89 protein-coding genes and 3 tRNA genes (1 of these 92 cut by a window edge) are annotated in these 82640 nt (G+C 59.1%); 37 read left to right on the forward strand and 55 right to left on the reverse strand.

Translation table 11 applies throughout. The features are described from left to right. The 3 genes from glpX to AC53L6_RS12000 all read left to right on the forward strand — a co-directional run. Positions 1 to 400 carry the 3' portion of a class II fructose-bisphosphatase gene (gene glpX, locus AC53L6_RS11990; protein WP_299742407.1) on the forward strand. Its footprint begins 569 nt before the window's first position, so the window shows 400 of its 969 coding nt (coding positions 570-969); its start codon lies beyond the left edge, outside the window; its stop codon occupies positions 398 to 400. Between the two features lie 96 nt (positions 401 to 496). Continuing rightward, positions 497 to 2236 carry a single-stranded-DNA-specific exonuclease RecJ gene (gene recJ / locus AC53L6_RS11995; RefSeq protein WP_496907999.1) on the forward strand — a complete coding sequence of 580 codons (1740 nt, stop codon included), beginning with the start codon at positions 497 to 499 and terminating at the stop codon, positions 2234 to 2236. Positions 2237 to 2338: 102 nt separating this feature from the next. Further along, positions 2339 to 2413 (forward strand) — tRNA-Glu (locus AC53L6_RS12000). Positions 2414 to 2631: 218 nt separating this feature from the next. Here AC53L6_RS12000 and AC53L6_RS12005 read toward each other — a convergent pair. The 5 genes from AC53L6_RS12005 to AC53L6_RS12025 all read right to left on the reverse strand — a co-directional run bounded on the left by AC53L6_RS12005 (position 2632) and on the right by AC53L6_RS12025 (position 7030). Beyond that, on the reverse strand, positions 2632 to 3669 hold the full coding sequence (locus AC53L6_RS12005) for a diguanylate cyclase domain-containing protein (RefSeq protein WP_496908000.1): 1038 nt from the start codon (positions 3667 to 3669) through the stop codon (positions 2632 to 2634). Then, positions 3666 to 4253, reverse strand: a complete 588-nt coding sequence (locus AC53L6_RS12010; RefSeq protein WP_299210568.1) for a heme NO-binding domain-containing protein — start codon at positions 4251 to 4253, stop codon at positions 3666 to 3668. Before AC53L6_RS12010 ends, AC53L6_RS12005 begins: the two co-directional genes overlap by 4 nt. A gap of 98 nt (positions 4254 to 4351) precedes the next feature. Further along, a complete protein-coding gene (locus AC53L6_RS12015) occupies positions 4352 to 5914 on the reverse strand; it encodes a trimethylamine methyltransferase family protein (RefSeq protein ID WP_496908001.1) in 1563 nt (520 codons plus the stop codon). Positions 5915 to 6032: 118 nt separating this feature from the next. Next, the gene (locus tag AC53L6_RS12020; RefSeq protein WP_496908002.1) at positions 6033 to 6755 is read right to left on the reverse strand and encodes an HAD family hydrolase; all 723 of its coding nucleotides are present in this window, start codon (positions 6753 to 6755) and stop codon (positions 6033 to 6035) included. Further along, a complete protein-coding gene (locus AC53L6_RS12025; RefSeq protein ID WP_299210456.1) occupies positions 6746 to 7030 on the reverse strand; it encodes a DUF3572 domain-containing protein in 285 nt (94 codons plus the stop codon). The genes AC53L6_RS12020 and AC53L6_RS12025 overlap by 10 nt, the downstream gene beginning before the upstream one ends. A 94-nt stretch (positions 7031 to 7124) precedes the next feature. Here AC53L6_RS12025 and AC53L6_RS12030 point away from each other — a divergent pair, with 94 nt between their 5' ends. Beyond that, on the forward strand, positions 7125 to 8522 hold the full coding sequence (locus AC53L6_RS12030) for a diguanylate cyclase (protein WP_496908003.1): 1398 nt from the start codon (positions 7125 to 7127) through the stop codon (positions 8520 to 8522). 69 nt (positions 8523 to 8591) lie between these two features. On the opposite strand, the gene AC53L6_RS12035 is transcribed toward AC53L6_RS12030, so the two are convergent. The 4 genes from AC53L6_RS12035 to AC53L6_RS12050 form a co-directional block, all read right to left on the reverse strand. Continuing rightward, positions 8592 to 9962: a glutamate--cysteine ligase gene (locus AC53L6_RS12035; protein ID WP_299699137.1), complete on the reverse strand. Its 1371-nt coding sequence runs from the start codon at positions 9960 to 9962 to the stop codon at positions 8592 to 8594. Between the two features lie 136 nt (positions 9963 to 10098). Further along, positions 10099 to 10632, reverse strand: coding sequence for a hypothetical protein (locus tag AC53L6_RS12040; RefSeq protein WP_299768970.1), 534 nt, complete (start codon positions 10630 to 10632; stop codon positions 10099 to 10101). A gap of 3 nt (positions 10633 to 10635) precedes the next feature. After that, positions 10636 to 11400, reverse strand: coding sequence for a GNAT family N-acetyltransferase (locus AC53L6_RS12045; RefSeq protein WP_496908004.1), 765 nt, complete (start codon positions 11398 to 11400; stop codon positions 10636 to 10638). Positions 11401 to 11489: 89 nt separating this feature from the next. After that, on the reverse strand, positions 11490 to 12215 hold the full coding sequence (locus AC53L6_RS12050) for a 16S rRNA (uracil(1498)-N(3))-methyltransferase (protein ID WP_496908005.1): 726 nt from the start codon (positions 12213 to 12215) through the stop codon (positions 11490 to 11492). Positions 12216 to 12227: 12 nt separating this feature from the next. On the opposite strand from AC53L6_RS12050, the gene ubiA reads away from it, so the two are divergent. From ubiA to AC53L6_RS12065, 3 genes are all read left to right on the forward strand, one after another. Beyond that, the gene (gene ubiA / locus AC53L6_RS12055) at positions 12228 to 13190 is read left to right on the forward strand and encodes a 4-hydroxybenzoate octaprenyltransferase (RefSeq protein ID WP_496908006.1); all 963 of its coding nucleotides are present in this window, start codon (positions 12228 to 12230) and stop codon (positions 13188 to 13190) included. 65 nt (positions 13191 to 13255) lie between these two features. Further along, positions 13256 to 15169 (forward strand): OmpA family protein, encoded by a 1914-nt coding sequence (locus AC53L6_RS12060; RefSeq protein ID WP_496908007.1) that lies wholly within the window; start codon positions 13256 to 13258, stop codon positions 15167 to 15169. Next, positions 15156 to 15482: a hypothetical protein gene (locus tag AC53L6_RS12065; protein WP_299210472.1), complete on the forward strand. Its 327-nt coding sequence runs from the start codon at positions 15156 to 15158 to the stop codon at positions 15480 to 15482. Before AC53L6_RS12060 ends, AC53L6_RS12065 begins: the two co-directional genes overlap by 14 nt. 131 nt (positions 15483 to 15613) lie before the next feature. On the opposite strand, the gene AC53L6_RS12070 is transcribed toward AC53L6_RS12065, so the two are convergent. The 10 genes from AC53L6_RS12070 to AC53L6_RS12115 all read right to left on the reverse strand — a co-directional run bounded on the left by AC53L6_RS12070 (position 15614) and on the right by AC53L6_RS12115 (position 24333). After that, on the reverse strand, positions 15614 to 16054 hold the full coding sequence (locus AC53L6_RS12070; protein ID WP_496908008.1) for a molybdenum cofactor biosynthesis protein MoaE: 441 nt from the start codon (positions 16052 to 16054) through the stop codon (positions 15614 to 15616). 4 nt (positions 16055 to 16058) lie between these two features. Beyond that, a complete protein-coding gene (gene moaD / locus AC53L6_RS12075) occupies positions 16059 to 16304 on the reverse strand; it encodes a molybdopterin converting factor subunit 1 (RefSeq protein WP_299210476.1) in 246 nt (81 codons plus the stop codon). Between the two features lie 5 nt (positions 16305 to 16309). Further along, a complete protein-coding gene (pgsA, locus tag AC53L6_RS12080) occupies positions 16310 to 16969 on the reverse strand; it encodes a CDP-diacylglycerol--glycerol-3-phosphate 3-phosphatidyltransferase (RefSeq protein WP_299210478.1) in 660 nt (219 codons plus the stop codon). A gap of 73 nt (positions 16970 to 17042) precedes the next feature. Continuing rightward, positions 17043 to 18929, reverse strand: coding sequence for an excinuclease ABC subunit UvrC (gene uvrC / locus AC53L6_RS12085; RefSeq protein WP_496908009.1), 1887 nt, complete (start codon positions 18927 to 18929; stop codon positions 17043 to 17045). Between the two features lie 288 nt (positions 18930 to 19217). Continuing rightward, positions 19218 to 20018: an SDR family oxidoreductase gene (locus AC53L6_RS12090; RefSeq protein ID WP_496908081.1), complete on the reverse strand. Its 801-nt coding sequence runs from the start codon at positions 20016 to 20018 to the stop codon at positions 19218 to 19220. Continuing rightward, positions 20018 to 20968: a calcium/sodium antiporter gene (locus AC53L6_RS12095; RefSeq protein ID WP_299210572.1), complete on the reverse strand. Its 951-nt coding sequence runs from the start codon at positions 20966 to 20968 to the stop codon at positions 20018 to 20020. The genes AC53L6_RS12090 and AC53L6_RS12095 overlap by 1 nt, the downstream gene beginning before the upstream one ends. Positions 20969 to 21147: 179 nt before the next feature. Beyond that, on the reverse strand, positions 21148 to 21945 hold the full coding sequence (locus tag AC53L6_RS12100) for a S49 family peptidase (protein WP_496908010.1): 798 nt from the start codon (positions 21943 to 21945) through the stop codon (positions 21148 to 21150). Between the two features lie 69 nt (positions 21946 to 22014). Continuing rightward, a complete protein-coding gene (locus AC53L6_RS12105; protein WP_299598097.1) occupies positions 22015 to 22776 on the reverse strand; it encodes an ABC transporter permease in 762 nt (253 codons plus the stop codon). Beyond that, the gene (locus AC53L6_RS12110) at positions 22773 to 23708 is read right to left on the reverse strand and encodes an ABC transporter ATP-binding protein (RefSeq protein WP_496908011.1); all 936 of its coding nucleotides are present in this window, start codon (positions 23706 to 23708) and stop codon (positions 22773 to 22775) included. The genes AC53L6_RS12105 and AC53L6_RS12110 overlap by 4 nt, the downstream gene beginning before the upstream one ends. 106 nt (positions 23709 to 23814) lie before the next feature. Then, entirely contained in the window at positions 23815 to 24333 is a 519-nt protein-coding gene (locus tag AC53L6_RS12115) for an SRPBCC family protein (RefSeq protein ID WP_299699127.1), read from the reverse strand. A gap of 104 nt (positions 24334 to 24437) precedes the next feature. Here AC53L6_RS12115 and AC53L6_RS12120 point away from each other — a divergent pair, with 104 nt between their 5' ends. Continuing rightward, a complete protein-coding gene (locus AC53L6_RS12120) occupies positions 24438 to 25421 on the forward strand; it encodes a DMT family transporter (protein ID WP_496908012.1) in 984 nt (327 codons plus the stop codon). Positions 25422 to 25639: 218 nt separating this feature from the next. Here the strand turns inward: AC53L6_RS12120 and AC53L6_RS12125 are convergent, their stop codons facing one another. The 3 genes from AC53L6_RS12125 to AC53L6_RS12135 all read right to left on the reverse strand — a co-directional run bounded on the left by AC53L6_RS12125 (position 25640) and on the right by AC53L6_RS12135 (position 27486). Next, positions 25640 to 26605 carry an NADPH:quinone oxidoreductase family protein gene (locus AC53L6_RS12125; RefSeq protein WP_496908013.1) on the reverse strand — a complete coding sequence of 322 codons (966 nt, stop codon included), beginning with the start codon at positions 26603 to 26605 and terminating at the stop codon, positions 25640 to 25642. Positions 26606 to 26620: 15 nt separating this feature from the next. Next, a complete protein-coding gene (locus AC53L6_RS12130) occupies positions 26621 to 26911 on the reverse strand; it encodes a hypothetical protein (protein WP_299210494.1) in 291 nt (96 codons plus the stop codon). 86 nt (positions 26912 to 26997) lie between these two features. Then, positions 26998 to 27486: a hypothetical protein gene (locus AC53L6_RS12135; protein ID WP_496908014.1), complete on the reverse strand. Its 489-nt coding sequence runs from the start codon at positions 27484 to 27486 to the stop codon at positions 26998 to 27000. 187 nt (positions 27487 to 27673) lie between these two features. Between AC53L6_RS12135 and AC53L6_RS12140 the strand changes: the two genes are divergently transcribed. Both AC53L6_RS12140 and AC53L6_RS12145 read left to right on the forward strand, forming a co-directional pair. Beyond that, positions 27674 to 28408 carry a rhomboid family intramembrane serine protease gene (locus AC53L6_RS12140; protein ID WP_299210498.1) on the forward strand — a complete coding sequence of 245 codons (735 nt, stop codon included), beginning with the start codon at positions 27674 to 27676 and terminating at the stop codon, positions 28406 to 28408. Beyond that, a complete protein-coding gene (locus tag AC53L6_RS12145; RefSeq protein WP_299210500.1) occupies positions 28405 to 28788 on the forward strand; it encodes a GFA family protein in 384 nt (127 codons plus the stop codon). Before AC53L6_RS12140 ends, AC53L6_RS12145 begins: the two co-directional genes overlap by 4 nt. 33 nt (positions 28789 to 28821) lie before the next feature. Here the strand turns inward: AC53L6_RS12145 and AC53L6_RS12150 are convergent, their stop codons facing one another. Continuing rightward, entirely contained in the window at positions 28822 to 29607 is a 786-nt protein-coding gene (locus tag AC53L6_RS12150) for an inositol monophosphatase family protein (protein ID WP_496908015.1), read from the reverse strand. Positions 29608 to 29717: 110 nt separating this feature from the next. Between AC53L6_RS12150 and curA the strand changes: the two genes are divergently transcribed. Continuing rightward, positions 29718 to 30755 carry an NADPH-dependent curcumin/dihydrocurcumin reductase gene (curA, locus tag AC53L6_RS12155; protein WP_496908016.1) on the forward strand — a complete coding sequence of 346 codons (1038 nt, stop codon included), beginning with the start codon at positions 29718 to 29720 and terminating at the stop codon, positions 30753 to 30755. A gap of 60 nt (positions 30756 to 30815) precedes the next feature. Here curA and AC53L6_RS12160 read toward each other — a convergent pair whose 3' ends face one another. Then, complete coding sequence (locus AC53L6_RS12160) at positions 30816 to 31721, reverse strand: LysR family transcriptional regulator (protein WP_496908017.1); 906 nt, start codon at positions 31719 to 31721, stop codon at positions 30816 to 30818. Between the two features lie 88 nt (positions 31722 to 31809). On the opposite strand from AC53L6_RS12160, the gene AC53L6_RS12165 reads away from it, so the two are divergent. Beyond that, a complete protein-coding gene (locus AC53L6_RS12165; protein ID WP_496908018.1) occupies positions 31810 to 32679 on the forward strand; it encodes a methylenetetrahydrofolate reductase in 870 nt (289 codons plus the stop codon). 128 nt (positions 32680 to 32807) lie between these two features. After that, positions 32808 to 33290, forward strand: coding sequence for a PaaI family thioesterase (locus tag AC53L6_RS12170; RefSeq protein WP_496908019.1), 483 nt, complete (start codon positions 32808 to 32810; stop codon positions 33288 to 33290). 43 nt (positions 33291 to 33333) lie between these two features. Here AC53L6_RS12170 and AC53L6_RS12175 read toward each other — a convergent pair whose 3' ends face one another. After that, positions 33334 to 34425 (reverse strand): T6SS phospholipase effector Tle1-like catalytic domain-containing protein, encoded by a 1092-nt coding sequence (locus tag AC53L6_RS12175; RefSeq protein ID WP_496908020.1) that lies wholly within the window; start codon positions 34423 to 34425, stop codon positions 33334 to 33336. Further along, the gene (locus AC53L6_RS12180; protein ID WP_496908021.1) at positions 34403 to 36700 is read right to left on the reverse strand and encodes a xanthine dehydrogenase family protein molybdopterin-binding subunit; all 2298 of its coding nucleotides are present in this window, start codon (positions 36698 to 36700) and stop codon (positions 34403 to 34405) included. The genes AC53L6_RS12175 and AC53L6_RS12180 overlap by 23 nt, the downstream gene beginning before the upstream one ends. A 60-nt stretch (positions 36701 to 36760) precedes the next feature. Here AC53L6_RS12180 and AC53L6_RS12185 point away from each other — a divergent pair, with 60 nt between their 5' ends. After that, positions 36761 to 37186 (forward strand): class I tRNA ligase family protein, encoded by a 426-nt coding sequence (locus tag AC53L6_RS12185; RefSeq protein ID WP_496908022.1) that lies wholly within the window; start codon positions 36761 to 36763, stop codon positions 37184 to 37186. A gap of 449 nt (positions 37187 to 37635) precedes the next feature. Here the strand turns inward: AC53L6_RS12185 and AC53L6_RS12190 are convergent, their stop codons facing one another. Next, positions 37636 to 38769, reverse strand: a complete 1134-nt coding sequence (locus AC53L6_RS12190; RefSeq protein ID WP_496908023.1) for a slipin family protein — start codon at positions 38767 to 38769, stop codon at positions 37636 to 37638. Positions 38770 to 39178: 409 nt separating this feature from the next. Next, a tRNA-Arg gene (locus AC53L6_RS12195) sits at positions 39179 to 39254 on the reverse strand. Between the two features lie 582 nt (positions 39255 to 39836). Here AC53L6_RS12195 and AC53L6_RS12200 point away from each other — a divergent pair. Further along, positions 39837 to 40271: a RidA family protein gene (locus AC53L6_RS12200; protein ID WP_496908024.1), complete on the forward strand. Its 435-nt coding sequence runs from the start codon at positions 39837 to 39839 to the stop codon at positions 40269 to 40271. A gap of 208 nt (positions 40272 to 40479) precedes the next feature. Here the strand turns inward: AC53L6_RS12200 and AC53L6_RS12205 are convergent, their stop codons facing one another. Beyond that, a complete protein-coding gene (locus AC53L6_RS12205; protein WP_496908025.1) occupies positions 40480 to 41274 on the reverse strand; it encodes a crotonase/enoyl-CoA hydratase family protein in 795 nt (264 codons plus the stop codon). A gap of 102 nt (positions 41275 to 41376) precedes the next feature. Here AC53L6_RS12205 and AC53L6_RS12210 point away from each other — a divergent pair, with 102 nt between their 5' ends. Together AC53L6_RS12210 and AC53L6_RS12215 are read left to right on the forward strand one after the other, a co-directional pair. Further along, entirely contained in the window at positions 41377 to 42480 is a 1104-nt protein-coding gene (locus AC53L6_RS12210; protein ID WP_496908026.1) for a pyridoxal phosphate-dependent aminotransferase, read from the forward strand. Positions 42481 to 42529: 49 nt separating this feature from the next. Then, entirely contained in the window at positions 42530 to 42748 is a 219-nt protein-coding gene (locus AC53L6_RS12215) for a hypothetical protein (protein ID WP_299210528.1), read from the forward strand. Positions 42749 to 42785: 37 nt separating this feature from the next. Here AC53L6_RS12215 and AC53L6_RS12220 read toward each other — a convergent pair whose 3' ends face one another. Both AC53L6_RS12220 and AC53L6_RS12225 read right to left on the reverse strand, forming a co-directional pair. Further along, on the reverse strand, positions 42786 to 43526 hold the full coding sequence (locus tag AC53L6_RS12220; RefSeq protein ID WP_496908027.1) for a class I SAM-dependent methyltransferase: 741 nt from the start codon (positions 43524 to 43526) through the stop codon (positions 42786 to 42788). 58 nt (positions 43527 to 43584) lie between these two features. Then, positions 43585 to 44793 carry a pyridoxal-phosphate-dependent aminotransferase family protein gene (locus AC53L6_RS12225; protein WP_496908028.1) on the reverse strand — a complete coding sequence of 403 codons (1209 nt, stop codon included), beginning with the start codon at positions 44791 to 44793 and terminating at the stop codon, positions 43585 to 43587. A 155-nt stretch (positions 44794 to 44948) separates the two neighbouring features. Between AC53L6_RS12225 and AC53L6_RS12230 the strand changes: the two genes are divergently transcribed. Further along, positions 44949 to 46817 carry an ABC transporter ATP-binding protein gene (locus AC53L6_RS12230; RefSeq protein WP_496908029.1) on the forward strand — a complete coding sequence of 623 codons (1869 nt, stop codon included), beginning with the start codon at positions 44949 to 44951 and terminating at the stop codon, positions 46815 to 46817. Here the strand turns inward: AC53L6_RS12230 and AC53L6_RS12235 are convergent. Further along, positions 46814 to 47482 carry a TIGR04283 family arsenosugar biosynthesis glycosyltransferase gene (locus AC53L6_RS12235; protein ID WP_496908030.1) on the reverse strand — a complete coding sequence of 223 codons (669 nt, stop codon included), beginning with the start codon at positions 47480 to 47482 and terminating at the stop codon, positions 46814 to 46816. The genes AC53L6_RS12230 and AC53L6_RS12235 overlap by 4 nt on opposite strands. 65 nt (positions 47483 to 47547) lie before the next feature. Between AC53L6_RS12235 and ygfZ the strand changes: the two genes are divergently transcribed. Beyond that, the gene (gene ygfZ / locus AC53L6_RS12240; protein ID WP_496908031.1) at positions 47548 to 48288 is read left to right on the forward strand and encodes a CAF17-like 4Fe-4S cluster assembly/insertion protein YgfZ; all 741 of its coding nucleotides are present in this window, start codon (positions 47548 to 47550) and stop codon (positions 48286 to 48288) included. A 35-nt stretch (positions 48289 to 48323) separates the two neighbouring features. Here ygfZ and AC53L6_RS12245 read toward each other — a convergent pair whose 3' ends face one another. Together AC53L6_RS12245 and efp are read right to left on the reverse strand one after the other, a co-directional pair. Continuing rightward, the gene (locus AC53L6_RS12245; protein ID WP_496908032.1) at positions 48324 to 48995 is read right to left on the reverse strand and encodes an alpha/beta fold hydrolase; all 672 of its coding nucleotides are present in this window, start codon (positions 48993 to 48995) and stop codon (positions 48324 to 48326) included. Positions 48996 to 49261: 266 nt separating this feature from the next. After that, complete coding sequence (gene efp / locus AC53L6_RS12250; RefSeq protein WP_189369669.1) at positions 49262 to 49825, reverse strand: elongation factor P; 564 nt, start codon at positions 49823 to 49825, stop codon at positions 49262 to 49264. 219 nt (positions 49826 to 50044) lie between these two features. Here efp and AC53L6_RS12255 point away from each other — a divergent pair, with 219 nt between their 5' ends. Next, positions 50045 to 50365 carry a DUF6280 family protein gene (locus AC53L6_RS12255; protein WP_039684470.1) on the forward strand — a complete coding sequence of 107 codons (321 nt, stop codon included), beginning with the start codon at positions 50045 to 50047 and terminating at the stop codon, positions 50363 to 50365. A 56-nt stretch (positions 50366 to 50421) separates the two neighbouring features. Here AC53L6_RS12255 and AC53L6_RS12260 read toward each other — a convergent pair whose 3' ends face one another. The 4 genes from AC53L6_RS12260 to AC53L6_RS12275 form a co-directional block, all read right to left on the reverse strand. Next, positions 50422 to 51000, reverse strand: coding sequence for a cobalamin biosynthesis protein CobQ (locus tag AC53L6_RS12260; protein WP_496908033.1), 579 nt, complete (start codon positions 50998 to 51000; stop codon positions 50422 to 50424). 40 nt (positions 51001 to 51040) lie between these two features. Further along, on the reverse strand, positions 51041 to 51916 hold the full coding sequence (locus AC53L6_RS12265; protein ID WP_496908034.1) for a hypothetical protein: 876 nt from the start codon (positions 51914 to 51916) through the stop codon (positions 51041 to 51043). Between the two features lie 86 nt (positions 51917 to 52002). After that, on the reverse strand, positions 52003 to 53382 hold the full coding sequence (locus AC53L6_RS12270) for a TolC family outer membrane protein (RefSeq protein ID WP_496908035.1): 1380 nt from the start codon (positions 53380 to 53382) through the stop codon (positions 52003 to 52005). A gap of 86 nt (positions 53383 to 53468) precedes the next feature. Beyond that, complete coding sequence (locus tag AC53L6_RS12275; RefSeq protein ID WP_299210574.1) at positions 53469 to 54122, reverse strand: protein-L-isoaspartate O-methyltransferase family protein; 654 nt, start codon at positions 54120 to 54122, stop codon at positions 53469 to 53471. Between the two features lie 164 nt (positions 54123 to 54286). Here AC53L6_RS12275 and AC53L6_RS12280 point away from each other — a divergent pair. Further along, positions 54287 to 54360, forward strand: a tRNA-Cys gene (locus AC53L6_RS12280). Between the two features lie 334 nt (positions 54361 to 54694). Here the strand turns inward: AC53L6_RS12280 and AC53L6_RS12285 are convergent. From AC53L6_RS12285 to AC53L6_RS12305, 5 genes are all read right to left on the reverse strand, one after another. Further along, positions 54695 to 55582 (reverse strand): NAD(P)-dependent oxidoreductase, encoded by an 888-nt coding sequence (locus AC53L6_RS12285; protein WP_496908036.1) that lies wholly within the window; start codon positions 55580 to 55582, stop codon positions 54695 to 54697. 19 nt (positions 55583 to 55601) lie between these two features. Next, positions 55602 to 56027, reverse strand: coding sequence for a GlcG/HbpS family heme-binding protein (locus AC53L6_RS12290; protein ID WP_496908037.1), 426 nt, complete (start codon positions 56025 to 56027; stop codon positions 55602 to 55604). 18 nt (positions 56028 to 56045) lie between these two features. After that, the gene (locus AC53L6_RS12295; protein WP_299698850.1) at positions 56046 to 57332 is read right to left on the reverse strand and encodes a TRAP transporter large permease; all 1287 of its coding nucleotides are present in this window, start codon (positions 57330 to 57332) and stop codon (positions 56046 to 56048) included. A 2-nt stretch (positions 57333 to 57334) separates the two neighbouring features. Further along, entirely contained in the window at positions 57335 to 57829 is a 495-nt protein-coding gene (locus tag AC53L6_RS12300; RefSeq protein ID WP_496908038.1) for a TRAP transporter small permease, read from the reverse strand. A 117-nt stretch (positions 57830 to 57946) separates the two neighbouring features. Next, entirely contained in the window at positions 57947 to 58921 is a 975-nt protein-coding gene (locus tag AC53L6_RS12305) for a TRAP transporter substrate-binding protein (protein WP_496908039.1), read from the reverse strand. Positions 58922 to 59221: 300 nt separating this feature from the next. Here AC53L6_RS12305 and AC53L6_RS12310 point away from each other — a divergent pair, with 300 nt between their 5' ends. After that, positions 59222 to 59890: a GntR family transcriptional regulator gene (locus tag AC53L6_RS12310; RefSeq protein WP_496908040.1), complete on the forward strand. Its 669-nt coding sequence runs from the start codon at positions 59222 to 59224 to the stop codon at positions 59888 to 59890. Between the two features lie 24 nt (positions 59891 to 59914). Here AC53L6_RS12310 and AC53L6_RS12315 read toward each other — a convergent pair whose 3' ends face one another. The 3 genes from AC53L6_RS12315 to AC53L6_RS12325 form a co-directional block, all read right to left on the reverse strand. Further along, positions 59915 to 60433, reverse strand: coding sequence for a redoxin domain-containing protein (locus AC53L6_RS12315; protein WP_496908041.1), 519 nt, complete (start codon positions 60431 to 60433; stop codon positions 59915 to 59917). Positions 60434 to 60954: 521 nt separating this feature from the next. Next, entirely contained in the window at positions 60955 to 61908 is a 954-nt protein-coding gene (locus AC53L6_RS12320) for a DMT family transporter (RefSeq protein ID WP_496908042.1), read from the reverse strand. A 775-nt stretch (positions 61909 to 62683) separates the two neighbouring features. Further along, the gene (locus AC53L6_RS12325) at positions 62684 to 63238 is read right to left on the reverse strand and encodes a fasciclin domain-containing protein (RefSeq protein ID WP_496908043.1); all 555 of its coding nucleotides are present in this window, start codon (positions 63236 to 63238) and stop codon (positions 62684 to 62686) included. Positions 63239 to 63404: 166 nt separating this feature from the next. Between AC53L6_RS12325 and AC53L6_RS12330 the strand changes: the two genes are divergently transcribed. From AC53L6_RS12330 to AC53L6_RS12350, 5 genes are all read left to right on the forward strand, one after another. Beyond that, entirely contained in the window at positions 63405 to 64118 is a 714-nt protein-coding gene (locus AC53L6_RS12330) for a cytochrome b/b6 domain-containing protein (protein ID WP_496908044.1), read from the forward strand. Then, on the forward strand, positions 64111 to 64890 hold the full coding sequence (locus AC53L6_RS12335; RefSeq protein ID WP_496908045.1) for a molybdopterin-binding protein: 780 nt from the start codon (positions 64111 to 64113) through the stop codon (positions 64888 to 64890). Before AC53L6_RS12330 ends, AC53L6_RS12335 begins: the two co-directional genes overlap by 8 nt. 96 nt (positions 64891 to 64986) lie before the next feature. Beyond that, the gene (locus AC53L6_RS12340) at positions 64987 to 65469 is read left to right on the forward strand and encodes a hypothetical protein (RefSeq protein ID WP_496908046.1); all 483 of its coding nucleotides are present in this window, start codon (positions 64987 to 64989) and stop codon (positions 65467 to 65469) included. A 145-nt stretch (positions 65470 to 65614) separates the two neighbouring features. Next, the gene (locus AC53L6_RS12345; protein WP_496908047.1) at positions 65615 to 66118 is read left to right on the forward strand and encodes an RNA polymerase sigma factor; all 504 of its coding nucleotides are present in this window, start codon (positions 65615 to 65617) and stop codon (positions 66116 to 66118) included. After that, positions 66115 to 66630 (forward strand): cupin domain-containing protein, encoded by a 516-nt coding sequence (locus AC53L6_RS12350; RefSeq protein ID WP_496908048.1) that lies wholly within the window; start codon positions 66115 to 66117, stop codon positions 66628 to 66630. The genes AC53L6_RS12345 and AC53L6_RS12350 overlap by 4 nt, the downstream gene beginning before the upstream one ends. On the opposite strand, the gene AC53L6_RS12355 is transcribed toward AC53L6_RS12350, so the two are convergent. Further along, complete coding sequence (locus tag AC53L6_RS12355) at positions 66627 to 67088, reverse strand: prepilin peptidase (protein WP_496908049.1); 462 nt, start codon at positions 67086 to 67088, stop codon at positions 66627 to 66629. The genes AC53L6_RS12350 and AC53L6_RS12355 overlap by 4 nt on opposite strands. Positions 67089 to 67320: 232 nt before the next feature. Here AC53L6_RS12355 and AC53L6_RS12360 point away from each other — a divergent pair, with 232 nt between their 5' ends. Further along, complete coding sequence (locus tag AC53L6_RS12360) at positions 67321 to 68949, forward strand: DUF4331 domain-containing protein (RefSeq protein WP_496908050.1); 1629 nt, start codon at positions 67321 to 67323, stop codon at positions 68947 to 68949. A 25-nt stretch (positions 68950 to 68974) separates the two neighbouring features. After that, a complete protein-coding gene (locus AC53L6_RS12365) occupies positions 68975 to 69184 on the forward strand; it encodes a hypothetical protein (RefSeq protein WP_496908051.1) in 210 nt (69 codons plus the stop codon). A gap of 53 nt (positions 69185 to 69237) precedes the next feature. Here AC53L6_RS12365 and AC53L6_RS12370 read toward each other — a convergent pair whose 3' ends face one another. From AC53L6_RS12370 to gspL, 7 genes are read right to left on the reverse strand one after another with little or no spacing between them, the layout of a single operon-like run. Next, on the reverse strand, positions 69238 to 70053 hold the full coding sequence (locus tag AC53L6_RS12370) for a type II secretion system minor pseudopilin (RefSeq protein ID WP_496908052.1): 816 nt from the start codon (positions 70051 to 70053) through the stop codon (positions 69238 to 69240). Further along, positions 70050 to 70493, reverse strand: a complete 444-nt coding sequence (locus tag AC53L6_RS12375; protein ID WP_496908053.1) for a PulJ/GspJ family protein — start codon at positions 70491 to 70493, stop codon at positions 70050 to 70052. Before AC53L6_RS12375 ends, AC53L6_RS12370 begins: the two co-directional genes overlap by 4 nt. Then, positions 70490 to 71590, reverse strand: a complete 1101-nt coding sequence (locus tag AC53L6_RS12380) for a penicillin-binding protein activator (RefSeq protein WP_496908054.1) — start codon at positions 71588 to 71590, stop codon at positions 70490 to 70492. Before AC53L6_RS12380 ends, AC53L6_RS12375 begins: the two co-directional genes overlap by 4 nt. After that, positions 71587 to 72792 (reverse strand): type II secretion system F family protein, encoded by a 1206-nt coding sequence (locus tag AC53L6_RS12385; protein ID WP_496908055.1) that lies wholly within the window; start codon positions 72790 to 72792, stop codon positions 71587 to 71589. Before AC53L6_RS12385 ends, AC53L6_RS12380 begins: the two co-directional genes overlap by 4 nt. Next, positions 72789 to 74264, reverse strand: coding sequence for a GspE/PulE family protein (locus tag AC53L6_RS12390; protein ID WP_496908056.1), 1476 nt, complete (start codon positions 74262 to 74264; stop codon positions 72789 to 72791). Before AC53L6_RS12390 ends, AC53L6_RS12385 begins: the two co-directional genes overlap by 4 nt. Then, on the reverse strand, positions 74261 to 74704 hold the full coding sequence (locus tag AC53L6_RS12395; RefSeq protein WP_496908057.1) for a type II secretion system protein M: 444 nt from the start codon (positions 74702 to 74704) through the stop codon (positions 74261 to 74263). Before AC53L6_RS12395 ends, AC53L6_RS12390 begins: the two co-directional genes overlap by 4 nt. Beyond that, positions 74704 to 75858: a type II secretion system protein GspL gene (gene gspL / locus AC53L6_RS12400; protein ID WP_496908058.1), complete on the reverse strand. Its 1155-nt coding sequence runs from the start codon at positions 75856 to 75858 to the stop codon at positions 74704 to 74706. Before gspL ends, AC53L6_RS12395 begins: the two co-directional genes overlap by 1 nt. A gap of 74 nt (positions 75859 to 75932) precedes the next feature. Here gspL and gspG point away from each other — a divergent pair, with 74 nt between their 5' ends. Genes gspG through AC53L6_RS12440 form a run of 8 tightly spaced genes read left to right on the forward strand, consistent with a single transcriptional unit; the run spans position 75933 to position 82010 of the window. Further along, positions 75933 to 76409: a type II secretion system major pseudopilin GspG gene (gene gspG / locus AC53L6_RS12405; RefSeq protein WP_496908059.1), complete on the forward strand. Its 477-nt coding sequence runs from the start codon at positions 75933 to 75935 to the stop codon at positions 76407 to 76409. Next, positions 76406 to 76876 (forward strand): PulJ/GspJ family protein, encoded by a 471-nt coding sequence (locus AC53L6_RS12410; RefSeq protein WP_496908060.1) that lies wholly within the window; start codon positions 76406 to 76408, stop codon positions 76874 to 76876. Before gspG ends, AC53L6_RS12410 begins: the two co-directional genes overlap by 4 nt. Before the next feature lie 2 nt (positions 76877 to 76878). Further along, positions 76879 to 77247 carry a type II secretion system minor pseudopilin GspI gene (gene gspI / locus AC53L6_RS12415; RefSeq protein ID WP_496908061.1) on the forward strand — a complete coding sequence of 123 codons (369 nt, stop codon included), beginning with the start codon at positions 76879 to 76881 and terminating at the stop codon, positions 77245 to 77247. Beyond that, the gene (locus AC53L6_RS12420; protein WP_496908062.1) at positions 77244 to 78101 is read left to right on the forward strand and encodes a hypothetical protein; all 858 of its coding nucleotides are present in this window, start codon (positions 77244 to 77246) and stop codon (positions 78099 to 78101) included. The genes gspI and AC53L6_RS12420 overlap by 4 nt, the downstream gene beginning before the upstream one ends. A gap of 3 nt (positions 78102 to 78104) precedes the next feature. Further along, a complete protein-coding gene (gspD, locus tag AC53L6_RS12425; protein ID WP_496908063.1) occupies positions 78105 to 80024 on the forward strand; it encodes a type II secretion system secretin GspD in 1920 nt (639 codons plus the stop codon). Between the two features lie 15 nt (positions 80025 to 80039). Beyond that, complete coding sequence (locus tag AC53L6_RS12430; RefSeq protein WP_496908064.1) at positions 80040 to 80606, forward strand: sigma-70 family RNA polymerase sigma factor; 567 nt, start codon at positions 80040 to 80042, stop codon at positions 80604 to 80606. Beyond that, the gene (locus tag AC53L6_RS12435; protein WP_496908065.1) at positions 80603 to 81262 is read left to right on the forward strand and encodes an anti-sigma factor; all 660 of its coding nucleotides are present in this window, start codon (positions 80603 to 80605) and stop codon (positions 81260 to 81262) included. Before AC53L6_RS12430 ends, AC53L6_RS12435 begins: the two co-directional genes overlap by 4 nt. Next, positions 81255 to 82010 carry a DUF4198 domain-containing protein gene (locus AC53L6_RS12440; protein WP_496908066.1) on the forward strand — a complete coding sequence of 252 codons (756 nt, stop codon included), beginning with the start codon at positions 81255 to 81257 and terminating at the stop codon, positions 82008 to 82010. Before AC53L6_RS12435 ends, AC53L6_RS12440 begins: the two co-directional genes overlap by 8 nt. A gap of 428 nt (positions 82011 to 82438) precedes the next feature. Here the strand turns inward: AC53L6_RS12440 and AC53L6_RS12445 are convergent. Beyond that, the coding region (locus tag AC53L6_RS12445; protein ID WP_496906973.1) for a transposase at positions 82439 to 82640 on the reverse strand (202 nt) is incomplete at its 5' end.

An 82640-nucleotide genomic window follows, 5' to 3' on the forward strand; every position in this document is an offset into this window, starting at 1 on the left:
CCTGATCACGGATGGGGACGTTGCAGGTGTGATGCATTGCGCTGACCCGACCACAGGCATCGATATGTACATGGGCGAAGGTGGCGCGCCCGAAGGCGTCCTGGCTGCTGCGGCTCTGAAATGCATGGGTGGACAGATTTATGGCCGCCTGCTTTTCCGAAATGACGACGAAAAAGGCCGTGCGGCCAAGGCCGGGATTACTGATCTGAACCGGATCTACACCCGGGACGAAATGGTGACACAGGACGTTATCTTTGCCGCAACCGGCGTCACCAGCGGATCGCTCTTGCACGCAGTGCAGCGCGAGCCCGGTTGGCTGACATGCGAGACACTGCTGATGCGATCCAAGACCGGATCGGTCCGCCGCATCAACTACCGGACGCCAACGCATACGGTTTGACGTGCGGGGCGGACGACACGTCCGCCTTACGACATTGTTGCCACAGGTGCGCCCGCGCCTAAACTGGCGCAATCTTGCGCGAAGGGGAGGCGCTCTGTGGCATTCTTGGGGATTGAACAGTCACTGACCGGACGGGCTTGGATCGGCCCGGACGTCTCGACCGACCGTGCTGCCGAAGCCCTAGCGCAGCATACGCAATTGCCCCGCCCTGTCTGTCAGATCCTCGCCCGCATGGGCGTATCCGCCGAAAGGGCAGAGCCCTACCTGTCCCCCACCCTGCGGGATCTGATGCCTGATCCGCGTTCCTTGCGCGACATGGAACCTGCCGCCACCCGGCTTCTGGACGCCGTGCAGAAACGTCAAAAAATAGCAGTCTTTGCAGATTACGATGTGGACGGCGGCAGTTCTGCCGCATTGTTGATCACGTGGCTCAGAGCGATGGGGACAGCCGCAACGCTCTATGTGCCCGACCGCATTGACGAAGGATACGGCCCAAATGACGAGGCGATGGCGCGGCTCGCCGCTGCGCATGACCTGATCATCTGCGTCGATTGCGGGACCTTGTCGCATGGCCCGATCGCCGCAGCGGAAGGGGTAGATGTGATCGTTTTGGATCACCACCTTGGCGCTGAAACACTGCCCGATGCCTATGCAGTCGTGAACCCGAACCGGCAGGATGAGGATGGGGCATTGGCCCATCTATGCGCGGCAGCGGTCGTATTTTTGGCACTGGTCGAAGCGGGTCGCCAGTTGCGAGAAGAGGGAAAGCAAGGGCCGGACCTCATGGCCATGCTCGATCTCGTGGGTTTGGCGACCGTGGCTGATGTTGCGCCCTTGGTCGGTGTCAATCGCGCCTTTGTAAGACAGGGGCTCAAAGTGATGGCTCGGCGTAAACGCGTTGGACTGGTTGCCTTGGCCGATATCGCTGGCCTTGATACCGCGCCTACACCGTATCACCTCGGTTATTTGCTCGCGCCACGCATCAACGCAGGTGGGCGCATCGGACAGGCGGATTTAGGTGCGCGCCTCTTGGCAACAACCGATCCACACGAGGCGGCAGCGCTGGCCGAACGCCTCAATACGCTCAACGCTGAGCGGCGCGAGATCGAAGCGCATGTCCGCGCCGAAGCCATCGCGCAATGCGAAACACGCGGCGCGGATGGCGCGTTGGCTTGGGCTGCGGGTCCCGGGTGGCACCCCGGCGTGGTCGGTATCGTGGCATCGCGTGTGAAGGAGGCAACCAACCGCCCGTCGATCGTCATCGGGGTCGAGAATGGGATCGGTAAGGGATCGGGCCGATCTGTGTCGGGCATTGACCTAGGTGCGCCCATTCAGAGGCTGGCAGCCGAAGGTTTGTTGATCAAAGGCGGCGGGCACAAGATGGCCGCGGGCCTTACGGTCGAAGCGGACAAGATCGAGCCAGCCATGGAGCGTCTGTCGAATCTATTGGCCAAGCAAGGAGCTGATGCTCTCGGCCCCGCGGACCTGCGCCTTGACGGCGTGTTGATGCCCGGTGCGGCCACCGTCGAGTTGCTGAACCAGATTGATGCAGCGGGTCCGTTCGGAGCGGGCGCCCCTGCGCCGCGCTATGCATTTGCGGCGATGCGAATTCTGCAAGCCCGGCGCGTGGGAGAAGCACATCTGAAGCTCACTTTTGGAGAACCCGGCGGGGCACGTCTGGATGGCATCGCGTTTGGTGCTTTCGACGGTCCATTGGGCCAAACGCTGATGGACCATGGCGGTGCACCATTCCACCTGGCGGGTCGGATTGAGGTCAATTCTTTCCGCGGTCGACAGTCCGTTCAACTGCGGCTCGAAGATGCCGCTCGGGCGTGACATCAAAGGCGACAAGCATTCGTCAGAAATATCGCTAGTCGGACGTTTTTTCCGCTTGCGCAACATCGTTGAATTGCCTATCTGAGCGCTCACACCAGCGCTGGCCCGTTCGTCTATCGGTTAGGACGCCAGGTTTTCAACCTGGAAAGAGGGGTTCGATTCCCCTACGGGCTGCCAGTCTTCAATACTTTGTCTTGGTTTTGCGGGGTGTTTATCCCTTAGGCTTACCGCGCCGCGTTGGATGTTGGTCATCTTGGACACTTGGGGATGACATCGGCACACTGTACTGGGTTCGGCAAGCGAAGCGTCACGCATCGTTCTACCTCACCTCCTTATGTAGTAAACATCGCCCACATAAATCTCTCGGAACTGGCCGAAGCAACAGACAAGCTGGATCAAGCATTGCTTGCGGCGTCCCGCCCCACCGGGGGCACCAGGTTCTGAGCATTCTGTCGCAAGACTGGTATGTAGTGAGTCTGTTGTCCGCGGCCACCATGTTTGGACGCATAGAGCGCGACATCGGCATCATCCATGACTTCTGCCACAGACTGTTCGGATTCCGGATCAAATATGGCTGACCCAATACTTGCCGAGATGCGACATAACTCGCCCTGAAACGGAATTGGCTGTGACAGTCGCTGAATGATTCGACGGCCAATCCCCTCCATCGCATCGCCATCTTTTGCGTGGGGGAGAATGACCACAAACTCGTCACCGCCAACACGCGCGACGGTGTCACTCTCCCGCGTTTCTTCGACCATGACGCGCGCGACCGTTTGCAACACGTGATCACCGGCTGCGTGCCCAAGCGTGTCGTTCACGGCTTTAAACCAATCCAGATCTATCTGCATCAAGCCAAAGCGCGTACCCCAATCCATATGACGAGTAAGCACGTGATCCATTGCGCGACGGTTCTTGAGCCCGGTCAATGTATCAGTGAACGCCTGTTCTTCTGCAGCAATCATTGCGCCTTGCAGACGCAAATTGAGTTTGCGTGACGCCTCCATTGCAGCTGACTTGGCCTCAACCAGATACAGCATCTCAATCGTGAGATCGGTAGCTGCAAAGTCAGAACTGTTAAGAGCATAATCCGACACGGCATCAACCACAGAGATGCCAAATGACAGGTTTACAATGCTTTGTCCTTCTTCCGGGCCAGCAACCAACAACCCTTTGACCTCGGTCTTGGGGGCGTCGCGAAACTGCAAGTGAAGCTTTGTTCCTGCCGTGGCACGCAGACCATCGATCGAAGTTATTGCGCGCGGCCGCCTCAGGTCGAAAATTTCGAGGAACCGCCGACCGATCATTGGACTGTTGGGACGCAACTTCTGGAGAGTGGGACCGGCATGCACCACATGCCCAGTTGGCCCTAGCACAAGATGCATTGGGCAAAGCACATCCATCGCCTGCATCAGTGCAGCCTGATCCATCATGATGCCCGCGCCCCCAAATCAAAAACACGCCCCTCTGCAAACTCGGTTTCAACCAAGCTTACCGAAATCGTCTCGATGCCATTGCCACGCCCAGTGTGTTCGAGAAGTGCAAGCGCACCATAATCGTCCGCCATCGTCCGCAGAATGCCCATCATCACATGTCCGTACCCATGAATGGGGCTTTCGCAGATCAGGCTGAAATGCGTCGGAGAGTGATCGCGCAACTCGATCCGCGGCAGATCTAGATCAGAGACAGCAAGACGGGCACGATCCGGCAAATCATCGAGCGAATGCAGAAACTCAACAAATGTTACGCCGCCAAAACGGAGCAGTCGTCGCAGCGCTTCGACATTGGGATGGGACACTAGATATGTACCCATATCTTCCATTACGTCGCTGCGCGGCCGATTCAGAATTTGACTGATGGCATCCAGAATACGCGGTGTAATGTCGTCATCGTAGATCAACATCGACTCGAACTCGACAAAGTCGAGATCCGCAAACCGGGTCGCTTCGACCCATTTGTCCGCTCCATAACTGTCTGTTACGAAACACTGAATTGCCCGATTGATCAGTCCATGCATTGCACGACGTTCCCATTTCCACGGGAGCACCATGCGCAATCAGCTCTAAACAATCCTCTAACAGATGCAATTTGACCTAGTTTTTGGACCCAAAACGCTCAAAAATCTGTTGGGGCTCCGCCTTCGGATTTGCGACGCGCCACGAAATCGGCAAGTTCTTCACGAATGCACTCCTCCATCGCCGGCGCCTCGAAACTTGCGACAATCTCCTTGAACAGCCGGTGCGCCCGCTCAGGCGTCCAAACGGCACCGGCGGCTTCCCACCCTTCATAGTTCTTCCAGTCGCTCAGGAAAGGTTGATAAAAGGCGGTGCTATAGCGATCCTGCGTATGCTGGATGCCAAAGAAATGCCCCTCGTTTCCTACCGACTTGATAGCGTCCAACGCGATGTCTTCCGTGCCTGTTCCTACAATCGACGGCTCCATATAGCGTTGAATTTGCTGAAGAACTTCGCAGTCCATGACGAATTTCTCCGGGCTCGCGATCAGCCCACCCTCAAGCCATCCAGCCGCGTGATAAACCATGTTGGTTCCGGACTGCACCGCAGCCCACAAGCTGTTCGAGGTTTCCCACATGGCCTGCCCGTCCGGCACGTTGGCTGCGCACACGCCCGACGATCGCAGCGGCAAGCCGTAGAACCGCGCCAATTGGCCTGTCATCTGGGTTGCGCGCATATACTCTGGCGTTCCGAAGGCAGGCGCGCCGGACTTCATATCGACATTCGATGTGAACGTGCCAATTGCACAGGGTGCACCCGGAGCAACATATTGGAAGAGCGCAATCGCACACAGTGCCTCTGCAATGGACTGCGCCACGGCGCCTGCCATAGTGACCGGAGCCATCGCCCCCGCCAGCGTAAACGGTGTCACCACAACCGCTTGACCACGGCGCACCATGCGCAGACAGCCGTCGATCATGGGGTGGTCATGCTTCAGCGGAGAGGTCGAATTGATGTTGGTATACATTCGCGGAGCTGCGTCAAATTCTTCGTGGCTCAACCCGCTGGCAATGCGGACCATCTCCATCACGTCCTCAACACGCTCTTTGCCAAGCGAGTATGCGTGCATGACTTTGTCAGTCAGTGTAAGCTTGTCATAAAGCACGTCCAGGTGCCGTACGCTGGCGTGTATATCGACCGGTTCAACTGGATACCCGCCGGCGAAATGGATGCAGTTGAAATACTGGGTAAGCTTTAGAAGGTTGGCGCACTTCTCACGCGTGCCCGGCACCTTCGTACCAATTTCCATGTCCCAGTAGTTGGGCGGTGACGACACGTTGCCAAAAAGCAGATGCTTGCCACCTACGGTGATCGCCCGGTCAGGGTTGCGCGGCTTAATGGTGAATTCGGATGGTGCCTTGCGCACCATTTCCATCACGAAATCGCGGTCCATGCGGACAATATCGCCGTCAACACGGCACCCAGCGTCGCGCAGAATGCCAAGTGCCTCCTCGTTGAGAAACTGAATGCCGATCTCTTCAAGGATCCGCATGGCCCCGTCGTGGATTGCCTCGACGCCTTCGGGACGCAAAGGCTCCACCGGCGGATCGGTAATGACGGGCGGATTCCATGGCATCTGTTCAATGACAGCCGCACCCCTGCGGGCCGCCGCCCCGGCCCTGCCACCGCCACGCGTCCTGCGTCGTGTCGCCGTGTCTGCCATCGTATCGTCCCTTCGAACTGCATGTGCAGACCACGACACCGCAGCGAGCCTTTCGGTACATCTCCGTTTACGACGGGCTGTGTCGTTTTTCTTAGTCGAAGTGGCGAATTTGCACTCGTCAGACCGTTGCCAATTGATCAAGCCAGTCCGGCAGCGCACCGATGTCGGGTAAAACGATGTCTGCATGCGGGACCAGAACATTAAGTGGCGCCATGCCTGTCAGAACGCCAACCGTACGCATCCCGGCCGCTCTGCCGGCATGCAGATCATGGGTGCTGTCCCCCACCATAACGACTGTTTTGGCTGCAAGCCCGGTATCGGCGCAGAACGCCAGCAACTGTCCTGGCGCAGGCTTGCCACCAAAACCGCTGTCGCTGCCTGCGATGAAGTCGAAAAAGCCGTCTACACCTGCGGACTGCAAATGCGCGCGGGCGGGCGCTTCGGCATCATTTGTTGCAACGCCCAGCGCAACGCCACGCGCGCGCAACGTGGTCAAAAGTGGCTTGAGAGGAACAGCCTCGGCCTGGGGTGCGTGAGCCGCCTCGTCATTCAATAGCGCCACCAACTCATCAAACGACAGATCCGGAAAATAGGCATTCAACTCAGACGCAATTTCGATGGGCGTACCGGCGATCACAATGCTTTTGGGCAGGAACCGTGCGCGCGCAAGATCAAAGCCAATCGCGGCACCAGCCCTTTGCGCACGTTCTTCGTCTCTACATGCCGCGCGACGCAAGAACGCTGCGGCCCAAGCTTCCCACGTGGTGGAAAAATCAAAAAGCGTTCCATCCTTATCGAAGATGATCCCACGAACAGGAGACCCAGATACAGTCACGTCCAATGAACTTCTCCGCCACCAGGCAGATCCATACGTGCTCGCGTGGGTGTGTCGTAAGGCAAACCGTGAGCATCGCAGAATGCAGCTACCCAAGCGTCATCCATCATTATGAAATCCAGCAAGGCCCCTAAAAAGGCTGGATCACCCACTCCAGCCCGCATGTCCGTCTCGCTGGCACCGGTGGCGCCAAGAAAGACGGGCAGCAACTCTTCGTTTCCAGCCATCCAGGCAACGGCCTGCAAACCGACAACTTCGGCGGATTCTTGCGAATGAGACATGAAGTTTGGCCTTTGCAGTCTGATGGAAACGCTTTGTTAACCTAAACGATCAAAAACCTAATGCACGGCTTTTGCAATGAATTGGAAGCGTCTCATGCACGGTAAGGTCCTCGTTATCGACCCAATTGCGACAAACCGCATTGTGTTGCGTGTCAAGCTGGCGGCCAGTCACTACAACATGCTCCAAGCCGGTTCGATTGCAGATGCCATGCAAGTTCTGGCGCAGGATACACCCGACCTGATCCTGTGCGCGGGAACTCTTCCTGATGGAGATCCGCTGCGGCTGCTTTCTCGGATTCGCAAGATGGGATTGGCCGGAAAGATGCCGATCATCGCATTGAGTTGCGCGGACAGCGAATCCGAACGCTTGCGTTTGCTTGCGGGAGGCATCGACGATGTACTTCAGAAACCAATCAATGACGCACTGCTTCTGGCCAGAACCCGGTCGATCATTCGCGCCTATGCAACTGCAAGCGAATGGACCCTGCGCGAGGGCACGTCGCGCGCGCTGGGATTTGGGGAAGAGATAGCGACGTTTTCGCCGGCGCAGACTTTACGCATCGTTGCCGAGGACAGAGCCGCTGCTGCCCCCTGGATCACGGCACTATCTGACCGTATCAATGCACGAACCGTATTTGCCAAACCCGCCGCAGCGGTGTCGGAAGCGGAGCCAGGATGCACACCCGACGCATTTGTGCTGGTGATCGGACCGGATGAAGGCCCGCAGATGTTGCAGTTGCTGGCAACGATCCGCAGTCAAGCCAACACACGTCACTGCGCAATTCTTGCGGTGTTGGACAGTGAGTATGCGACGCTTGGTGCCCAAATGCTGGACATGGGCGCCAATGACTTGATGCGCTGCACCCGGTCGTCCGAGGAATTGGCGCTGCGCCTCGAAGCGTTGCTGAGCAGGAAGATGGTGACCGATTCACTACGCGACACCGTGCGTTCGGGCATCGAAGCGGCAGTGATCGACCCGCTCACCGGTTTACACAATCGCCGCTATGCAATGCCGCACCTGTCACGCATTGCAGAGCGTGCAACGCGCACGGGCAAACCCTATGCGGTGATGATTGCGGACATGGATCATTTCAAGCGGATCAATGACACGCTCGGCCACGCTGCGGGGGATGCCGTTCTGGTCGAAACGGCGCGCAGGTTGAAAGAGAACCTGCGCGCCGTTGATCTCGTGGCGCGGATCGGAGGTGAGGAATTTCTGATCGTGCTTCCCGGCGTTGGTCTTGGAAACGCCCGAAGGGCCGCCAAACGGCTCTGCCGGATCATCCAAAATACCCCCTTCGAGGTGCCCGACAGGACGGCCCCAGTCGATGCCACGATCTCGATTGGGATGACTGTGATTGATCCGGTGAACGGGACTCACTCGACCGTCGCGCAAAAGCCCGAGGCACTGCTCGACCGCGCAGACAAAGCGCTCTACGGGGCGAAAGCGAAGGGGCGCAATCGCGTTATCCTGAGCCGTCCCGCCGCGTAGGTTGCCGTCGCACAAAATCGGAATGCATGTTTCCGTATCGAGATGCGCTTGCTGCGACAGTTACTGTTGTCAGTAAGAGTATTCCGAAAACACCCGGCTAATGTCACCGTTCCAATCACCATGGTAGAGATCCAGCAACTCGTCTGCCGGAACCTTGCCGGTCTCAACACTCTCCTGCAGAGCGTTAAGAAAGTGAGTCTCGTCCGGAACCAATCCTCCGGCCCCAGGACGCGCCCGTGCCTTCAGACCCGCATGTGAGATTGCAACCGCTTCGCGCGCAAGGTCGTGCATTTTCACGCCGTTCACCTCAGCCTGCAGCCCATCGACCGAAGCTGCCACATGCAAACCGCTCCGAGTTTCAGCGTCGAGTCCCTTGACCAGATCCCAGGCCGCATCCAAAGCAGTCTGGTCATATGTCAGCCCGACCCAGAACGCCGGCAAGGCACACAAGCGACGCCACGGTCCCCCATCAGCCCCGCGCATTTCAATGAACTTTTTGACCCGCGCCTCGGGAAAGGCGGTCGTCAGGTGGTCTGCCCAATCGCTGAGTAAGGGCGTCTCGCCCGGCAGTGCTGGCAGCTTGCCGTTCAGAAAGTCTCGGAAGGATTGACCTAGCGCATCGATGTATTTGCCGTCTCGATATACGAAGTACATGGGCACATCGAGTGCATATTCGACCCAGCGTTCAAACCCGAAGCCTTCTTCGAACACGAAGGGCACCATGCCGGTGCGTGCCGGGTCAAGATCGCGCCAGACACGGCTGCGCCAGGACTTGTGGCCGTTCAGCTTGTTTTCAAAGAAGGGCGAATTGGCAAAAAGCGCTACGGCCACCGGCTGCAAAGCCACGGCCACACGCATCTTTTGTACCATGTCCGCCTCGGACCCGAAATCAAGGTTCACCTGCACTGTACACGTCCGACGCATCATCGTCCGACCCATCGTGCCGACCTTGCCCATGTAGGCGTCCATTAGCTTGTAACGCCCTTTGGGCATCAGCGGCATTTCCTCGTGGCTCCAGATTGGTGCTGCACCAAGACCGATGAACCCCACGCCAATCTCGTTGGCGATGTCCATCACCTCACGCAGGTGCTGATTCACCTCGTCACAGGTCTCGTGGATCGTCTCAAGCGGCGCGCCGGACAACTCAAGCGCCCCACCGGGTTCGAGAGAAATGTTAGCGCCATCCTTTTCCAAGCCAATCAACTTGCCGCTCTCGCGCAACTCACCCCAATGGTGGCGGTCGCGCAGTGCGCTCAGAACCGCCTCGATCGACCGTGCCCCTTCGTAAGGGAGCGGTTTCAGTGTGTCGCGGCAGTAGCCGAATTTTTCGTGCTCGGTCCCAATACGCCAGTCCGCCTTCGGCTTGCATCCATCAACCATGTATTGGACCAGCTGATCGTGATGTTCGATTGGCCCGCCGCCGGACTGAGGGATGGACATGGGGCGCTCCGCTTTGCGTTTGTCTGAAGCTGCAAGGGATGGGGCGAATTGCCCGAGGTGTCAATGCGCTGGGGACGTGCGTAAAATCACGGGGCCGTGCGCATCCACGCGCAACTGGTCATCGCGCGTCACGGTCTCACGCCCGCCCGCGTGGCTCCATCTGCGCAAGTGTCGGCGCGCTGCGTTCCCAGATCAGAACCGACGCGTCTGGTCTGGAACGCAATTGGGCCAGCATCCGTTCGGTTTTGAGCCCAGGCAGCGCGGCGAATGCATCAAACAACTCATCTGCCCCATCAGCATCCACAGGAATCATAAGTGGCGGCTGATGAGGTTGATCAAGGCGCCAATGCGCTGGCGACTGCGCGCCGTCCAAAGTCAAGCGTTGCACTTCACGCATGGATACCGATCCACCACTAAGCGGCCCAAAATAGGTGACCTCGCCCTCATCCACTTGAACGGTGCCGAGCCCTCCACCCGCCCCGCGAAAACGCCCGCGTTGCAGACCGACCATGATCAGCGCCCCGGCCCCGACCAGCATCACCGGCGCGATGTATCCCAGAACACCGCGCGCTTGCGCCAGCCACCACAACGCCAGGATCGCCAGCGCGATACCCGCCAGAACTTCACGCCAACGCCAAAGTGTGGCCTTTGCCTCAGGTCGAAAGAACATCCATTACCCCACGATCGTCCTTGGTGTGTTGAACATGACCACGCGGTATGTGCCAATGCGGCGAAACCCAATGGCAGCATAGGCTGCCTCGGCCGCCTTGTTTGCCGCAAACAGGATGGCACAACGCACACCATTGTCCCGCGCCTGCGCCAATTGTGCCGCCACAACCCGGCGACCATAGCCCCTGTTCCGAACTGACCGAGGCACGAACACGCCACCGATCTGGATCGTGTTTTCAACAGCGGCGTTCACTGATGTCATCGCAACGGGTTGCCCTTCGCTTTCGAGTATCTGCACCAATCCATCAACCAGAGCACTCTGCACGCGCCGTTCAATATCGACCTTGGAAAACGGCAGACCCGTTTCCTTGCCATAGCTGCAGAACCAGTTCGACAGAATGTCGCCATCCCCCGAACACACAGCACGCAGCGTGTCGTCTCCAGTTGCCAGATCGTGCAAATCAAGGATAAGCAAGTGCTCATCCTCCACAAGATCATCTTGGTCAGGCAAAAGTCCCAGCGCTGGCAACACATTGCCAACCTGATCCGAGACACCGCTCATGCCCAAAACGTGGCGACCAGCCCAGAAAGGGATCAAGGTTGCAAGATCAGGCACGCGATCTGGCATCTGCACAAGAAGGTAACCGGATCTGGTCAGACCAAACACCGCGCGAATATCGTCGTCTTCGCGCCACAGAATGTAATCCGTTGCATGCGCCCCTTCCCTATTGCCGATACCGCACTCTGCAAGATTGGAACGCAGAAACATGGATGTCTCTGAATACCGGGACAAGAAACGTTCAATGGCATCGGCATCTTCGGGCCCGGCGCGGCAGTAACGGGTGGTCACCGACCCAGTCACCGCCAATCCCCCAACCGTTGTTGCCACACTGTCAGCGCGGCGACGGCTGCCGTATCAGCACGCAGGATGCGCGGCCCGAGCTGCACTGCATGTGCGTTATCCAGCGCATGCAGGCGCGTGCGTTCCTTGTATGAAAACCCACCCTCCGGACCGATCAAGATCGCCCATGGCCCCGAGATGTCCGGCAACGCGGAACTGTCCCCTGCCCCTGCCAAGGCCTCATCGCAGAACATCACCTGCCTGTCGCCAAGATCGGCCAGCACCCGGTCGAGCCGGGCCATGTCAGTCACCTCGGGCACATAGGTTCCGCCGCATTGCTCTGCTGCCTCAACCGCATGGGCCTGCAAGCGATCACGCTGCACGCGCCCCGCATTCGTGAAATCGGTCTGGACCGGTACGATGCGCCGTGCACCCATCTCGGCCGCCTTTTCGACGATGAAGTCTGTCCGTGCTTTTTTGATCGGGGCGAACATCAGCCACAAGTCCGGGGGCATTTGCAGTGGTCGGGTCTGAGCCTCGCACAGAAGTGTACCGCCGCGCTTGCCAACCTCGACCACTTCGGCCCGCCACTCACCATCCTGCCCGTTGAACAGCGAGACCGCTGCCCCACCGGTAAGGCGCATGACGCCAAAAAGGTAATGGGCCTGTTCCCGCGACAGGACGACGGATTGCCCCTGCCCCAACGGGTGTTCTACATAAAGGCGGATCTTCGCATCACTCATGAGCCCCTACATATGACCAACACGCAGCCATCACCAGACGGACAAGTCGCCGACGCAGTGTCGGGCAACTGGGTGGACACGCTGGCCCCCGTCTGGAGCCGCCCCTACCTTCGCCTGAGCCGCGCGGATCGGCCCATTGGCACATGGCTGCTGTTGCTGCCTTGCCTGTGGGGGCTGACGCTTGCAATGATCCACGATCAAAGCCCACGCTGGGAAGACGCATGGATCGCGATTGGCTGTGCGTTGGGGGCCTGGTTGATGCGTGGAGCAGGCTGCACGTGGAACGATATCACCGACCGTGGCTTTGACGGACAGGTCGAGCGCACACGGTCGCGCCCCATCCCTTCGGGTCAGGTCACCGTGCGTGGTGCCGTCACCTGGATGTGCCTGCAATCGCTCATCGCCTTTGCCATTCTGCTGACCTTCAACACGGCTGCCATCCTGTTGGGCGTTCTCGCGCTGCTACCGGTCGCGGTCTATCCCTTTGCCAAACGGTTCACATGGTGGCCGCAGGTTTTTCTGGGTCTTGCTTTCAACTGGGGTGCACTGCTGGCCTGGACAGCGCACACCGGGCAATTGGAGGCACCAGCCGTGGTGCTTTACCTCTCAGGAATCGCATGGACGCTGTTCTATGACACGATCTATGCCCATCAGGATACCGAGGATGACGCTCTGATCGGTGTCAAATCAACCGCGCGCCTGTTTGGTAAAAACACGGCCCAATGGCTACGCAGATTCCTGATGGCAACAGTGGGCCTGATGGGGATCACGGTGATCTTTGCAGCACTCGACGCGGCCAATGTGCTGGCGATGGTGCTGGCGCTCGGGGGGCCATGGGCCATGGGCTGGCACATGGCATGGCAACTGCGCGGGCTGGACATCGACGACCCGGCAAAATGCCTGCAGTTGTTCCGGGCCAATCGAGACACGGGCGCAATTCCGCTCCTCTTTTTCTGCGCAGCATTGCTGGTATGATTGAACCCCAGCTCCAAGCCGCGTAAACCGGGTCGCGCTACTGACCTTAGAAAGGGTTGCATGTAATGCGTTTGTCGTCCCTTCTGATCGTCGTCACCACGTTTGCCGTGGCGGCTGTGCTGGCGTTGGTGACGGCCAATCTGTCGGTAAAACTGATCGAGGAAACCTCGGAAATCGGCGTCCGGGATGCGCTGGATGAAGCGAGCCTGACCTGGGCGGAGGTTGAAGCAGACGGTTTACAGGTCACGCTGGCAGGCATCGCACCCACGGAAGCTGTGCGATTTGCCGCTCTGTCCACGGCAGGCAGCGTTGTTGACGCCGCCCGTGTCATCGACGAGATGGAGGTCGAGGCTGCGGCGGCTATTGCGCCGCCCCGCTTTTCTGCTGAAATCCTGCGCAACGACGCGGGGCTGTCCATCATCGGCCTGATCCCCGCGACAACAGATCGAACCGCCGTGATCGACCGCATCACGGCCATTGCAGGCGACCTACAGGTGACCGACCTGATCGAGGTAGCAGACTATCCGGCGCCCGCAAATTGGGAGGATTCTCTTGGGTTTTCGCTCGCAGCCATGGAACGTTTGCCACGCGCCAAGGTATCGGTCACGGCGGGCCGTGTTTCCATTCGCGCCATCACCGACAGCGCCGAGGAAAAGGCGCAGCTTGAAACACAATTGAACCGCGCCGCACCACCCGGATTGCGTGTGGCGTTGGACATCGCGGCCCCGCGCCCCGTCATCACGCCGTTCACGCTACGACTGGTCAAGGACGAGAACGGAACACGCTTTGATGCCTGTTCCGCCGACACAGAAGCCGCACGGACACGGATTGTGACCGCAGCCCTCGAAGCCGGACTGACCGGTTCTGCGACCTGCACCGTTGGCATGGGTGTGCCCAGCCCGAAATGGAGCACCGCCGTCACGCAATCCATCGGGGCCTTGTCCAAACTGGGCGCAGGCTCAGTGACGTTTTCCGATGCGGACATCACCTTGATTGCCGCCGAGGGCACGCCGCAAGCCGATTTCGACCGCGTGGTCGGCGAATTGGAGAATGAGCTCCCCGAGGTGTTTGCACTGTACGCCAAGCTGCCCGAGACAGTGGACCCCAACCAGGGCCCACCCGAGTTCGTCGCCACGCTCAGCCCTGAAGGCCTCGTTCAGCTGCGTGGTCGGATTTCGGATGAAAACCTTCGCTCGCTCGTGAACAGCTATGCGCAAGCTGCTTTCGGCACTGACAGCGTCTATACCGCGACGCGTATCGTCGACGACCTGCCGTCGAACTGGCCCGTTCGCGTGCTCACTGGGCTTGAGGCTTTGTCACAGCTTTCGAACGGTGCTGTGACCGTAACACCCGACACGCTGACCGTTTCCGGCAACACGGGTAACCCAAAGGCCAGTACCAACATCGCCTCGCTGCTCGCCTCGAAACTCGGCGAAGCAGAAGAGTTCGACATCCGTGTCATCTATCAGGAAAAACTCGACCCCATTGCCGCACTTCCGACGCCAGACGAATGCGAGGCAGAAATTGCGACGATCCTATCCTCTTCGAAAATCAGGTTCGAGCCAGGCAGCGCAACCATCGATGCCAGTGCCCTTGGCACCATGGATGACATTGCCGAAGTGCTGCGCCAATGCGGTGATCTGCGGTTGGAAATTCAAGGGCATACAGACAGTCAGGGCCGTGAAGAGATGAACCTGAACCTCAGCCAGGCGCGGGCGCAATCGGTGTTGAACGAATTGCGCGCGCGACGTGTGCTCACGTCCACCTATTCGGCCAAAGGATATGGCGAGGCCGATCCTATCGCCGAAAATGACACCGAGGAAGGGCGCGAGGCCAACCGGCGCATCGAATTCAAGTTGATCCGCCCAGCCCCTTCCGCGCCGGAAGGTGAAACAACGCTGGAAACCCTGGCCGGAACAGGCGATACAGAGGCGGGCACAGAGGACAGCGCCGAAGGACAGGACGATGAGCAGAACTGAGTTTGTCATCGCGACAGCTATCATTCTTTTCATTGCGTTTTGCCTTGGCTGGTTCGCCAACTGGCTGATCCATCGCTTTACCCGTGTCGCAGCCGGGGATGTTGCAGAACTGGACCGCATGAGCCAGGAACTGCACGAAGCCGAAGAGACGCGCGATCAGGCCATCACATACCTGCAGCAACGCGAGGCTGAGTTGACCAATCAACTAAGCCAGACCGAGGCCGAATTGCGTGCCGCCATGGACGGCTTGCGCGATGCGCGCCACGAGACGGAAGAGCTGCGCGCCTGGATTGATCGACAGCAAGCGAGCTGACGCGCGAGGCGGATCAAGATCCGTGTCACAGGATGGTCGGTATCAGTAAGGCGGATTTCAATCCGCCGCTCCTAAGCAATCTTGAGGGCTTCTCGTTCGCCTACTGTCGTAAGGCGGATCTTGATCCGCCATTACCAGCGCGTCAGTGCGTCTTCGTCTTCATCCCGCGCCGCGACCCATTCTGCACCATCTTTGGTGATCTCCCGCTTCCAGAACGGTGCACGGGACTTGAGGTAATCCATCAGAAATTCGGCGGCCTCGAACGCATCCTTGCGGTGCCGCGCGGCGGTGGCGACCATCATAATCATCTCGCCCACATCCAACCGCCCGTGGCGGTGAATCACCAACGCATCCTCAAGTGACCATCGGGTCATGGCCTGGTCCGCAATCTCGGTCAGGGCGGCCTCGGTCATTCCGGGATAGTGTTCGATCTCCATCGTCTGCAACCCGCCATCCACATCCCGAACAATGCCCGTGAACGTGACTACAGCGCCAGATACAGCGCGACCTTCGGCAAAACCCGCCGCCTCGGCCCCGAAATCGAAAGGAGTATCCTGTACCACGACGCGCATAACGCTAGCCGCCCGTCATCGGAGGAAAAAAGGCAACTTCGCGCACACCGTCCAGAGGCGCATCAAACTCCGTCAACTGCTGGTCCACTGCCACGCGCAGGGCCGTGATGTCGGCAAAAGCAGCGGCATAGCGCTCTTCGCGCCCACGCAGTTCGTCCACAAGGTCCATGACTGTTGTAGCCTTAGTTTCGACCGCCTCACGGGGAATGCCAATCCGTTCGCGGACCCAGGCGAAATAGAGCACGTCCATCCTTGTCACCCTTTCAAATGCGGCATGGCCTTACGGAAGTAGTCCCACCCGGTGATAAAGGTAAGTGCGGCGGCGATCCACAGCAACCAAAGGCCTATACGACCAGACCAATCGGCCCCGGCCAGTTTCCAAGACAGCCCCATGTGATCCGGTTCGTCGCCATTCAGGATGGCGCTGACCATCGCCTGATCCATGCCCCAGATCGACATGCCAAAATAGTGCTCGAACACCCCCTGCGAGAACAGAACCGCAATGGCGATCATCTGAAGCGTCGTCTTCCATTTCGCCAGTTTCGTGACACTCAGCGTTCCAGCCGTATCGCCCAGATACTCACGCAGGCCCGACACGAAAACCTCGCGGAAAAGAATCATTGTCGCGGGCAAGACAAGCCAGGGTGACCAACTGGAAAAACCGATGATGACCATCAAGGCAATCACCACCATCGCCTTGTCCGCAATCGGGTCAAGCATGGTACCCAGTTTCGTCTGCTGCCCCCATGCGCGGGCAAGGTAGCCGTCGAACCAATCAGTGATAGCGGCGCCCACGAACAGGATCACAGCAAGGATGTCGGCGTAAGGTCGTGTGAAATAGAGGAACATGACCGCCACAAGCGGGGCGGCGATCAATCGAAGAGTTGTGAGAGTGTTCGGGATGTTCCAAGTCATGCGGCAGGTCTAGCGTGAACTTGCAGGAGCGGGAAGAGCCGATGGATCATGTATCAAGCCGCACTAACAAGCCCTACTGATCATGGAAGAAGTCATAGACTTTTTGCGCCAGCCCCTCGGATACACCATCCACTGCTTTGAGGTCCGCAAGATTGGCACGGCTGACCGCCTTGGCCGACCCGAAATGCGCCAGCAGTGCACGCTTGCGCGACGCACCCACGCCGGGAATATCATCCAGCGGGTTCTTCATATTTGATTTGGCTCGCTTGGCACGGTGCGTACCGATGGCAAAGCGGTGCGCCTCGTCTCGCATACGCTGCACAAAATACAGCACCGGATCATTGTGGCGCAGCGCAAACGGGCGTTGGCCGACACGGTAGAACTCTTCTTTGCCGGCATCGCGGTCCACACCTTTGGCCACGCCGACCATCGGGATATCCTCAACACCATGTTCGGCCATGATCTGGGCAACGGCACTCACCTGCCCTGCCCCGCCGTCGATCAACAGCAGGTCCGGCCACATTCCCTTGGCCCGATCGGGGTCTTCGGACAGCAGCCGTTTGAAACGGCGGTGCAACACCTCTTTCATCATCCCGAAATCGTCGCCTGGCGTCAGGTCATCGCCCCGAATGTTGAACTTGCGGTAGCTGTTTTTCATGAACCCGTCCGGGCCAGCGACAATCATTGCACCGACGGCATTGGTGCCCTGAATGTGAGAGTTGTCGTAGACTTCGATCCGCTCGGGCGGTTCAGACAGTTCAAACGCCTCTGCAAGCCCACGCAGCAGCTTGGCCTGTGTGGCACTTTCGGCCATCTTGCGGGCCAAACTTTCACGGGCATTGCGCAGCGCGCTATCGACGAGTTCTGCCTTTTCCCCGCGCTGCGGCACCAGCAACTCAACCTTACGGCCCAGCTTCTGCGTCAACGCCTCGGCCATCAGATCGGGGTTTTCGATCTCGTTTGACAGGATCAATTGCCGGGGCGGTTCCTTCGTGTCGTAGAACTGGCCTAGGAACGCTTCGAGCACTTCCGCCGCGTCCACGTCGGCCCCCACGCGCGGATAGAAATCGCGGTTGCCCCAGTTCTGGTTCGCCCGGATGAAAAACACCTGCACACAAGCCTGTCCGCTGTCCATATGAAGCGCGATGATATCAGCCTCCGTCACACCGCGCGGGTTGATACCCTGTGCCGATTGCACCTGTGTCATCGCACGGATACGGTCGCGCAGGGCAGCAGCGCGTTCAAACTCCATCTCTTCCGATGCCTGCTGCATCTGATCTGCGAGTTTTGCCTGAATGTCAGTGCTTTTGCCGGACAGGAAGCGTTCGGCATCCTTGACCGATTGAGCGTAGTCGGCTTCCGAAATCAGGCCCACGCATGGTCCAGAACACCGCTTGATCTGGTATAGCAAGCAGGGGCGCGTGCGGCTCTCGAACATAGAGTCGGTGCAATTGCGCAGCAGGAACACCTTTTGCAGCTGGTTCAGCGTGCGGTTCACCGCACCTGCGCTGGCGAAAGGTCCGTAATACGCCCCCTTCTGCTTTTTTGCCCCGCGATGCTTTTTGATCTGCGCATAGGCGTGATCGCCCGTCACAAGGATGTTCGGAAAACTCTTGTCGTCCCGCAGCAGCACGTTGAATTTCGGCTTGAGCTGCTTGATCAGATTCTGTTCCAGCAACAGCGCTTCGGTTTCCGTTCGCGTGGTCAGGAACATCATCGACGCGGTCATCGAGATCATGCGGGCAATCCGACCGCTATGACCTGAGGGCCTTGCGTAGTTCGACACCCGCGCTCGCAGGTTGCGCGCCTTGCCCACGTAGAGCACCCGGCTCTCACGGTCGAGCATCCTGTAGACGCCGGGGGATGAATCCAACGTCTTGAGATAGCCCTGGATCACCTCGTGCCCGACGGGCGCGGGGTGTTCAATTTGGGCGTGTGAGGATGGCTCGTTTTTCTCCATGCGATTCGTGCTGTCTTTCCTGTTGTGGCTGCACTTATTTGACTGGCCGATCAAGCATACTTGCATCCACGGATCATGTGGATAAGTGTGCGGGTAACTTCTGGGCGTTGAGGTTTTTTCTTTGTTTTTTGGGCGTTTCGCTGAAATGCCTAATTTTTAGGCACATATCTAACGCATTGTTTTCACGTATATTTTTATTACACAAGCAACAAGTCACTGAAATCACAGGGCTTTTGGTAACAGTTTTGTAACCAAAATGAATCCAGTGCAAAACTCACCTAGCGTCACCTACTCGACCCCGATCACATCAGGTGTTTCCCACGCCAGGTGCTGCCCCCCATCGACACACAAAAGCTGCCCCGTGATGCCCGGTGAATCGAGGAAGTACCCCAAAGCGCCAACAATGTCCGCAGGGTTTGATCCACGCGACAGCACAGTTGCTGCCCGTTGCTTGGCAAAATGCTCGGCGCTTTGACGCCCGCCTTGTAGTGTCGGCCCCGGTCCAATCGCGTTCACACGAATATGCGGTGCCAACGCCCGTGCGCTGGTCTGGGTCAGCGCCCAGAGCCCCATCTTGGCGATGGTGTAGGTCGTGAATTCGGGCGTCAGCTTGCGCACACGTTGATCCACCATGTTGAGGATCAGCCCGGCCGCGACCGGCTCATTCATATCGTCTTGCGTGGGTATCAGCCCCTGGGCCGCCATGGCCTGTGTCAGTACGAACGGCGCGCGCAGATTGCTTTCCATGTGCCGGTCCCAGCTGTCCCGGGTGGCGCTCTCTACGGTGTCGTATTCGAAGATGGAGGCATTGTTCACCAGGCAGGTGATCGGACCACCCAACGCATCCACGGCGCGTCCGAACAGCGTTTGTGTGTCAGCCTCGTCCAGCAGGTTGGCTTGCAAGGCAACACCACGCTGCCCCTTGGCTTCGATCTGTGCGACTGTCTCGCGCGCGCCCTTGTCTGAGCTGGCGTAGTGTACAGCCACGTCATATCCACGCCCCGCCAGATAGACGGCCATAGCCTGGCCCAGGCGGTGCCCTGCCCCTGTTACTAGTGCGCGCGTCATCGCACCCTCCCTCTTTGAAATCAGCTTAATACGATAGCCAGATAGGTCAGATAGAGGACGGTCAAGATCACGCCCCACACCCGGGTGATATCACGGCGCATGTAGACAAACGGCACCAGCAGGATCGATGCCCCCAGCATGACCCAGAGGTCGAACCTTAGGAACGCGGAGTCCACGGGGATCGTACCGACAAAGCTGGCCACGCCAATAATGGCGAGCAGGTTGAACATGTTCGATCCGATTACATTGCCCAAAGCGACATCCGCCTGCCTGCGCAGTGCGGCCATAACGGTTGTGGCCAGCTCAGGCAGGGACGTGCCCACAGCCACAAGCGTGAGACCGATCACCGTGTCACTGACCCCGTACATTTTGGCAATGATCGTTGCATTGTCGACCAGCAAATCCGCGCCCAACGGCAGGCCAATCAGGCCAAGGATCAGAAAAATCGCAATACGCCAGCCAGGTAGATCTGGATCCACCCCTTCAATTTCTTCTTCATCTACCGTGGCATCGGCACAGGCAGCACGGTGACCGCTGGCTTCGCGCGCGGCATCCCACAGCACGAATGCAAGCGCGGACAGCAAAACGATCGCTGCGATCCAGTCAAATTTGCCGCGGAACGCCAATGCGATGAACAAAATCGACGCCGCAATCATGAAGTTGTAGGTCTTTTTTGTTTCGCATTCGGAGGTGTGCATTGTCGCCAGCAAAGCCGGAATGCCCAAAACCAGAAGGATATTGGCCGTGTTGGAGCCCACGACATTACCAATGGCGATGCCCGGGGCACCTTCCAAAACAGCTTGAATGGCGATCAGAAGCTCAGGAGCAGACGTCCCAAATGCAACAATTGTCAGGCTTACGATCAGTGCTGGCACGCCAAGGCGCAATGACAAGTTCACGGCCCCCTTGACGAGCGAGTCCCCCGCCAGCAGCAGGATGACGAGGCCAAGCCCGCTGAGAAGCCACGGCATTGCAACCGCCATCAGGTTCCACCCCGTCCACAACTGCACTTGCCCTTTCCAATCCGATACCGTCCGCAAGCACATTTGGCAGCTGCCAATCGCTTACCCCCGATCCAGTGCAGTTTGCCAAAGACGGCCAACACCGCAATGAAGGCAAGGAATAGAAGGACGATCTTGGACATCATGACTTACAGTCCAAACCGGGCGTAGGCCGCGCGTTCTTCGATGGATGACACGGCGTCCTCCATCAGATGCGCCCCCAATCGGGCAAAGAAAGGACGTCGTACGCCATACTGGCGGAACTTCACCTTGTCGCCAAACCGGTCCTGCATCATGGGCTTGAGGTGCCCGATCCCGTCAATCAGCCCCAACGCCTTGGCCTTTTCCGCCAACCAGACTTCACCCGCAAACAAGTCGGCTTCGGCATCAAGCTTGCCCACGCGGCGGGCTTTCACATGCTCGATGAAATTCGTGTGAATGTCGTTCAACAGCCCCTTCAGACGCTCAACATCTTCGGGCTTTTCCGGGCGGAACGGGTCCAGCATGCTTTTGGACTTGCCTGCCGTATAAACCCGGCGTTCAACACCCTGTCGTGTCAGTAACTCATGCGCACCGAAACTGGCAGAGATCACGCCAATGGACCCGACCACTGAAGACGGATCCGCATAGATTTCATCCGCAGCTGCTGCCAGCCAATATCCACCGGACGCGGCCACATCCTCGACGAACGCGATGACGGGCACATCTTTTTCAATAGCGAGCCTGCGAATGCGTGCACCGATCAGCGAGGATTGTACCGCACTGCCGCCTGGCGAATTTATTTCGAGTGCGACAGCAGCGGGCTTTCCCCGGCTGAACGCCTTTTCAAGGGAACTGGCCAGCGCCTGATCGTTCAGCGTGCCGCGCGACCCACCGGCAATGACCCCTTGCAGTCGCACAACGGCGACTGTCGGGTCGGATTTCATGAAAGGGATCCAGCGTTTCATCCAAGCCCATGTAGAATGCAGCCCCACACAGAACAAGGCCGCAATTAAAAGGAGTTGCGCGTCGTAACGTTATTGCCGAATGCGCCAACCCGTCTTGAAGATCCACCAGACCGCCCCCAGGCACAGCGAAGTGAACACTGCGATGGCCACCAGGGATGTCAGTATCGGCACATCCTCGACACCGAAGAACGCCCAGCGGAAACCCGAGATCAGATAGACAACTGGATTGAACATTGAGATCGTCTGCCAGACCGGCGGCAACATCGAGATGGAATAAAACGACCCGCCAAGGAATACGAGTGGGGTCACAATTAGCAGCGGCACCAGTTGTAACTGCTCGAAGTTGCCCGCCCAGATGCCGATGATAAAGCCAAACAGCGCAAAGCTGACGCAAGTCAGGATCAGAAATGCGATCATGGCCGCGGGGTTTTGTATCTGGATATCTACGAAGAAAAACGACGTGATCAGGATAATAATCCCGATAAACATCGCCTTGGTGGCAGCCGCCCCGACATAGCCCATCACGATCTCAAGAAAGCTGATGGGTGCCGAGAGCAGCTCGTAAATTGTCCCGATGAACTTGGGGAAGTAGATGCCGAAGGACGCGTTGGAAATGCCTTGGGTCATCACCGTCAGCATGATGAGGCCGGGCACGATGAACGCGCCATAGCTGACGCCCTCCACCTGATCTATACGGCTGCCGATGGCGGCGCCGAACACCACAAAGTAGAGGGATGTGGACAGCACAGGCGAAATTAGGGATTGCGCGATGGTTCGGAAAAAGCGCGCCATTTCAAAGACGTAAATAGCACGGATCGCAGTCCAGTTCATGCCATCTCCTTCGGCTGGTTGACCAGTGAGACAAAGATATCTTCAAGGCTGGATTGACGGGTGACAACATCACGAAGCTGTAGGCCCGATGCCTGAACGTCATTCAGCAGTTTGGTGATACCGGTGCGTTCTGCATTCACGTCGTAGCTGTAGATCAACGTCCAACCACCATCACCCAATCTCAGGTCATAGGCCGCCAACACATCGGGCACGGCGTCCAGTTGCGTTGTCAGTTGAACATCCAGTTGCTTCCTACCCATACGGGCCATCAGGGTGTCCTTGTCTTCGACCAACAGGATTTCGCCTTTGCTGATGACACCGACCCGATCCGCGATGGCTTCAGCCTCTTCGATGTAGTGTGTGGTCAGGATCGTGGTGACGCCATCCGCCCGCAATTGCTCGACAATTTCCCACATGTCCTTGCGCAGCTCCACATCGACACCCGCCGTGGGTTCGTCGAGAAACAGCACCCGGGGTTCGTGGGCCAATGCCTTGGCGATCAGTACGCGACGTTTCATGCCACCGGACAATTCGCGGATCTGGTTGTCCCGCTTGTCCCACAAAGACAGGCGTTTCAGGATGTCTTCGACCGCGCTGTCCTTGCGTCCCTTCCCAAACAGGCCACGGGAAAAGCGCACCGTGTTGACAACCTTTTCGAACGGCTCCAACGCGATTTCCTGGGGCACCAAGCCGATCAGGCCACGCGCCTGCCGGTAATTGTTGAGGATGTCATAGCCCGCAACTGTCACCGTCCCCGAGGTCGGCATTGTGATGCCGCAAACCGTTGAAATCAAAGTCGTCTTGCCTGCGCCATTGGGACCAAGCAGAGCAATGATCTCGCCTTCTTCAATGTCCAGATTGACGCCCTTGAGCGCCTCGAAACCGCCTGCATAGGATTTACGCAGGTTCTGGATACTCAGGATCGTCGCCATGAATACTCCGGCTCATTTCGGATGGATCAAAATTATTGGATGGCGCAGAATTATGCTGCGCGGGAACGCGGCGCCAGCGCGCCCACGCACAGCCGCATGTGCACCGCTATTCTTTGCCCGTCAGGCGGCCAAGCCAACCCTTCTTTGGCGTATCTTCTGCTTCGGCTTCCGCTTCGGGTGCGGCCGGCCCTTCCAATGCGTCCTGCAGGTTGGTGAAGAACTGATCGGCCATCTTCTTGGCAAAACCGTCGATGATGCGACTGCCAAGCTGGGCCAGTTTGCCGCCCACTTTCGCCTCAACATCATAGGACAGCTCTGTTCCGCCATCGACTTCGGCCATGCGCACCTCGGCGCCGCCCTTGGCAAAGCCAGCGGCCCCTCCCTTGCCTTCGCCAGTGATTGTAAGGCTTTGATTCTCAATCATTTCGGACAAGGTCACCTGACCTTTGAAAGTCGCCTTAACCGGGCCGACCTTTTGGGTCACGGACGCTTCGAACCCGTCTTCGGGGGTCCCTGTCACCTCGGTCGCGCCGGGCACACATGCCTTGAGCACTTCGGGGTTCAGAAGGGCTGCATAGACCTCGGACGGGGTGGCTGCGATCTGGCGGGTATCGGACATTTGCATGAGGAGGCTCCCTTGCTCTTTGGCCCGTGATACCGCAGCGCATGCAATTGCGCTATGCGCTATTCGCAAGCCATTCGGTTCTATGCTGTGATAGGGCTGAAAATATGGACAACGCACGTCAGAACATCGCTGGGCTGGGCATTTTATGCGTGCTGATCGCTGTATTCTGCATCTCGATAAATGACATGCTTATCAAGCAGTTATCAGGAGACTATCCACTGCATCAGATTGTCTTTGCGCGCTCTGGCATCGGCATTCTGTTCAGCCTGATCATCGTACAGTACGAAGGTGGCTTTGGCATTCTGCGCACCAACACCCCATGGCAGCACGCGCTGCGGGGCATTCTGATTGTCATTGCCAACATGACTTTTTTCGTGGGGCTCGCGGTGCTGCCACTGGCAGATGTGACGGCCCTGTTCTTTGTCGCACCCCTGTTTATCACATTGTTATCTATACCAATTCTGGGTGAACGGGTTGGTGTCTTGCGACTGTCGGCGGTGGCCGTTGGATTTGCTGGGGTTGTCATCATGCAACGCCCCTGGGCGGACGCGGATACGCTTGAGGTGAGCCGGGTTGTGTTGCTGCTGCCGGTGCTGGCGGCCCTGACTTATGCGTTAAATCAAATACTTACGCGGAAACTGGGTGTGGCCAGCAAGGCCAGCGCCATGGCGGTTTATATCCAGGCGACCTTTGTCATCGTATCCTTGGGCTTTTTCGCTGTCGCCGGTGATGGGCGGTATGCCGAAGGCGCGACAAACGGATCGGTGATCTTTCTGCTGCGGGCTTGGGTCTGGCCGCAAGGTGCTGATATATGGGTCTTTTTCGGGCTGGGCGTAAACTCAGCCATCATCGGGTATTGCCTGAGCCAAGCCTACCGCCTGACCGATGCGGCAACAGTTGCACCCTTCGAATACGTTGGTCTGCCCCTGGCCGTGTTCTGGGGCTGGGCGGTATTTGGGGATTTGCCGGTACTTGAGGTCTGGATCGGCATTCTTCTGATCCTGGGCGCAGGTCTGTTTGTGTTTCTGCGGGAACAACAAAAAGCGCGGGGTGGCGACCGGCGGCCTGTCCGGGGACGCAATGGTTAAGGCACCGCGCGGTGCGCTGATGCCGCAAAACTGCGCATTTTGAGGCGGAAACCGCGTATTTTACACCCCGCGAAAACAGGGGGTTCGAGCTTGTTTCCAGAAAACCGCGCATTTTGCGGCCAAAACTGCGCATTCTCCTCGCGCAGAGTGCAGTCACACCCTGTTAACTTTGCTGCCGCGTTAAGGTTTGCGCGGGTCCGATAACTTTTGGGTAAGATCTAGCCGTCGACCTGGATCACGACCTTGCCCGTCGCCTTGCGTGTCCGCAGCAGGTCGAGCGCTTCGTTCGAGCGGTCCAGCGGCAGCACATGGCTGACATGGGGTTTCAGCTTGCCTTCGGCATACCAGCCAAAGAGCACCTTGAAACTGTCGGTCAGCACCGATGGGTTCACCCGCATGTAGCCGCCCCAATAGAAGCCGAGCACATGCAGGTTCTTGACCAGCAGGTAGTTGGCGGGGATTTGAGGGACGGTGCCAGAGGCGAAGCCAAGGGGCAGAAGGCGCGCCTCGGGGTTGCAGGCGCGCAGCGCCGCATCAAAGAGGTCGCCGCCGACAGGGTCATAGACCACATCCGCACCTCCCAAAGCTTTCACATCCGCCTTCAGATCACAGATGTTGCTGTCGAGCAGGTGGTCGGCCCCTGCATGAGACGCAATTTTCAGTTTGTCGGCGCCCCGGGCGCAGGCGATCACCTCTGCCCCCATCAGCTTGCCCAGCTCGACGGCGGTGAGGCCGACCCCACCCGACGCACCGAGCACGAGCAGCCGTTCACCCGGTTTCAGGTGCGCCTTGTAGTCGAGCGCGACGTGGCTGGTGCCATAGGCCACGAGGAAGGCTGCCGCATCCACCTCGGTCATGTCATCGGGGATGGGCACGCAGATGTTGGCGGACAGCGCCGCGTATTCGCCCAGCCCGCCAAAGCCCGCATAGGCGGCGATGCGTTGGCCCTTGGTCAAGTGCGTGACGCCCTCGCCCAATGCCTCGACAGTGCCGCACATTTCCATCCCGATGGTGGCGGGGAGTTGCGGTTTTTCCTGATAGGTCCCCTTGACGATCAGCGTGTCGCCGAAGTTGAGACCGCAGGTGTGGATGCGCACCAGCACCTCGCCTGCCTTGGGGGTTGGCGTATCGATCTCGCGCAGTTCGAGCGGCTGCCCGAGGGCGGTGACTTGCATGGCGCGCATTGTGGTTCCCCTAGTCTATTGGTCGTCCCGACCGATTTGCCAGACCACATAGCTGATCTGCACGGCCCCGAACAGGAGGCCATGGAAGAACCAGAGGATGAAGAGGATCAGGAACGCATCGTCACTGCGTGCGGCACGTGTGTGAATGCCCGCAATGTCAAGCAACCAGATGCCCGTGACGAACACGGCCGAAAGCGCAAATCCCACAGCGGTGCTGTTCAGGAACAGGCGGATCAGGGGGTTGGGTTGCTCAGGCTGCATATCCCAATGGTAGCGCGCTTCGTCAAAGACGCCAATCCGGAACACTGCCGCATGGGCGCCACCTTGCCAATACGCAAGGCGGCCAGGATGTTTCGCCCCCTGCGGGATCAAACCATCACTGGCACCTGTCCCTAGTTCGCTTCACCGTGGGCAGAGCTGAACAGTTTCGGGTTGAAGCCCAGTGTTACTTTGCGACCCAGCGACCACAACGCCATCTGGAACACCCTGTAGGGCTTGTTTACCTTGATCTCGATCGTTCTGACGCCCGCGAAGTTTTTGCCGTAGCGGATGTCATCGATATGTTCGGATGCGATGTGCAGGCCATAGGGCATCACCTTGATGCCCGCGCGATCAATCCTGATCTCTTTGAAGTTCCGGGCGAGGCTGTAGGTCGTCAACGCCAGGATCGGGCTGAGCAAAAGCGCAATCAGTGCCTTTATGTTTTGCATGTCAGAACTGGACGGATCCGCAAAAACATGGACCGTCGCCAGCGGCGTCAGCATTGCTACGCCGAAAAAACACCAGGATATGAAGGTGAAGACACGGTTGTAGTGATAGCGCCCCGCTTCTTGTTCAAGGAACATATCGGGCGTTGTCTTCGACGTTGGGTCTGTGGCCATCTTGCATTTTTCCAGTCAGCAATGAGCGTGTTGCAAACGTGTTACCGCGGAAAAAAGACAATTGTTTGGCGAAATTTTCCCGTTTGCTTAGAAAACTGCGCTTTGACGCATGGAGCGGTCGGTGGGAAATGACGGGCCGGGCCCCTGAGTCCTTGACGCTTGCTACGCCAACCCCAACTGTGGCTGCATGTTTCCAATCCGTGACCACAACCCTTCCGGACGCACGCCCTATGTCACCTACGCCCTGATGGCGATCAACGTGGTGGTGTTCCTGAGCTATGTCAGCCTGTTTGCCGATGAGCGCGCGCTGAACCGTTTCTTTTTCGACTATGCCGCGATCCCCGCGCGCATCTTGTCCGGGGACGGGTTTTCGACGCTGCTCACCTCCATGTTCCTGCATGGCGGTTGGTTGCATCTGGCAGGCAACATGCTGTTTTTGTACATCTTTGGCGACAATGTGGAGGACGAAATGGGGCATATGCCTTTCCTTGGTTTCTACCTGACCACCGGGATCGCGGCGAGTGCGATCCACATTCTGTCTGCCCCGGGGTCGGTGGTGCCGGTGGTGGGTGCGTCGGGGGCCATTGCCGGTGTGATGGGCGGGTATTTGTTGCTGTTTCCCAAGGCGCGTGTCGACATTCTGCTGATCCTGATCATCATCTTTCGCATCTTCCCCATTCCCGCCTGGATCATGTTGGTCATCTGGTTCGGCATGCAGTTTGTGGGTGGCGTCGGCAGCGATCCGAACGGCGGGGGCGTGGCGTATTGGGCGCATGCAGGCGGCTTTGTCGCGGGCATACTTCTGACCATTCCGGTCTGGCTCAGGCGCGGGGGGCCCGCATTCTGGCAGCGCACCGCAGGGCACCCGCCCCATCCCGAGGCCCGTTATGCGATGTCTCGCATCCCAAAGGTGCGGCGATGAGAGCGTCATGCCATTGCGGTGCCGTCGTGCTTGAGGTCACGTTGAGCGACGGTTTGGCGAGTGCCGGGCGGTGCGATTGTTCCTTCTGCCGCCGCCGGGCCGCGCCCGCCGTCACCGCGCCGAAGGATGGCGTCAGGATCATAAGGGGCGCGGAGAACCTGACGACGTATCAATGGGGTACGAAAACGGCCAAGCATCACTTTTGCAATGTCTGCGGCATATACATGTACCACAACCGCCGCTCGAACCCCGACGAGATCGGGGTGAACATGGGTGCGCTTGACGGGGTGAACCCGGCGGACCACGAACCGATCCCGTGGCATGATGGGGTGAATCACCCGTCGGATGCGGCTCCGGATAAGAAGCCGGAGAGCCGCTAGACTGAGGTCCGATCGACGCGCGACTTTAAAGTCTTAAACGCGAATGATCTTGGCCAGGGGTGCGAACATGTGTTCGTTGGCACAGATGATCTCGCCATCTTTTAGGATGCTGCCGCCTTCGGTCAGGGGCTCGACCAGCCCACCCGCTTCACGCACGATCAGCAAGCCAGCGGCCAAATCCCACGCGTTCAGGCGCCGTTCCCAATAGCCGTCATAGCGACCCGCCGCGACATAGGCCAAATCCAGCGCTGCCGAGCCAAAGCGACGGACCCCGGCGCAAGTGGGCATCAGGCGTGCCAGTTCCTTCAGTGTCTCGGGCAGATCGGACCGCCCGCCAAAGGGCAGCCCGGTGGCAAACACGCTCTCGATCAGCTGTCGCCGCCCCGACACGCGCAAGCGGCTGTCGTTCATGAAGGCACCGTTGCCCTTTTCGGCGAAGAACATCTCGTCCTTGGCCGCGTCATAGACGACGCCGGCCACGACCTGACCCTTGTGTTCAAGCGCGATGGATACGGCCCAATGCGGCAGACCGTGCAGGAAGTTCGTGGTGCCATCCAGCGGGTCCACGATCCAGCGGCGCGTGGGGTCTTCGCCGTCTTCCTCGCCGCCCTCTTCGGCCAACCAGCCATAGTTCGGACGTGCGGTGCGCAGCTCTTCCTTCAGGATCTCTTCGGCAGCGAGGTCGGCCTTGGACACAAAATCGCCCGCGCCCTTCATCGACACCTGCAGGTTCTCCACCTCGCGGAAGTCCTTGACCAGCGAACGGCCTGCCTTGCGCGCGGCCTTCATCATGATGTTGAGATTTGCGCTGCCTTGCATCGGGATGCTCCGGAGATGGGAAAGATCAAGGGCGCGCTATACGCCGCGGATACACGGTTGCCAAGGGGGCACGGGACTGATCGACTGATGCCAACAGGAAAGGATACACAATGCCCGACCAAATGCAGCACATCACACTCACCAGCCGCCCCACGGGTGCCCCGACACCAGACAACTTCGCCCTTGAAACTGCCCCCATCCCAGAGCCTGCGCAAGGTGAGGTTCTTGTCCGCGTCCACTACATGTCACTGGATCCGTACATGCGCGGGCGCATGGACGACGCCCAGTCCTACGCGGCGCCTGTACCGATCGGCGGCACGATGGAAGGCGGCGGCGTGGGCGAAGTACTGACGTCCAACGCTGACGGCTTTACGCCCGGCGAAATGGTCTTGGGCATGTTCGGCTGGGCCACCCATGCGGTGGCTGACGCCAAGATGCTTCGCAAGTTGGACCCGAACATGGGCCCGCTCACCGCAGCCCTCGGTGTCCTTGGCATGCCAGGCTTCACCGGCTGGCACGGACTGATGGAATACGGACGGCCCAAACAGGGCGAAACGCTCGTGGTCGCGGCCGCCACAGGCCCCGTCGGCTCCATGGTCGGCCAGCTTGCCAAATCCCTTGGCCTGCGGACCGTCGGCATTGCAGGCGGCGCAGATAAATGCGCACTCGCAACTGACACGTTCGGCTTCGACGCCTGCATCGATCACCGCGCTCACGCAGATGCCCGCTCGCTCCGCGCCGCGATCAAGGACGCAGCCCCCAAGGGCATCGACATCTACTTCGAAAACGTGGGCGGCAAGGTTCTGGAAGCAGTCATGCCACTGATGAACCCACATGGGCGTATCCCGGTCTGCGGTATGATCTCGTGGTACAACGCCGGGGGCTTGGGCGCCGGGGCCGACACACCGCTGTCCGCCCCCGCACTCTGGCGGCCTATCCTTGTCAAATTCCTGTCCGTCAACGGCTTCATCATCTCAAACCATTGGGACCGGCTGCCAAGCTTTTTGAAAGAAGTCGCCCCCAAAGTCCTGAATGGCGAGATCAAGGTTGTTGAAGACATCGCCGAGGGGCTGGAAAACGCGCCTGCGGCTTTCATCGGTCTGCTCGAAGGAAAAAATGTCGGCAAACAGATCGTCAAACTTGTGTGACACGGATTGTTGGGTCGGTGGGTGGGCGCATTTGCGCAGCAAACAGTGCCAGCCCCGAGCTCACGCCGCCTGAAGCTTCCGCGCTTCAACGCGCGCCAGATCAAGCAACTTACCCATATACGGTTTGCCCAGATCATCATCCCGCACCGCCGCATACAGCCGCCGGGTCAACCCCTCCTTGGTCAGCGGACGAGTAACGTAGTCGCTCGAATACTTCACCTCGCGCACCACCCAATCGGGCAATACAGAAACACCGCGATTTGACGCCACCAACAGCAAAATCACCGCCGTCAACTCGGCCTGCCGCACCGCCGCAGGCTCCACCTTGGCCGGGATCAGCAATTGGCTGAACACGTCCAGCCGGGTGCGTTCCACCGGATAGGTGATCAAGGTCTGATCCCGAAAATCCGCCGCATCAACATATGGTTTCTGTGCCAGCGGGTGGGATGATGCAGCTACAAAAACCGGCGCGTAATCAAAGAGTTCGACAAAGGTCACCCCAGGCAGATTTTCAGGGTCCGAAGACACCACCAGATCCACCTCCTCCTTCATCAGCGCGGGCAGTGCATCAAAGGCAAGGCCCGGGCGAATATCGACATCCACATCCGGCCAGCTTTTGCGAAACATTTCGAGCACCGGGAACAGCCACTCGAAACAGGCGTGACATTCGATGGCGATATGCAAGCGACCCGAGGACCCGTCGCGCAAGGAGGAAAACTCCGCTGCCGCTGCCTCGACCTGCGGCAAGACCTGTTCGGCCAACCGCAGCAAGCGCAGGCCCGCCGCTGACAGTTTCAATGGCTTCGAGCGGCGCACGAACAGCTCCACACCGGCCTGAGCCTCCAGCCCCTTGATCTGATGGCTCAGCGCTGACTGGGTGATGTGCAACTGATCCGCGGCACGTGCCAAGCCACCGGCTTCGTGAATGGCCTTGATCGTGCGCAGATGGCGAAACTCGATATGCATACGGAACTCATGTTTATCTTGAGAGTTATGAATTTGCCTCAAGATACGCGTCAGGGCATTGTACAACAAGCCCAAAGGAGCCTGCCGCATGCCCACGCCCAATGTCGCCCTGTCGTTCGAGACGTTTCCACCCAAATCCCTCGACGCTTCATTCCACCTGTGGGACACGGTGCAGGCGCTCACCCCCCTGAACCCGCGCTTTGTCTCCGTGACCTATGGCGCGGGTGGAACGACACAGTCGCTGACACAGGAAGCCGCCCGGACCCTGCGCAAGACATCCGGCCTGCCGGTTGCAGCGCACCTGACCTGCACGGGTCAAAGCCGCGACGACGTTCTGCGTACCGCAGAGAAATATGCGGCCAGCGGGGTTAAGGACATCGTGGCCCTGCGCGGCGATGCACAGGGCGGCGGCGCCTTCGCACCGCACCCAGACGGCTTTACGGACAGTGTCGATCTGATCCGCGCCTTGTCGGATATGAGCCAGTTCACCATCCGCGTGGGCGCCTACCCCGATAGCCACCCGGACGCGGCCTCGGCCCAGCAAAACATTGACTGGCTGAAGGCCAAGATTGAGGCAGGCGCGTCCGAAGCGATCACCCAGTTCTTCTTTGAGGCCGACAGCTTCCTGCGCTTCCGTGATGCCTGCGCGGCTGCCGGCATCACCGCGCCCATCACGCCAGGTATCTTCCCCGTGGCCAACTGGACGCGCGCGCGCAGCTTTGCAGAAAGATGCGGCACGCCCATTCCGGTGGCGACTGCAACCGCGTTTGACCGGGCCGACCGCGAAGACCGGGCACAACTCTTTGCCCTGACCCACTGCGCCGACCTGTGCGACACGCTCATCACCGAAGGGGTGGACAAGCTGCATTTCTACACGCTCAATCGTCCCGACCTCACGCTCAAAGTCTGTCGCGCCCTTGGCCTCGTTCGGCCCAGGCAAATGCGCAACGTCGCCTGATCGACTTCGTCTCGCCAAGTCAACTCCCGTGGCGTCCGCAAAGCGGGGGCTGACCCTTTCCTTCACTTGCCACTAGACCAATCGGTCTGATCGCACTACCGTCTCGGCAAAACAAGCCGGAGACAGACATGCCCCGCCTCGCCCAAAGCATCACGGACCTGCCCAGCCAAGACGAGCTCCTGTCTATGTCTGGCCTCGACTTCATGCGGGGTATTCTGGACGGCACCGTTCCCGGACCACCCATCGGCCACACGTTGGGATATGCCCTACATGAAGTACAGGACGGCCTGGTCACCTTCCGCGGCACGCCGGAATTCGACGTGACCAACCCGATGGGAACTGTCCATGGCGGTTGGTACGGCACGCTTTTGGACAGTGCGATGGCTTGCGCCGTGATGACCAAGGTGCCCGCCGGATCGGTCTACACAACGCTTGAATACAAGATCAATCTGACGCGCGGCATCCCATTGGGCATGGAAATCGCGTGTATTGGGCGTGTCGATCACGCGGGGCGCAGCACAGGTGTCGCGACGGGCGAAATTCGCGGTGTCGACGATGGCAAGCTTTATGCCACGGGCTCCACAACCTGCATCATCATGAAAATGCGCTGACCCACCTGGGACGGTGGGCGGGGCGAATTTGATCCGCTCAGGATCAAAGAGCGTCGGCCCCCGTTCCACGCAGATCGGCCACCCATTCCGACCAGGATCGTGGTGGCGGGGCCTGCGTCAAAGAGGGGTGAACACGCTCTGACGGGTCCAGCCCAGCGCGGCGCGGTTTTCGGGTGACAAACCATTTGCCGAAGCCCGCAAAGGTTCCCATGGATGGCGCTTCGGCATCTTGCGGGAACCGCGTGGCCCACCCTTCGGGCAAGGGCAAGCCACAGGCGTCCGCCTGTTCCAGCATCCAGACCAGCGGGATATTGGCCAGCGGGCGCGATGCGCGCCGCCCCGAGAGATGCCCGCCAATGTCGCCATGCACACCGCGAAACCACATCTGGACCAGATGCCCGTCCCAGTCCCGGGTGGTGTCCCACATCACGGGGGCATAGGCGACGCGGGTTTCGTTCCGGGCCACCGCGTGAAACCCGTGTTTCACGGACCTGCCCAGTTGATGGTTGTGAAACGCATGGCGCGGCGCACTCAGCCGCCACAGGAACGGCATGTTCAGCCCAAGGGATTTCACGGTATCCCACACCCCGATCATCTCGATCTCGACCTGCGCATGGCAATTGTTTCGCGCGAAAATACGCGCGGCATCGCCGTCAGGGCTGCACTCGTAATGGCGGTAGACGTCGCGAATGTTGCGCTCCGTTGCCGCCTCTGGCGTCAGCAACCCCACACGATCAATGATGCCCGCCAACGACCGCACGGCATAAGCCCCGCGAGAATATCCAAGCAGGAATACCTTGTCCCCGGGCCGGTAGCGCGACGAAAGATAGCCATAGGCGCGCCGGATTTGCCGATTGATCCCGCGACCGAAGATCACGTCACCCGCCTTGCGCCAATGCGACCATTGCAGACCCGGTTCGTAATAGAGCGACACCTCGCTGCCCATCTCTCCGAGCAGCTTGGCCGTCAGTCCGGCGTTGGTTTCATCGCCGGGTTCCAGCGTCGACATGGTGCCATCGATGATGATGACGTGGATCGTTTGGCCCCGCGTCGGCGGGGCCACTTTTGGCAAGCCTGCCCCGAACCGGTTCTTCAACCAGTTCGAGATGGCATTATTCAGCCGCGATCCGAGCATCTTTCATCAAGTCCCAAACCTTCATCGGTGTGAATGGCATATCCGCCTGCCGCACGCCGTGCTCCCACAGCGCGTCCTGCACCGCGTTGGACACCGCAGCCAACGCACCAACCGTGCCAGCCTCGCCACATCCTTTCATGCCCATGACATTCGCGGTTGACGGAACCGGCTCTGACGTAAACCCGATGTAAGGAACGTCATCGGCGCGGGGCAAGGCATAATCCATGAACGTTGCCGTGAGCAATTGGCCGTCCTCGTCGAACTGAACATGCTCTGTCAGCGCCTGTCCGATGCCTTGAACAACCCCGCCATGCACCTGCCCTTCGGCCAGCATCGGGTTGATAAGATTGCCAAAATCGTCAACGACAGCATAACGGTCCACGGCCACGACACCCGTGTCGGGATCCACAACAACCTCTGTAACATGACAGCCGTTGGGGAAGCTGCGCGCCTCGAGCTTGGTGCGCTGTTCATGCACCAGCAGGTCCTCGCGCCCCTTCTCGCGGGCCATCTCGGCCACCTCGAGCATGGTCGGCGTCATGTTCGACCCCTCCATCCGGAACTGCTCATCATCAAAGGAGATATCGGAGGCAGGCACCCCCTCTTCCTCGCTCAGGAACGCTACAAACGCCTCGCGCATCACATCCACCGTCGCCAGCGTCGCGGTGTTCTGCACGGTCACGGACCGGGATCCCCCCGTGCCGCCACCCTGCTTGATCCGGTCACTGTCCCCCTGCACCACGTCGATCATGTCCACAGGGATTCCGGTTTGATCGGCAAGGAACTGGGCATAGACCGTCTCGTGCCCCTGCCCGTTCGATTGGGTGCCGACATAGATGTTCACACGGCCCTCTTCTGTGAATTCAACCTTCGCACTTTCGGTAGGATCACCCAGAATGCTTTCGATATAGTAACACAGGCCCAGACCGCGCAGGCGCCCCTCTGCCGCATCGGCAGCTTTGCGCGCGGCAAAGCCGGGGATATCCGCCTCTGCCTCGGCACGGGTCAGCACCTTTTCGAAATCACCCACATCATAGGTTTCACCGACCAGCGTGTCATAGGGGAACTGCGCGGGCTTGATGAAGTTGATGCGGCGCAGTTCAAGCGGATCCACACCCAATTCACGCGCAGCACGGTCCATGGCGCGCTCAAGAATGTAGATCGCTTCGGGCCGCCCCGCGCCCCGGTAGGCGTCCACCTGCGTGGTGTTGGTGTAGTAGCCCACGGAGCGCAGATACGCCGCGGGCATGTCATAAACCCCGGTCAGCACGCGGCTGAACAGCTGCGTCTGAATGGCTTGCGCATATTGCGAGTTGTAGGCGCCCATATTCGCCTCGGTGAACACGCGGTAGCCGATGATGCGATGGTTTTCGTCAAAAGCCAGTTCGGTCAGCGAGGTCAGATCGCGGCCTGCATTGTCCGACAGCATCGCCTCGGTCCGCTCGGACATCCAGCGCACGGGACGCTTCAGGGCACGGGCGGCATGGGCGACAACGAAGTATTCCGGGTACATCATCCCCTTCATCCCGAAACCACCGCCCGTATCCGGGTTGGTCACGCGGATATCGTCTGCTGGAACGTTCAGCGCCTTGGCCAACTGGTCTTTCGGGCCCCACACGCCCTGCCCGTTGATGGCCACATGCACGCGGTCCCCTTCGGGCTCTGCATAGCAGCCGCGCGGCTCCATCGAGTTCACGATGACACGGTTGTCCCCCACATCCAGCGACACGATGCGCGCCGCTGCGTCAAAGGCCGATTGGGTCGCCGCCTCGTCACCCATATGCCAATCGTAGGCCACATTGTCCGGCGCTTCGGTGTGTACCACCTCGCCACCCGATGCCATGTCCATCTTGGCGGGCAGATCATCATAATCGAGCATGATCATCTCGGCCGCGTCACGGGCCTGCGCCAGTGTTTCGGCCACGACAACGGCAACGGGCTCGCCCACAAAGCGCAAATGGCCGCGCGCCAGAATGGGCCGCTCAGGTGCCGCGCCATCCGTGCCATTGCGATTCTTGACCGTCGCGCCCTGCATGCCAACGTTCATGCCTGCCGCTTCGAGGTCTGCCAGAACATAGACGGCATGCACTCCGTCGGCCTCGCGCGCGTCGCTCACATCCAGTTCGGTAATCACAGCATGCGCGACCGGCGACCGGAACACGAAGGTCTGCAAAGCGTTCGCCGGGGCAATGTCATCCACATAGCGCCCCTCTCCGGTCAAGAACCGCACATCCTCGCGGCGTTTCACGGGCTGGGATTTGCCAAATTTTTCCATGGGGACACTCCTGTCTGCCGAGGGGCATTGTCACGGGCGAACCTATCGCGTGCACGCGCAGTGTCCAGCACCAGTTGCGACGCCGATTTGCCCGCATCCGGCACCGTAGAGGCCCGCGCGCGAGCCGACATCGCTGGCCCAGCACCCGTGGCCCTTGCTGTCGCGAACAGCTCGATCTTTGATCCCGACGAATACCCCAACGCGACATTCGGCTCCGGCACGGTCAAGATCGCGGGCACCCACGACTTCGGCGACTATCGGGTCACCAAACGCAACAACATCCCGATGGGCGCGACGGCGCACATGCCGTTCAACGGCAAGCCCCTTATCAACGAAGCCACCTACGCCCAAACATTCGACCAATGCCTGATCTTGTTGCATCCGATCACACCCTTCATCATCGAAAGCCTTTGGCAGCAAAGGCACGGCCCAAGCAACTGGTCCACCTTCACCACCGATCTGGTCAACAGTGAAGCCGACAGATAACTCAACTGGGTGATCAAACTGATTGAAGCCATCCGCTTCGCCCCCGCGCAAATTCATGTGCCCGCCAGTGCTAACATTCCTTGCCTACTCAAAGGGTTCGAGCCGCAGATCCAAACCTCCTAAACACGCAAAAAGGCGCGCCGTCAGCGCTTCGCCAGGCTCAAAACGGCGACGCAAGGCTCCCCAAAGGCACCATCGCGCTCGCCGTCTCCGGCGACACCTTCGGCCTGCCCATCGCTGACGTCATCGACGTGGCGAAAAAATCACACCTCAAAAACTCCAAGGAGCCCCCACCCGCCTCAAAGAACTCTGATCCTTCTTCATCTTGCCAGACAAACTTCGGGGGTTTGGGGGCAGAGCCCCCATTCAAAAAACCAATCGCGTCGCGGCTTGCCCGCGTCCGAAAGAAAACGGGCCGATCCGGGATCACCCCGGATCGGCCCTTTGCTTCAGTCCTGCAGCCGGACGATGTCCCGCATCAGCCCCTCGGCCCCGTTGTGTACGGTCAGCCGCTCGACCTTGCCGGCAATCGTTTCCAGCGCTTCCAGCTCTTTCAGCCGCAGCATGACGGGATGTTCTGCCATGACCTTGGCCGTGTTGAGCAGCGACCGTGTGGCGTTCGTTTCCTCGCGCCGCCGGATCACGTTGGCCTCGGCCTCTTTCTGGGCCGCAACCACCTGGTTCAGGATTTCCCGCATCTCGCCGGGCAGAATCACGTCCTTGAGCGCGATCTCACCCACCTCGATGCCCAGGGCCGCCATGTCGGTCCGCACCTGAGCCGCGGCATCCGCGCTGACCGACACCTTGTCGGCCAGCACCTCGTCCAGCGTCAGCGCCCCAAGAGTTTTCCGGAACGCCAGCTGCAGCGACAGATGCAGCGCACCGACAAAGTCCCGCGCCTCTGCCACCGCCCGCATAGGGTCGGTCACCCGGTAGTCGGCCGACAGGTTCACCCGCAGCGACACCCGGTCCCGGGTCAGGATCTCCTGCCCGCCGACCTCATGGGCCTGCCACCGTGTGTCAACCAGCTTGACCCCGTGCTTCCGGCCCAGCATCCAGAACCAGTGCGTGCCCGAGGGCAGCTGCCGTGTGACAACCCCGTCGATCGACAGGATGCCCACGTGACCCGCCGACACCTCGGTCGAGGTCAGCGCCCGGGTCAAACCCGACCGCATGAGCCGCTGCGCCAGCGCAACAAGCACCTCGTGACCCTCAGTCAGGTCAATCCGATCCACCGTCCACGGCCCCGCATCGGTCCAGACAAAAGTCCGGTGATCGGGTGTCACCACCTCGAACGCCCGGCCATCCCGGCTCAGGATCGCCACCTCATCGGTTCCGGTCCGCACCTCAGTCAGATGCGCATGGGCCAGATCGGGCCGCGTTTTCACAAGCGCGTCGATGTAGTCCGATTTGAAGTGAGGCTCCGACATGTCGAACCGCAGAACGTCGGTGTTGCGCCGTGCAATACCGTGCCGTCCGGGCCCGAGGATGGTGTCAAACCGGCCTTTGCGCATCACCAGCGCCCGCTCGGTTTCCGTCAGGGTCAGCATCCGCCGTCCCATCACAAAATCTATCAATGTCATGTCGTGTCTCCTTCATATCTTTCGGATCATCGTCGTCGCAAAGCGCGAACTCCTTCTTGGTCTCAGAGGGTTGCAGCCATCATGGCTGACAGGTGTGAAGCCCGGTCACGGGCGGGAAAGACCCGGAGCCGCCCCGCGCCAAAACCAAAGGTGGGGCCCCAACGAGAGGACGTCTGAGCACCGGTCGGGGCATGGGGTGGATCGAAATCCACCCGGCCTGGACCTGCGCCCGCGCGCCGTCAGTCACGTGCCCGACCCGAGGTCAGAGCAGGTGCGGATCCCTTGGCGCAATGCCCGAAGCCATCATGCCGCGAGGTCCGCCCCTGCTGGGGCAACCCCGGATCCAAAAATGTGAGAGCCTTTGACAGCCCTTGTGGGAGTCGAACCCAAAGTGTTTCCACTTTACCCATGGTCGTTGCGACGGGAGTCGAACCCGCGACACTCAGATTCGCAGTCTGATGCTCTACCGATTGAGCTACACATCGTGCGTGGACCTAAACCACGTCCCTTTGGTCAACCCGGCCCTGGTATACGAGGTCGGCAGCGCCGCCCGCACCGGAAGAGTGATCACCTCTTGCCGCTAGGGTCCGACCTGAACTGTCGGGAGGCGCTGTATCCATGGGACGCGGGATTCGCTCAACAGTGGAAATGACGCGCCGGAAACCCTGTGGCCGTAGCGCAACAAATGAAAAGGAAGGGGTGAGATTGTGGCCTCGTAGCACTGCAAACGCCCCTGACCACGGCACAAGATTTCGTCTTGATCAACATGGCCCGAGGATCGCGCCGCTCGTCGGTCACAAGAAGCGCCTTTGCCCCACCATTCAAAGACAAGGCCGACCGGCAAATCGCCGCACCGTTTGGTCCTTCCGGGCGGTGCCTTACACACCACGTCCAGAGCGTTTTTGGATGATCCGCCGCAAGGTCAGCCCCTCGCCCATCGTGCTGGAAATGTGGGTACAGTGAACGCCCTGAGACTTTCCATCGCTTGCGTGGTTTCAAAGCGGTAAGGTCGCCTTGCAGCATTCGACATTCGACCACCCCCTGTTTCAGGGCTGAAAGGGCGCAGCATGGCAAAGAGCTTCGATCCACCCAATATCTGGAGCCCGTTCGGGGCCTTCTCACAATCCGTCATCTCGGGTGGCGGAAAGACGATTTACCTCAAAGGACAGGTCGCACTCGACCGTGACGGCGAGATTGTCGGTGACGGTGATATGTCGGCTCAGGTGACACAAGTCTTGCACAACGTGGCCGACATCCTTGGTGCGATGGGTGGACAGATGAGCGACATCGTGTCCCTTCAGCAATTCACGACGGATATTCAGGCGTTCATGCAGTGCAGCGAGATCAGGGCGAACTTCTTTGAAGCGCCCTTTCCTGTGACAACCACTTTGGAAGTTTCGTCCCTTTATGACCCCAGACTGCTGATCGAGATCACCGGTATCGCAGAGATCCCGCTGGACCGCTTCATCCTGCCTGAAACCACGCAGGAGATGCATCAATAGCTCAATTTAGTGCGCGATCCGGCTTTCAGTTTTGCGAAAGTCGAGCGTCACAGCATGTGTCGCACGCGCCAAGCGCGTGCTTCATTCAAATGTTGCGCGCCTGTGGATCAGCCGGTTGGCAAGTGCCCAATGATCAGAATGTCTGACAGGCGGCACTTGCCTCGTGCCATTCATCTGCGTGCAACCAAGGAATATGCGCGCCTGCGCTTCAGGTTTTGAACACAGGTGGCCGTTTCTGCATCTGCGCCGCCACGACCTCCATCTGCTCGGGCGTGCCCATCAGTCCCGCCTGCGCGCGGCTCTCTTCCAACAGGATGTCGTCAGGCGCGTGCGTCTCTGCATATCCGATCAACGCCTTGGCCGCCCGCAAGGCAGCTGGTGATTTCAACGTCAGCGCCTCAGCCAGTGCCATCGCCGCTGCTAACGGATCATCCGCCAGTTCAGTGACCAGGCCCCAAGCCTCTGCCCGCTCGGCTGAAATCGGCTCTGCCGTGTAGGTGAGCTTGCGCATCACGTCCGACCGCAACAACCGTGGCATCAACACCATGCCGCCCATATCCGGCACGATGCCCCATTTCATCTCCATCACCGCGAACCGCGCATCAGGTGCCGCGATCCGAATATCCGCGCCCAGCGCCAGCTGCATCCCGGCACCGAAACACACGCCGTGCACAGCGGCAATGACGGGCACGGGCACGCGGGTCCAGACCATGGACACCTCTTGCCACTGGTTGGTGGTTCCGTCCCCGTGGGTGCGCGGCATCATCAAGTCAACCGGGTCCTTGCCGATCATGGCCCCCAAGCCGCCGATGTCGATGCCTGCGCAGAACCCTTTGCCCTCGCCCGAGATCACGCAGACGCGGGCGTTGCTGGCCGCCACCTCATTCCCGGCGGCGATGATCCCGTCAATCATGGCCTGATCCACCGCGTTCATCTTGTCCGCGCGGGTCAGGCGCACATGGGCGATGTGGTTTTCGTAGGTAACGGATACACGATCTGACATGGGCAATCTCCTTTGACAGCGAGAGAAGCGCAAACCGGCATCCCATACCAGCAGAACGTAAGGGCATTGCCCGCCATGGCGTGCCGCGCTACCCCTCTCGATATGACCGATCTTCGCCTGACCCCGCTCGCCGCCAGCCTGCCCTCTACCGTGCCCTTTGTCGGCCCCGAAGCGCAGGAGCGCGCACGCGGTGCCGCGTTCGAGGCGCGGCTGGGCGCCAATGAAAGCGTCTTCGGCCCCTCACCCAAGGTGGCCGAAGCCATGGCGGCAGTGGACCTCTGGAAATATGGCGATCCGGAAAATCACGATCTGCGTCAAGCACTTGCCGCACATCACGGGATCGATGCGCAGCATATCATGGTGGGCGAAGGGATCGATGGCCTGCTGGGCTACCTCGTGCGCCTTTTTGTTGGGCCGGGTGACCATGTCGTGACATCGCTGGGTGCCTACCCGACCTTCAACTACCACGTTGCGGGCTATGGCGGCACGCTGCACACCGTCCCCTATAGCGACGACCATGAAGACCCGGAGGCGCTGTTTGCCAAGGCAGCAGAGACCGGCGCGAAGCTGGTTTACCTCGCCAACCCGGACAATCCCATGGGCACGTGGCATGATGGCAAGACGCTGGAACGGGCGCTGGATCGATTGCCCGATGGCTGCGTTCTTGTTCTGGACGAAGCCTATATCGAATGCGCCCCACCGGGCACGGCGCCGGAGATCGATCCGGGCGACCCGCGTGTAATCCGCATGCGCACCTTTTCCAAGGTCTATGGCATTGCGGGTGCGCGCGTCGGCTATGCCATCGGGGCAGCCCCCCTGATTGATGCGTTCAACAAGGTGCGCAACCATTTTGGCATGAACCGCGCCGCCCAGGCCGGAGCGCTGGCCGCGCTGCAAGATCAATCCTATTTGGGCCATGTCCAGGAGCAGATTGGCGGGGCGCGCGACCGCATTGCCCGGATCGCAAGCGACAACGGGCTGGCCGCCCTGCCCTCGGCCACCAACTTTGTCGCCATTGATTGCGGTGCGGATGGCGCTTTTGCCAAGGCCGTTCTGGACGGGCTGATCGCGCGCGGCATCTTTGTTCGCATGCCCTTTGCCGCGCCCCAGAACCGCTGCATCCGGGTCAGTTGTGGCACGGCTGAAAACCTCGATGCCTTTGCCACGGCGCTCCCGACCGCTCTCAATGACGCGAGAAAGGGCTGACAGGGCGGTTTGCCGTATTATAGTCGACGGGGAGAACCCGGAGGCCGCAATGGACGATCACAACATCGGAACCGCGCCCAACTACAAAAACGCCTGCATCGTGATGTTCGGGGTGAACATTACGTGGATCCTGGTTGCGATCTGGGCGATCTGGGGCCTGATTGCGGCAATGCTGCTTGGTCTGGGTGTGAACCATCTGATTGAGCGTGGCAAAGTCTGGGCCGCGCAGCGACAGGCGGCGTCCATCCGCAGAGGCAAACAGATCTGAAGACCGCGCAGCGCACGCGCGGTGCTGTCCGGGTCGGCTAGTCCAGCCTTTTTAGTTCTAGAATGATCTCGGGGCTGCGGTCGTCAAATGCTTCCCCGTTCCAGTCCCCGCTTACCGAATGAACGGACAGGCCCGTGCGCGCTGCCAACCCCTTGATGGCAGAGAGAGACGGGAAACGCAGGCAGCTTTGCGTGGAAAGCGCCTCGTGCCCGTTTTGGAGCGCGTAGCTCTCGGAAAAGGTGACGAACTCACCTTCGACCGATTGGACATCATGGGTAACTTGCAGAATGCGCCCGTCCGCAAGTGTCTTGGGTGGCCCGGCATGTTCCGGGGTCCAGCGCAGCCAGGGCTTTGCAGCCGGGTTCCGGGTTTCGAACCAAAACGAAGTACCCGGTGTCAGACGTTGCGCCATATTTTGAAAAAGGTCCACAATCTGATCGTCGCGCAGCAGACACTGGAACGCATGCCCGGTCATGACGACAGCATCGAAGCGCATGTCTGGATCCAGATCGGACACCTCACCGACCACCCAGCGCACATCGTCACCGCCCGGTTTGGCCCGTGCGGCCGCAATCATCGCGCCAGCCGGATCGACGCCAATGACAGCGTAGCCTGCAACCGACAGTTCGATCGCGAACGTCCCTGTGCCGCATCCGACATCAAGGATGCGGCTTGGCGGGTCGGGCAACCGCGCGCGGTAGAAATCAAAATCATTCCGCGACGCGTTCACGGTGTCATAAAGCTCTACGAGCGTCTGTTCCTTGTAGTGTTCATCCATATGCTTTGCCTGACCATCGGCCTGTTGCTGTTGTACGCTTTGCCCGGGGCGTCCGCATTCAGACGTCAGCGATCACTCCAGCCGCAGCGTCCAATGCGCCGCGCCCATGTGGAACGCCCAGAGCCGACAACCCGGCCTCGATCCCGCCGAGCAGGCCCATGATCATGTGTCCGTTCACATGCCCCATGTGGCCCAAGCGGAAAAAGCCGTGCCACGCCGGGTCACCGGGAGGTGCCATGCCCAGCCCGATCCCAAGTGTCAGCCCAAGGTTTTGTTCGGTCCAATCACGCAGCGCGGTGGCATGTGGGCTTTCCAGCCGCAGGGCCGTGACGGCACAGCTGCGGTGCGCGCGATCCACGACGTTCAGCTCAAGCAGGCCGTCCTCGCCCCACGCCTCGCATGCGGCCCAGATTGCGCGGGCCAGTTTGGTATGGCGCGCCCATATCGCCTCCATCCCCTCGGCATGGATCATGTCCAAAGCGGTGCGCAGACCATAGAGGTGATGCGTGGGCGCGGTGCCATTCCAATACATGTAAAATTCTTCGGGATTGGCCCGGGGTGACCAATCCCAGTATTTGCTGACACGTGGCATCGCGCGGCGCATCGCGTCAGCCTTATCATTGAAGAAGACGAAGGCCATGCCCGGCGGGACCATGAGCCCCTTTTGACACCCCGCGACCATCACGTCAGCGCCCCAGGCGTCCATCTTGAATGCGTCGCACCCCAGTGACGCAATGCAGTCGGCCATCAACAGGGCGGGATGCCCGACCTCATCCATCACCCCCCGCAAGGCGGCAACATCGTTGCGCACCGAGGTCGAGGTATCGACATGAACGGCCAGGACCGCCTTGATCTTGTGCGCTGTGTCCGCGCGCAACGCCTCGGCAATCTGATCCATGTTCCACGGCGCGCGCTTGCCGAAATCGAGGATTTGCGCCGTTGCGCCCAACCCCTCGGCCATTTCAGCCCATCCATGCGCAAAACGGCCCGTCGCAGGCACCAGCATGGTGTCGCCGGGCGCAATCACGTTGGCCAGGGCCGCCTCCCATGCCGCGTGGCCATTGCCGATATACATGGCCAGGTGCCCCTGGGTTCGGGCCACAGCTTTGAGATCTGGGACCAGACTGGCCGCGATATCCACGATCTCGCCCGCGTAAATGTTCGGCGCGGCGCGGTGCATGGCCTGCAAGACCGCGTCAGGCATCACCGAAGGGCCGGGAATGGCCAGATATTCACGCCCCGAACGACCTTTGGATGGTGATGTCATGAATGCTCTCCGCCATGTAATTGACCGGCGCACCGTAGCGTGCAGCGTCCCGGCGTCAATCGGTCTGCTGTGCTTGCCCCCCAGCGCGCGCCGCGCTAGAGCTTCCATCCAACGTCCCTTACCGGAGCGCGGCGCAACGCCGACAGACACCACGCGTGACAGAGCCCAAAGCCCCCTTCACCCCGACCGAAGATTCCCGCGAGCTTTTGAGCTGGATCTGGCGCGGCTATCTGAAGAAACACAGCGGCCTGATGAGTGTGGCGGTTATGTTCATGCTGATCGAAGGATCCATGTTGGGTGCCCTGAGCTACCTGATGCAACCCATGTTCGATCAGGTATTTGTTGACGGTGATTCAGCCATGCTGGTCTGGGTCGGCACTCTTGTCGTCGGCATCTTTATCGTGCGGGCCACGTCATCGGTTATCCAAAAGCTGATCCTGACCCAGGTGGCGTTAAAAACATCGGCCGCTCTGCGTATGGACCTTCTGGACAGGATCATGCTGCAAGACGGCGCATTTCACCAATCCCATCCACCGGGCTATCTGATCCAGAGGGTACAAGGTGATGTTGGGGCTGTGGGCAATGTGTGGCGTGCGATCATCACCGGCGCGGGGCGTGATTTCCTGGGACTGATCGTCCTTCTTGGCGTAGCAATCAGCGTCGACCCGATCTGGGCGATGCTGGCGCTGATTGGTATCCCGGTTCTGGTGCTTCCGGCAGGCATGGCCCAGCGCTACGTCCGCAAACAGGCCCGCAAATCGCGCGACCTGGGCGCCGGTCTTTCGACCCGTCTGGACGAAGTTTTCCATGGGATCGTTCAAGTCAAGCTGAACGCGCTTGAAGCCTATCAGGCGCGGCAATATCGCGGGCTGACACGTCGATTCATCAAGACTCAGACAAAGACTGCATTTGGCGGGGCCGCCATCCCGGCTATGATCGACATCATTTCGGGCGTCGGGTTCATGGCCGTGATCCTGTATGGCGGGTCCGAGATCATCTCGGGCGAAAAGACCATCGGCCAGTTCATGACATTCTTTACGGCAATGGGGTTTGCCTTTGACCCAATGCGGCGACTTGGGGCAATTTCAGGTCTGTGGCAAGCGGCGGCTGCGTCCATCGAACGGGTCAAGGAATTGATGGATACACCGTTGGCGTTGACATCCCCGCCGAACGCCAAACCTGCACCGGCTGGTGTTCCGGAAATCCGCCTTGAGAATGTCGAACTGTCTTATGGTGAGGCGCCGGTTCTGCGTGGTGTTTCATTGACCGCCAAGCCCGGAGAGACAACAGCTCTTGTGGGTGCATCCGGTGCCGGAAAATCCACCGTCTTTAATGTGCTGACGCGGCTGATCGATCCGCAGTCTGGTACCGTCTATGTCGGCGACACTCCGACAACCGAAATGGACCTTGAAGCCCTGCGTAGCTTGTATTCGGTGGTCACGCAGGAAGCACTGCTGTTCGATGAATCCCTGCGGGAAAACATCCTGCTTGGGCGCACCGACGTGAGCGACGAACGCCTCAAGGAAGTATTGGATGCCGCACATGTCACCGACTTCGTGGAAAAGCTACCTGACGGATTGGAAACACATGTCGGCCCACGCGGATCGGCTTTGTCTGGCGGGCAGCGGCAACGGGTGGTGATTGCGCGCGCCCTGCTGCGCGACACGCCCGTCCTGTTGCTGGACGAAGCAACCTCGGCGCTTGATGCGCAATCTGAAAAAGTGGTTCAGGACGCGCTCGATCGGTTGTCCGCGGGGCGCACGACATTGGTGATCGCTCACCGGCTTTCGACGATCCGCAGCGCGGATCAGATCATCGTCATGGATCGCGGTGAGGTTATGGACACGGGAACCCATCAAGAGCTGCTGGACCGCGGCGGCATCTACGCCGATCTCTACCGCCTACAATTCAAGGATGGCAAAACAATCATCGACGCACCGCTGTCTGACGTGCTGGGCGATCGGGACGAGAACAACGCATCAAAGGGCCTGTTCATGCGGCTGAGGTCGCGCTTGTTCGGCTAACGTCGATAAGCAGCGGCCAGCGCCTCGGGATCAGCACCAGCCAGGTATCGGGTCAGCGTCCAGAGATTGCGTGCCCCGCGGCGCACCCATCCCTGACGGCGGTACTTCTCGGCACTGGTCACGGCTGTCGCGTCAAGCGGGACAAGCTGGCCGCGCAAGGCACGGGCGAGTGCCACATCCTCCATCAGCGGAATGTCGGGATAGCCGCCCACACGGGCGTAGAGATCGCGGCGGATCAACAGGCCCTGATCCCCGTAAGGCAACCCAAACAGGCGTGCGCGCAGGTTGGCCCACGCGGCCACCGCGCAGCCGCCCCGATCAAAGCGCAGCTTGAAGTACGCCGCGTCCCGTTGGCCCAGATGGGCCGACACAACCTCGGACCAGCCGGGCGACAGAACGGTGTCTGCGTGCACCACCAGGAACCATTCTGCCCGGGCAGCCTCGCATCCGCGACGTAGCTGTCCGCCCCGCGACGGTGGACCCGTCACGATGTTGGCCCCCCAGGCCTCCGCGCGTTTCAGCGTGTCATCGGTTGAACCGCCATCGCTCACAACCAGCTCGGCAACAATGCCTCCATCCAAACCCTCCATCAAGGCGGCAAGGGTTGGACCCAGTGCAGCCTCGGCATTCAGTGTCGGAACGATGACGGAGATCGGCGCAGGCACTTCGGCCCCTTTCGGATGGAGTTCGCGCTGCTATATGACAAGAGGAAGATCGAAAAGGAACACCCATGTCGCGCCGCCATATCTTTCGCCTGTCAGGGCCTGACACGCACAGCTTCCTACAGGGGCTGGTGACCAACGATGTGGACGGGCTGGCCGACGGATTGGTCTATGCCGCCTTGCTGACGCCGCAGGGCAAATACATCTCTGATTTCTTTCTGGCCGCCGACGGGGACAAGGTGCTGCTGGATGCGCATGAAGATCATGCCGATATGCTGCGTCAGCGGCTGAGCATGTACAAACTGCGCGCGAACGTCACGCTGGAGGATACAGCGCTGCACCTGCACCGCGGGCTTGGGGATTTTCCAGAAGACGGGCTCGCAGACCCGCGCCACCCCGATTTGGGTTGGCGCGCCTATCGTGATGCGCCACAGGCCGAGGACGACACGGATTGGACAGCGCTGCGTGTTGCGCACCTGATCCCTGAAACAGACGTGGAGCTCACGTCCAACACATTCATCCTTGAGGTCGGGTTTGAGGCCTTGCACGGCGTGGATTTCCGCAAAGGTTGCTATGTCGGACAAGAGGTGACCGCCCGCATGAAACACAAGACGACCCTGCGCAAAGGTTTGGCACAAGTGGATGTGACCGGGGATGCCGCGCCGGGGACCGAGATTTTGGCGGATGGCAAGGCTGCCGGGACGCTGTTGTCACGGGCCGGAGATCGGGCCATCGCTTATCTGCGTTTTGACCGGGCCAAAGGCACCATGCAGGCCGGGGAAGCCACCGTTACGCGCAGCGACGGCTGAAGCAGCTTCTTTCAAGTCTGGCGTACCTGCTGCAATCAACCAAGCCTGCGGGTCAGAAACGCGTCGATCTGCACTCGCACGGTCTCTGGCATTTCCAGTGGCAGGTTATGCCCTCCATCAAGCTCAAGCAGTTCTGAATCGACGATCCCTGTTGCAAGCGCGTTCATACCCCTACGGGTGGCGCGGTTGCGCGTGCCGCGGACCAGAAGTGTTGGAGCCGCGATTTTACTGAGCCAACCCCGCCCGTCATAGGCCGCAGCGGCGCGCATCTGATCGGCAATCGCATCAGCGCCCCAATGCGGGATTTGCGCACGCAGTTCCAGAGCGACGTTTTTTGGCTCCCCCACACCGGTCAGACCGGCGAGACGGCGCGGCGGGATGCGTTTTAGGACCGCCGGAAGGACACGCCCTGCAAGGCGACCCGCAAACGTATCGACAACCGTTGGGACAGCTTCGATCAGGATCAATGCCGCAGGCCGGGTGCGCGCGGCCAGTTCCAAGGCAATCATCCCCCCGAGAGAGTGCCCAACGAGTACAGCGCCGTCGGGTGCGAAGGGCTGCAACATGTCGGCATATGCTTCGACACGCGCATCCGTTTCGACTGCGGGCAAGTTCGGTGTCTGCGCCAGAGGCAAACCATCAACGACCTTCCGCCATGTTGCACAGGTCAGGCTGGCACCATGTAGCCAAAGGCTTGGCCGTATCATGAGAGGGGAGTGCGCTGCGTGTGTCATGGACTGTTTTCGGGACACCGTTTTGAAATGGCCGGACTCATGTTGATGATGCGTGCCCCGCACATGCATTGCATGCAGCTATTGCAGGCTTTTCGGGATGATCAACGACCTTGAGCAGCTGTGGCAGATACCCGCGCAGTGAGTTGTCAAAGCGACCGCGTCTGGAAACGAACGGCATAAACGGAAAACGGGGCGCAATGCGCCCCGCAGAACCGTCTATAAAGACTGATGCAAACGCCTCAGGCGCGTTCCGCGTATTCCATAGTCTCGGTATTCACAATGATGTCTTCGTCCTGTCCGACAAAGGGCGGCACCATCACCTTGACCCCGTTGTCGAGGATTGCGGGCTTGAACGAGTTCGCCGCAGTCTGGCCTTTCACAACCGGCTCCGTCTCGACGATCTTGCAGGTGACTTTCTGCGGTACGGTCGCGTTCAGCGCTTCTTCTTCGTAGAATTCGACCACGATGGTCATGCCGTCCTGCAAGAACGGGCGCCGGTCGCCGAGAAGTTCGGCAGGCAGTTCGATCTGTTCGTAGGTGTCGGCATCCATGAACACCAGCATCCCGTCATTCTCGTACAGGAATTGCTGGTCCTTCTGCTCCAGCCGGACCCGTTCAACCTTGTCGGCGCTGCGGAAGCGTTCGTTCAATTTCGATCCGTTGCGCAGGTTACGCAGTTCGACCTGGGCAAAGGCCCCACCCTTGCCGGGCTTGACATGATCCACCTTTACCGCGGCCCATAGACCATCGTTGTGCTCAAGCACGTTTCCGGGGCGGATCTCGTTTCCGTTGATTTTTGGCATGTGGCAAAACCTTGACGAAAGGTTGATGAAAAGTTGTTGGTCCCTATATCTCGCGTAGTGGGTCCCGGCAAGACAACGAAATACTGTGCTGCGTCAGCAGCTAGGCATGCATTTCATGCAGGGCAGCCATGCAAAAACAGGGTATCCGAATCGGAGCAGTTCGTCCATAACGGGCGCCACGCCGGAAAGACAAGAGCAAGAATAAAGGAAGGACGACGAATGAAAGATTTCGTTGACGGCACTGCCTTTAACAATGAGCAAGGCAACCGTGCACGCAAACTATTCGCAGCCGTTGTGTTGGCTGCACTCGACGATGCAATCGCCGACGATAAGAAATATGGCAACGGGCCAGAGCAGATCGCCCGCTGGGCACGCTCGCGCGACGGGCGCGAAGTGCTGAGCTGTGCGGGTATCGACCCGAACGAACGGGTTGTGGAAGGCCTGATGGAATTCGTGGGCAAAGGCGTCCGCACATCTGTCGCCCTGAGCCGCGAAGAATCAGAGCGCCGCAATGCGGCACAACAGGCCGAAGCGGCCTGATCGCAGCCATCGCTGCTATAAAGAGAGCGCGCCCTGCGGGGCGCGTTTTCTTTTGCTCATCCGTTTGAAAAGAAGAACAGCCACTGGCGTACAACCCAAAGCTCGGCGAGCAACAGGAGTACGACACAAGCAATGCCCCACGCTGGCAGCCCCCGACGCCAAAGGATCACGGCAGAAAATGTGGCAAGCGCGGCTTCGATCGGCGCAATCCATGCGGCACCGTGGCCACGGTCCCAGTAGCTGATGGGGCTTTCGAACACCCACCAACTGAATGGCCAGAAATGCGGTCGACCATCGTCGTGGTGCAGTGGGAAGTCCAGGAGCACATGCAGCAAGGCCGCACCGGTCAAAGCGACAGCCCACGGCGTCCGATGCCAGCAGGCCAAACCGAACAATACCCCCCAAACGACAAACGAATTGTCGATGGCAAACACGGTTTGCCACGTGTTCGAGAAGTAGAGATCGTTAAAGACAATCGTTGGCGGAATCCCCAGCACGAACAAGGATACACCTGCCATAACATAGAGCGACAGGTCCGGCAGGATTGCCCCAACAAAGGCAGCGACAAGGATTTTTTGGTGCGTGCGTCCACCAAATACAGCAGCGCCAACAAGTAAATGAGCTGGCGTATTCACGACCGCTCAGGACAGCGAAATAGGCTGAACGCTGGCAACTCTATTCCAGGTCTTGCGCGGCAAGTGCCCTGTGAATCTCACGCCGAACCAGTTTGCGCACATTGCGTGTGATGCGTTCGCCCAATGCGCCCTGCAGCTCTTCGCGCACAATGTCACTCACCAAGTCACGAAGTGCCTCTTCATCCAGCACATCTTCGTCACTGGAGAATATCTGCGCGCCCTCATCACGCGCATTATCCACCTGTGGTTCGACATGCGGCGACGGTTCCGGAGGGCTCACCTCATCGTCTGCATCTTCCCAAGCAAGAGCGGGTGGCTCCGTTCCCGCATTCTCTCCATCCCCAGCCATGTCCGGCTCGAATTCGTCAGTCTGTCCGGCAATCAGCGTCTCGAGCGCTGCAATCTTTGCGCTGAGTGTCGTCGCCTCATCGTTCAATGTCGGCTCGGCCTCTGCTGTCGCAAGTGCATCCTCGTCATCGACATCGTCAAATGCATCCTGAATGGACATGAGCGTGTCCTGATCCAGATTGACCGCATCAAGTGCTATGGGATGTTCTTCGGGCGCAGAGGTGTCTTCGTGCTTGTCCTCAACGTCATCAAGAGTGGTTTCATCGCCATCATCACTGCCCTCGTCAGGGGCCTCATGCGTCAGTTCGAACGCAGGCGTTTCGTCCTCAGGCAGATCATCCTGTTGGGCTTCCGGAACCTCTTGGTCAGCGATATCGGTGACATCATCGGCCGCGGCCTCGTCCACACTGTCGCGTTCCTCTTCGACATCGTCGGTCACGCGCAGCGCAGGCGTCAGGACCAGCCTGTCGGATGACGCTGCCGCTTCGCTCTCCGGCGCTTGCCGGTTGTCATCGGACACCAGACGACGAATAGACGCCAAGACGTCCTCCACCTCGGTGTTGGTCATTGGATCAGACATGTCAAAGTACCACTCTCAACCTCGGCCTCAGCTTACCCCGCGGGTGAGAGTCGCACAATACTATGCTGAAAACCTTAATCGTCTACTTGAAGTGCCCGAAGTACCCGGTCCAGTTGTCTGCCCTGCCTCGATCGCTTTGCAGGACCGTCTTTGACCAGGTTGTAGTAGGCCGCCGGATCATACAGCTGCACCGGTAGCTGCAGACGTTGCGCTGTCAACAGCCCCATCGATTCCAGAACCGAATATGCAGCGATGTATTGATCAGCCTGCGCCGCGATGCGGTTGGTTTCCGCATCAAGCAGATCCTGTTCGGCGTCCAGAACGTCCAGCGTCGTCCGGGCCCCCAATGTTGCCTCTTCGCGCACACCTTGGAATGCGATGCGGGCCGCGCGAATTTGGCGTTCGGATGCGGCCAGGCTGGCCCGCGCCGCTTCAAGATCCGAAATGGCATTTACAACGTCCTGCTGCACGCCATGACGCACATTGTGAAGGTTCCCGCGGGACGCATCCCGTGATGCCATTGCCTGTCTCTCGAGCGCCGAAAGACTACCGCCCTGATAGATTGGACCGGTCACCTCGACCCCAATCGATCCGGTTCTGCCACTGTCCGGATTGCCGAAATCTTCTTGAACCCCCAAAGCTCCCTCTAACGACACGACCGGCAATGTATCTTTGACGGCCGCTGTGACGAGCAACTCACTCGCAGACACTTGCCGACGCGCTGTCTCCATGTCCGGGTGGTTGCGCACGGCCACAGCTTGGGCTGAAGCAACGTTTGTCTCGGTACGCGGCAGTCCAGGCAGTGGCGATAGCTGTGACGGGCGCCGCCCAACAACATTGGTGTATTCTGCCTGCGCCTGGATCAGATTGCGCTGTGCATCCGCTAGGTTGCTGCGTGCCTGTGCCACGGCAGCCTCGGCCAAGGACACATCGGTACGCGTCACTTCGCCCACTTCGAAACGGTCATTCGCAGCACGCAGTTCTTCCTGCAAAAGGCGCAGGTTGTTCTGGCTCAGGGCGACGAAATTCTGCTGTCGTCCAACGTTGATGAAGGCGGTCGCCGCGCGCAAAAGCAGCGCCTGTTCGACATTCAACAAGGATGCGCGGGTGGCAAGTACTGTCTCTTTTGTCGCCTCGACCCGCGCCCGGTCGGCACCGCCGTCGTACAATTGCAATGATGCACTCAATGCCAGAATGACATCTGTGGATTCCGCACTGCCCGAGATGCCGGCCTGGCTGGTCACATCCCCAAATTCCTGCGTGATGCTGCCGGTCCAATTTATGATGGGACGCAGTGCCGACAGTGCGATCGGCACATCCTCGTCCGCCGCACGCAGCAAGGCACGGTTCTGATCAAGCAACCCGCTGTGCGTGTATGCACCAACCATGGCGTCCGCAAGCGTATCGGCGGTCACCTGTGCAGAACCAAGACCCAGAACAAGTGTTCCTGTCACCGCTGTTGTACTCAGAAATCTCCGCGCCAACTTGCCTATCATCTCAACCTGCCTCTTGGTGATCCAACTGCCCGATGTTTTTCGGACTAGAGCGTAAATGCGTCTTGTTTTTCAAACCCCGGTAGAACCGGAGCCCCTGCGTTAAATGCCCGGCGCCACGACATCGCACCGTCTATCTTGTATCCGATCCGAACCTCTCCCAACGGACCGTCCATGAACAGGGCCGCAATGCGTCCACCGTCTTTCAGTTGAGAGAGTAGTTCACCCGGCACTTGGGTCACGCCCCCTTCAACAACAATTACGTCGTAGGGACCGTGTTCTGCTGCGCCAACTTCCAACGCCTCGACATGCGTGATGACGTTGTCGATACCCGCAGACATCAGCGCATCTTGCGCCTCCGTCGCCATGGCTTCGTTGTCTTCCAGCGCGACAACGGCCTGCGCCATATGGGCAATAACGGCAGCCGAGTAGCCAAGCGCGGATCCAACATCCAGCACCAGCTCGTCAGGAGCAATATCCAGCGCATCCAATATCTTAGCCAAAGTGCGCGGCTCAAGCAGAACACGCCCTTCCCCAAGGTCAAGGTTTTCACCCATATACGCGGTCTCGCGCTGCGCGACCGGAACAAAGTCCTCGCGCTGGACAGTCAGCATTGCGTCAATGATCGGAAACTTCGTCACATCAGAGGGACGGACTTGCGTGTCTACCATCATGGTGCGCCGGGTCGAGAAGTCGGGCATTACAGCTAAACTCATTCGTTCAGGTTCTTTTGCTTACATGTGCCACAGTCAGCGCGCGTGGGCAACGCAGCAGGTGGCCAATGGCGTAGAATTCCGGCGCATCGTGGCCAGACAGCCTTGCACGGCCCGTTTTAATGGTCTATCGCCGCTCACACACCATGGACGGCGAGTTGGCGGAGTGGTGACGCAGCGGATTGCAAATCCGTGTACACCGGTTCGATTCCGGTACTCGCCTCCAATATTTTCAATGACTTATACTTAAGCGCAGCTGGTCATGTTGCATTTTGGTGGCGTTTTTGGTGGCCAAAGAACCTGTCTCCTCAAATCATGCATCTGAGGCGTTTGGCTTAATTCCACAGTTGCGGTGTTTGGACACGAGCCTCACACACTGCAAACTCTGACAGAGTTTACTGAAGAACAACAACGGCCCATTCCTGCCATTCAACTAACCTTTGCCATGCTGCGCTGCGGCCCGTCGAAGGAGACATTTGCTGCGGCTGCGCCAATGACCGCTTTCTGACTACATGCATGTCCTAAGCAAAGATTCTAAGTCATCCGCAAACATGATGAGATCAATGCGGTCCTTTTCCCAGCTTGAGGAAATAGTCAAATATCTCCGGAACGTTGCAATCGCCCAGACCCTCATCTAAGGCGGCTTGGAGATGGGAGGATGTGCCCTCAGCAATCGGCGCGCGTGTGCCCAGATCCTTTATTAATTCTAAAAAGTAGGCCACGTCCTTGTTTGCATTGGCGATTGAGAAACTCAGGTCACTGACGCCGTCTACTACGTAATTCTTGCAAAATTGCATGAAGGGCGAGCTGGATGGCCCGGCCGACATAATGTCGAACAGTTGCTGGCGATCAACTCCGGCGCGGTCAGCGACTGCGAATGCCTGGCTCATGGTGCAAACGGTCGTCATACCCATGAAGTTGTTGATCAGTTTGGTAGTATGGCCAGCTCCTAAGGCTCCTAGGTAGAAGACATTCTCTCCCTGTACATCGAGCACCGGCTTGACCTTGTCATAGGTCTCCTTGTCGCCCGCGGCCATGATGTTGAGCAGCCCATCCTTGGCATGCGCAGGCGTGCGACCAAGTGGGGCGTCAATCATGCTGGCACCCTTCGCGGTCAAATCCGCACCGATCTTTTGAGTGGAGGACGGGATGGATGTGCCATAGTCGATCAGGACCGCACCCTTCTTGATGCCTGCCAAAATGCCGTTGTTGCCGTAGACAAGACTCTCGACGACCTCTGATGTGGTCACGCAGAGCATCACAATGTCGCTGAGTTCGGCAAGCTCTTTGGGAGAGCTGACCTCTTTGGCACCGCGCGAGATGGCTGCATCGAGCGCCTCCCTGTTTCGGCCCATTACGATCAGTTCGAAGCCATTGTTTTGCAGGCATTCGGCCATGTTGCCCCCCATGAGACCAAGACCAATGAATCCAATGATGGGTTTTGTCATTTCTGTTTCCTATCCGTTCTCATGAGTAAAATTCCGATACGGTGTCTATCCCAGCCTGCGCCACTTCGTGATCTTGCGCAGGTGAACCGGAACTGACGCCAATTCCTCCGACAACTTCGCCGTTGAAATGCACTGGCAGCCCGCCTGCGATTACCACCATGCGCCCAGCAAGCGTCGAAGATAGTCCATGTGCTGGCATGCCGGGTTGGTTCACTTTGCCAAGCGCATGGGTGCTTTTTCTGACACCGGCAGCCGCAAAGGCCTTGTCGATAGCCAGCTTGATACTTGTGATCTTGGCGCCATTCATCCGCTCAAACGCAATCAGGTTGCCGCTTTCGTCGGTGACGGCGATACACATCGGCACTTCGATCTCTGTCGCCTTGGCGCGCGCGCCTGCGATCAGCGCATGAGCCTCATCAATGTCCAGCCGTGTTATGGTCAGCATAGCGTCATCCTCGGTGTATCAGGGGCCTATGATCAAATTTGGCAGCGTCAGCGAAATCGCGGGCACAAACGTGATCAGCATGAGCGCTGCAAATATGGCTAGGTAGAATGGCCAGATTGTTCTGACTGCTTTTTCCATCGGCAATTTGCCCACGGCGCATCCGACAAACAGGCATGTCCCCACGGGCGGCGTGCACAGGCCCAGCCCAAGGTTGACCAAAAGGATCATGCCGAACTGAAGCGGATCGATACCAAGCATATTCATCACGGGCAAAAAGATCGGCGTGCAGATCAGGATCAGTGCAGCCATGTCCATAATCATCCCTAATAGCAACAGCACTGCATTGATCATCAACAAGATAAGGATCGGATTTTCGGTAATGCCGAGCAGGAGTTCGACCGTCTTGGTTGGCACCCGGTTAAAGGTCAACATGTAAGCAAACGCCCCCGCGCAGGCGATCAGGATCATCACCATCGACGTGGTGCGCACGGATGAAATCACGGCGGTCTTGAAGCCTTCCCAAGACAGACTGCGATACACAACCAACGTCACAACAAAGGCATACATCGCGCCAAACGCGCCGGACTCCGTCACCGTAAACACGCCCGAAAGAACACCACCGACAATGATCACCGCCGTCAGCAATCCGGGAATTGACCCAACAAAGGCAATGGCAAGTGCGGTCCAGCCCGGAAACTGTTCGGCTCGGTAGCCGCGTTTGACCGCAACCACATAGGCAGCAATGGCAAGACAGCAGCACATCAGCACACCGGGTACCACACCAGCTAGGAACAGTTTGGAGATCGACACCGCTCCACCTGTTGCGAGCGCGAAAATAATCATGTTGTGGCTGGGCGGGATGATGATCCCCGCAATGGAGGAGGTTACCGTAACATTGACCGCATAATCGGCGTCATAGCCCTTGTCTTTCATCACCGGGATCAGGATCGAGCCCAAGGCTGAGATGTCCGCAATGGCCGAACCCGAAATACCGCCAAAGAGCATTGAAGAAAACACGTTCACAATGCCCAGACCGCCACGTACCGCGCCAACGGCGGCTTGGGCAAATCGGACCAGCCGGATGGCAATCCCGCCGTGAAACATCAACTCCCCCGCAAAGATGAAGAATGGGATCGCCATGAGCGAGAAAACGTTGATGCCCGAGACAATGCGCTGAAAGCCCACAAATAGCGGCAGCCCTTCGTACCAGAAGGCGGATAGGGCCGCGATGCCAAGCGCGTAGGCCACTGGCGTGCCGATAATGACGCAAATGGCGAATACGCCCAGAAGAACCATAAGTCCCATGACTAGCCCTGATCTATGTTATCTTGGCGTTCGTCCCGTCCCAAACACAGGCGGATCAGATGGCCGGTGGAAAAGAGAAACAGCAACGCCCCGCTGATGGTCAGGGGCAACGACCGGAGCCCCTCTGACCACTGAATGAGCGGGATCAAAGTGTTCCATTTGAACTGGGTCAACTCGATCCCGTACCAAAACATCATACCGCCAAACCCTGCCATCAGGATGTCTGAGATCACGACAAAAACAGTCCGAACCGAAGACGGGACCAGGTTTCGGAACACCACCACCGACAGGTGTGTGTGATTGTGCACGCCCGCAGCCGCACCCAAAAATGCTATGACCATCACCAGCAGCAATGACACCTGTTCAACCCAAGTGGGCGTGTCATTCAGAACGTAGCGACCAAACACCAGCCACGCGAAAATCACCGTCATGGCGACAATGGCAACTCCCGCGATTAGGACGCAAATGCGAGCCAGTCGGTCGAGGACCCAATCCATGGATCTCAAGAATGCAGGTGGTTTGTTGTGCTGTGCCATAGATTCCTCTTCGAGACAAAGCGCCCGGCGTCCAAAGGTGGAGCCGGGCGCTCTTTGGGTGAGTTGTTACTCAGAGGCTTACTCGGTTGCTTTTGCCATCTCTACCAACGCCTTCATGTCTGGATTGGCTGCCAGATAGTTCGCATAGACCGCGTCCATTGCGGACTGGAACGGAGCTTTGTCAGCAATTTCATTGACCTTGATGCCAGCGGCTTCGACGTCCTTGCGGGCCTGTTCGGAACCGACGGCCCACAAGTCACGCTGGATCAATGCGGCTTCCACAGCAGCACCGCGCACGGCTTCCTGCATCTCCGCTGACAGGGCGTTGAACTTGCTTGTGTTGACGCAAATGCATTCTGGGATGATCAGGTGCTCTGACAAAGAGTAATGCGTGGTCACTTCGAAATGGCCAACGTTCTTGAACGAGGGGAAGTTATTTTCTGCACCGTCTACCACGCCGGTCTTGAGCGCCTGCTGAACTTCGGAAAACGCCATCGGGGACGGGTTGCCGCCCATCTCGGAGATCATTGCGGTATAAAGATCGTTGTTCATCACCCGAATCTTTAGGCCTTCGACATCAGCCGGGGTGTTGATTGGCTTTTGCGCATAAAAGGACCGGGCGCCCGCATCGAACCAAGCAAGAGGTAAAACACCGGCTTCGCCCATGGCCGTTGCCATGACTTCGCCAGCCTCACCTTCGAGGACGCGGAACATGTGCGGGACGCTCTTGAAGATGAAAGGCAGCGACACGAGGTTGGCTTCTTTCACCATCGGACCGATGGGGCCAAGGTTGAAATTGCCGATCTCAATGGCGCCGATGCGGACCTGCTCAAGCGCATCAGGCTGCGAACCAAGCACACCGCCATGGAACACATCGACTGTAATCTCACCCCCGGTTGCTTCACTGACCAGCTCGGAAAACTTGTCCATCGCCGCCGTGTTGGGGTGGCCGTCATTGTGGATGTTCCAAGCGCGCCACTTTTCAGCAACTGCAGGTGTCGCGACCAGCGCAACCGCCGTCGCGGCCGCGCAAAGCGTTCTAGAAATAGTCATTAGATTTCCTCCCTAATTTTTCTGACGAGATTTAGCTAAGAAGGACGCTCAGAAAACGGGGCTTGATACGCCCGACACCCCCCAGAACCGGAATCACTGTCGAGAAGATGATAAAACTGGTATCCAAGTTTTGTCAATTCTGGTATCCAAGTTAATACTGGTTCGGGTTGGCGACGATCTACTTGACTTAGAAGGAGCGCCGACTTCTATCTTTTTCCGGACCAATTTGGGCCGAACGACTGCGGTAGACGAACACTCAGATCTACGGTCGTGAAGGGATGAAATTCAGGGTAAGTTTTCGTGGAAGACACTATTAGAAGAACAACAACCGATGCTGTGTATGAAACGCTGCATGACGAGATCGTGTCTCTAAAGATCCTTCCTGGCACAAAGGTGTCCGAGACAGAAGTCGCCCGCAGGTTTGGTGTATCACGTCAACCTGTACGCAATGCTTTCACCAAGTTGGACAATGAAGAACTGTTGTTGATCCGTCCGCAAAGGGCAACCGAAGTTCGGGGCTTTTCAATGGATCGGCTTGCGCTTGCACGATTGGTCCGGTTATCCGTCGAACTTGAGATCACCCGGCACGCAGTTAGCCGGTGGGATTCCGATGCTAACGCAAAGCTAGAGGAAAACATCGCGCTACAGGAACAAGCCATCAAAGCGGGTGACCTGACGACATTCCATGCGCTTGACTACGATTTCCACCATTTGATTTGTACACTTAGCAACAACCCATTGGCGTTCGAAGTGATCCTTGATTGCAAACAAAAAGTGGACCGGCTCTGTGTGCTGAGCTTGACGAAAGACAGCGAGGCAAGATCGGTTCTCGAAGATCACCGAGATATCGCTGAGGGTCTGGCATCAGGTGATCTCGAGAAAGCGCAAAGCACCATAAGGAAGCACCTGTCGCGCCTGGACGAAACCATCAACTTTATTCACGACACCCACCCTGCGTACTTCGAGTAGGTTACATGAATAGGGCGGGGAACTTCAGGCTGTTCCACGTTCGGGGCGGTCGTTTTCGATGTTGAACTTCATACCGTCCAAAAGTTCGTCCAAGTCGGGGCGCGCCGCAGGACCATTCGATATGTCGACCAGCATCAACGTCCCGTTTGGCCGAATGCCAAATGCACCGGGTTCTGCAAACATGCCCGTGGTCTCTGCGTTCGAAAGCGGCGAGGAAACGTAAAGACCAAGTGATCGCATCTGTGCTTCCGTCATCCCGTAACAAAGATTAAAATCCCACCCGAGTTCTTCCAGATCCGCTGCTGCCTTCTCTTTCGTGTCGGCTGAGACAACAACAACATCCAAAACCTCAGTCCAGGCGGCCAATGACGCATTCAGCTTATCAAGGAAGCGCTTGCATCGCGGGCAATGCTTGCCACGATACACGAACAACATAGTCCAGCGATCCTTTGGCTGGCCGATCATGACCGACCCGGCTGAACCGAGGCTCGGAAAACTCATTTCTTCAATTTGGGCACCAGAGATGGGTTTGGCGAAGGCCATGAAGTATTCCTTTGCTAAGTTCTTTTCTTGCACCGGTAGGGTACGTCGCTTCCCAAACCTCGCATGGAAACACCAGAGTTTAAATCACCGATCTGGCAATGCGAGCCTCGGGACAGCCATCTACGCGCAGTCGAAAACTGCCCGATTTCGACTTTTGATCCTTTCCTAGTACTGCACCATGGCCGCTGCTGATCGCGCTTCTGGATCAGACCATTTACGTCGCTGGATGGTGCGAGACGAACGAAGAATACCGACACTTCAACGCCGGACGCTGTCGGGAGTTCAAAGTTCTCGATAAAAGGTATCCAGGTCGCCGGGCCGCCTTACTGAAAGGATAGGAAGCGGTCATAGCCAATCGCATACAAAGCTGACATTGGTTTATGTCGCAGCATTTGTGGGTTTGGGCTCAATGCGGCCTTGCGGCAGTGCAGCAGTACCAAACAGGCCTCATATGTCTCAAGTGTGGACGAAGTGAGCTTTCGCTGCGATTGCACTAATGTCCGCTTCCGTCAAAATGAAGGTCACGCAACTGATCGATTTGCCGTGTGCGATGAGCGACGCAGAACCAAAAATCCCGCCGCAACGACCAGGATCGTACCCGTGATCGACGCTACGGTCGGTGCGATATCAAAAAACAAGATATCCCACACCGCAACAAAGACGAGATAGCTATATTCGAATGTGGCAACGGTGGATGGCGGCGCTGCTTGATAGGCCCCCGCCAGCATCATGCCAATGACCACGGCAAATCCTGCCAGTAACAGAAGGACGAGCCAGTCATTGGGAGTAACCGTTGACCATTCACCAAAAATATACGGATAGGTCGCGACCATTTCGCCCTGCGGCTTTATACAAACCAGAAGAAGACTTACCGAAATACCCGCTAACAACATCACGGTATTCTGCGATAGCGAAAGGGCGGCAAGAGGAACACCCTGGCATCTTGTCCGTGTCGTGATGTGCGCAAGCGCGTAAAAGGCCGCGCCCATGACCGGCAACAGGGCCCAAGGTGAGAATGCGTCTGTGCCCGGCTGCAACAAAACCACGACACCCACAAAGCCAAGCGAGACACCCAGCCAACCAAGACGTCCGACGGCTTCCTTGATGACGTAGGCGGACAGTAGTGCCACGAAAATCGGCGCGATGTAGTTTGCGGCGCCGACCGTTGACAGGCTCAGGAACGGGATGGCGGCATAAAATGCCACGAAGGTCGTCGTGATAAAGAGCGCGCGCAGCAGGGTCCATCGCCCGAAGGCGGCGCGTAGAATGCCTTTGTTTGCGCCACGCGTCCAACTCGCCGCCAGCAGCAGAGGGACGGCCAGGACGCCACGGAGCGCAAAGATCTGCCAGAGCGTCAGATTGCTGGTGAACAGTTTGAAGATGACATCCTGAACTGAAATTGCGAGCGCTGCCATGACGACCAGCACGACCCCCCGGGTGATGTTTTGGGGGCGGGTTTCAACCTCAACGCTCAAGACCGGTATCTCCGTCGACACCAGCGCCAATATTATCTGTGTTCGCGGCGCCCATGGCGGCTCTACGCTTCTCATTTTTGTATGCTTGGTAAGGCCATCATTCGTAGCCGCTGTGGCATTTGTCAAAGTGTACTCACTGCAGACGTCCGAGGCCGCGCAACATCTTCAAACACCTCTGACTAGAAGCGGAAGCTCGCGGACCATAGCCGCCGTCCACCGGCAAGTCCGGATGCTGCGGGAGCAGCCCGCTTACCGGCCATTCGCTGCGATGGCAAAATCTCGCGGTCAACGAATGGGAAAGTTGCGGACATTGCTGCCATTGATTTATCAGACTTCTATGACTGCGACGCCTTTCCGAAGCAGACTGACCAAGCTGGCATCTTGGATAGGCCACAGTCCTGCGCTGCCGCCGAAAAAACCAGGGATTTCCACTAAAGATCGACCCGCTGTTCAACACCTGTCAGCATCTTGCGAAATTCAGCACGTCAGAATTTTTGCACTTAATAAACGACACTTCATGTTTTAAGTGTCGTGTTGCGTAGGATTTCGAGAATTCTGAAAGACTCCAGACTTTGGCTGATGTTCTTGGTGTCTGCGCATTGGAATGTGGCAGATACGCTTCCCCGTCTTAGGATCAGCCCGCGCCTAAGGCGCGATCCTCCTCTGTGTCTGGAACCATTCAGCACACAGAAACAAGGGCGATTCCGACCAACTGGCTGCGAGCCGGTTTGACGGGCGGACGCCGCGCAGTATCCGCCCGTCACTTTCATTCGGCTTACCTAGGCAAAAGCACTTTGTTGACCACGTGGATGACACCGTTGGACTGATCAACATCGGAGATGGTGATTTTGGCGGCGTTACCGTTTTCGTCAAAGACGAAAACGTTGTCGCCGCGTACTTGCGCCGACAGCGCATCCCCGGACAGGGTTTCGAGATGCGCAAAGCCATCGCTGCTGCTGGCAGCTTGTGCCTTCAGATCATTGGCAGATAGATCGCCCGCGATGACATGTGCCGTCAGGATCTTGGTCAGTTGACCTTTGTTCTCGGGCTCGAGAAGCGTCTCGACCGTGCCAGCAGGTAGAGCCGCAAAGGCGTCATTCACGGGCGCAAAGACGGTAAACGGGCCTTCGCTCATCAGCGCATCGACGAGACCGGCGGCTTTCACTGCGGCGACGAGTGTTGTGTGGTCAGCCGAATTCACGGCGTTTTCGATGATGTTCTTGTCGGTGAACATTGGGGCGCCGCCCACATCGGGGTTGGCAGCAAAGGACGCTGTAGCGCCCAGGACGACTGCAAAAACGGTGGCGGCGGTCTTGCGGGGAGTAAACATGGGAATTCCTTTCGTTTGGTTCGGATGTCCCGACGGGGACAGCGGATAAAACGCGGTCTGCGCCGAAAAAGTTTCGCGAAGTGTGTACGATGCCAATCTGAAGGACTGCTGAAACTATATTCACGCTTGGGTCGTAGTGCATGAGACCCAAGAGGAGATCGCCATCATGAAAACATCCGCATTGCCCCGCCCACTGGTACGTCGCCAAACGGCGATCACCCGGATCACGCATTGGGCTTGGGCTGTCTGCATGTTCTTTCTACTGTTGACCGGGTTGCAGATTTTCAACGCGCACCCCGTCCTTTATTGGGGCGATCAATCCGGGTTTGGTTTTGACAACACAGTATTCCGAGCTGGCCCCTTTCCAGGCTGGGCAACGATCCCAAGTGGCACGGATCTGGCGACGGGCCGCGTGATCCACTTCTTTTTCGCCTGGGTGTTCGTGGCGACTTTGCTGGTATGGACGCTCGGTGCGCTGGTGTCCGGGCACTTGTTGCGCGACCTGGTCATGCGCAAACGGCACTGGGCACGGCTGCCACGCGACCTGCGCGACCACATAAGGTTGCGGTTCAGACACACGGCGCGCTACGGACCATTGCAACGGTTGAGCTATGGGTTGGTGCTTTTTGTCCTGTTCCCGTTGATGGTTCTGACCGGGCTTGCGATGTCGCCCGGTGCCAACGCCGCGCTACCGTGGTTACCCGAAGTGCTGGGCGGACGGCAATCGGCGCGCACGCTGCATTTTTTCTTTGCCGCCGCACTTTCGACCTTCTTTGTCGTGCACATCGCGATGGTCTTGCTCGCCGGGCCGCTGAACGAAATGCGTGCCATCCTCACAGGGTGGTACCGCGCGGATGCGGAGGAGGTCGGTGATGCCTGATGGATTGATGACACGACGCGCATTGATGACCACGTTGGCCGCGGCCACGTTGAGTGGATGCAAAGTGCTTGATGGGCTGAGTACGCCTGACAACAGGCTGCGGCAGTTCATGGAACGCGCCAGTGACCTGACGATGGCCATGCAGCGCGGCATGCTGGATCGCGATGCCTTGGCACAGGAGTTTTCCCGTGCAGACATCCGCCAGCCACAACGCCCAAACGGCGTCACCGACCCGCAAGATGCAGATTATATGGCGATGAAAGCAACGGATTTCGCATCCTATCGTCTTGAAGTTGGCGGGCACGTCGAGCGGCCACTATCCCTGTCTTTGGATGACTTGCGACAGATGCCGACGCGACAGCAGATCACGCGGCACGACTGTGTCGAGGGGTGGAGCTGCATTGCCGAATGGGCTGGTGTGCCGCTGTCGCTTGTGCTGGGTCGGGCGGGCTTGCGTCCAACTGCCCGCTACGTGGTGTTTCACTGCTTTGACACCATCGAACGCAGCCTGTCCGGGGCTGTACGTTACTACGAGTCCATCGATCTTGTAGATGCGCGCCACCCGCAGACGATCCTTGCGTGGGGGATGAACGGGGCAGCCTTGCCCGTGCCCAATGGTGCGCCCTTGCGCGTTCGGGTCGAGCGGCAGTTGGGCTACAAAATGGCCAAATACATCCGCGCAATCGAACTGGTCGATGACTTTTCGACGCTGGGGCGCGGGCGCGGCGGGTATTGGGAAGATCGCGGCTACGAATGGTATGCCGGAATCTAAATTCGCTGACGTTAGGGAAGTTGCAACTCGTTCGGCGCGGCAACCGTATTTAACGGTACAGCCACACCTTTCAGCGATGCGCATAGCGATCAGGCCATGAAAACAGTCATCCACCGTGCATACGCCGCTTTGCGTCGCCGCAACCAAAGCGACCCGGACGTAGATGCCGCGGTTCCGCTCTTGCACCTGCTGGACCAAGCAGAGCCAGCGCCAGACATGTTTGCCCGGATCGAGACGCAGATCGATGCCGAACCAAAACACAATGTTCCAATGCGATACCGGTTTATGGTTGTCGCATTCCTCCTCGGTCTTTCAGCAGGCGCATTTGCGATGCATGTCAGTAAGGATCGCCAAAGCATCGTCGCGCGCCCGACCGCCGACGCGGCATGGGTGCCGTTAGGCTCTGTCGCGCTGCACGGATCAGGCCTGCGTGGATTTCTTCGCGCAAAGTGCCACGGGCACACGCATTTCCTTATCACTATGCACGGGCAGTCGCTAGCAGGTTCCTCCGACGAAGCGGCTAAGGAAGTCCCCCTGATGGCGAGCGAAGAAAAAATCCTGATGGAGTGCATCTTTTGATTGGCGGGCCCCGTAGTGCTAAGAAACGGGATTACGGAAAGGATCGGATGTGGGTGTGACCAAATTGGTGCCCAGGTCTCAGCAACATGGGGGCATTCGGACGAAAATGGGGACGGCGGAACAGTCCCGCTTGATTGCAGACTTGTTGATCAAGTGTGCAGCGGGTGATCGTGCTGCGTTCCGGCGTTTTTATGATGTCAGCTCGAGATACGTCTTCGGCGTCGTTCTTGGCATCCTGCGGGATCGCGAGATTGCAAGTGAGGTCGCGCAGGAGACTTACGTGCGGATCTGGAAACGTGCCGGGCATTTCCAAGCGGATTGCGGCAACCCTTTGTCGTGGATCGGATCAATTGCCCGAAACTGCGCCATCGACCGGCTACGGTCGGAACGTGCCCGCGGCTTTGTTCAGTTCTCTGACGAAGTTCCAGACATCAGCGGTGATCCTGACCCAGCGAGTACAACGCTAGATACGATGGTGATCCGCAAACTGCTTGATGAGTTACGGCCCGAATACCGACAGGCTCTGCTGCTGTGCTATTTCCAAGGGTATACCTATATCGAGCTGGCAAGCGTGATGGACGTTCCTGTGGGAACAGCCAAGAGTTGGGTGCGCCGCGGGATCGCGGCTTTGAAGGAAGCGATGATATGAAAAAGACCGACGCAACACATCCTGCCGAGGTTTTGAACGCGCTATTGGGTGGCATGGACGCAACCTTGCCCGGGACACGCCCGGATCTGGCGGATGAGGCAACCGTATTTGCGGAACATCTGTCGCCGCTTTTGGCCAAGTTGCCCGAGGCCACGCCACCAGAGGATCTATTTGACGCAATCGAGGGTGAGTTGGACGCGCTCGACAATGCCCCTTTTCAATGCGTGCGCGCCGAGGAGGGTGTATGGGAGCAGCGGACTGACAAAGTCTGGAAAAAAGTGCTCGCCAATGAAACTCAAAGCGGTCGGACAATGTACCTGTTGCGATGCCTGCCCGGCGCGTCGATCAAACCGCATGTTCACGCGCGGGCAGAACACCTGTTCATCCTGGAGGGTGAATTGTGGATCGATGGCAAGCTCTATTCGGCGGGGGATGCGCAAGTGGCTCTGCCCGGCAGCGTGCATCCAGAGATTACGATGCCCGCGGGATGTCTTGTTCTGGTCAGCGCCTAGGCGCTGATCCGCACGACCCAGATCACCCAGAATGCACCAGAGAGCCACGGCCCAAAGGCGATCCTGCGCTGCCGCGTGATGAGCGCAAAGACCAGCGCACTGATGGCAGCCACGCCAACCAACACCGGCAGGTCTTGCAGCCCCAGCCATGCACCGGCTGCGGCCAGTAACTTGGCATCGCCCAGGCCCAAACCATCCTGCCCCGTATAGTGGTAGAAGGCCGCTCCCAAACCGGCGAACGTGGCATAGCCCAAGGCAGCACCAAGCATGGCTGACGCAACTGTCACCAACGGTGAGGTAAAACTAAGCAAGAGGCCCGCCACAACCAAACCAAGGCTCGCCGCATCGGGGATCCGGTACCGGCGGATGTCGACCACGCAGATCCAGCCAAGCACGAGACACAGCAGCACCGATGCCAGCCATTCAAAGCTGATCACCTGCTCCAAACCCGTGACCATTCGGTTTCTCCCGTCGCTGATACAGAACAGTACGGACGGCTCGCCAGACTTGTTTCAGTGCCTGAAACTTTTTCGCGCCCGCCTTCGTCTTGTTGGGTGCAGCACCTGAAGTCCCACCATCGCGCACATGCGCGCCAGGGCTGAGTTCCGCTGTCGGACGGCTTCGCGCGCAAAGACACGTGTTTTTGCGACCGGGAAAGTCGTGCGCAAATTCGATCTGAGAGGACATGACATGAAGACCAAAAAGGCAGTGGCTCTGAGCACCGCGCTGGTGACCGTTCTGGCGGCCACGACCGGCCCCATCGCGGCGTCATCGCATCGCGAAGCGCCAGCCATCACCGAGCATCCCAAAGTGGACGGAACCGATTTTTATATGTTCCGCAGCTACGAGCCCGGGCGCGAGAATTATGTGACCCTGTTGGCGAACTACCAGCCGTTGCAGGTAAACTATGGTGGCCCGAGCTACTACACGATGGACGCAGATGGCATATACGAAATCCACATCGATAATGATGGTGACGCCATCGAAGATCTGACCTTTCAGTTCGACTTCGAAAACCAGCTTGCCAACAACGGCGCGGGTATCGGTCTGGACATCGGCGGTGTGAACGTCGCCATTCCGCTGAAATACGCAGGCCCCATTCTGCCAGGCGATCAGTCGCTCTTGAACGAAAGCGAAAGCTATCAGTTGACCTTGATCGAAGGCGACCGCCGCAGTGGCAACCGCAGCGCCATCACGCAGTCGGGCTCGGGCCAGACCACTTTCACCAAGCCGCTGGACCATGTCGGGCTAAAAACGCTGCCCGACTATGACGGGTACGCGAACCAGTTCATCTATGACTTTGACATGGCGGGCTGTGACATGCCCGGACGCGTATTCGTCGGGCAGCGTGCCGAAGCGTTTGCACTGAACCTTGGCGAAGTGTTCGACCTGATCAATTTTGTGCCTATCGAGGGCGACAGCGCGCCAGGTGCTGGTGATGGAGCCGGCTTCGATGGTGGCATCACGCAAAGCCGGGTGAATGACGATGTGTTCGGCAAGGTCAATGTGTCCACTCTGGCACTTGAGTTACCGATTTCGTGCATCACGGCAGGCGATGATCCGGTCATCGGGGCATGGACATCGGCAAGCCTTGCACAAGGTGAACTGGAAAACCCGTCGCCCAGCTACGAAGACACATCGCGTGTCGGCGGAGCACTGGTGCAACAATCGCGCCTGTCCACACCGCTGGTCAACGAAGTGGTGATCGGCATCACGGATAAAGACCGGTTCAACGGATCCGAGCCCATTGATGACGCCGGATTTGCCACTTACGTGACCAACCCAACCTTCCCGCGTCTGGTCGAATTGCTCTTTGGCCCCGATCTCGGCCTTGAGAACAACATTGCCCCGACGAATCTGCCGCGGACCGACCTTGTGGCGACTTTCCTGACCGGTTTGCCTGGCCTGAACCAGCCACAAAACGTCACGGCCTCCGAGATGATGCGTCTGAACACGAGCGTCCCAACGACGCCACGGGACCAGCAGCATTCCTTTGGCGTTGTTGCCGAGGACCTTGCAGGCTTTCCCAACGGGCGCCGTCCCGGTGATGACGTTATCGACGTCGTGCTGCGCGTCGCACTTGGTGCGCTGTGTCACCCTGTGCCTCTCGGCACAGAACTGGGTGTTGACGCCGCTGAGGAAGATACGGCAAGCGATCTGATCAACCTGGGCTTCTGCACACCGGATCAGGCTCCCATCGGCAACGTGGCCTTGACCGATGGCGCGCCGATTTCTGCGTCCGAGCTGCAGAACGTGTTCCCGTATCTGAACTCGCCCATTCCCGGATCACCCAACGGCACCGTATCGGTCGTAAACTGATCATCGGGCAAGGAAGGAGTACGTTATGAAACCCACACATATGCGTCTCGCCGTTGTTGTTGCCGGATTAGCGCTGGTTGCAGCCTGCGGTGGCGGAGGCTCTGTCTCAGAAGGCATGACGCGGCTCGGGAGCACATTCCAGCAGGCGTTTGCACAAGACGCAAATGATGAGCCAGTCGATGTGTTAAATGCCGATCTGGTTCTGACGCTCACGCAGGACCCGTTCGAGCTCTGATTGCTCAGCACCAAAAAAACGACAGCGCCGCCAGGGAAACTTGGCGGCGCTTTCTATTGGGTCGCGGTGCCGTGAACGGTGCCACTAGCACGGTCGCGAATGAAACGGCGCGCCAGAACGGCGCGAGCCTTGCCAACGGTGGCGACAGTCTTTGTGTCAAAGACATCCGAAGTGAACCCAGCCAGCGGCGGGAGTGGCACACCAAGGGCCGCCAGATCGCTGGTATCCAGAAACCCCCTGACATCGCGGCGTGCGACAAGGCCGCGAGCCGCAGACGGGTTGCGCAACAGGGCCGCCATTAGCGGTTCGGTCACTGCGTTCAGATTTAGGGGCCCGCGTATGGCAGTGGCCGTGACGTGCGGCTCCAGACGATCATAATCACTTCGCGCGATCCCAAAGCGCAACAGCGCGTCCGACCCTCGCAAGGGCCCGTTCCGCTCAATGATCTGAGTGATTTGGCTGGCGAGGACTTCGGGCAAATCCAGTGCGGACAGCATGGCGACGAACACGCGCTGCTCGGCAAGGGCTGCTGGTTGCAGGGCGTTGAGGTCAAACTTGCCCCGGACGTCCGCAACGGACACTTCGAACTGCCCAAACTCCAATTCAATCTGTTCCTGTGCCACCTGCGCCCACACTTCGGCCAGATGATCGGAATCCGGAGCTTCAACAAGGTCTCGGCGCAGCGCTACAGCGACGGATGTGGCACCACTACGGGCCAAGGCATGGGCCTGCGCAGAACTTCTGGTGCGTTCAAGTTTTTGCACTGCAACGTCCTGATCCCGCAGCATGACCTGCACCAGCCCGATGCCGACCGCGAGGACGGCAAGAACGTTGAGAAGGCTGACGCCGGCCTGCTTGTCCCGCGTCATTGCACTGGTTCCCGGGGCAAGAGAACCAATCGCCAAACATCCGAACCCGGCAGGGTCAGGGTTACAGTTTCGGGCGACCGGGATGTCAGTGTCGCCGGTTCATCCAGAATGCTTTGTTCAATCGCAGGCCGATCTGCAAAATCGATACGCCGCACCAAACCCGTCTCGGTGGCGCGCCAGATGATGATCTGTGCTGCCACGCGCAGTTCCAGCTCCGTCTCGAAAACGGCCGCGCGCGCCTTGTCCATATCCCGCGTCAGGAGCCGAAAGGCGCGATCCTGCGCATTGATCCGATCAAGGCGCCCAGCAACACCGGACTCGGTTCGGGTCACGCTTTCAAGAAATATGAAACCGGCCAGTCCGATCAGCGCTGAGATGGACAACGCCACCAACATCTCAATCAAGGTGACGCCCGCCTGTGCTGACCGCGCCCGCCTCATGTGACCGGCAGAACGTTTCCGCCGTCAATCCGCAGGATCGCGAGATCGCGTTCGCAGGTCTTGTTCCGGTTGAAACGGGTATCTCCGAGGAGCCCCTCGAACACCGTGCGACGGCTGAGGCTTTGGGCACCATCCATACTGTGCGCCATCCCTACGGCATCAACGGCGAGCGCGGCGATCACACCCAACTCTTCATCCAGCTGCGCGCGAAAAAAGGATGATAGCCGATCAAATCGCACCGGGTCGGGACCAGTGAAACAGGCTTTGTCGAGGCGATCCAGATCTGATTGCCCAAGGCCGGACCATTGCAGCGACCCTATAGTGGTCACGCCGGTCTGCACCGCAGCTTCAGCTTGCCGCAATGCGCCCGCGCCGGTGCTTGGGACATAGATGATGTCCGGCATCGTGCCACCGCCTGATTGCCTGAGTGCCTCGGCCATTTGTGCGGGCTTTGTAGCCCCAGCAATCGCGGGCAATGGCGTGACCTTAGCGTTGCGCGCCTGGGAATGCACCGCGTTGGATGCCTGCTGCCCCAGCATGCCACCAGTCTCGAGCACGGCGATCCGGCGCGCGCCGGTGTCCGTTGCAAACCCGAGGACCGTGTTAACCGATTGCGCTGGTGAGACACCAAACACCCACGCGCCGGATGCGGCAAGGGTTGCGTCGTTGGACAGGGATAGAACCGGCACGGATCCCGCCGCCTGTAGAACGGCCGGCGTTTGTTCGCGAAACAATGGGCCGACAATGATATTGGCTCCATCGACCACCGCACTGCGCGCGGCATCTGCCGCTGACTGGGGCGTATCGCCCCCATCCAGCACACGGGTCTTGCCCGGTGTACCACCAAAATCCTCGACCAGCCAAACCGCCTTCGCCATCTGTTGGCCAAGGTCAGCGCGCTTGCCGGACAAAGGCAACAGCAACGCCACCTGCGCGCCCGAACCAGACGGGCGTTGGCCGCGCCTTGACCCTGGTTCGGTTGCACAAGCACCGATCAAGGGCGTTGCGGCCAACATGGCGACGCATTTACGACGGTTCAGGTGTGATGCATGTAGCATGGTCACATCCTCCTGTTCTTTGGCGGCGAAAGCAGTCATCCGACAAGCGCGTTCAGATTCACGATGGGAAGCAGGATGGCGAGCACCAGCAGCATAACGACGCCCCCCATGCCCAGCAGAACCATCGGCTCAACAAGGCCCACGAATGTTTTGATGCGCGCTTGCAAGTTCTGTGACTGATCTTCGGAAAAGCGGCCCAGCATGGCAGGCAATGCGCCACCGGCTTCGCCGCTTGCAATCATCGTGATCATCATTGGCGGAAACCCATCCTTCCGCGACAGCGCAACCGACAGGGCCAACCCATCCCGCACATCGCGTGAGACCTCGACCAGTATGTCGCGCGCAACCAGATTGCCGACCGTCTGGGTCGCTGATGACAAAGCGTCGGCCAATGGCACACCGCTTTGCGTAAGCGTCGCGAGTGTTCCCGAAAACTGCACTATCGTCATCTGTCGTGCCAAGCCGCTACGCCAGAGCAGGCTGTGCGCCGCTCTTTGCACAGAGGGCTGACGCGCCAATGCTCCGGCACCAAGGGCCATTGCACCAATCCCGATGATCAGAACGAACGCATTTGCGGTCAGAAAGTCACTCAGGCCGATCATGAGTTTCGTGAGTGGTGGCAGATCGGCCCCGCGCGCCGCGAAAACTCTAACGATGTCGGGCAGTAAAAAAACTAGAAGGCCAACGACAACGGCTATCGACACCAGGATCAGGATGACCGGATAGATCAGTGCCAGTGCAACCGTCTGTCGATTGCGCAATCGCCCTTCCGCATGATCCGACAGATGGGACAGCACAGCCCCTTGTCTGCCAGCGCGTTCGCCCGCCTGGATCGACGTCAGATAGAACCTGTCGAAGCCGGCGTCGACATCGCGCAAGGCTGTGCTCAGACTGGAGCCATCGAGAATGGCCTGCCTTAGCGCGCGGCATGTGGCGCTCAGCCTAGGAGTGGATTGCTGTGCAACAGTGTGAAGCGCCGCTTCGACCTGTACGCCGCTGCCCAGCAAGGTGGCCATTTGGCGAGTGAATACCGCGAGGTCTGTGGGCGGCAAAGGTCTCGAACCATTCGAAAATGTCGATAAGAGCTGATCCAGAGACCAAGCAGCAACCGGCACCACTGAAAGCGGCAACAGTCCCTGATCGCGAAGGGCTGAACGGGCAGCCTTGGGACCTGATGCGTCGATCTGGCCCACGCTTGCCTTCCCGCCCCCGTCGACTGCGCGATAGCGAAACCGGGTCATGAGGTTTCTTCCTGCGCGTTGTCAAAGACCACGCGTGCCACTTCCTGCGGTGTGGTCAGACCGTCCCGTATCTTTTGCGCTCCATCGGCCAGCAAACCGGGCAGTTTGCGGTTCAGAAACTGTCCAATCTCGGTTTCGGATGCACCTTCGGCGATGGCCCTCTCCAGCTCTGGTGTGACTTCAATCAGGTCGTAGAGAGCAACGCGGCCATGGAAGCCGATGTGATTACACTCCGCGCAGCCCAGTCCGACCAATGACGTTTCGCCCGCTGACATCGCGTGGGACAAGAGCAACTCCTCGGCCTTGGTAACCTGATGCACAGCTGCGCAGTTCGGACAGGTGCGGCGCACCAAACGTTGTGCAATCAACCCTCGCAACATCGGCGCCAACAAAAATCTTTCCACGCCGAGATCAATCAGCCGCGCTACGGACCCGATGGCAGAATTGGTGTGCAGCGTGGACATCACCAGGTGCCCGGTCATGGCGCTTTCGACGGCAACGCGGGCTGTTTCGCCATCCCGTATCTCGCCCACCATGATCACGTTCGGATCCTGACGCAGCAAAGCCCGAAGGCCGCGGGCAAAAGTGAGGTCGGTCGCTGTATTCACCTGCATCTGCGCAATTCCGGGCAGCGCGTATTCAATTGGATCTTCGATGGTCATGATGTTACGCTCCTGGTCGTTCAGCGCATCAAGCCCGGCGTATAGCGTCGTGGTCTTGCCCGACCCCGTGGGACCAGTGACAAGGATCAAACCGTCCGGGCGATCAAGCAGGCGCTCGAATATGCTCTGCATGTGCTCGTTCATGCCAAGGCCGGTGACGCCGGTGCGCGTTTGCCCTCGGTCCAGCAGTCGCATGACCACGCGCTCGCCGTGCTGTGTCGGGATCGTGGATATCCGGGCGTCCAGATGAAACTCCGCCACGCGCAGGGACACACGGCCATCTTGCGGCAATCGCTTTTCCGCAATGTCCAGACGCCCCATCACCTTGATCCGACTGACCAGTTGCGGGGCAAGGGCGCGACCCGACGTGAGGGCCTCGCGCAGAACACCGTCGACCCGAAAACGCACCACCAAACGGGTCTCTTCCACCTCAATATGCACGTCAGAGGCGCGGGCGCGGATTGCCTCCAAGAGGATCGCATTGATCAGCCGGACAACAGGTGCATCCTCGCGCTGATCCAGAAGGTCGTCGACAGCGGCAGCGCTGTCGGCGAGCGTGGCCAAGTCGATCCCCTCCTGATCCGAAGCTTCTTCTGCCGCGCCAGCGGCGGCACTTGCGCTGTCGCGATACGTGTCCTCCATGACGTCGGCAAGAAAGGCAGGCGAAACGGCCTGATAGGTCAGGCTGCGCCCCGCGACCCGCTGCGCCTCGGCCAAAGCCGCAAGCGGCGTGCTCGGGGCAAAGTGGCAATGCTCGTCAGTAAGCACGACATCATGCGCGCGCGCGAAGGCATAAGGCAGACGAGTCATGGCGCGTCCTGCATAACGATGCGCGCCGACACGACCCCAGGCTCCGTCCGGCGTCCAATTTCTGCGGAAAATATCTGAACACCCGATGTGGTTGTTAGTGTTTCAAGCCAACCAATCAGTGCGGTAAAGGGAACCGAGTCCAGCGTTATCGACAAACCTGTGCCTTGCGGATCGAGACGGCGAATGTCGATAGACGCCGCACGCGCAGACGCCGTGACGCGTTGGCGTAAGGGTTGGGACATGTCTGTTTGCTGTGGATTAAATGTGCTGGGCAACTGGTCCAACACAGACCACAGAATGTCGACCTTGCGCAGTTGCGCAAAACTGTCGCTGCGGGACGACAAAGCAGGTGCAACGACCGCGCTCCACAGGGACGCGCTTGCGATGACACATGCAGCGAACACAGCAAGCATGATCTCACGTGATGACAATTTGCGCATTACCGCGCCTCCGAAACGATCAGTTGCATTTCAGCGCCGGACGCACCCGTTGACGCGGCACCGCTAGTGAGAGTCATCCCGTTTCTGCGCAGCGTGTCCTCTGCCTGTTGGAGGGCCGCCAGATCAGGCGCACGAACAAGTATGGTCAATGCATCAACGCTGGCGTCAAAGCGCAGATCGCGAAAGTCGATGCTGTCCAGGCCGGTAAGCGCAGAACCCGTACGCGCCAGTAGCCGAAGAAACAGGTCGGTCGGGTCGGCGGGGTTCGCCCTGCGCTCAAGTTCGGCCACTAGCTGTGATGTGGGCTGGCTCAAATCGAGGGGCGCACCACGGTCCCGTGCGACCGCGACAAAGGCTGCGTTTCGCTCGGCCACCGTGCGCTCCAATGCACGTGCATCGCCGAAAAGCACGGCTGCATGAGCCAGACCTGCGAAGACACTCAAACCGACGGAAAAAGCGAAACGGCTGCGCCACAGATCGCGGGACGCCCTTTCGAAGCGGCGCAGATCCAGTTCGAACACAGATGAGGCGACAGGCTGTGGTGCGGTGACGCGTTCATACACATCTACGCCCGGAGGCACGGCTCCGAAACAGACCTTTAGAGGTGGACGATCAAATCCGCGCCACAGTTCGGCAAAGACATCAGTGTCAACGACGCTCCCCCCGCCATCAGACGTCCGCAGATAGACGGCGTGCCCTCCAAACCAGACGGACCAGTCGCCACTGGTGTCGGGCAGTGGCACACCGCAAAGATCGGGTACAACGGCGCCGGTACCGACCGTTGGCCCCACATGTCGACCCAGGTCCTCAATGCTGATCGCCGCACACAGGCGAAGTGTTTCGCTCAATGTCGGACCCACCGCAAAATGCGTCTCGTCAATCGTCGACGCCAAAAGCGGCTCCATCGCAAAGGGGGCTGCGGCGCGGCGTTTTCGGTCCGAACTCAGGGGCAGATCGATGGGGCATAAAAGGACGGCGGCACCCGGGATCACATGTGGGGAAGGAAGATCCGAGGCCGCCGCTGCGCGTATCAAACGCGCCTGGAGGTCGGGATCAGCCGCCCGGACCGCATCACGCGACGGGAGGGGGGACAACGCCGTCGAGCCTACATCCGGGCGATCAATATCGCCAATGCTAACATATTGATTTAGCATAATTTTTTGCCTTTACGACGCAAATTATCGCGCCTATGTAACCGACAATACGAGCCGCATAAGGAAATAGTTTCATGTCTGATTTGACTTCTGATCACCCGCCTCTGCCGTCCGGGCGGCATCCAACTGCCGGCGTGACCCTCATCGAAATGATGGTTGTATTGGTGATGATTTCTGTGGTGGCCGCGCTGATTGTACCCAATGTCATCGGTCGCCCGGATGAGGCGCGCGTGTCTGTTGCCGCAACAGATATGCGGTCGATCGCAGGCGCGCTACAGCTCTACCGTCTCGACAATGGCAGCTACCCGACGACCGCTCAGGGTTTGAATGCCTTGGCGATAAGGCCCGTCACACCACCCCTGCCCCGGACCTGGCCGTCGAACGGGTATCTCAGCGTTCTACCGCTTGATCCGTGGGGCACGCCCTATGTCTACCGCGCCGACGGTGGGCGATTTGAACTTGTCTCGCTGGGTGCGGATGCGGCGGTCGGAGGTGAAGGCGTGAACGCCGACATCCCCCTCCGTGAGGCCCGCACACAGGCGGGGTTGTGACACAGCATAGAAGCAGCGAGGCGGGTGTCAGCCTGATCGAGATGCTCGTGGTTCTTGCGCTGTTTGCAGTGGTCGGGGGCGCGGTCGCGCTCTCCCTGCCAAACGCGCAGCGTGAAACGTCGGCTGAGGCAGAGGCACGCGCGTTGGTGGCACATCTGGATCGGGCATTGGACATTACGCTGACCACCAACGCGGGCTTTGGCATCACGCATGATGGTGCGGAAATCTCGTTTGTGCAGCGGGACAGCAGCAACCAATGGGCGCCGCATTCGAACAATCGGTTGGCAGTGGCGAAACTTTCTGCGCCCGTCACTCGTATCTCCATTAATTCACAAGAGGTATTTTCCGTGTCCGCCGATCTGATCCCCGACAACAGCGCGCCATTTCGCGCGGCGTACGGCAGCGGCGAAGGCATGTGGACTGTGGTCTTCGATGGCGCGCGCGTGCGCCTGCAAAAGGGTCCCTAACCATGCATCGCGGCAATCAAAGCGGGTTCAGCCTGATCGAGACATTGGTAGCGATGACCGTACTTTCCGTCTCGGCCACCGCGATCCTGTCTGCAACTGAAACCCACACGCATACGGTGACCGCGGTGACCGACCGAACCGTGGCACTTTGGGTTGCGCAGAACAGCATGGTTGAACTGGGACAGGGACGACGAGTGCCCGAAACAATCCGTATGGGGCACATGGCGTGGCATGTACGTGCCGACCGTGAAGCCACCAGCGACCCAGACCTGAGGCGGATCGATCTCTCCGTTGCTCCCGCCGCGACACCGGACATTGCTCTGGCTCGTTTAACCGGGTTCGTCGATGTTACGCGCGAGGCGGCAGAATGAACCGCCGCGAAACTTACATTCGGTTCAGTCTGGCGGCGGCTGCCGTGGCTTCGGTTGTCTGGAGCGCAGTGCCGATGGCACGGCATATGGCCGGCGTCGTCGTTCTGGATGCGCCTCCGCCAGTGCAGCTTTCGATCCCGCAGGCCGAGGTCGCGCCTGACCTCTCTGCCATTTTCGCCCTGGCCCCTTTTGGTCGCGTGCCTGTACCCGATGCAGCACCTCAGAGCGGGGCAGATGACCGCCCGGACATCGTCCTTCGCGGAATCTTTGCCGCACGCGATGCAGCATCAAGCGCACTTTTGGATGTAAGCGGTGTGCCCGGTCTCTATCGTGAGGCGATGCAGGTCGCAGACCGGTTGAAGGTTGCGCGCATCACGCAAGAGCTCGTGGAGCTGACCGATGGTGACGCCACACTCATCTTGCGGTTTGACAGCGACGCAGAAGCAGATGCACCGAACGTGATCGCCGAAACAACGGCACCGCCATCTCTGATGGATCGGCTCCAAGGTGGCTTTGTCATCCCAGCAAAATATGAAAAACCGGGCAAGCCCGAGACCACGGCCGAATACATCGACTATTGGCGCACCCGCGTCCGCAAGAACCCCCAGGCCGTATTGGATGAAATTGGGCTGAGGCCGACGGGCCAAGGCTATGTCATTGCTGACAAACACGACGTGGGTGTCCGTCTCGCCGGGCTACGCTCAGGCGATTTGGTCCGGACCGTCAACGGGCAACCCGTGGGCGACCCGGAAGCTGACAGACGGTTCTACGATGAAATCGCCGCGGCTGGACAAGCCCGGATCGAGGTCGAACGCGGCGGTCGTATCCTTTCATTTTCCTTTCCGCTGAGGTGACAGATGTTCAGACCCCTTGCCATCCTGTCGCTGCTGACCGCCCTTGCGCAGCCTTTGCCCGCACAAGTCTCGGATGCGACCTACACCATCAATCTGCGCCAAACGGACATCACGATCCTGACTGAGCAGATCGCCGACATCACCGGACGCACGCTGATCGTCCACCCTGAGCTGCGCGGTGACATTACCGTTGTCTCGGCTGAACCGTTGGACAGCGCGGGCGCATGGGAACTGTTCCAGTCGATCCTGCGCGCGCGCGGCTTTCACGCGGTGCAAAGCGGGGTTATCTGGCAGATTGTGCCGCTCGAGGCCGCACGGGCAGCCGCGCGGGTGGAGCTTAGGGACAGCACGGCGGGCAGCCAGGATTTTGTGTCGCGGCTGATCCCGCTCGACAACCTGCCGGCAGGCGAAGCTGTGCGCGTGTTACGCCCACTGGTCGCCGCATCAGCCTCCATCGAAGCGTTGGAGGACCCCAACGCGGTCCTCATCACCGACACGGCGGAAGGGGCCGCACGCATCCAGCAACTGGCGCGCAACCTGGATCGGGACGAGGCACGTATGTCGCGCGTTCTTCAGTTCCGCAACACCCAAGCGGCTGTCGTGGGCGCGGCCATCGCTGAAGTACTGGGCCCCAACCCGACCGGCGCGCGGCTGTCCGTTGATCCAGGCTCGAACACCCTGATCATCCGCGGCACCGCGGACGAATTGGACGAGGTGGAAATGCTGGCGAACGCCATGGACGTGCCGCCTGTGTCCAACCCGCAAGTCGCGCTGAATACGCGGGTCTTTCCCCTGCGCTACGGCGAAGCCGAACAACTGGCAGGTATTCTGACAACCGCGCTGTCAGGCGCGAGTGCGGCGGCGACCAATGCTGTAGCAGACGATTTGCAGCAGAACGGTCTGGCCGCGGCAGCGCCCGTGTCAGACGTGCCGGACGTCACCGTCGCCGCAGATGAGGCGCAAAACGCCATCGTCGCCCGCGGGACCGAGGCGCAGTTGAACGAGGTCGCAACCCTGTTGCAGCAACTGGATCAGAAACGTGCGCAAGTACTGATTGAAGCGGCCATTGTCGAAGTGTCCGGCGAAACAGCCCAACGGCTCAGCGCACAGCTGGGGCTCGGCGATCTGGCCCCGCCCGGTGGTCTGGCTGCAACCTCATTCAGCAATGGCGGGGCGGCGCTCGGAACCTTGCTCGCCGCGCTAGGAACGCCCAACGCGGCGCTGGCAACGGCCGGGGGCAGCGCCACGATTGGCAGTGGGAATTTTGGCGTTTTGCTGCAGGCACTGAACCAATCGACAAATGCCAACCTGCTTTCGACGCCATCGCTCATGGCGTTGGATAATCAACCTGCCTCGATCGTCGTAGGCCAGAACGTGCCCTTTCGCACGGGCACATTCGCGACCGACGGCAACACCGTTCAGCCCTTTACCACCATCGAACGCCGCGATGTTGGGCTGACGATGAACGTGCTGCCGCGCATCAATGACGGCGACACGGTGCGACTGGACATTAGTCAGGAAGTGTCGTCGCTGGTGAATGCCAATATCGAAGGGGCAGCGGATCTGATCACCAATCGCCGCTCCATCGAAACAAGCGTTCTGGCGCAAAGCGGCGCGACGATAGTGCTGGGTGGTCTGATTACCCGCGATGACCTCAAAAGCCTGCAAAAGGTGCCGGGCGCCGGGGACATTCCGCTCCTTGGCAATCTCTTCAAGTCGCGCAACCGCAACCGTACGCGCCGCACGCTCTTTGTCTTTCTCAAGCCGACGGTGCTGCGATCCGAGCAGAGCCTGAAACTGACCTACGAAAATCGACTGAACGCGCTGGCGACGGCCCGGTCCGAGACGGAAACCGGCATCAATCGGAGCAACATAACGCGCGCGCAAAAGCCTGTGCGCCTTGAGCTCGGCGGGCTTTACTAGAGAAGGGGCAGTACAGTGACAGGCACCGTACCGGAGACACAGGACGAATTAGACGGCTTGATTGCACAGATCGCACTGGCGGACCGTCGCGCGTTTGATCAGTTGTACACCATGACATCCGGTAGGCTCTTTGCCGTCGCCCTGCGCATGATGAAGAACCGGGCCGATGCCGAGGACGTGCTGCAAGATGCCTATGTGCGGATTTGGCAAAGGGCAGGCAGTTTTCGGCCCGGCGAAGGGCGGTCCATGTCGTGGCTGACCACGATCACCCGCAATCTCGCCATCGACCGCATGCGTGTCCGCGTTACCCCCGTGGCACCGATTGAGATGGCGCAGGATGTGCCAGACGATGGGCCGACACCGGAAACAGCGTTCGCTCAAAGCGAAAGTCGCGCCAAGATCGACGCCTGCCTCGAAGAGCTCGAAGCACAGCGTGCCGAGGCTGTGCGCGCCGCCTATCTCGAAGGGTGGTCCTATCAAGAACTGGCGGACCGTTTTGACACCCCACTCAACACGATCCGGACGTGGTTGCGACGCAGCCTGTTGCGGCTCAGGGATTGTTTGGAGCAGGCACCGAAATGACACAGACACCCACACAAGATGATGACGGGATGCTGGCGGCCGAATACGTCGTGGGCCTCTTGTCCTCAGACGAGCGCCAAACCGTCGAAGCGCGCCTGCGCACAGATCGCGCGTTTTCAGCGCAGGTAGATGCCTGGGAAGCATATTTTGCAGGGCTGAATGAGGATTACGGAACCGTGCAACCCTCTGCAAAGGTGAAGACGAACATTGATGAGAGGCTGTTTGCAGCGTCGCGATCCCAACCGCGCTGGTGGGGTTGGGCCGGTCTGGCCGCAGCGGTTCTGGCGGTCGCAGTGATCATCGGTGCGCTGTCGGTGAACGATGACAATGGGTTACGCATGATCGCGGAGTTGGACAGCAGCGAAAGTGCATACCGTTTCTCTGTCGAGATTGATGACGCAGGCACGGACCTCGACATTACGCTTCTGGCAGGTGCCCCGGTTGCCGACCGCACCTTCGAGCTATGGTTGCTACCCGAAAATGGCACACCGGAATCGTTGGGCACATTTGCACAGACGGGTCGATTGCCGTCGACGGCAGTCGCCCAGATGCAGGCCGGAACGGTTCTGGCGGTTAGTCTGGAACCCATCGGCGGATCACCTACAGGCGCCCCGACAGGCCCTGTCCTGGCTGTCGGGATGTTGAGCGATGCGTAGCTTGGCCTGCCTTATTACGGGATGCCTGACCCTGTCCACCGAGGCATATGCCCACGAGTTTTGGATCGAGCCGTCAGCGATGACCCTCGCGCTGGAAGACGAGCTGAGTATGCAGGTCCGCGTCGGTGAAGGGTTAGAGGGCGATGTCTTCCCATTCCAGCCGCGCGCCTATCGGGCCGCTTATTGGGTCGGTCCGGACAGGGTTCAGGCGTTGCACACTCAGCTGCTGGCGCAGGATGATCTCGCATTGTCAGCTCAAGGAGACGGGCTTCATATTCTGGCCGTCGCGTCCTTTGGGCGCCGTCTAAGCTATGCAAACCTTCAGGATTTTGAGTCCTTTGCAGCTGAGATTGGCGCAAGCATGGTGTTGGTCAACACCCCGCCGCGCGACCAACAGGACGGAAGCCTGCAAGAAACGTATCGTAGGTTTTCGAAGACGCTGGTGCATTTCGGAACAAGGAAAGGTTCCGACCGACGGCTGGGCTTTGAATATGAATGGGTGCAATCCAAGACGGGGTTCACGCTCTTTTCGCCGCAAGGCCCGGTTCCGAACCATTCCGTCGATGTGTTTTGCCGTCAGCCGAATTTGCAGGTCCGGCGGCAAAGAAGTCAGACGGATGCAGACGGGCATCTAACGCCTGATACGGAAAATGCAGACCGGTGTTTGATCAATGCCGTATTTCTGACGCCACCCAATGCGTCGCAACGCTGGACCAGTGATTGGGTTTCAGTGTTCTGGGGTATTTGATCGGACGCTCTTTTCGAAGCGATGACCGCGGATCTGAGCCTTCGGAACTTCTATCAATGCCAGAACGACGCCTGACCAGATGCTCAATATGTGAGTTTTCGCCACGCGCCCCTTGAGCTGTGGCGCACCTGACCTTGTCAGGTTGCCCAAAACGCAATTCTGGCCGACACGGCGATGGCTCACAGGTCGCCTCGCAACATTTGGCCGGAATGATGACCAAACTGCGAGACACGTAAACGTCCGATCCGGGGGAGCAACCTGGTAACTTCAATGCTTGAATAGAATGCAGCAAGGGGACATCAGCAAGGTCTTTCAAAATCCTGATTTCTGCAAGTTACTGAAATTGGCATGAACGACCGGCTTACGTTGCGTGCAGCCGGATTCTGAACGTCCACTTCGAAAGTTCTAAGAACAACTAGGGTCAGGACTCATAGCCAGTAAATCACGAGTGCTGCGAGGGCGATAGCTGACAGGAAGACCTTTGGGCACCTGTCGTATCGCGTTGCGACACGCCGCCAATCCTTCAATCTGCCGAACATGATCTCGATCCGGTTGCGCCGTTTGTATCGGCGCTTGTCGTATTTGACGGTTTTCTTCCGCTGCTTCCGCCCAGGGATGCAAGCGCGTATC

The sequence above is a fragment of the Tateyamaria sp. LSS28 genome (genome assembly GCF_059611725.1).

Bases quoted from the DNA above. Each gene is read 5' to 3' on its own strand.
- AC53L6_RS12290 (WP_496908037.1), bottom strand. From the start codon at position 56,027: ATGCTGACCATAACACGGCTGGACATTGATGAGGCTCATGCGCTGATC.
- gspD (WP_496908063.1), top strand. From the start codon at position 78,105: ATGTTCAGACCCCTTGCCATCCTGTCGCTGCTGACCGCCCTTGCGCAG.
- AC53L6_RS12005 (WP_496908000.1), bottom strand. From the start codon at position 3,669: ATGATGGATCAGGCTGCACTGATGCAGGCGATGGATGTGCTTTGCCCA.
- uvrC (WP_496908009.1), bottom strand. From the start codon at position 18,929: ATGGAGAAAAACGAGCCATCCTCACACGCCCAAATTGAACACCCCGCG.
- curA (WP_496908016.1), top strand. From the start codon at position 29,718: ATGCCCGACCAAATGCAGCACATCACACTCACCAGCCGCCCCACGGGT.
- AC53L6_RS12165 (WP_496908018.1), top strand. From the start codon at position 31,810: ATGCCCACGCCCAATGTCGCCCTGTCGTTCGAGACGTTTCCACCCAAA.
- AC53L6_RS12035 (WP_299699137.1), bottom strand. From the start codon at position 9,962: ATGTCCATCCCTCAGTCCGGCGGCGGGCCAATCGAACATCACGATCAG.
- AC53L6_RS12295 (WP_299698850.1), bottom strand. From the start codon at position 57,332: ATGGGACTTATGGTTCTTCTGGGCGTATTCGCCATTTGCGTCATTATC.
- AC53L6_RS12330 (WP_496908044.1), top strand. From the start codon at position 63,405: ATGAAAACATCCGCATTGCCCCGCCCACTGGTACGTCGCCAAACGGCG.
- AC53L6_RS12225 (WP_496908028.1), bottom strand. From the start codon at position 44,793: ATGACATCACCATCCAAAGGTCGTTCGGGGCGTGAATATCTGGCCATT.
- AC53L6_RS12105 (WP_299598097.1), bottom strand. From the start codon at position 22,776: ATGAACTGGACTGCGATCCGTGCTATTTACGTCTTTGAAATGGCGCGC.
- AC53L6_RS12150 (WP_496908015.1), bottom strand. From the start codon at position 29,607: ATGCAAGGCAGCGCAAATCTCAACATCATGATGAAGGCCGCGCGCAAG.
- AC53L6_RS12135 (WP_496908014.1), bottom strand. From the start codon at position 27,486: ATGGCCACAGACCCAACGTCGAAGACAACGCCCGATATGTTCCTTGAA.
- AC53L6_RS12305 (WP_496908039.1), bottom strand. From the start codon at position 58,921: ATGACTATTTCTAGAACGCTTTGCGCGGCCGCGACGGCGGTTGCGCTG.
- AC53L6_RS12140 (WP_299210498.1), top strand. From the start codon at position 27,674: ATGTTTCCAATCCGTGACCACAACCCTTCCGGACGCACGCCCTATGTC.
- AC53L6_RS12360 (WP_496908050.1), top strand. From the start codon at position 67,321: ATGAAGACCAAAAAGGCAGTGGCTCTGAGCACCGCGCTGGTGACCGTT.
- efp (WP_189369669.1), bottom strand. From the start codon at position 49,825: ATGCCAAAAATCAACGGAAACGAGATCCGCCCCGGAAACGTGCTTGAG.
- AC53L6_RS12115 (WP_299699127.1), bottom strand. From the start codon at position 24,333: ATGCAAATGTCCGATACCCGCCAGATCGCAGCCACCCCGTCCGAGGTC.
- AC53L6_RS12145 (WP_299210500.1), top strand. From the start codon at position 28,405: ATGAGAGCGTCATGCCATTGCGGTGCCGTCGTGCTTGAGGTCACGTTG.
- AC53L6_RS12375 (WP_496908053.1), bottom strand. From the start codon at position 70,493: ATGAGGCGGGCGCGGTCAGCACAGGCGGGCGTCACCTTGATTGAGATG.
- AC53L6_RS12440 (WP_496908066.1), top strand. From the start codon at position 81,255: ATGCGTAGCTTGGCCTGCCTTATTACGGGATGCCTGACCCTGTCCACC.
- AC53L6_RS12175 (WP_496908020.1), bottom strand. From the start codon at position 34,425: ATGCTCGGATCGCGGCTGAATAATGCCATCTCGAACTGGTTGAAGAAC.
- AC53L6_RS12025 (WP_299210456.1), bottom strand. From the start codon at position 7,030: ATGTCTCATTCGCAAGAATCCGCCGAAGTTGTCGGTTTGCAGGCCGTT.
- AC53L6_RS12040 (WP_299768970.1), bottom strand. From the start codon at position 10,632: ATGTTCTTTCGACCTGAGGCAAAGGCCACACTTTGGCGTTGGCGTGAA.
- pgsA (WP_299210478.1), bottom strand. From the start codon at position 16,969: ATGACTTGGAACATCCCGAACACTCTCACAACTCTTCGATTGATCGCC.
- AC53L6_RS12350 (WP_496908048.1), top strand. From the start codon at position 66,115: ATGAAAAAGACCGACGCAACACATCCTGCCGAGGTTTTGAACGCGCTA.
- AC53L6_RS12100 (WP_496908010.1), bottom strand. From the start codon at position 21,945: ATGAAACGCTGGATCCCTTTCATGAAATCCGACCCGACAGTCGCCGTT.
- AC53L6_RS12190 (WP_496908023.1), bottom strand. From the start codon at position 38,769: ATGACATTGATAGATTTTGTGATGGGACGGCGGATGCTGACCCTGACG.
- AC53L6_RS12170 (WP_496908019.1), top strand. From the start codon at position 32,808: ATGCCCCGCCTCGCCCAAAGCATCACGGACCTGCCCAGCCAAGACGAG.
- AC53L6_RS12395 (WP_496908057.1), bottom strand. From the start codon at position 74,704: ATGCGCAAATTGTCATCACGTGAGATCATGCTTGCTGTGTTCGCTGCA.
- AC53L6_RS12255 (WP_039684470.1), top strand. From the start codon at position 50,045: ATGAAAGATTTCGTTGACGGCACTGCCTTTAACAATGAGCAAGGCAAC.
- AC53L6_RS12125 (WP_496908013.1), bottom strand. From the start codon at position 26,605: ATGCGCGCCATGCAAGTCACCGCCCTCGGGCAGCCGCTCGAACTGCGC.
- AC53L6_RS12045 (WP_496908004.1), bottom strand. From the start codon at position 11,400: ATGTTTCTGCGTTCCAATCTTGCAGAGTGCGGTATCGGCAATAGGGAA.
- ygfZ (WP_496908031.1), top strand. From the start codon at position 47,548: ATGTCGCGCCGCCATATCTTTCGCCTGTCAGGGCCTGACACGCACAGC.
- AC53L6_RS12015 (WP_496908001.1), bottom strand. From the start codon at position 5,914: ATGGCAGACACGGCGACACGACGCAGGACGCGTGGCGGTGGCAGGGCC.
- AC53L6_RS12300 (WP_496908038.1), bottom strand. From the start codon at position 57,829: ATGGATTGGGTCCTCGACCGACTGGCTCGCATTTGCGTCCTAATCGCG.
- AC53L6_RS12245 (WP_496908032.1), bottom strand. From the start codon at position 48,995: ATGATACGGCCAAGCCTTTGGCTACATGGTGCCAGCCTGACCTGTGCA.
- AC53L6_RS12285 (WP_496908036.1), bottom strand. From the start codon at position 55,582: ATGACAAAACCCATCATTGGATTCATTGGTCTTGGTCTCATGGGGGGC.
- AC53L6_RS12215 (WP_299210528.1), top strand. From the start codon at position 42,530: ATGGACGATCACAACATCGGAACCGCGCCCAACTACAAAAACGCCTGC.
- AC53L6_RS12275 (WP_299210574.1), bottom strand. From the start codon at position 54,122: ATGCCCGACTTCTCGACCCGGCGCACCATGATGGTAGACACGCAAGTC.
- AC53L6_RS12010 (WP_299210568.1), bottom strand. From the start codon at position 4,253: ATGCATGGACTGATCAATCGGGCAATTCAGTGTTTCGTAACAGACAGT.
- AC53L6_RS12435 (WP_496908065.1), top strand. From the start codon at position 80,603: ATGACACAGACACCCACACAAGATGATGACGGGATGCTGGCGGCCGAA.
- AC53L6_RS12365 (WP_496908051.1), top strand. From the start codon at position 68,975: ATGAAACCCACACATATGCGTCTCGCCGTTGTTGTTGCCGGATTAGCG.
- AC53L6_RS12160 (WP_496908017.1), bottom strand. From the start codon at position 31,721: ATGCATATCGAGTTTCGCCATCTGCGCACGATCAAGGCCATTCACGAA.
- AC53L6_RS12060 (WP_496908007.1), top strand. From the start codon at position 13,256: ATGCGTTTGTCGTCCCTTCTGATCGTCGTCACCACGTTTGCCGTGGCG.
- AC53L6_RS12205 (WP_496908025.1), bottom strand. From the start codon at position 41,274: ATGTCAGATCGTGTATCCGTTACCTACGAAAACCACATCGCCCATGTG.
- AC53L6_RS12180 (WP_496908021.1), bottom strand. From the start codon at position 36,700: ATGGAAAAATTTGGCAAATCCCAGCCCGTGAAACGCCGCGAGGATGTG.
- AC53L6_RS12110 (WP_496908011.1), bottom strand. From the start codon at position 23,708: ATGGCGACGATCCTGAGTATCCAGAACCTGCGTAAATCCTATGCAGGC.
- AC53L6_RS12070 (WP_496908008.1), bottom strand. From the start codon at position 16,054: ATGCGCGTCGTGGTACAGGATACTCCTTTCGATTTCGGGGCCGAGGCG.
- AC53L6_RS12200 (WP_496908024.1), top strand. From the start codon at position 39,837: ATGGCAAAGAGCTTCGATCCACCCAATATCTGGAGCCCGTTCGGGGCC.
- AC53L6_RS12120 (WP_496908012.1), top strand. From the start codon at position 24,438: ATGGACAACGCACGTCAGAACATCGCTGGGCTGGGCATTTTATGCGTG.
- AC53L6_RS12050 (WP_496908005.1), bottom strand. From the start codon at position 12,215: ATGAGTGATGCGAAGATCCGCCTTTATGTAGAACACCCGTTGGGGCAG.
- AC53L6_RS12065 (WP_299210472.1), top strand. From the start codon at position 15,156: ATGAGCAGAACTGAGTTTGTCATCGCGACAGCTATCATTCTTTTCATT.
- AC53L6_RS12420 (WP_496908062.1), top strand. From the start codon at position 77,244: ATGAACCGCCGCGAAACTTACATTCGGTTCAGTCTGGCGGCGGCTGCC.
- AC53L6_RS12210 (WP_496908026.1), top strand. From the start codon at position 41,377: ATGACCGATCTTCGCCTGACCCCGCTCGCCGCCAGCCTGCCCTCTACC.
- AC53L6_RS12335 (WP_496908045.1), top strand. From the start codon at position 64,111: ATGCCTGATGGATTGATGACACGACGCGCATTGATGACCACGTTGGCC.
- ubiA (WP_496908006.1), top strand. From the start codon at position 12,228: ATGACCAACACGCAGCCATCACCAGACGGACAAGTCGCCGACGCAGTG.
- moaD (WP_299210476.1), bottom strand. From the start codon at position 16,304: ATGGACGTGCTCTATTTCGCCTGGGTCCGCGAACGGATTGGCATTCCC.
- AC53L6_RS12220 (WP_496908027.1), bottom strand. From the start codon at position 43,526: ATGGATGAACACTACAAGGAACAGACGCTCGTAGAGCTTTATGACACC.
- AC53L6_RS12380 (WP_496908054.1), bottom strand. From the start codon at position 71,590: ATGACTGCTTTCGCCGCCAAAGAACAGGAGGATGTGACCATGCTACAT.
- gspG (WP_496908059.1), top strand. From the start codon at position 75,933: ATGTCTGATTTGACTTCTGATCACCCGCCTCTGCCGTCCGGGCGGCAT.
- AC53L6_RS12390 (WP_496908056.1), bottom strand. From the start codon at position 74,264: ATGACTCGTCTGCCTTATGCCTTCGCGCGCGCGCATGATGTCGTGCTT.
- AC53L6_RS12355 (WP_496908049.1), bottom strand. From the start codon at position 67,088: ATGGTCACGGGTTTGGAGCAGGTGATCAGCTTTGAATGGCTGGCATCG.
- AC53L6_RS12030 (WP_496908003.1), top strand. From the start codon at position 7,125: ATGCACGGTAAGGTCCTCGTTATCGACCCAATTGCGACAAACCGCATT.
- AC53L6_RS12095 (WP_299210572.1), bottom strand. From the start codon at position 20,968: ATGCCGTGGCTTCTCAGCGGGCTTGGCCTCGTCATCCTGCTGCTGGCG.
- AC53L6_RS12340 (WP_496908046.1), top strand. From the start codon at position 64,987: ATGAAAACAGTCATCCACCGTGCATACGCCGCTTTGCGTCGCCGCAAC.
- AC53L6_RS12385 (WP_496908055.1), bottom strand. From the start codon at position 72,792: ATGACCCGGTTTCGCTATCGCGCAGTCGACGGGGGCGGGAAGGCAAGC.
- gspI (WP_496908061.1), top strand. From the start codon at position 76,879: ATGCATCGCGGCAATCAAAGCGGGTTCAGCCTGATCGAGACATTGGTA.
- AC53L6_RS12370 (WP_496908052.1), bottom strand. From the start codon at position 70,053: ATGACGCGGGACAAGCAGGCCGGCGTCAGCCTTCTCAACGTTCTTGCC.
- AC53L6_RS12325 (WP_496908043.1), bottom strand. From the start codon at position 63,238: ATGTTTACTCCCCGCAAGACCGCCGCCACCGTTTTTGCAGTCGTCCTG.
- gspL (WP_496908058.1), bottom strand. From the start codon at position 75,858: ATGCTAAATCAATATGTTAGCATTGGCGATATTGATCGCCCGGATGTA.
- AC53L6_RS12265 (WP_496908034.1), bottom strand. From the start codon at position 51,916: ATGACCAACACCGAGGTGGAGGACGTCTTGGCGTCTATTCGTCGTCTG.
- AC53L6_RS12315 (WP_496908041.1), bottom strand. From the start codon at position 60,433: ATGGCCTTCGCCAAACCCATCTCTGGTGCCCAAATTGAAGAAATGAGT.